The organism is Bradyrhizobium sp. Ken51, from assembly GCF_055807435.1.
In genome coordinates this window covers 1-113430 of record NZ_JBVVPB010000003.1, presented here as the reverse complement: position 1 = coordinate 113430, position 113430 = coordinate 1, and the positions used below count along the sequence as shown (strand labels likewise).

General features: G+C 60.4%; 107 protein-coding genes and 1 pseudogene (1 of these 108 only partly in view). 59 read left to right on the top strand and 49 right to left on the bottom strand.

Annotation, left to right across the window (positions count from 1 at the left end):
* Positions 1-1200, bottom strand: the 5' portion of a protein-coding gene (locus AC0L27_RS07545) for a multidrug effflux MFS transporter (protein ID WP_473318433.1). The gene continues 12 nt to the left of window position 1, outside the view; the window shows 1200 of its 1212 coding nt (coding positions 1-1200); the start codon lies at positions 1198-1200; its stop codon lies beyond the left edge, outside the window.
* 91 nt (positions 1201-1291) lie between these two features.
* Complete coding sequence (locus tag AC0L27_RS07540) at positions 1292-2491, bottom strand: acetyl-CoA C-acyltransferase (RefSeq protein ID WP_473318432.1); 1200 nt, start codon at positions 2489-2491, stop codon at positions 1292-1294.
* A 170-nt stretch (positions 2492-2661) separates the two neighbouring features.
* Here AC0L27_RS07540 and AC0L27_RS07535 point away from each other — a divergent pair, with 170 nt between their 5' ends.
* From AC0L27_RS07535 to AC0L27_RS07490, 10 genes are all read left to right on the top strand, one after another.
* A complete protein-coding gene (locus tag AC0L27_RS07535; RefSeq protein ID WP_473318695.1) occupies positions 2662-3282 on the top strand; it encodes a TetR/AcrR family transcriptional regulator in 621 nt (206 codons plus the stop codon).
* Between the two features lie 19 nt (positions 3283-3301).
* A complete protein-coding gene (locus AC0L27_RS07530) occupies positions 3302-5623 on the top strand; it encodes a molybdopterin-dependent oxidoreductase (RefSeq protein ID WP_473318429.1) in 2322 nt (773 codons plus the stop codon).
* Between the two features lie 17 nt (positions 5624-5640).
* Positions 5641-6345: an SDR family NAD(P)-dependent oxidoreductase gene (locus tag AC0L27_RS07525; protein ID WP_473318428.1), complete on the top strand. Its 705-nt coding sequence runs from the start codon at positions 5641-5643 to the stop codon at positions 6343-6345.
* Between the two features lie 84 nt (positions 6346-6429).
* A complete protein-coding gene (locus AC0L27_RS07520; RefSeq protein ID WP_473318427.1) occupies positions 6430-7242 on the top strand; it encodes an enoyl-CoA hydratase-related protein in 813 nt (270 codons plus the stop codon).
* Positions 7243-7335: 93 nt separating this feature from the next.
* Entirely contained in the window at positions 7336-8115 is a 780-nt protein-coding gene (locus tag AC0L27_RS07515) for an SDR family oxidoreductase (RefSeq protein ID WP_473318425.1), read from the top strand.
* 267 nt (positions 8116-8382) lie between these two features.
* On the top strand, positions 8383-10050 hold the full coding sequence (locus tag AC0L27_RS07510; RefSeq protein ID WP_473318424.1) for a class I adenylate-forming enzyme family protein: 1668 nt from the start codon (positions 8383-8385) through the stop codon (positions 10048-10050).
* Positions 10051-10150: 100 nt separating this feature from the next.
* Positions 10151-11350: an ABC transporter substrate-binding protein gene (locus tag AC0L27_RS07505; RefSeq protein ID WP_473318423.1), complete on the top strand. Its 1200-nt coding sequence runs from the start codon at positions 10151-10153 to the stop codon at positions 11348-11350.
* A 70-nt stretch (positions 11351-11420) separates the two neighbouring features.
* A complete protein-coding gene (locus AC0L27_RS07500; protein ID WP_473318422.1) occupies positions 11421-12521 on the top strand; it encodes an NADH:flavin oxidoreductase in 1101 nt (366 codons plus the stop codon).
* A 182-nt stretch (positions 12522-12703) separates the two neighbouring features.
* Entirely contained in the window at positions 12704-13495 is a 792-nt protein-coding gene (locus tag AC0L27_RS07495; RefSeq protein ID WP_473318420.1) for a crotonase/enoyl-CoA hydratase family protein, read from the top strand.
* A 53-nt stretch (positions 13496-13548) separates the two neighbouring features.
* A complete protein-coding gene (locus AC0L27_RS07490) occupies positions 13549-14337 on the top strand; it encodes an SDR family oxidoreductase (RefSeq protein ID WP_473318419.1) in 789 nt (262 codons plus the stop codon).
* Here the strand turns inward: AC0L27_RS07490 and AC0L27_RS07485 are convergent.
* A complete protein-coding gene (locus AC0L27_RS07485; RefSeq protein WP_473318418.1) occupies positions 14334-14792 on the bottom strand; it encodes a MaoC family dehydratase in 459 nt (152 codons plus the stop codon). The genes AC0L27_RS07490 and AC0L27_RS07485 overlap by 4 nt on opposite strands.
* Before the next feature lie 173 nt (positions 14793-14965).
* Here AC0L27_RS07485 and AC0L27_RS07480 point away from each other — a divergent pair, with 173 nt between their 5' ends.
* Positions 14966-15922 carry a LysR family transcriptional regulator gene (locus AC0L27_RS07480; RefSeq protein WP_473318416.1) on the top strand — a complete coding sequence of 319 codons (957 nt, stop codon included), beginning with the start codon at positions 14966-14968 and terminating at the stop codon, positions 15920-15922.
* A gap of 67 nt (positions 15923-15989) precedes the next feature.
* Here AC0L27_RS07480 and AC0L27_RS07475 read toward each other — a convergent pair whose 3' ends face one another.
* A complete protein-coding gene (locus AC0L27_RS07475; protein ID WP_473318414.1) occupies positions 15990-16655 on the bottom strand; it encodes a TetR/AcrR family transcriptional regulator in 666 nt (221 codons plus the stop codon).
* A 97-nt stretch (positions 16656-16752) separates the two neighbouring features.
* On the opposite strand from AC0L27_RS07475, the gene AC0L27_RS07470 reads away from it, so the two are divergent.
* The 5 genes from AC0L27_RS07470 (at position 16753) to AC0L27_RS07450 (ending at position 21046) form a co-directional block, all read left to right on the top strand.
* The gene (locus tag AC0L27_RS07470) at positions 16753-18180 is read left to right on the top strand and encodes a coniferyl aldehyde dehydrogenase (RefSeq protein ID WP_473318412.1); all 1428 of its coding nucleotides are present in this window, start codon (positions 16753-16755) and stop codon (positions 18178-18180) included.
* A gap of 41 nt (positions 18181-18221) precedes the next feature.
* On the top strand, positions 18222-18686 hold the full coding sequence (locus AC0L27_RS07465) for a GFA family protein (protein ID WP_473318410.1): 465 nt from the start codon (positions 18222-18224) through the stop codon (positions 18684-18686).
* 229 nt (positions 18687-18915) lie between these two features.
* Entirely contained in the window at positions 18916-19788 is an 873-nt protein-coding gene (locus AC0L27_RS07460; RefSeq protein ID WP_473318408.1) for an SDR family oxidoreductase, read from the top strand.
* A 99-nt stretch (positions 19789-19887) separates the two neighbouring features.
* The gene (locus AC0L27_RS07455) at positions 19888-20325 is read left to right on the top strand and encodes a nuclear transport factor 2 family protein (protein WP_473318407.1); all 438 of its coding nucleotides are present in this window, start codon (positions 19888-19890) and stop codon (positions 20323-20325) included.
* Between the two features lies 1 nt (position 20326).
* Positions 20327-21046 carry an NAD(P)H-dependent oxidoreductase gene (locus AC0L27_RS07450; RefSeq protein WP_473318405.1) on the top strand — a complete coding sequence of 240 codons (720 nt, stop codon included), beginning with the start codon at positions 20327-20329 and terminating at the stop codon, positions 21044-21046.
* Between the two features lie 22 nt (positions 21047-21068).
* Here AC0L27_RS07450 and AC0L27_RS07445 read toward each other — a convergent pair whose 3' ends face one another.
* A complete protein-coding gene (locus AC0L27_RS07445; protein WP_473318403.1) occupies positions 21069-21599 on the bottom strand; it encodes a PadR family transcriptional regulator in 531 nt (176 codons plus the stop codon).
* A 505-nt stretch (positions 21600-22104) separates the two neighbouring features.
* On the opposite strand from AC0L27_RS07445, the gene AC0L27_RS07440 reads away from it, so the two are divergent.
* Positions 22105-22356, top strand: a complete 252-nt coding sequence (locus tag AC0L27_RS07440) for a hypothetical protein (RefSeq protein WP_473318401.1) — start codon at positions 22105-22107, stop codon at positions 22354-22356.
* A gap of 669 nt (positions 22357-23025) precedes the next feature.
* Here AC0L27_RS07440 and AC0L27_RS07435 read toward each other — a convergent pair.
* Both AC0L27_RS07435 and AC0L27_RS07430 read right to left on the bottom strand, forming a co-directional pair.
* On the bottom strand, positions 23026-23574 hold the full coding sequence (locus tag AC0L27_RS07435; RefSeq protein WP_473318399.1) for a hypothetical protein: 549 nt from the start codon (positions 23572-23574) through the stop codon (positions 23026-23028).
* The gene (locus AC0L27_RS07430) at positions 23574-25256 is read right to left on the bottom strand and encodes a helix-hairpin-helix domain-containing protein (protein ID WP_473318397.1); all 1683 of its coding nucleotides are present in this window, start codon (positions 25254-25256) and stop codon (positions 23574-23576) included. The genes AC0L27_RS07435 and AC0L27_RS07430 overlap by 1 nt, the downstream gene beginning before the upstream one ends.
* Before the next feature lie 538 nt (positions 25257-25794).
* Between AC0L27_RS07430 and AC0L27_RS07425 the strand changes: the two genes are divergently transcribed.
* Positions 25795-25980, top strand: a complete 186-nt coding sequence (locus tag AC0L27_RS07425) for a DUF3606 domain-containing protein (protein WP_473318395.1) — start codon at positions 25795-25797, stop codon at positions 25978-25980.
* Between the two features lie 8 nt (positions 25981-25988).
* Here AC0L27_RS07425 and AC0L27_RS07420 read toward each other — a convergent pair whose 3' ends face one another.
* The 3 genes and pseudogenes from AC0L27_RS07420 to AC0L27_RS07410 form a co-directional block, all read right to left on the bottom strand.
* Positions 25989-26333, bottom strand: a complete 345-nt coding sequence (locus AC0L27_RS07420; RefSeq protein ID WP_473318716.1) for a hypothetical protein — start codon at positions 26331-26333, stop codon at positions 25989-25991.
* 47 nt (positions 26334-26380) lie between these two features.
* Positions 26381-26899: pseudogene (locus tag AC0L27_RS07415) on the bottom strand (3'-5' exonuclease); the annotation flags it as partial.
* A gap of 760 nt (positions 26900-27659) precedes the next feature.
* Positions 27660-27872: a hypothetical protein gene (locus AC0L27_RS07410; protein WP_473318394.1), complete on the bottom strand. Its 213-nt coding sequence runs from the start codon at positions 27870-27872 to the stop codon at positions 27660-27662.
* A gap of 154 nt (positions 27873-28026) precedes the next feature.
* Between AC0L27_RS07410 and AC0L27_RS07405 the strand changes: the two genes are divergently transcribed.
* The 3 genes from AC0L27_RS07405 (at position 28027) to AC0L27_RS07395 (ending at position 29321) form a co-directional block, all read left to right on the top strand.
* The gene (locus AC0L27_RS07405) at positions 28027-28209 is read left to right on the top strand and encodes a zinc ribbon domain-containing protein (protein WP_473318392.1); all 183 of its coding nucleotides are present in this window, start codon (positions 28027-28029) and stop codon (positions 28207-28209) included.
* Between the two features lie 244 nt (positions 28210-28453).
* Positions 28454-28654 carry a hypothetical protein gene (locus AC0L27_RS07400; protein ID WP_473318390.1) on the top strand — a complete coding sequence of 67 codons (201 nt, stop codon included), beginning with the start codon at positions 28454-28456 and terminating at the stop codon, positions 28652-28654.
* Between the two features lie 256 nt (positions 28655-28910).
* Positions 28911-29321, top strand: a complete 411-nt coding sequence (locus AC0L27_RS07395; RefSeq protein WP_473318388.1) for an ester cyclase — start codon at positions 28911-28913, stop codon at positions 29319-29321.
* Positions 29322-29476: 155 nt separating this feature from the next.
* Here AC0L27_RS07395 and AC0L27_RS07390 read toward each other — a convergent pair whose 3' ends face one another.
* The 7 genes from AC0L27_RS07390 to AC0L27_RS07360 all read right to left on the bottom strand — a co-directional run bounded on the left by AC0L27_RS07390 (position 29477) and on the right by AC0L27_RS07360 (position 37330).
* Positions 29477-29767, bottom strand: coding sequence for a hypothetical protein (locus AC0L27_RS07390; protein WP_473318386.1), 291 nt, complete (start codon positions 29765-29767; stop codon positions 29477-29479).
* Positions 29768-29806: 39 nt separating this feature from the next.
* Positions 29807-30124 (bottom strand): hypothetical protein, encoded by a 318-nt coding sequence (locus tag AC0L27_RS07385; RefSeq protein WP_473318384.1) that lies wholly within the window; start codon positions 30122-30124, stop codon positions 29807-29809.
* A 1059-nt stretch (positions 30125-31183) separates the two neighbouring features.
* Positions 31184-31660: an SPW repeat domain-containing protein gene (locus tag AC0L27_RS07380; protein ID WP_473318382.1), complete on the bottom strand. Its 477-nt coding sequence runs from the start codon at positions 31658-31660 to the stop codon at positions 31184-31186.
* 1469 nt (positions 31661-33129) lie between these two features.
* Entirely contained in the window at positions 33130-34131 is a 1002-nt protein-coding gene (locus AC0L27_RS07375; RefSeq protein WP_473318378.1) for a 3'-5' exonuclease, read from the bottom strand.
* Positions 34131-35693 (bottom strand): AAA family ATPase, encoded by a 1563-nt coding sequence (locus tag AC0L27_RS07370; protein ID WP_473318375.1) that lies wholly within the window; start codon positions 35691-35693, stop codon positions 34131-34133. Before AC0L27_RS07370 ends, AC0L27_RS07375 begins: the two co-directional genes overlap by 1 nt.
* A gap of 82 nt (positions 35694-35775) precedes the next feature.
* Positions 35776-36315, bottom strand: coding sequence for a hypothetical protein (locus AC0L27_RS07365; RefSeq protein ID WP_473318373.1), 540 nt, complete (start codon positions 36313-36315; stop codon positions 35776-35778).
* Positions 36316-36457: 142 nt separating this feature from the next.
* Positions 36458-37330 (bottom strand): hypothetical protein, encoded by an 873-nt coding sequence (locus tag AC0L27_RS07360; protein WP_473318372.1) that lies wholly within the window; start codon positions 37328-37330, stop codon positions 36458-36460.
* 125 nt (positions 37331-37455) lie between these two features.
* Between AC0L27_RS07360 and AC0L27_RS07355 the strand changes: the two genes are divergently transcribed.
* Positions 37456-37734 carry a helix-turn-helix domain-containing protein gene (locus AC0L27_RS07355; protein WP_473318370.1) on the top strand — a complete coding sequence of 93 codons (279 nt, stop codon included), beginning with the start codon at positions 37456-37458 and terminating at the stop codon, positions 37732-37734.
* A gap of 135 nt (positions 37735-37869) precedes the next feature.
* On the opposite strand, the gene AC0L27_RS07350 is transcribed toward AC0L27_RS07355, so the two are convergent.
* Complete coding sequence (locus AC0L27_RS07350) at positions 37870-40272, bottom strand: membrane-bound PQQ-dependent dehydrogenase, glucose/quinate/shikimate family (protein WP_473318368.1); 2403 nt, start codon at positions 40270-40272, stop codon at positions 37870-37872.
* Between the two features lie 210 nt (positions 40273-40482).
* On the opposite strand from AC0L27_RS07350, the gene AC0L27_RS07345 reads away from it, so the two are divergent.
* On the top strand, positions 40483-41400 hold the full coding sequence (locus AC0L27_RS07345; protein WP_473318366.1) for a YihY/virulence factor BrkB family protein: 918 nt from the start codon (positions 40483-40485) through the stop codon (positions 41398-41400).
* Here the strand turns inward: AC0L27_RS07345 and AC0L27_RS07340 are convergent.
* The 3 genes from AC0L27_RS07340 to AC0L27_RS07330 all read right to left on the bottom strand — a co-directional run bounded on the left by AC0L27_RS07340 (position 41363) and on the right by AC0L27_RS07330 (position 43942).
* Positions 41363-42745 (bottom strand): DUF2254 domain-containing protein, encoded by a 1383-nt coding sequence (locus AC0L27_RS07340; protein ID WP_473318364.1) that lies wholly within the window; start codon positions 42743-42745, stop codon positions 41363-41365. The two genes, AC0L27_RS07345 and AC0L27_RS07340, sit on opposite strands and share 38 nt — an antisense overlap.
* Positions 42746-42831: 86 nt before the next feature.
* On the bottom strand, positions 42832-43584 hold the full coding sequence (locus tag AC0L27_RS07335; protein WP_473318363.1) for a PRC-barrel domain-containing protein: 753 nt from the start codon (positions 43582-43584) through the stop codon (positions 42832-42834).
* 73 nt (positions 43585-43657) lie between these two features.
* Positions 43658-43942 (bottom strand): BA14K family protein, encoded by a 285-nt coding sequence (locus AC0L27_RS07330; protein ID WP_473318693.1) that lies wholly within the window; start codon positions 43940-43942, stop codon positions 43658-43660.
* A gap of 265 nt (positions 43943-44207) precedes the next feature.
* Between AC0L27_RS07330 and AC0L27_RS07325 the strand changes: the two genes are divergently transcribed.
* A complete protein-coding gene (locus tag AC0L27_RS07325; RefSeq protein ID WP_473318361.1) occupies positions 44208-44681 on the top strand; it encodes a response regulator in 474 nt (157 codons plus the stop codon).
* A 39-nt stretch (positions 44682-44720) separates the two neighbouring features.
* Here AC0L27_RS07325 and AC0L27_RS07320 read toward each other — a convergent pair whose 3' ends face one another.
* Entirely contained in the window at positions 44721-45098 is a 378-nt protein-coding gene (locus AC0L27_RS07320; protein WP_473318359.1) for a hypothetical protein, read from the bottom strand.
* Between the two features lie 292 nt (positions 45099-45390).
* Between AC0L27_RS07320 and AC0L27_RS07315 the strand changes: the two genes are divergently transcribed.
* Positions 45391-45564, top strand: a complete 174-nt coding sequence (locus tag AC0L27_RS07315; RefSeq protein WP_473318357.1) for a DUF1328 domain-containing protein — start codon at positions 45391-45393, stop codon at positions 45562-45564.
* A gap of 109 nt (positions 45565-45673) precedes the next feature.
* Here the strand turns inward: AC0L27_RS07315 and cax are convergent, their stop codons facing one another.
* Both cax and AC0L27_RS07305 read right to left on the bottom strand, forming a co-directional pair.
* A complete protein-coding gene (cax, locus tag AC0L27_RS07310; protein ID WP_473318355.1) occupies positions 45674-46789 on the bottom strand; it encodes a calcium/proton exchanger in 1116 nt (371 codons plus the stop codon).
* A 372-nt stretch (positions 46790-47161) separates the two neighbouring features.
* Positions 47162-47968, bottom strand: coding sequence for a Crp/Fnr family transcriptional regulator (locus tag AC0L27_RS07305; RefSeq protein ID WP_473318353.1), 807 nt, complete (start codon positions 47966-47968; stop codon positions 47162-47164).
* Between the two features lie 365 nt (positions 47969-48333).
* Between AC0L27_RS07305 and AC0L27_RS07300 the strand changes: the two genes are divergently transcribed.
* Positions 48334-49047 carry a PRC-barrel domain-containing protein gene (locus AC0L27_RS07300; protein ID WP_473318352.1) on the top strand — a complete coding sequence of 238 codons (714 nt, stop codon included), beginning with the start codon at positions 48334-48336 and terminating at the stop codon, positions 49045-49047.
* Between the two features lie 201 nt (positions 49048-49248).
* Here the strand turns inward: AC0L27_RS07300 and AC0L27_RS07295 are convergent, their stop codons facing one another.
* The 13 genes from AC0L27_RS07295 to AC0L27_RS07235 all read right to left on the bottom strand — a co-directional run bounded on the left by AC0L27_RS07295 (position 49249) and on the right by AC0L27_RS07235 (position 63245).
* Entirely contained in the window at positions 49249-49491 is a 243-nt protein-coding gene (locus AC0L27_RS07295) for a cytochrome C oxidase subunit IV family protein (RefSeq protein WP_473318349.1), read from the bottom strand.
* 53 nt (positions 49492-49544) lie between these two features.
* Positions 49545-50189: a cytochrome c oxidase subunit 3 family protein gene (locus AC0L27_RS07290; protein WP_473318347.1), complete on the bottom strand. Its 645-nt coding sequence runs from the start codon at positions 50187-50189 to the stop codon at positions 49545-49547.
* Positions 50186-51859 carry a cytochrome c oxidase subunit I gene (locus AC0L27_RS07285; protein ID WP_473318345.1) on the bottom strand — a complete coding sequence of 558 codons (1674 nt, stop codon included), beginning with the start codon at positions 51857-51859 and terminating at the stop codon, positions 50186-50188. The genes AC0L27_RS07290 and AC0L27_RS07285 overlap by 4 nt, the downstream gene beginning before the upstream one ends.
* Positions 51852-52793, bottom strand: a complete 942-nt coding sequence (coxB, locus tag AC0L27_RS07280) for a cytochrome c oxidase subunit II (protein ID WP_473318342.1) — start codon at positions 52791-52793, stop codon at positions 51852-51854. Before coxB ends, AC0L27_RS07285 begins: the two co-directional genes overlap by 8 nt.
* A complete protein-coding gene (locus AC0L27_RS07275) occupies positions 52790-53542 on the bottom strand; it encodes an SCO family protein (protein ID WP_473318339.1) in 753 nt (250 codons plus the stop codon). The genes coxB and AC0L27_RS07275 overlap by 4 nt, the downstream gene beginning before the upstream one ends.
* A gap of 17 nt (positions 53543-53559) precedes the next feature.
* Positions 53560-53964 (bottom strand): hypothetical protein, encoded by a 405-nt coding sequence (locus tag AC0L27_RS07270; RefSeq protein ID WP_473318337.1) that lies wholly within the window; start codon positions 53962-53964, stop codon positions 53560-53562.
* Entirely contained in the window at positions 53954-54838 is an 885-nt protein-coding gene (locus tag AC0L27_RS07265; RefSeq protein ID WP_473318335.1) for a hypothetical protein, read from the bottom strand. The genes AC0L27_RS07270 and AC0L27_RS07265 overlap by 11 nt, the downstream gene beginning before the upstream one ends.
* Positions 54839-55020: 182 nt before the next feature.
* Complete coding sequence (locus tag AC0L27_RS07260; protein ID WP_473318333.1) at positions 55021-55551, bottom strand: c-type cytochrome; 531 nt, start codon at positions 55549-55551, stop codon at positions 55021-55023.
* Positions 55548-56066, bottom strand: coding sequence for a DUF3341 domain-containing protein (locus AC0L27_RS07255; protein ID WP_473318330.1), 519 nt, complete (start codon positions 56064-56066; stop codon positions 55548-55550). Before AC0L27_RS07255 ends, AC0L27_RS07260 begins: the two co-directional genes overlap by 4 nt.
* Positions 56063-57430 carry an NrfD/PsrC family molybdoenzyme membrane anchor subunit gene (gene nrfD / locus AC0L27_RS07250; protein ID WP_473318328.1) on the bottom strand — a complete coding sequence of 456 codons (1368 nt, stop codon included), beginning with the start codon at positions 57428-57430 and terminating at the stop codon, positions 56063-56065. The genes AC0L27_RS07255 and nrfD overlap by 4 nt, the downstream gene beginning before the upstream one ends.
* Positions 57427-60282, bottom strand: coding sequence for a 4Fe-4S dicluster domain-containing protein (locus tag AC0L27_RS07245; protein WP_473318326.1), 2856 nt, complete (start codon positions 60280-60282; stop codon positions 57427-57429). The genes nrfD and AC0L27_RS07245 overlap by 4 nt, the downstream gene beginning before the upstream one ends.
* Positions 60270-60923: a cytochrome c3 family protein gene (locus tag AC0L27_RS07240; protein ID WP_473318324.1), complete on the bottom strand. Its 654-nt coding sequence runs from the start codon at positions 60921-60923 to the stop codon at positions 60270-60272. The genes AC0L27_RS07245 and AC0L27_RS07240 overlap by 13 nt, the downstream gene beginning before the upstream one ends.
* Before the next feature lie 27 nt (positions 60924-60950).
* Positions 60951-63245 (bottom strand): FdhF/YdeP family oxidoreductase, encoded by a 2295-nt coding sequence (locus tag AC0L27_RS07235; RefSeq protein ID WP_473318691.1) that lies wholly within the window; start codon positions 63243-63245, stop codon positions 60951-60953.
* A 317-nt stretch (positions 63246-63562) separates the two neighbouring features.
* On the opposite strand from AC0L27_RS07235, the gene fdhD reads away from it, so the two are divergent.
* From fdhD to AC0L27_RS07175, 12 genes are all read left to right on the top strand, one after another.
* On the top strand, positions 63563-64396 hold the full coding sequence (gene fdhD / locus AC0L27_RS07230; RefSeq protein ID WP_473318321.1) for a formate dehydrogenase accessory sulfurtransferase FdhD: 834 nt from the start codon (positions 63563-63565) through the stop codon (positions 64394-64396).
* Between the two features lie 162 nt (positions 64397-64558).
* Positions 64559-64924 carry a hypothetical protein gene (locus AC0L27_RS07225; protein ID WP_473318319.1) on the top strand — a complete coding sequence of 122 codons (366 nt, stop codon included), beginning with the start codon at positions 64559-64561 and terminating at the stop codon, positions 64922-64924.
* Between the two features lie 197 nt (positions 64925-65121).
* The gene (locus tag AC0L27_RS07220; protein WP_473318317.1) at positions 65122-66900 is read left to right on the top strand and encodes a thiamine pyrophosphate-requiring protein; all 1779 of its coding nucleotides are present in this window, start codon (positions 65122-65124) and stop codon (positions 66898-66900) included.
* Positions 66897-67994 (top strand): enolase C-terminal domain-like protein, encoded by a 1098-nt coding sequence (locus AC0L27_RS07215; RefSeq protein WP_473318315.1) that lies wholly within the window; start codon positions 66897-66899, stop codon positions 67992-67994. The genes AC0L27_RS07220 and AC0L27_RS07215 overlap by 4 nt, the downstream gene beginning before the upstream one ends.
* Entirely contained in the window at positions 67984-68937 is a 954-nt protein-coding gene (locus tag AC0L27_RS07210; protein WP_473318312.1) for a hypothetical protein, read from the top strand. Before AC0L27_RS07215 ends, AC0L27_RS07210 begins: the two co-directional genes overlap by 11 nt.
* Entirely contained in the window at positions 68927-69595 is a 669-nt protein-coding gene (locus AC0L27_RS07205) for a gluconate 2-dehydrogenase subunit 3 family protein (RefSeq protein WP_473318310.1), read from the top strand. The genes AC0L27_RS07210 and AC0L27_RS07205 overlap by 11 nt, the downstream gene beginning before the upstream one ends.
* The gene (locus AC0L27_RS07200; protein ID WP_473318308.1) at positions 69585-71240 is read left to right on the top strand and encodes a GMC family oxidoreductase; all 1656 of its coding nucleotides are present in this window, start codon (positions 69585-69587) and stop codon (positions 71238-71240) included. Before AC0L27_RS07205 ends, AC0L27_RS07200 begins: the two co-directional genes overlap by 11 nt.
* Positions 71241-71250: 10 nt before the next feature.
* On the top strand, positions 71251-71691 hold the full coding sequence (locus AC0L27_RS07195) for a PPC domain-containing DNA-binding protein (protein ID WP_473318306.1): 441 nt from the start codon (positions 71251-71253) through the stop codon (positions 71689-71691).
* 2 nt (positions 71692-71693) lie between these two features.
* A complete protein-coding gene (locus AC0L27_RS07190; protein ID WP_473318304.1) occupies positions 71694-72074 on the top strand; it encodes a sensory rhodopsin transducer in 381 nt (126 codons plus the stop codon).
* 12 nt (positions 72075-72086) lie between these two features.
* Positions 72087-73142, top strand: coding sequence for an SDR family oxidoreductase (locus tag AC0L27_RS07185; RefSeq protein WP_473318303.1), 1056 nt, complete (start codon positions 72087-72089; stop codon positions 73140-73142).
* Between the two features lie 9 nt (positions 73143-73151).
* Complete coding sequence (locus AC0L27_RS07180) at positions 73152-74933, top strand: glycoside hydrolase family 15 protein (RefSeq protein WP_473318301.1); 1782 nt, start codon at positions 73152-73154, stop codon at positions 74931-74933.
* A 103-nt stretch (positions 74934-75036) separates the two neighbouring features.
* Positions 75037-75849: a Crp/Fnr family transcriptional regulator gene (locus AC0L27_RS07175; RefSeq protein WP_473318299.1), complete on the top strand. Its 813-nt coding sequence runs from the start codon at positions 75037-75039 to the stop codon at positions 75847-75849.
* Between the two features lie 245 nt (positions 75850-76094).
* On the opposite strand, the gene AC0L27_RS07170 is transcribed toward AC0L27_RS07175, so the two are convergent.
* From AC0L27_RS07170 to AC0L27_RS07155, 4 genes are all read right to left on the bottom strand, one after another.
* A complete protein-coding gene (locus tag AC0L27_RS07170) occupies positions 76095-77321 on the bottom strand; it encodes an ABC transporter substrate-binding protein (RefSeq protein ID WP_473318296.1) in 1227 nt (408 codons plus the stop codon).
* 556 nt (positions 77322-77877) lie between these two features.
* Positions 77878-80010: a pyrroloquinoline quinone-dependent dehydrogenase gene (locus AC0L27_RS07165; protein WP_473318294.1), complete on the bottom strand. Its 2133-nt coding sequence runs from the start codon at positions 80008-80010 to the stop codon at positions 77878-77880.
* Positions 80007-80369: a hypothetical protein gene (locus AC0L27_RS07160; RefSeq protein ID WP_473318292.1), complete on the bottom strand. Its 363-nt coding sequence runs from the start codon at positions 80367-80369 to the stop codon at positions 80007-80009. The genes AC0L27_RS07165 and AC0L27_RS07160 overlap by 4 nt, the downstream gene beginning before the upstream one ends.
* 989 nt (positions 80370-81358) lie before the next feature.
* Positions 81359-81727: a hypothetical protein gene (locus AC0L27_RS07155; RefSeq protein ID WP_473318290.1), complete on the bottom strand. Its 369-nt coding sequence runs from the start codon at positions 81725-81727 to the stop codon at positions 81359-81361.
* 960 nt (positions 81728-82687) lie between these two features.
* Here AC0L27_RS07155 and AC0L27_RS07150 point away from each other — a divergent pair.
* From AC0L27_RS07150 to AC0L27_RS07140, 3 genes are all read left to right on the top strand, one after another.
* A complete protein-coding gene (locus AC0L27_RS07150; RefSeq protein ID WP_473318288.1) occupies positions 82688-83290 on the top strand; it encodes a DUF4142 domain-containing protein in 603 nt (200 codons plus the stop codon).
* A gap of 722 nt (positions 83291-84012) precedes the next feature.
* Positions 84013-84735 (top strand): DUF4396 domain-containing protein, encoded by a 723-nt coding sequence (locus tag AC0L27_RS07145; RefSeq protein WP_473318285.1) that lies wholly within the window; start codon positions 84013-84015, stop codon positions 84733-84735.
* Between the two features lie 127 nt (positions 84736-84862).
* The gene (locus tag AC0L27_RS07140) at positions 84863-85864 is read left to right on the top strand and encodes a mechanosensitive ion channel family protein (protein ID WP_473318283.1); all 1002 of its coding nucleotides are present in this window, start codon (positions 84863-84865) and stop codon (positions 85862-85864) included.
* 932 nt (positions 85865-86796) lie between these two features.
* On the opposite strand, the gene AC0L27_RS07135 is transcribed toward AC0L27_RS07140, so the two are convergent.
* From AC0L27_RS07135 to AC0L27_RS07125, 3 genes are all read right to left on the bottom strand, one after another.
* Positions 86797-87321 (bottom strand): DUF421 domain-containing protein, encoded by a 525-nt coding sequence (locus AC0L27_RS07135; protein WP_473318280.1) that lies wholly within the window; start codon positions 87319-87321, stop codon positions 86797-86799.
* Positions 87322-87408: 87 nt separating this feature from the next.
* Positions 87409-87918 carry a hypothetical protein gene (locus AC0L27_RS07130; RefSeq protein ID WP_473318278.1) on the bottom strand — a complete coding sequence of 170 codons (510 nt, stop codon included), beginning with the start codon at positions 87916-87918 and terminating at the stop codon, positions 87409-87411.
* Between the two features lie 168 nt (positions 87919-88086).
* Positions 88087-89127: an AI-2E family transporter gene (locus AC0L27_RS07125; RefSeq protein WP_473318277.1), complete on the bottom strand. Its 1041-nt coding sequence runs from the start codon at positions 89125-89127 to the stop codon at positions 88087-88089.
* Positions 89128-89358: 231 nt separating this feature from the next.
* Between AC0L27_RS07125 and AC0L27_RS07120 the strand changes: the two genes are divergently transcribed.
* Both AC0L27_RS07120 and AC0L27_RS07115 read left to right on the top strand, forming a co-directional pair.
* Positions 89359-90588 carry an FAD-binding domain gene (locus AC0L27_RS07120; RefSeq protein ID WP_473318273.1) on the top strand — a complete coding sequence of 410 codons (1230 nt, stop codon included), beginning with the start codon at positions 89359-89361 and terminating at the stop codon, positions 90586-90588.
* A 77-nt stretch (positions 90589-90665) separates the two neighbouring features.
* Positions 90666-91091, top strand: a complete 426-nt coding sequence (locus AC0L27_RS07115) for a hypothetical protein (protein ID WP_473318271.1) — start codon at positions 90666-90668, stop codon at positions 91089-91091.
* A gap of 108 nt (positions 91092-91199) precedes the next feature.
* On the opposite strand, the gene AC0L27_RS07110 is transcribed toward AC0L27_RS07115, so the two are convergent.
* Positions 91200-92450 (bottom strand): cation:proton antiporter, encoded by a 1251-nt coding sequence (locus tag AC0L27_RS07110; protein WP_473318269.1) that lies wholly within the window; start codon positions 92448-92450, stop codon positions 91200-91202.
* 320 nt (positions 92451-92770) lie between these two features.
* Between AC0L27_RS07110 and AC0L27_RS07105 the strand changes: the two genes are divergently transcribed.
* The gene (locus tag AC0L27_RS07105) at positions 92771-93001 is read left to right on the top strand and encodes a hypothetical protein (protein WP_473318266.1); all 231 of its coding nucleotides are present in this window, start codon (positions 92771-92773) and stop codon (positions 92999-93001) included.
* Between the two features lie 689 nt (positions 93002-93690).
* On the opposite strand, the gene AC0L27_RS07100 is transcribed toward AC0L27_RS07105, so the two are convergent.
* Positions 93691-94365, bottom strand: a complete 675-nt coding sequence (locus AC0L27_RS07100) for a response regulator (protein WP_085396262.1) — start codon at positions 94363-94365, stop codon at positions 93691-93693.
* Positions 94337-96430, bottom strand: coding sequence for a sensor histidine kinase (locus AC0L27_RS07095; protein ID WP_085361821.1), 2094 nt, complete (start codon positions 96428-96430; stop codon positions 94337-94339). The genes AC0L27_RS07100 and AC0L27_RS07095 overlap by 29 nt, the downstream gene beginning before the upstream one ends.
* A gap of 137 nt (positions 96431-96567) precedes the next feature.
* Between AC0L27_RS07095 and AC0L27_RS07090 the strand changes: the two genes are divergently transcribed.
* From AC0L27_RS07090 to AC0L27_RS07055, 8 genes are all read left to right on the top strand, one after another.
* A complete protein-coding gene (locus tag AC0L27_RS07090) occupies positions 96568-97365 on the top strand; it encodes a Crp/Fnr family transcriptional regulator (RefSeq protein WP_473318263.1) in 798 nt (265 codons plus the stop codon).
* Positions 97366-97789: 424 nt separating this feature from the next.
* Positions 97790-98263 carry a PRC-barrel domain-containing protein gene (locus AC0L27_RS07085; RefSeq protein WP_473258538.1) on the top strand — a complete coding sequence of 158 codons (474 nt, stop codon included), beginning with the start codon at positions 97790-97792 and terminating at the stop codon, positions 98261-98263.
* 169 nt (positions 98264-98432) lie between these two features.
* Positions 98433-98804: a hypothetical protein gene (locus AC0L27_RS07080; protein WP_085361825.1), complete on the top strand. Its 372-nt coding sequence runs from the start codon at positions 98433-98435 to the stop codon at positions 98802-98804.
* A 2-nt stretch (positions 98805-98806) separates the two neighbouring features.
* Positions 98807-99064: a DUF5985 family protein gene (locus AC0L27_RS07075; RefSeq protein WP_473318262.1), complete on the top strand. Its 258-nt coding sequence runs from the start codon at positions 98807-98809 to the stop codon at positions 99062-99064.
* Complete coding sequence (locus AC0L27_RS07070) at positions 99064-99339, top strand: DUF5985 family protein (RefSeq protein ID WP_007607495.1); 276 nt, start codon at positions 99064-99066, stop codon at positions 99337-99339. Before AC0L27_RS07075 ends, AC0L27_RS07070 begins: the two co-directional genes overlap by 1 nt.
* Before the next feature lie 357 nt (positions 99340-99696).
* Positions 99697-99891 (top strand): hypothetical protein, encoded by a 195-nt coding sequence (locus tag AC0L27_RS07065; RefSeq protein ID WP_473318261.1) that lies wholly within the window; start codon positions 99697-99699, stop codon positions 99889-99891.
* 105 nt (positions 99892-99996) lie between these two features.
* Positions 99997-102261 carry an alpha,alpha-trehalose-phosphate synthase (UDP-forming) gene (locus AC0L27_RS07060; RefSeq protein WP_473318259.1) on the top strand — a complete coding sequence of 755 codons (2265 nt, stop codon included), beginning with the start codon at positions 99997-99999 and terminating at the stop codon, positions 102259-102261.
* Between the two features lie 127 nt (positions 102262-102388).
* The gene (locus tag AC0L27_RS07055; RefSeq protein ID WP_473318258.1) at positions 102389-102580 is read left to right on the top strand and encodes a hypothetical protein; all 192 of its coding nucleotides are present in this window, start codon (positions 102389-102391) and stop codon (positions 102578-102580) included.
* 152 nt (positions 102581-102732) lie between these two features.
* Here the strand turns inward: AC0L27_RS07055 and AC0L27_RS07050 are convergent, their stop codons facing one another.
* On the bottom strand, positions 102733-103227 hold the full coding sequence (locus AC0L27_RS07050; protein ID WP_473318257.1) for a MarR family winged helix-turn-helix transcriptional regulator: 495 nt from the start codon (positions 103225-103227) through the stop codon (positions 102733-102735).
* A 112-nt stretch (positions 103228-103339) separates the two neighbouring features.
* A complete protein-coding gene (locus tag AC0L27_RS07045; RefSeq protein ID WP_473318255.1) occupies positions 103340-103750 on the bottom strand; it encodes a hypothetical protein in 411 nt (136 codons plus the stop codon).
* A 459-nt stretch (positions 103751-104209) separates the two neighbouring features.
* Between AC0L27_RS07045 and AC0L27_RS07040 the strand changes: the two genes are divergently transcribed.
* From AC0L27_RS07040 to AC0L27_RS07010, 7 genes are all read left to right on the top strand, one after another.
* The gene (locus AC0L27_RS07040; protein WP_473318254.1) at positions 104210-105544 is read left to right on the top strand and encodes a substrate-binding protein; all 1335 of its coding nucleotides are present in this window, start codon (positions 104210-104212) and stop codon (positions 105542-105544) included.
* A gap of 99 nt (positions 105545-105643) precedes the next feature.
* The gene (locus AC0L27_RS07035) at positions 105644-106519 is read left to right on the top strand and encodes a branched-chain amino acid ABC transporter permease (RefSeq protein WP_473318253.1); all 876 of its coding nucleotides are present in this window, start codon (positions 105644-105646) and stop codon (positions 106517-106519) included.
* Between the two features lie 11 nt (positions 106520-106530).
* The gene (locus AC0L27_RS07030; protein ID WP_473318251.1) at positions 106531-108378 is read left to right on the top strand and encodes a branched-chain amino acid ABC transporter ATP-binding protein/permease; all 1848 of its coding nucleotides are present in this window, start codon (positions 106531-106533) and stop codon (positions 108376-108378) included.
* The gene (locus AC0L27_RS07025; RefSeq protein WP_473318250.1) at positions 108375-109073 is read left to right on the top strand and encodes an ABC transporter ATP-binding protein; all 699 of its coding nucleotides are present in this window, start codon (positions 108375-108377) and stop codon (positions 109071-109073) included. Before AC0L27_RS07030 ends, AC0L27_RS07025 begins: the two co-directional genes overlap by 4 nt.
* A gap of 78 nt (positions 109074-109151) precedes the next feature.
* Positions 109152-110357 (top strand): ABC transporter substrate-binding protein, encoded by a 1206-nt coding sequence (locus AC0L27_RS07020; RefSeq protein ID WP_473318248.1) that lies wholly within the window; start codon positions 109152-109154, stop codon positions 110355-110357.
* 1268 nt (positions 110358-111625) lie between these two features.
* Entirely contained in the window at positions 111626-112816 is a 1191-nt protein-coding gene (locus AC0L27_RS07015; protein WP_473318689.1) for an efflux RND transporter periplasmic adaptor subunit, read from the top strand.
* A 6-nt stretch (positions 112817-112822) separates the two neighbouring features.
* Positions 112823-113430, top strand: a 608-nt coding sequence (locus tag AC0L27_RS07010) for an efflux RND transporter permease subunit (protein WP_473318247.1), incomplete at its 3' end; no start/stop codon positions are given.

The following is a 113430-nucleotide window of genomic DNA, read 5'->3' as shown; positions in this document are numbered from 1 at the left end:
GCGCCGCGCGTACAGGCAAAGAGCCGGCAGAGAAAACGTGCTCAACACGATGCCCAACGCCAACATGGCTTGATGGGACACCGTCGCGGCAAGCCATACGCCGATTGCGGCAGTCATCATTTGCGAGAAGCCCAGCAGCGCCGACGCCGCGCCAGCTTTCTCCCCGAATGGAGAGAGCGCTCGCGCGGTGGCTAATGGACTGACAATGCCCATGCCGAGGAGAAATACGCTCATCGCGCCTAGAAACGGCAAGAAAGTCGGGCTGACCATCGAGATGAGCAGGATCGCAAGGCTGCTGGCGGCCGTCGCCCACAAGCCTGCCCGGATCGGGCCATCGAGTCCGTAGCGTGGTGCCAATCTCGTCGCCAGCATACCGGCGGCGAATACGATAAAGACAGTGCCAGCGAAGAAGAGGCCGAGCTGGATCGGCGTGAAGTGCAGCGCTTCGATGAATAAGCGCGGTGCAGCCGAAAACATCGAGAACAAGCCGCCTATGATCAGGCTCCCAGTTGCGGTCGGGATAGCAAAACGAGGATCGCCAAAAAGGCCAGCATAGGTCCTGACGATAGCGGCCGGACTGAGCGGAGTCCGGGTCGAATGGTGGGTTTCGCCGAGGACGATGCTGTAGCCAATGGCGCCAACAGCGGCGAACGCGGCGACGAGCGCGAATTCGGAGCGCCAGCCAAAACTAAGATCGAGTGCGCCGCCAAGCAGCGGCGAGAATCCAGGAGCTGCAGACATCACGATCATGATCAGCGCCATCGCGCGTGCCAGCGCCGCGCCACTGAACATGTCGCGAGCGATGGCGCGAGACAGCACTGATGTCGCGCAGGCGCCGGCAGCCTGCACGATGCGGCCGGCCAAGAGATTGGGTAAATTGTTCGCCAAACCGCACCAAACACTGCCGCCAAAGAACACGGCAAACCCGATCAGGACCGGCCAGCGTCTTCCGTATCGATCCGAAAGCGGGCCGACCAGAAGCTGACCCACCCCAAACACCGCAAGAAAGGCAGTGATGGCGGACGTGACCGCCGCGCTCGTGACATTCAATGAGATCGCAATTTGGGGCAGCGAAGGCAGTAAAATGTTGGTCGCAAGCGTTCCCATGGCGGCCTGGAGGGAAAGGATTGCAATCGGCAGCGCGCTGGAGATCTTAACGCTCGGCGGCGCGGACTCGATTGCTTCGCACTGGTCAGCCATTTGATTGTTTGCGGCAATAGAGGACGGCAGACAACGCGGCGAGCATCGCGGTTCGCGCTGCTCACCGAGCCGTTCACAGGCACATTGCATGCTATCGCCGGATTACGCGCTCAACCGCGATCGCGGTGGCTTCACCACCACCGATGCAGAGAGCCGCCACACCCCGCTTGAGGTTTTGGGCTTCGAGCGCATGCAACAACGTCACGATCAATCGCGCGCCGGTGGCGCCGATGGGATGGCCGAGCGCGCAGGCTCCGCCATTGACGTTCAGCTTCTCCCTGGGAATGCCGAGATCCTTCTGCGCCGCCATCGCCACCACCGCAAAGGCCTCGTTGATCTCGAACAGGTCGACATCTCCGACACTCCAGCCGACTTTGTCCAATAGCTTGCGGATCGCCGGGATCGGCGCCGTGGTGAACCATTGCGGCTCTTGACTGTGGGCGGCGTGGCCCTTGATCTCGGCCAGTACAGGGAGGCCGCCGCGATCTGCGAGAGAGCGTTTGGCCAGAATGAGCGCCGCAGCGCCGTCGGCGTTGGCCGATGAGGCGGCCGGCGTAATGGTACCGTTGGCGCGGAACGCGGCTTTCAAGCCCGGGATCTTGGCGGGATCGACCTTGAGCGGGTGCTCGTCGTTAGCGACGATCCGCGGCCCAGCCTTCTCTGTCAGCGTGATCGGCGCGATCTCGGCCCTGAACGCGCCACCTTCGACCGCGTTGCGCGCGCGGGTCAGCGTCTCGATCGCGTAGGCGTCCTGGTCCTTGCGAGTGAATTGATAAGCCTCCGCTGTGGCCTCGCCGAAATCGCCCATCGAACGCCCGGTTTCATAGGCGTCTTCCAACCCGTCCATCATCATGTGATCAATGATCCGGTCGTGCCCGGCGCGATATCCGCTCCTCGCTTTCGTCAGCAGATAGGGTGCATTGCTCATGCTTTCCATTCCACCGGACAACACGATTTCTGCTGATCCCGCGTTGATGATGTCATGGGCGAGCATAGTCGCTTTCATGCCGGAGCCGCAGACCTTGTTAACGGTGGTGGCACCCGTGGCATCCGGCAGCTTGGCGCCGCGGGCGGCTTGTCGCGCCGGGGCCTGCCCCTGGCCGGCCGGCAACACATTGCCCATGAACACCTCGTCGATCTTTTCAGGCGCCAGCTTCGCCCGCTCCAGTGCCGCACCGATAATGTGAGCGCCGAGTTTGTGGGCGCTCAGCGGCGACAACTCGCCCATGAACCGGCCAAGGGGCGTGCGAGCGGCGGAAACAATGACGATGGGATCGGAAACGGCGGCCATCGCGAACTCTCCTGCTGATATCTGTTGTTATATGATGATAGTCATATAAGATGGCAGGCATTGCAATGAAAACTTGCCGCAGCCGTCAAGAAAGCGCGGTTCGAGAATTGTTCCGAGGGGACGAGTACGATTGTACGGCCGGTCCCCCAGGGAGCTTGCACGGGGTGCTGATGCGTTACGGAGAAAACCACAGGCGTCGGACGCACCGTCGGATCGTTGAAAATGCCTCTTACGGTTTACGCCAGAAGGGCGCCAAAGGGCTCAGCGTCATCGATTTGATGAAGCTTGCGGGTCTGACGCATGGCGGTTTCTACAATCATTTCGAGTCGCGTGAGGCGCTTGTTGGCGAGGCGATCGCCTTTGCAATGGACCAAACGACCGAGCGCTGGAAAAAGCTGACTGACGACACGGCCAACGGTGAACGCTTCGAGACCTTGATTGCCGACTATCTTAGTCCCCGGCATCGAGACAATCCCAAACATGGTTGCGCCCTTCCAACCTTGGCTGTCGATATCGCTCGATCGGGCTCGAGCGAGCAGCAGGCGTTTGCCGACAAGCTGGAGAAGATGATCGACGTCTTTGTCGAGCTGCTTCCCGATCAGCCACCTCGACAGGCCCGGCAAATCGCGACCGGCGCTATCGCAACCTTGGTTGGATCAATCGTGCTGTCGCGTGCTGTTGGTACTGGGAAGCTTTCCGACGGAATTCTCGCTGCGGGACGCATGACTGCCAGTGGCCGAACTCAAATGCCTCGGCGTCGGGCGACAAGGACGATGCGCTGCGACAAATAACAATACCAGGGAGGTCACCATGACGGCCGGCAAGTGGCTCAAAACAGCCTGCAACCTGTGCTACATCAATTGCGGGATCGAGGTGTTCGTGAACAACGAGCGCCTCGAGAAAGTGCGAGGCGACCGTTCGAGTCCGAAATCACAGGGCTATCTCTGCAACAAAGCGACCCGGATTCCCTATTATGCCCATCATAAGGATCGGCTGACCAAGCCGCTACGTCGGCGCGCGGACGGAGGCTTCGACGAAATCGAGTGGGACGTGGCGATCGCGGAAATCGCGGCGCGGCTGCGCGAGATCGTGGACAAGCATGGCGGCAAGACTATTGCCCTTTACGGCGGTGGCGGTCAGGGCAACCATGCCGGCGGCGCCTATGCCAGCGGACTATTGCGTGCGCTGGGTTCGCGCAGCGTGTTCAACGCTCTTTCGCAGGAGAAGACCGGGGACTTCTGGGTCAATGGCCACATGTTCGGCAGCCAGACCTGCCACACTTCCGAGGACGTCCACCATTGCGATCTCCTGCTGGTCATCGGTGCAAATCCCTGGATCGCGCACGGTTTCCCCAATGCGCGCGATCATCTCAACCAAATCCGCAAGGATCCGGCGCGCAAACTGATCGTCATTGATCCCCGGCGAACCGAAACCGCCGAAATAGCGGATCTACATCTCGCAGTCCGTCCGGGTGCCGACACGTTTCTCCTTGGCGCGCTGCTGGCCACGCTTGTCCGGTCGGATCGGATCGACCACGCGTTTATTCAGGAGCACACCGTTGGCTTCTCGGAAGTGCGGCAGGCGCTATTGGACATCCCCATAGAAGCATGGGCTACAGCCGCCGATATCTCGATCGCGGACCTCGATCGGTGCGCCGCGATGATCGCCGCCGCGAAGGCCATGGTGGTGCGGGTCGAACTCGGCATCCAGCAAGGCATCAATTCGACGCTCAACTCTTATCTCGAGAAGCTCTTGATCATGCTTTCCGGAAATTTCGGCCGGAAAGGCACCAATCAACTGCATAGCTGGCTCCAACCGCTATGGGGCAATTCGCCGAACCAGACCTTCGCACCGACCGGCGACGCGATTATTGCGGGCCTGTTGCCGCCCAACATCTTCCCCGAAGCGGTGCTCAACGACCATCCCGACCGGTTACGTTGCGCTTGGGTCGACAGCTCCAATCCAGGCAACACGGCGGCAAACACCGAGGCCGTAGAGCGCGCGCTGCGCTCGCTCGACCTCTGCGTCGTGGTCGACGTTGCGATGACCGAAACCGCACGGCTCGCGCATTACGTTCTGCCGGCGTCTTCGCAGTTTGAGAAAACAGAATTCACCCTGTTCAATTTCGAGTTCCCGACAAACTATTTTCATGTTCGTGCGGGTGTCTTGCCGCCGCTCGCCGGTACCCTGCCGGAGCCCGAGATCTACACGCGGCTTGCGATCGCCCTGGGGCTACTGCCGGGCGACAATGTGCTCGCGCCGCTGCGCGAAATAGCACGGCGCTCGCGACCGGAATTCGCCGCGGCCCTTCGTGCTTTCATCGCGGAAAACCCAGCGGCAGTGCCTGCCCTAGTGCTCTACCATACACTGGGGCAGACGCTTCCGGATGGTACGGCGGCCGCGGCGCCTATGTGGAGCGCGGCGCTGGCTTGCGCGAAGCGGTCGCCTCAGGCGGTGCGGCGGGCAATCAGTGCATCGGACGACGTGGCGGATCATCAGCTCGGCGATCTCCTGTTCGACACGATCGTGGCTGCCCGGCAAGGGACGGCGATTACTCAGCACGACTATGACGAGGTCTGGTCATTGATCGGCCATTCGGATCGCAAGGTGCGGCTCGCGGTTCCTCAGATGCTGGAATGGCTCGCGCGTCTCGATCCGCGAGCCGCGGGCGCGCCAAAGGAGTTTCCCTTCATGCTGGCCGCCGGTGGCCGTCGCATGTTCAATGCCAACCAGATCTTTCGCGATCCCGCGTGGCGTCGCGAGGATCCGGACGGCGCCTTGTTGATCAATTCGAGCGATCTGAGGAATCTGGGCGCGGAGGATGGTGACTGGGTCGCTGTGGAGTCCGTGGTCGGCCGGCTCGTGGTGCGCTGTAAGGTCGACGACGGCATGAGGAATGGGCAGCTCGCGCTCCCGCACGGCTACGGCCAGGCATACCCCGCGTCGGACGGAGAGCGACTGATCAACGGACCGCGTATCAATCTGCTCACAGAGAGCGGCAACCGCGATCCAATCGCCGGTACGCCCTACCACAAGAATGTTGCGGTTCGTTTGGCCCTGGTGTCCGCGCAGGAGGCGGCCGCATATCAGGCGCAGTCCGAGCGAATTCATATGAGAGCGGCCGCAGAATAACTCGAAGGGAGCGTCAAATGACCGAGAAACCGATCGCGATCGTGACGGGGGTAGGGCCCGGCACGGGAGCTGCCATCGTCAGGCGCTTCTCCGCTGGCGGGTTCCGTGTCATGGCGCTCGCTCGCTCAGCGGAGCTCATCAATCGCCTTGCGCAAGAGCTCCCGGACGTGCACGCGGTAACCTGCGACGTCTCAGATGAGGGCCAAGTGCATGCCGTGGTCAGCGATATAAAGCACCGTTTTGGCGCGGCTGAAGTTCTCATCCACAACGCGGTGGGCGGGGGCTGGGGGAGTTTTCGCGAGATCGATCCGAAGATGCTCAAGGGCAACTTCGAGGTCAACGTAATGGGCTTGTTGTACCTCGCGCGCGAAGTGGCTCCTGACATGATCGATCGCGGCAAGGGCGCAATCCTGGTGACCGGAAACACGTCGTCGATCCGGGGCAAGGCCAATTTCGCCGGCTTCGCGCCGACAAAGGCGGCGCAGCGCATTCTGGCTGAATCGATTGCGCGCGAAGTGGGACCTCTCGGCGTCCACGTCTCTTATGTCCTCATCGACGCCGTGATCGACACCCCTCGTATGCGCACGCGGATGAGCGACAAACCAGATGAATTTTTCATCAGGCCTGCCGCGATCGCTGAAGAACTATTTCATCTTTACGGTCAGGACCGATCGGCCTGGTCGTTTCTTACCGAGCTGCGGCCATTCCGCGAAAATTGGTAATCCCCGGCTGACGCGAAAAACGATCACCCGTAGTGCGCGCTTCGTCATTTGGAGAGCTCTGCGCGAAACTTGAGAGGACATAACATGGCGGATGAATCAATCTCAATCGATACCGGAACGGACGAACTGCTGTGTGTGATTCGGGATCGCGTCGCCGTGATCACTTTGAACCGACCGGCGGCACGAAATTCGCTGTCCGATCATCTCACGCCGGCGTTGCGTCGGATGATCAAGCGCAACGGTGACGATCCGGACGTCGGAGCATTGCTGATTACCGGTGCGGGCACCGCCTTCTGTTCGGGCGGCGACGTCAAGGGGATGGGCAGCAACACTGCAGCACCGGCCATGTCAGTCAGCGAGCGATTAAGGGATCGTCAGCGAACCCTCACCGGCGTACTTGTCTCGGTGCGCAAGCCCACCATCGCGGCCTTGCCGGGAGCGGCGGCTGGCGCCGGACTTGCCATCGCGCTCGCCTGTGACATTCGTATTGCAGCCGAATCCGCCATCATGACGACTGGGTACGCCAAGATTGCGCTGACCGGCGATTACGGCATTTCGTGGCTATTGACCCGGCTGGCCGGTACGTCGCGTGCTCGCGAACTCATGTATTTGTCCGAACGGCTCGATGCACGCCGTTGTGAGGCACTGGGACTGGTAAATCGCGTGGTGCCCGATTCTGAACTGCAACAGGAAGCATTTGCAGTGGCAAGGATATTGGCGAACGGTCCGGGGAGCGCGTTTGCCTGCATCAAGGACAATCTCGATCTTGCGCTGTCGGCTGATTTCCTGACGTCATTGGATCAGGAGGCCGAGAGGATGGTACTTGCGGCGGGGACTGCGCAACACGCCGAAGCCGTCCGCGCTTTCATTGAGAAACGTTCTCCAACTTACAGGTGAAACCCGCTGGGTACATTGGGATGGCCGGGCGCAAAGGGCAATGTCGTCATTGCAGCGAAGCAATAGGTCACCAGACGCATCGGAGGCAGCAACATGATTCAATCCAACCGCGACACCCAGACTTCCGCCCAGGAGGTTGCTCTCATTGTCGGCGGCGGCCCGGGTATCAGCTCGAGTTGCGCCAGGCTGTTCGCGGAAAGCGGCATGCGTGTCGGCGTTGCAGCCAGGAATCCCGAAAAGGCGGTGCTTGAAACTCTCGAGAAGACGTATGGCGTGCGTCGGTACGCCTGCGATGCAAGCGAACCGGCAGCCGTGGCACGGCTGTTCGAGAATGTCGTTCAAGAGATCGGAAAGCCAAGGCTTGTCGTGCACAACATCGACGGCCGGGTTCCCGGCATTTTCCGCAAGAACGTGATCGAAGCCGACCCGGTCATGGTGCTCGAAACTCTTCGAAACTCGGCGTTCAGCGCGTTTCTGGTCGGTCAACAAGCAGCTCGGCTCATGCTCGGAAACGAACCCGACGGCAACGGCGCGAGAGGAACGATCATCTTCACGAACGCCAGCGCGGCGCTCAAGGGCTTCCCGTCAAGTGGCGCGTTTGCAATGGCATGTCATGCCAAGTCCGGACTCGCGCAAAGCATGGCAAGAGAACTGATGCCGCAGGGCGTCCACATAGCGAATGTGCCGATCGACGCCGCGATCGGCTGGACCCAGGAGGACGGCACTCGCGCGCATCGGCTGGCAGGGACGACTGTCGAGGACAATATGGCCGACCCCGACCATATCGCGAAAACCTATCTGCAGCTTCATCGGCAGCATCGGTCGACCTGGGCGTTCGAAGTCGTGCTCCGGCCATGGGTCGAGAAATGGTGACCCTGGGTGCGCGAACTCTCAACCCGGCGAACGCATGCCAAGTCCCGACAGAAGCTTCTCAAACCTGAGCGGTAGCGCGAGCGTTGAACCAGAATCAGCAGACTCCAGCGAGCACTGATCACCGCAGCTGCGTTCGAACGGGCGCTCTGCCTACAATTCCGAATAGGAATTCTGCCATTGCTTCAATATAGCCGGCTTTTCAGGTCACCGCACCGCCATTCGTGTTGACAGTTCTATTTTAGAACGATTTACTGATCGGCAGATGGAGTGACCGTGCGGACCTTCCGTTTGAAGGGGGCCGCTCTGCGTTCTCAAAAACAAAGCACCAGGGAGGACGGCATGAGGAGCGTGGACGATATCACTGCGGCCGAGTTGCTGGATGGACTACCGTCCAGGGTACACGAGGTCTACGCGCCCTTCGTGCGGGACATCTCGGATCATCCGGCGTTCGTGGAAGGGGGGCGCTCGTGGACTTACCGGCAGTTCTCCGATGCCGTGAACGCCGCGGCGACGGATCTCGCCGATCTCGGGATCAGGCCCGGCGATCGCGTGATGATTGCGAGCGAGAACAGCGTGGCTCTGGGCGCGATCCTGTTTGCGGCCAGCAAGCTCGATGCATGGGGCATCGCGGTCAATCCCCGCCTGTCGGCCCGGGAGATCGACCAGATCGGGACGCATAGCGGCGCCAGGCGCGTGCTGTTCAACGCGGCGCTCTCGAAGGAAGCCGCCGATCACGCCAGCCGCATCGGAGCCGAGATCAGCGCCGTGGGGCCGTTTGGCGGAATTGGCATCGGTCCTCTCAATGCCGAGGCGAAACCGGAGCCCGTCGAGAGAGATGGCGCGCGGCAGATTGCGGGTCTTCTTTACACATCGGGCACGACCGGTGCCCCGAAGGGGGTCATGTTGAGCCACCGCAACCTCCTCTTCACCGGAAGGGTTTCGGGACTGCTGCGCAAGAACGATCCGGCCGACCGCATCTATGGTGTGCTGCCGATGTCCCACATCGTCGGCTATTCGATTTTGCTGATTGCAACGCTGATGCATGGCAGCACCCTGCACGTCGTAGCCAAAGCCGATCCGGCTGCGCTGGCACATGCCATAGCCGAGGAGGGTATTACGAGCCTGTTCGGCGTGCCCGCCACATATCAGCGTTTGCTGGAATACAAGACCGTCAAGGGTATCCAGCGGCTCGAACGGGGCAGGTTGCGGCTCATGTCGGTCGCCGGCGCTCCCCTCGATCTCGATCTGAAAAAGCGGATCGAGGACGAGTTTGGAATCCCGCTCTTGAACAATTACGGCATCACCGAATGCTCGCCGGGCTTGTCGGGTGTCCGTTCAGAGCATCCTGTCGCAGACGAGTCAGTTGGCCCCTTTCTTCCCGGTATCGAGCACCGGATCGTGGACATGCAAGGCAATAAAGTCGCGACCGGTGAGGTCGGCGAATTGCACGTCCGGGGCCCCAACGTAATGCTCGGCTACTATCGCGCTCCGGAATTGACGGTGGCGGCGATCGACCACCAGGGATGGTTCAACACGGGGGACCTCGCCCGGGTCAACGGCGAGGGGCATCTGTATATCGCCGGCCGCACCAAGGAACTGATCATCCGCTCCGGCTTCAACGTTTACCCCGCCGAGGTGGAGGCTGTGCTGAACTCGCATGACAAGGTGGTGCAATCGGCCGTCGTTGGACGATCGGTCGACGGCAACGAGGAGGTAGTCGCGTTCGTGCAGCTTCTTCCCGGCGCACGCGTTAGCGCCGAGGACCTGAAGTCGTACGCGGCTCAACAGCTCGCATCGTACAAGCGTCCGACCGAGGTGATCGTGCTCGAGGCTCTGCCATCGGCCTCCACCGGAAAGATACTCAAACACAAATTGCGCGAGATGGCGGTCGCGCCGGCGGTCGCAACCAGGTCCGATGTGGCGGCTGCGGTCTGACGCATGCAGGGAACATAAGCAGGGCGTTCGGAACACGCTTTGACCGCTGGGAGAAGAAATCGAGAAGCGGCGCGAGCCGTCGCCGGGAGGAGAGATGTCCATGTTTGGGAATATCATGATTGCGACTGCGCTCGCGGTATCTGTAGGGGGCGCACCGGCTCGTGCGGAAACGCCGGGAGTCACCGAATCCGAGGTGAAGATAGGGGCGACCTTTCCGTTTAGCGGCCCCGCTTCGCCGCTCGGCAACACCGGAAAGGGCATGATCGCCTACGTCAATTCGCTCAACGAGCGCGGCGGCATCAACGGACGGAAAATCAATCTCGTCACCTACGATGATGGTTATAGCCCCCCCAAGACGGTAGAGCAGACCAGAAAGCTCATCGAGAGCGATGAGGTGGCCTTCCTGTTCGGGCCGTTGGGCACGCCCGGCATCAGCGCCACGATCAAGTACGTCAACGCGAAGAAAGTACCCCATCTATTTGTCGTGAGCGGAGTCACCAAATTCACGAATTTCGCTGAATTTCCGATGACCACGACTGGATTGCCGAGCTACGACACCGAGGGACGGATCTACGCGCAATACATCACCCAGACCCGTCCGGGCGCGAAGATTGCCATTCTGTATCAGAACGACGATTTGGGTAAGGACTTCGTCAACGCATTCAAGGGATACCTGAAGGACGATTTCGACAAGAATGTCGTCGTGTCCTCCTACGAGGTGACCGAGCCAACCATTGATTCTCACGTCGTGTCGCTGAAGTCGTCCGGCGCAGAGGCCTTGTTGGTGGCCGGCACGCCAAAATTCGCGGCGCAGGCCATCAAGAAAGTCGACGAGATCGCTTGGAAGCCGCTGTTCCTGATCAATCTCGTCTCGAGCTCCGTGTCGTCGACCATCGTCCCGGCGGGACCGAAGAAGGCCATAGGCATAGTCGCTGCGACCATCTTCAAGGACCCGAACGACAAGAAGTGGGCCGACGATCCTGGCATTAAGTGGTACCGCGACTTCTTTGCCAAATACCTGCCGGGCGCCGATATCGGCGATAACAATTATCTGTTCGGTACCCAGCAGGGACAGATCCTGGAGCAGGTGCTCAAGCAGTGCGGCAACGATCTCTCACGCGAGAATATCGTCAAGCAATCGCGGAGCATACGCGGGCTGTCGCTTCCCACTCTCATGCCGGGCGCTACGATCAACACGGGCCCGGAAAGCAGCATGGCGTATACCCAGCTGCAACTGCAGCGTTGGAATGGCTCCAGCTGGGAGCAATTCGGTAACGTGCTCAGCGCCGAGACCAGGTGAATTGGCCGTCTGAAGGCCCAATGCGGGTGAACTGAGCCGGCAAGGCGATCAGCCGAATTATGGAGGACCAATGTCCAGCGACGTACTTTTCCGGCCTTTCAGACTGAAAGGGCTGAACTTGCCGAACCGGGTCGTGATGGCGCCGATGACGCGCTCATTCTCTCCGGGCGGAATTCCGACTGAAGATGTCGCGCGGTATTACGCCCGCCGGGCCGAAGGAGCCGTCGGGTTGATCATATCGGAGGGGACCGGCGTGGATCGTCCGGCGTCCCTGAACGATCCGAATGTTCCCCGTTTTCATGGCGAGAAGGAGCTGGCCGGGTGGCGGCGTGTCATCGAAGAGGTGCACGCCGCCGGAGGGCTGATGGCACCACAGCTATGGCATGTTGGAGCCGTTCGCACGCGCGCCCTGGATTGGTCCCCTCCCGGTGCTTACGACAGTCCGTCCGGTCTGTCGCGACCGGAGAAGAAGTTCGGCGAGCCGATGAGCGAAGAGGACATCGCGGACGCCATTCGCGCTTTCGCGGATGCAGCGCTCGCTGCGAAGCAACTTGGATTCGATGCTGTCGAATTGCATGGGGCGCACGGCTATCTGATCGACCAGTTCTTTTGGGAAGGTACCAATCGCCGGGAGGATGCCTATGGAGGCAGGGATCTGCCTGGTCGAGCGAGATTTGCCGCCGATATCGTCCGCGCGGTACGCAAGTCGGTTGGAACGGACTTTCCGATATTGCTCCGGATCAGCCAATGGAAGCAGCAGGACTTCGAGGTAAAGCTGGCCGATACGCCTCGGGCGTTGGAAGCCTGGCTCAAACCTCTGGTCGACGCCGGCGTCGACATTCTGCATTGCTCACAACGCCGGTTCTGGGAGTCGGAGTTCGAAGGTTCCGATTTGAATTTCGCTGGTTGGGCCAAGAAGGTGACCGGTGTGCCGACCATTTCGGTCGGGTCGGTCGGTCTGACCGGCGAATTCATTGCGGCATACGGTGGAGAAAGCTCCCGGCCGGCGTCTCTGGAGGAGTTGATCCGCCGCCTTGATCGCGAGGAGTTTGATCTGGTCGCGGTGGGGCGCGCGCTACTTCAGGACCCGCAATGGCTTCTGAAGGTGCGTGACGGCAGGACGGAAGAGCTGATGGCTTTCGAACGGACTGCGTTCTCGGCGCTGAGCTAACGGGTAGCGGTGAAGGGTTGAGGCTGCAGCGCTTCTCTGAATAGGGGTTATTCAAATCTTTTGTAGCCGTTGTTTCGGCACCTGTTCCAAATTGGGCGGGGAAGAGTGGCTGCACGCCAGTCGGCGTGAGAAGCCTGCGTGTCGTTGTGCAGTCGTCAGGATGCAATTCGGGAGACGAGCAAATGAGCGAGACGAAGACCCAAGTCGGCCAGATTCGTACCGAAGTGCACGGACATGTCTTCAAGATCATCATCGACAACGTAGCCAAGAAGAACTCCTTCAGTCCGCAGATGATGACGCAGATGTCGGATGCGATGACGCTTCTGGACCGCAGCGACGACTACTGGGTCGGAGTGCTCTGCGCCGAGGGTCCAGACTTCACCGCGGGCCTCGATATGCCGAAATTCTTCGGACCCAAGGCCGAGAATACCGAGATCAAGCCCGGCAACATCGATGCGTTCGCGTTGAAAAACCGGTGCCGTAAACCGATCGTGACAGCAGTGCAGGGGATCTGTTTCACAATCGGCATCGAAATGATGCTGGCTGGCGACATCGTCGTAGCGGCCGACGACGCCCGGTTCTGCCAAATGGAATCCAAGCGCGGGATCGCGCCACTTGGTGGTGCTCACTTTCGCTATCTGACCCGGGCCGGTTGGGGAGATGCGATGTATCACCTGTTCCTATGCGACGAGTTCAACGCAGCGCGGGCCTACAAGGTCGGATTTGTTCAGGAGGTCGTCGCTCCCGGCCAGCAGATAGGTCGCGCGATGGAGATCGCGACTCTGATTGCCAGGAACGCTCCAATCGGCATTCAGGTGACCAAGGAAGCCGGGCTCAAATACATCGAGGAAGGTGAAAAAGCTGCGATCGATTACATCCCAAAGATAAAGGATCGCGTTTTCAGCAGCGAAGACATGAAAGAAGGCATCCAGTCTTTCGTGGAACGTCGCTCGGCAGTGTTCCGCGGAAAATAGTGATCCCACCGATCGCACAGCAGAACTTTGCCCACAAGCTTGAGGATTTGAGTATGGGAAGCATCAAGAAGGCATTCGATCTCACCGGCAAGAATGCCCTGATTACAGGCGGCTCCCGTGGCCTTGGGCTACAGATCGCCGAGGCGCTCGGCGAGCAAGGAGCTCGGGTGTTGATTTCGTCTCGCAAGGCGCCGGACCTTGAAGAAGCCCAGGCGCATCTTGCCGGTCTCGGCATCAGGGCGGAGTGGATTGCAGCGGACAATTCCAGGGGCGAGGACGTCAAGCGGCTCGCCGACGAAGCAATCAAGAAGCTCGGGCGGGTGGATATTCTGGTAAACAACGCGGGCGCAACCTGGGGGGCGCCGACCGAGGATCACCCGATCGAAGCATGGGACAAGGTGATGAACCTGAATATCCGTTCGCTGTTCCTGCTCAGCCAACAGGTCGCGAAGCACTCGATGATCCCCAACAAATATGGCCGCATTATCAACCTTGCTTCCATCGCAGGCCTGTTCGGAAGTTCCGGGGACATGCAGATGGTTGCCTACAATACGAGCAAGGGTGCGGTGGTGAATTTCACACGGGCGCTGGCGGGGAGTTGGGGGCGCTATGGAATCACGGCCAATGCTCTGGCGCCCGGCTTTTTCCCGTCGAAGATGACGAAGGGCACCATCGAGGCCGTCGGTATCGAAAAGCTCGCCGCGGGCGCACCGCTGCGCCGCATCGGCGACGAGGACGATCTGAAAGGCGCTGCGGTTCTCTTCGCCAGCGACGCCGGCAAGCACATCACCGGACAGATACTTGCCGTGGATGGCGGCCTGACTTCGGTGATATCGGGCTAGGGCATCACCAGCGTCAGCGTCTCGGCAACCAGCGCGGGTGTTTGGCTGTTCTCGATCTCGAGGACTGCGTTGCCCTTGATCAGCATACTCCCGTTGTCTTTCGGATCGATGCTCATGATGGAAAGCTGAAGCCGAACGCGACTACCCGATTTTACCGGTGCCAAGAACCGCACCTTATCCAAGCCATAGTTTATGGCGGCAGATGCGTCTACCGGAGCCAGACCCAAGCCCATGCCCAGTGAGGCGATCAACGACAGGGTCAGGAAGCCGTGGGCAATGGTGCCTCCGGTGGCACTCTCCTTGCTCGCACGATCTGTGTCGACGTGGATCCATTGTTTATCTCCAGTGCATGCCGCGAACTGGTCGATCATGCTTTGGTCCACGGTCACCCAATCTGACCTGCCGAGGTTCTGGCCAACGAAATCCCTGATCGCTGCAAGTGTGACCGTTGTCATCGCCGCTGTGCGCCGTTTCGACTGTTGAACACTGAGCATATTCCGCACTGCGCAAAGAAGGCTATGCTGATTTTGTTGAATGGGGACAGCGATATTGAATAACGCTTGTCGGCTTTTCCGGGTGCCGCGGCTCCGCCGGCGCACAAGAATCCTAGGCGGCAAAGGACCAGAACGTGACCGGGGCAAACTGGGATTTGTTTCGCTTATTCTCCGTGGTGGCGAGGACCGGAAGCGTCAATCGCGCCGCGCACGAACTGGGTATGAGCCAGCCGACGCTGAGCAGGCGTCTCAAGGAACTGGAGCGCTACGTCGCCGCGCCGCTGTTCTTTCGTGCGCCGTCTGGCGTGAAGCTGACGCAGGAAGGCGAAGATCTGCAGCGCTCGGCCGGCGATATGATGCTCGCATTCGAGTCGTTTCAACGCGATTTGCGTTCGCGGGTCGGGCAGAGATCGTCCGTGATCAGAATATCGGCGACCGAAGGCATGACCAAGCATTGGCTTCTGCCTCGCGTTAAGGAGTTGTGGCGCCGCAACAGCCGGATCTATCTGGAAGTAATCTCTACGGTGAGCCAGCAGAGCGTGGCAACGAGCGACCTGGATTACGTCATCCGGATGGGAGACCCTGGCGAGAACGATCTCATCGGAAAGCGGGTTGCCCACGTTCCGATGGGGATATTCGCTTCCGAGCAGTACCTCGCCCGACGCTCCGCGCCACGGTCGTTGCCTGACCTGAAGGATCACGACATCATCGGCCATACGGCCGATTTTGTCACCTTCCGCAATGTTCGGCCCAATCAGAGGCACCTATTGGAGTATTTCGCGGAAGCGGCGGGCACCCGAAGTGTTGTTCGGGTTAATCCGGTGGCAAACCACTTTGCCGCCGCCGGTTGTGGGCTCGGGCTTGCGCTCCTTGCTGTGCCGTTCACGCAGGCTGAGGGGTTGGTTCAGGTTCTGCCGCAAGAAACCGTCACGATGAACGTATGGCCTGCTCCGCAGGCGCGAGACCGATCTGAGAAGCCTGACTCGAGAAGTGAGGCGATTTCTGGAGGCAGAATTCGCAACTTCCAGAGAATGGCTTGCGGGTGCCCCCCGGAGTGCGGCAGCGCACGCCTGCGCTGCGAACCTTCCTAAAACGTCATCGGATCCGGCGTACGCGCGGGGGCTGCTCGTCTCCTGAGCGGCTATCCGCATGAAGCTGCTATTTGGAAAGGTTCGGTTTGCCGTCACGATCCGATTTTATTGGGGGCGTGCCCGGTGTTGCCGGGCTACCCAGCCCTTCCACCAGCGTGCTCAGGGCCCCATCCAACGGGGCCGGTCCCACCTTCTCCGACACCAATAGTCCATCGATCGCCAGCATGGTCATTCCGTGGATGAGGCCCCAGCCGGCTGCGGCCTGCCCTTCTATCGGCCGCTTGCGAATGCTCCCGGCGGTCTGGCCGCGGCGGAGGACTTCCAGGAGAACGTCGAACACCGCGAGCGCCCGCTCGTTGAGATGTATGCCGACCGCTTGCCCCTCCTCCGCGCTGTACATCAGGCGGTAAAGAGCCGGGTTGTCCGTTCCGAACGCGACGTAGGCACGCGCTATCGTGGTAATTTCCTCGCGCCAAGATTTGGGCGCTTTTGGCTTCGCGGCCGATAGAGATTCCCTCAGTCGGTCGAACCCAATCATGGCGAGTTCTGCAAGCAGCGCGGCTTTGTCCGGAAAGTGCTTGTAGGGCGCCGCGTGACTTACGCCGGCGCGGCGGGCGACTTCCCGCAGCGTGAATTGCCAGCCCTTCTCCTCCCGGAGCATATCCAACGCCGTCTCGATAACCGCCCGACGGAGGTCACCGTGGTGATAGGGCCGGCTGGGTGCGTCCTGCATGGTTCCTCAAAGTTTCTTCTGGATACATTGTTGACGGTGGCTACTTAAGCACCTATGTCGGGCGTGTAAGTTTCTCCTGTCTACATCGGAGTGAACCATGAGCGCCATCGCAAAAGTCATCGACGCTGATCGGCCTGGCCGAGTCCTCGCCCGCCAGCGCGCTGCCTTCCTGCGTGACGGGGCGCCTTCGCTGGCGCAGCGACGCGCTGATCTGTCCGAGTTCAGGGCCACGATCATCGCGCACCGCAAGGCGATCGAGGATGCCATCAATGCCGATTTTGGCCATCGCTCGAAGTACGAGACGGCAATCATGGAAGTGGGAGGCGTCGCCGAGGGTACGAAGTACCTGATCCGTAATCTTCGCAAATTCATGGCGCCGACCCGCCGCCACGTCGCGTTGCACATGCGGATGGGCAACGCGCGCATCGAATATCAGCCGCTTGGCGTCATCGGTGTGATGTCGCCATGGAATTATCCGGTCAACCTGTCGCTGATGCCAGCGATCACAGCCATCGCGGCCGGAAACAGGGTCATGCTGAAACCCTCGGAGTTCACGCCCGCCACCAATGCGCTGCTCGTTAAAATGCTCGGCGAGATATTCTCCGAAGATCAGTTCGCGATCGTCACTGGCGATGCGGCCGTGGGAGCGGCCTTCACGGCCTTACCGTTCGACCACCTGGTCTTCACCGGGAGCACAGCAGTAGGGCGCTCGGTGATGAAGGCCGCAAGCGACAACCTCGTTCCAGTTACCCTCGAACTCGGGGGCAAGTCGCCGAGCATCGTTGCGAAGGGCCACGCCCTCGACCAGGCGGCGGCATCGATTGTCTACGGAAAGCTGCTCAGCGCTGGACAAACCTGCATTGCCCCGGACTATGCACTCGTCCACGAAAGCGACGTCGACGCATTCGTCACGGCATATCACCGGAAGGCGGCGTCCTTCTATCCTGATGGTCCGACGAGTGAGCATTACACCTCGATCGTCAACGAGCGGCACTATGCCCGGATTCAGGGTCTGATCGACGACGCTCGCTCGAAAGGAGCGCAGGTCGTCGAGGTCGGCAACGGGCCCGGCGATGCAATCCGTCGCCCCAACACGCTCGCGGCAACCGTGGTGCTTGGTGTCACCGGCGAGATGCGCATTGCTCATGAGGAAATCTTCGGCCCGGTCCTGCCGATCTTTCCCTACCGCGACATCGAAGAAGCGATCGCCTATGTAAACGCCCGGCCCCGGCCGCTCGCGCTCTACTATTTCGGTGCCGATGACGAAGACCGGCGCAAGGTGCTGAGCCGAACCACCTCCGGCAACGTCACCATCAACGGGACGATCATGCACATCGCGCAGGATGACTTGCCCTTTGGCGGCGTCGGAGCCAGCGGCATGGGCGCTTACCACGGCGTCGAGGGATTTCGGACCTTCAGCCATGCCAAGGGAATCTATGAACAGGGGCGCTGGAATCTCGCCAACCTGCTCCACGCGCCCTTCAGACAGCCGATCGACGCCATCCTCAACATGATGCTTCGGTGATCGGAACTCCATTTTCCAATTAAGCCAGGGAGCATCAGCAAATGACCACCGACACATCATCGTTGCCGCTAAGCGGCGGCTGCGAATGCGGCGCTTGCTCCTTCCAGGTGCGTACGCAGCCGAAAGCCAGGTTCCGGTGCCACTGTCTGATCTGTCAGGCTTTCAACGGCAAACCGTTCGCGGACGTCGTCGCCGTTCGCGCCAAGCATGTCGCACTGAAGAACGCCGGCAATATCTCGTTCAGGAAATACCGTCCGCCGCCAAACTTCAATCGCGGGGTTTGCCGGACCTGCGGCAAGCCCGTCGTGGAAGTCGCGGGCGTCTGGCCGTTCGAGGTGATGTTCATCCCGGTCGGAACTTTCGAGCCCGAGGCCCGGCTGCCGCCGGTTCGGATGGATATATTCTATCACCGTCGTGTGCAGGAGATGCCCGATGGCTTGCCTAGATACAGCGGCTATTTCCCGAGCTTGCTGGCGGTCGGGAAAATGATCATGAGCGGCTTGTAAGGCAAGTCCATCTGGCGAAGCCTCGCCGATTGCTTCCGCCTGGAAGCCTCCACCCGCCGCCGCCCCCGTCGTCAGCACCGAAACATTCTGCAACTTGTTGCATAATACCGAATTGCGTGCTATCGATTTATGCAACTGATTGCAACTGGACCTCTGGGCCGCTCGAAGTCACCTTCGCCGCGCCGAAACCGGGTTCAGCAACAAAAGCGACGCGACGGAGGATGGCATCATGTTCAGCGACGGGCTTCTTAAAGGCCGCAATATCCTGGTGACAGGCGGCGGCACCGGGCTCGGCAAGGCGATGGCCGCGAAATTTCTCAGCCTCGGCGCAGACATTCACATTTGCGGACGCCGCAAAGGCGTGTGCGAGGAGACCGCCGCCGAGCTGATGAGACTTCATGGCGGCAAGGTCACCGCCCACGGCGTGGACATTCGCGACGCGGCGGCGGTCGACGCCATGGTCGAGGGCGCGTTCAAGGACCGTCCCCTCACCGATCTCATCAACAACGCGGCTGGTAATTTCGTCTCCCGTACGCAGGATCTGTCGCCGCGCGGGTTCAATGCCATCGCCAATATCGTGATGCACGGCACGTTCTACGTGACCCATGCTGTCGGCAAACGCTGGATCGCCGCTGGACATCGCGGCAACGTTGTCTCCATTACCGTGACATGGATACGCAATGGCGGTCCGTACGTGGTGCCGTCGACCATGAGCAAATCCGCAATTCACGCCATGACGATGTCGCTGGCCACGGAATGGGGCCGGCACGGCATCCGCCTCAACACCATCGCGCCCGGAGAAATCCCGACCGAGGGCATGAGCAAGCGCATCAAGCCCCGCGACGAGGCCGGTGCGAGGACCGTCGCTGCGAATCCCATGGGTCGCCTTGGGGATATGAGCGAGTTGCAAAATCTCGCGACGTTTCTGATCTCCGGGGGCTGCGACTGGATCAACGGCGAGACCATCGTGATGGACGGTGCCCAGGCGCTGGCCATGGGCGGCAACTTTTACGAAATGCGTGACTGGAAGGATTCAGATTGGGCCGAGGCGCGCGACGCCATCGTGGCTCAAAATGAGAAGGACAGGGCGAAGCGTGGTTAGCGGTCGAATCGGGCGCCAAGCGCGCTATCGATCAGGGAACGCGGCTTGCCGCATCGCTCTGAGCGCGCAATCCGGAATTTCAAAGGCGAGGAAGCCACAATGACGGGTCTGCTCCATCTTCATCCGGCCGCCGCAGCATCTCTGGAGAAGTGGCACGCCATGATCGCAGGGAAAAATCTTGGCGACCTTCCCTCGATCACGCATCCGGAAGTCGTCTTCCACATGCCGACCGCATTCAATGCCTACCACGGCATCGAAGCTTTGGTTCTCACCATGAGCAACGTGGTTCAGATTTTTGAGGGCTTCAGTTACCATCGTCAGGCCACCACCGCCGATGGCTGGAATATCGTTCTCGAATTCAGCGCCAAGGTTGGCGGCAAGATGGCCAAGGGAATCGACTTCATCCGCTTTGACGACGCCGGCAAGATCGTCGAGCTCGAAGTCATGATGCGGCCGCTCAGTAGCGCGCAGGCGCTTGCCACGGAAATGGCAAAGCGCGTCTCCGGCGCGCTTCCTGCTGCAAGTGAGGTGAGATGAGATGCGTGTTCATGTGGTCCATGCGCATCCCGAGCCGAACTCTTTTGTGAGCGCGATGCGCGATGTTGTTGTCGACGAGATGAAGGCGGCGGGTGCCATTGTCACCACTTGCGACCTTTATCATGACGATTTCAACCCCGTTGCCTCCGGAAACGATTTCACGTCAAGAAGCCGGCCCGATTACCTGACATACACGCTCGAACAACGCCACGGCTACACGACCTCGACGCTGGCTTCCGATGTCGCCCGCGAAGCGGAGAACGTACTGACGGCCGACCTGATCGTCTTCACCTTTCCAATATTCTGGTTCAGCGTTCCGGCAATTCTCAAAGGCTGGATCGACCGCGTCCTGCTGTGCGGCCCAATGCATAGCGGCAACCGCGGATTTTACGATCTCGGTGGTCTCAGGGGTAAGAGAACATTTACGGCAATGGCTCTCGGCGGGCGCCGAAACATGTTCGGACCAGACGCTCTGCACGGAGAGCTCGAGACCGGGATGATGCGTCACTTCTTCCAGGGTACGTTGGGCTATGTCGGACTAACGGTGCACAGGCCATTCGTAGCCTATCATGTTCCCTATATTACGGAGCACGAAAGGCAGGAGCAGCTGCAGGATCTGCGAATCCATCTGCGCGAGCGCGACCGCCAACCCACCCTCGCGTTTCCAAAGCTTGAAGATTTCGACGATGTGCTTGTGCCAAGGCGCGACCGTGCGCGTTAGCGAGCAGTCGAGCCGATTGAACTCAGGATGCCTTCAGTGTTGAAATTGCCTGCTCGCAAACGGCGATCCGCTGGGATTCGAAGTCGATACCGGCCTTCAGCACGAGATGACGAAGCTTTTCATCCCGCGTCATTTTCTTTTGCGAGAAATCCCTGGCCTCGATTTCCCGATAGATATCGCGCTTTTCGCGATGTTGCGCGGCAAGTCTCTCCAACTCCTCGATGATGCATGTGGGCCCGATGACGGCTTCAGCCCGAAGCCGGACCATCAACTCGTCGCGAATCGGCGACGGGGCCTGGCTCTCCCGAAGCCAGCGTCGCAGCTCCTTGTGTCCGGCGGGCAGCACAAGATAAGTCTTCTTGCCGCCTCGCGCGCCATCAACGAGAGAGCCCTGAACGAAGCCGGCAGCTTCGAGGCGGGCAAGCTCCCGGTAAATCTGCTGATGGGTCGCCTGCCAGAAATAGCCGATGGATCGGTCGAAGCGTTCGGCCAGTTCAGATCCGGAACAGGGCCGTTCAATCAATGCGGTCAACAATGCGTGGGGCAAGGACATCGACGACAAAGTCTCACATGGAAGTTAGCTTGTCGCATCAGCTGTGGACGAACTCAATGCCGAAGTGGCCGCGCGTCTCGGCTGCGCATTTATGCACTGCGGAGTGAAACGATTGCGCTCATCATCGTAGCGACAAGACTTGGCCTGTCCGGCCTCATCTACACCGCTGCAGCGAGTGGTCGCAGTGGCAATCAAACCCAATTCTGAAAGGTTGACAAATGAGGTCACCCCCTGAGTGGGACGACTTCTGCTCTACCTCTCGCTCTGGACATGTCGCCGGGGTGGGTCAACAATACGATGGGCCAGAAGCGGGCATCGCCAAATGAGCCCCGCGCTCAAGCCTCAGATCTCCAGCGCCATCCGCGCTAACAAAAGGCGCCCCCGCACCTGCCGTAAGCAGGTTCGCGAAGCAAGACGGGCACCACGGTTTGGTTTGCCTCCAGCAACAACCTGAGTCGTGCCATGCCCGAACTTCCTGGTTTGCTTCTCGCCGCGTGCATGTTCGTTGGCGCGGCCGCTTTACACGTCCGTCGGTCACGCCGGCGCCTCGGCTTACATCGCCATGATGATCTGGTTCGGCGTCGCGCCTGCAACAATGCGTCCGACCGCGCTGGTACTCAACATCTTGGTCGTGGGCTTCACTTCGCTGCGGTATGTCAACGCCCGCCTGTTCCTCTGGCGGACGCTGTGGCCGTTTCTGATCGGAGCTGCGCCATTCGCGTTCCGCGGAGGAGCTGTCCAGCTTCCCGGCGCTTGAGTATTGTTGATCAGCGGCGCGAGGCTGCTGGCGCGCTACGAATTGACGTCGAGCACCAAGCCGAGTGATCCCCCGATATGGGCCCGAGTTTTGTGCGGCATCGGGATCGGCTTTCTGTCGGGTCTCACGGGCACCTGAGGAGGCATCTTCCTCTCGCCTATCTTGCTGCTCTTCGGATGGTCGGAGACGCGGAATGCGTCGGGCGTCGCCGCTGTCTTCATTCTCGCCAACTCGATCGGGGGTGTCCTTGGCAATGTCGCCGTTGTGCGGGCGCTCCCGCCGGATCTCTGGCTCTACGGCATCGCGGCCATAGGGGAGCGATCATCGGGATCACATTCGGCATCCAATCGCGACCTGCGATGATCCTGAATGCGCTGGGCTGCGTCCTGATCGTTGCTGGCCTGAAACTGATCGGAGTTTATTGAGGATCTGCTCTCTTAGGACGAGGCTCAGATGGCAAGATCGCGTCGAGCCGAGCTGCAAGCTCGGATTTCCTCCGTTCGGCTGGATCTAAAAGGCGGCGGGCCTCAGCACGCAGCCGAATGGACTCCTGGATCGCGCAATCCGCGCCTTCCAGCAGTGCGCGAATATCGTTGCTATAGTTCTGGGCGATGACGTGCTCCTCTTCATTGAGGCGGCAGCACGGGCGCGTCTCTCAGCCACCGGCGCCTAAAATCTTCGGTCGGCGATGCCGCACCAACTCGCGGCTTGAAGTATGGTTGCTAAGCCGCGGCGGAACAGTAGTCCCGCGTGAACCAACGCATCCAAGGCCGCGGTCAGTGCGTCTCGGTTCGGTGGCAAGACAGCTGTCAGGAGAGCCTCGCTGAATTCGCGGCCCAGCACCGCCGCCACTTGCGCGACTTCGTTCGTCCCGGCTGTCCAGTCCAGCCGCGCAACGAGGGCGTCCTGCAGCGTCACCGGAACCGAGAGCTGCAGTCGTCCGGCACGCCCGCAAGTAGTTTCGTCGTTAGCCAAGCCGGCCTCGAGTACCGCTTTGGTCAGCTCCTCGATGAAAAGCGGCAGCGCTTCATTAGCAGCAAACGCACCAACCATGTCAGCCGCCTGCTTGGCGAACGCGGCGGCGTGGGCGTCGCCTTCGACGCCATGGCCTTCCACCAGCATGATCCGGTCCTGCGGCGGTTTGCTGAAGTGGTGATCGCGATCGGCGGCAACTGCGACTACGGTGCCCTCCAGCGAGAAGCCGTGCCCTTGCTGCATCAGGCCGCCCGGGCGAACGAACGCCGCTTCTGGCGGAGGTAGCGCGTGATCTCCGGAAGAGCCATCGCGTTCAGGACCCGGTCGGCGGGGACACCGCCCTTCCGGGCCATCTCGACGCCCCAGTGCATGTGGTCGAGCTCGGGGATCGAGTGCGCGTCCGGATTGATGCTCATCAAGCAGCCGAACTCAAGGGCGGCCTGGTGCCAGCGCCAATCCAGGTCGAGGCGCCATGGATGGGCGTTGATCTCCACCACGACGTCGTGCTTGGCGCAGGCGCGCAGCACCTTGTCGACATCGATTTCGTACCCCGGCCGCCGCTGGAGCTGGCGCCCGGTCATGTGGCCGATGATGGTGGTGTGAGGATCGGAGATGGCCCGCAGCAGGCGCTGCGTCTGGGCCTTGCGGTCGAGTTTGAAGCGGCCGTGGATGCTCGCGACCACGAAGTCGAAGCGCTGCAGCACGTCCTCCGCATAGTCCAGCGAGCCGTCGGCCAGAATGTCTGACTCGATGCCCTTGAGGATCCGGAAATCCTTCCCGAACCGCTTGTTCAACCGGTCGGCGTCCCGGTGCTGCTGCGCGATCTCTTCCTCCGAGAGGCCGCCCGCGTAGTGCGCGGACTTGGAGTGGTCGGCGACGCCGAAATACTCGAAACCGCGCTGGCGCGTGGCCTTGGCCATCGTCTCCAAGGTCTCCGTGCCGTCGGAGGCATCGGTGTGGCAATGAAGGATTCCGCGCAAGTCCTTGTCGGTGACGAGCTTCGGCAGCTTGCCCTTCTGAGCCAGTTCGACCTCGCCGCGCCCCTCTCGCAGTTCAGGATCGATGAACGGCAGGCCGAGGGCACTATAGATCTGGGCCTCGTCGCCGGCGATCAGGGTGCGACCCTTGTGCAACCCGTCGCTCTCCAGCCGCATTCCTTTCTCCGCGGCCAAAGCCTGGAGCCTCTCGATGTGAGCGGCTGAGCCGGTTCCGAAAAGAAGAGCTGCGCCGAAGTGGTTGCGATCGGACAAGCGGATTTGCAGTCCGTTCGCCGCCGAAGCATTCGCCGCCTTCTCGATCTTGGCAGCCTCCGCAACGATCGTGAGGTCGCCGACGAGTTCGCAACCGCGACGGAAGTCGCCTGCGATCGTCACGCGCTTGAGCGCCGGCCGAGCCTCGCGGAGCGAATCCTTGGCGTGCTGGAGCAGGGCGGCGGCACGGTGCAGATGGAGGCGACCTTCTCCACTTTTGGCGATGGCCAGATTCTGCAGGGTCTTGGTCTGCAGCGCGGCGCCGAGGCCTTTGGCCTTCTTGATACGGTCGTCCTTGGCGGCGGCCTCCAACTCGGCGAGCGAGGTGATGCCGAGATCCTTGTAGAGCCGCAGCACCTTCTCGGGGCGGAGGCCGGGGACGGCGAGCATCTCGAGCACGCCCTCGGGTATCTCCTTCCGGAGCTTCTCAAGGCTCGGATGAGAGCCCGTCTTGTGAAGCTTGACGATAATGTCGGCGATCGCCTCGCCGACGCCGGGGATTTCCGTGAGCCGGTCTTCGGCGATGAGCACGTCCAGAGGGACGGCAAGGGCCGCCAGGCTGTCTGCGGCGCGCGCATAGGCTTTGGCCCTGTAGGGATTGCCGCCACGCAACGCCGTCCGCTGTGCGTATTCTCGCAGGAGACTGACAATCGTGCGAACGTCGACCGAAGCCACTCAACGAGCCTCCCGTTCCGCGCCCGGCCTCACCGGAGCAAAGGCTCGTTTAGCGGGTGGGCAGTCATCGCGCCGGCGATCGAGAGATGCCTCAAGTTTCTGCGCTGCCCGGAAGTCCTCAAGGTGCTGCGTGTTCGGGCTATAAGCGGCCTCCTTCTTGAGGAGATTGTAAATTCGCCCCGCAACCAGCTGCAGATGCTTCATTCTGCCGCGCGGCAGCGATCGGGCTTTGCAAAGAGCCCGGACGGCGTAGGCGCGGAAGTAATCGAACGCGTCAGACATGATTTCGGTAAACGCAGGCCATCGGCGATGGTTCGGTCGGCATCGGTCGGGACTGGAGGCCTGTTCGGCTGGTCAATAGGAACCCGGTGCGTGGGCGCGATCCCAAACGCTCGCGGATACGTCATACCGTCGCGTCACCGTATGACGGTGAAGCCGAGATGGGTGCATCGCTCACGGTCTGAGGCAGCGAGGAGTTCGAGGGAACCCCGCGAATCCCTACAGCGTTGCACCGCCTCATTGGCAAAAGGAGACGCAGATGGCAGCCGCGAAGAAGAAGGCCGCGCGAGGACGCAAACAGGACCGGGCGCGCGTCGCCGGCGGACAGAAGTATGAAGTCGGGTATGAGGCGAAGAAGACCGGCCGATCGGTCTCCGCGGTCAAGAAAGCGGTCAAGAAAGTCGGCAATTCCCGCAAACGGGTCGAGAAGCGTCTCGGCCGCTGAGGCCCGCGCTATCGCCCCAGTCCAGAGGCGGCCTGCTCCCAAGCTGGCGGCTTAAACGCGGGTGGAGAAGCGGGTGAAGCTGTCAACTTCTGCAGGCGCGGCTCGACGTCGCGTAGGTAGATCTCGGTCCGGAGAAACGCGAGCTCGGTCTCCAGCGCGGTATCGCAGACGTCGACGTACCAGGATTTCGGCCGACCGTTCGTGCCATCGCTCCAGCGATAGCCGCGGCGCTTCAGCGAATCCTTGAGCTCGAACGGCGACTGTTCGGCCCAGATCCGGACGGTCTTTTTCCGTGCGGTCTCGAGCAGCACGGCGAGCGCGGGCGCGCCGGTCGTTGGTAGGTCGAAGTCCAAGACTCGAGCAGTGCGTGACAGTCATCAACGGCGCGGTGCGCCTGGTGGAAATAGCCGGCACCATTCAGAAGGTAACCGAGCTTCGCTCCATCGAAGCCGTGCTGGCGCCAATCGACCCCGGTCGCGGAGCATGCCCACGCCTTCCGCTCGAAGACCGGCCAGTATCGTTCGGAAAACTTCCGATCGAATCCACTGTTATGCGCGATGACCAGGACCACGGAATCGTCGACGAAGGCGTTCACGGCTGCCTCGTCGATCTTGTGGCCGGCCACCATGTCGTCCGTGATGCCGGTAAGCGCCGTGATTTCTTCCGGGATCGGCTCGGACGGCTCATTGAAGGCGGAGAAGGTGTCCCTAACATCAATGATGCGCCCGTCGGGCGTGTAGCCGAACTTGACCATGCCGAGTTCGATGAGTTCGTCCTTGCGGTGGTCGAGGCCGGTCGTCTCGGTATCTAGCAGGATGCCGGTTTTGATTTCCTGTCCGGAGGCCGGCATCGACGTTGGCCGTGGTACCAGGCGGCGCAGCACCCGGTAGTCGCTCGATCGGCCTAGTACCTCGGCCATCGCGGCCAGATCCGATGCGTCTTGAAACATCTCTTCTCGTGGTGAGCCGATGAGGTAGTCCCGTCAGGCCCCACAATATCGGGAGAGCCCGGCACGAGATATCTGAAAGACAAGCAATTCACGCGCTTTTCGGGAATGTCGGTGCAATTGGATTCCCTTGCGGGACGTTCGCGCGGGGCTCAATCGCGCGCGCTCCAGAGGTCCGCGCCTATGACCGTAACAATCCGGGTCGGGCGGAGCAGCTCCAGACGGGTAGACAGCATCTTGGTTGCCGACCCGGATTGTTACGGTCCCACTGGTGCGTGATCGTTTACGATCTGCAGCTATAACTGCATCCATGGATCTCGATTACGACCCCAAGCGCGAGGCCGCGGCGGCGATGAAGCTTGCCGCCGAAGCCACGGGCGCAGAGCGGCAGAGATGGATCACTGCCGCGCTCGCGTGGTCAGAACTCAATTGCCTGCGCGGGGCTGCCGAGCACAACGTGCCTGAAGGGTCGCCTACGCGGCAGCTCGGTACCGATGCAAGGCGCAGCGCGTCCTCCCACCCCTCTCCAAGCCGCTAGGATCGCGTTCAGGGGGAAACGCGATGCCGCACCCGCCCACGGCATCAAATCCTCCCTGGTGAGGCCAGAACCACCGGCTGGGTGCGCAAGCTTGGTCCGCGGGAGGCGTTTGTCGGCGGCTCTCTTCGCGCAGGGCGGGACGGCGGCCAGGCTTCATCGGGTGCGGCACCATCAAGAACGGCACGGGCGTGGGCGTCAGGCCTCACCGGGTCCGGAGAAGCTCGATGCTGGGGAGACCGCGCGAGACGCCGGCAGCGGTCGCTCGGTCGGTCCGGATGCCGAGGGTTGACCTCCCCTGCTGTCATACCGCTTGGCGAGATCGAGGAGACGACGCCGCGTGAACGGATCGGCTTTGTCGGCCATACTCCGGACCCTTAGGGCCAGACCTCGGTAGAACTCCTGCTCCATGACACGCCCCTCACCATCACTGCCCAAAGTTGAATGCTCTGCGATCACGGAGTCAAGAAGGACCGCGATAGCGTGAAGCCGACCAAATTTCTCATTCCGCTGGCTTGAGCCCCCGACGTCGGCTGAACTAGAATAAATCGCAGGGGGAAAACAGATGGCCATGCTCCATCAAGTCCGGAAGGCGTGCCCGGCGTGCGGCAAGCCGATGAAAGCTATGTCCGACGAAGCTCCGGAACGGCGGCCGCGGTACGTGTGCACCCATTGCAACGATGATCCGCTACGCGACCCGGACGCCCTCAAGTGGGCGGATGGCCCGCTACGACCGCCAGAGCCCTAGGTCTTCGCTGCGCGCGGTTGGTGTCGAGCATGGAACGGGCTCGGCCGGACACCGTTGATGTGACGGGCCTGCGCGAATGCACGGCCCGCGTGGCTCCGCCATCAAGCCCCCCAGCCCCCAAAAGGCGGGGCCACGCTCATTCTTCCCAGTCAGTGCGCAGAATTTTTTCGTTGGCCGTAACTTGCGTGAATCCGCGGCTGGCAGGGTTCAGGCAGAATGCTGCTTTCGCTGGGGGAGACCTCCAATGTTCGATGCTGAAACCACCGCGCTTTTGCGCGCGGTCCTCGACGAGGTGTGCGAGAGCGTGTCTCGCTATGAGACCTCTGCCCGCACCCACGTAGCGTCCATAATCCTCGAAGCCGCCAGCAAGGGCGAGACATCGGGCGACGGGCTGAAGCGGATCGGCAGGAATGCACTTCGGCAGGCCCCGATCGTCCGGAATTGACCTGCTCTCGAGTGCAGCGGTGCGCCACCACCGCCGCCCTGGACTGGGGCGTGTACCTATAGCGTCGGCTTACCAGTCCAAAGCGGAAGTCTCGTGCCTTGCGTGTGGTCGGCGGCTTGTGACCCAGAGCGGACCGGCCGCCGACTGGCTTGATAAGTGCAGTATCAGCGACAATGATTGGGCATTGGCCAGCAGACCGCGGCTGATCTTTGAACATCAGCTAAACTCGCGAACCTTGCATAGCGGGAGAACAGAAATGGAAGAAAACAAGCGTCTTATGGAGCGGTTCGTCGAGTTCATTAATACCGCGAGCGAGAAGCTCGCTGACGAGCTAATCTCTCCGAAAGCAATATTTCACGTTCCCGGTCGTCCCGAGCCGGTAGTCGGACCGGCGGGATATATCGAGATCATCAAAATGCTGCGCAGCGGCTTTCCCGACATCCAGTGGACTCTAGAGGAAACGATCGCCGAAGGAGATAATGTTGCGGCACGCTTCACCATGAGAGGCACCCATGGGGGTAGCTTCTTCGGTGTTCCGCCTACTGGAAAGAAAATCGCTGTGCAGGCGATGAACTTCTATCGCTGGTCCAACGGACAGATCATCGGCGAACGTGGGCAGCCCGACTTTCTGGGATTGTTGCAACAGATCGGGGCCGCGCCAATGTGATGAGCTTGAAGGAGCGGGTCAGCTGCGCTCCATTCTTGCGCGATGAGGCTTGAGCGGTCGGCTCATTTGGCGATGCCCGCTTGGCGCCCATAGCCGACCTGCCAAAAGCAACCGGTCCGGGACCGCTTATGACCCGAAGCGGTCATCGCGTTGATTTAGGAGCCGCCCTTCGCCGAGGCGATTGCAGCACGAACAGCGTAGCCCAAGTCTATACTCAAGCGTGCCCTTGCTTCGAATGGGTCCTGAGCTTGCGCAACGAACGGCATCCCCGGCAGAACGGCGGAAAGTACGCGCACGATGGCTCCCTGCTCAATTTCTTGTCCCTCATCCTGCGGGTCGTCCGGGGTCAAGACCATCTTCTTCATTCCCTCCCAGATACCGGGAGTGTGGTCCTCCAACGCCGCAATCGCTTCCTGCATCTGCTCGTCTGTAAAGAACGTGCCCATGAGAAGCTCGCGGCACCGTCTAGGTGGGATAGCCGTCATTCAGCGCACCGCTCTCGCCTTCATCAACACGAAGAGGTGGGAGCCGGCGGCGATTACCGAAAAAATGACTATGCCTAGTTCAACACCGTGCACACTTTGCGGCGCATATGTCGAAGCCAGCCAGATCAAGAGCCGTACTGCCACCATGAAAGCGAGCATGCCCCACATCGCCAACCATTTTGGCGCGTACCAGATTGGCTCGCCGCTGGGGCCCCATTGCATTGCAACGCGCTCGCGTTCGATCCGACGGCCTAGATAAAAGTTGTATGCGACGACCAGTGCAGCGGAAATGCCAAAGACGTAATCTGCGGGTAGCATGCTCGCACCTTTCAGAGTGCGGCCAGCTTATCGTGAGGCGACCGCGCAATCTATGCTTGTCTGAATGGAACCGCTCGCGACCAATTCGTTATGGTTGCTATCTGGTTGAGCGGCCACACGACGACCGCCTCTGGCCCAACTCGGACGTAGGGCGAGGTACGCCAACACGGCCGATATCGGAGGCAGAGAGGACCTCACATGAATTGCAGCGCTCGTTATGACTACATCTCCTAGCCGACGCTAATGTCGCGAGCTACAGCCTCGCGTCAAGGTGTACCTGATCCACACATCGTTGCACCGGTCCCGGGTAGTCTTGCTCTATCCAGGGCTCGTCGGCGGAGCGAACGTCCTCGATCTTCGACAATCGAAGGCAGATCCAGCTGGCTTTGACCGGACGCTTCGTGCTCGAACTTGCCTCCACCAGGAGCGCGAATGCGCGCTCCTCACCGGCGGCGTGGCCCAGAATGTACGGGCAGACGGTCTTTCGCTTGCCGTCAAGGCTCACGTGAACCGGCCGGCGCTCAAGGATCGCTTGTCTGAGCGTCATGAAGACTTGGCTGTGGCCTTCGCTCAGGATCTGGAACGGTCGCTTGCGGCCCCGGCGGGGTCGGTGCGCGGCGAAGTCCGGGTTGAACGTCGCTGCTCGGGTGATCCCTAGGCGCTCTCGGCGGCCCCGAACTCGCGCGTCCGCTCGAAGCCACCGCACGGAGACTGCAGGTGATGATCGAAGAACGATCGAATCGGAAGGATAGGGGTAGCCGTTTCTGCCCTGCCCAGATGCAACAGCGATCTGCGCATGCTCGAGGGCAGTCTATCGGACACCTCCACATCGCTCGCATCCGAAGGTGGAGGAACGAAAGCGCGCGAGATTGCAGAAAGACGCCTCGAGGTATCTTGAAGAGTCCTACCGGCGGCCATCGTTGACAACCAATTGCAAGCCCTACGCAGATTCGCTTCTCGAACCTACAGCGGCGCAGACCCCATCTTCTGGTTGATAAGAAGGAGCGGCAATTATTCCGGCAATAGTTATTAGTTCCAAAACGAACCGGTGACATCTTGTCATTTTTGTGCCGCTGGCGAGTTCGGGTTAAGAATAGCGCGTCGCCTAGCGCTGCTCTCACGAGCTGACCTACCGCGTGGGGTCCTGTGTCGCTCACCACGCGGTTTAAGTTTTGAATCGACCTGATCCGTCGTTGCGCGCGTGCCTTGAATAATAAAGATGTGCGCGCCAGACGTCGCAAGCGCCGACAGGCCGGCGAGAATGAGCACAAGGAACGCGCTGTGTTCGGTGATGCCGAACAACCAAGGTGAAGCGATCGAAGCGATGGCGAATGCAATGACGATGTACAGTTCCCACACCTCAAACGCTATCACGGCTGCAATTCCGGTTACTCCTATGACCGCGCCCACTACGCTAACAATTTGCGTAGGCAAATTCGGTTTGGGGGCGCCGAAACCCAGTACCCACGGAGATATGAATAAAAAAGCGCCGATAGTGAGCGTAGCTAAGTCGCAATACTTTCCAAGCTGCCTCATGAATAACTCCTTTCGTTATCGGCAAACGACTGCTTCAGAGTGATGTCCTCGCGTCAATGCGTCCGTGTCCTAGAAGATCTTGAACATTCGATCTACTTTCCTGAAAGCCTCACTTGCCACGGCGCCTTCCGCTGGTGCGCGAGGTGTAGTTTAACAATGTCTGCTCCCAAGCTAGATCAAGCAATCGTTGAAAGCCCTCGGCGACATGTTGACGTGGACGCGATACGTCGCCTCGCATTTGATTGGCATCCGAAAGCCGTTCCGACCGAACGACTACTGGCCGCACGACATCGTTATCTCGGCTATCCGACTTTTTCAGACTAGCTGTCATCAACAGCATTGGTCGCCTCCCTCGGATTCCCTGCGTACTAATGTGGCTTTCATTTTCTATGGGCGCGAGTCGGGCAATCGAACCCCGCCGGTCGGGAAATTCCCGACACAAAGCGAGGAGGAATATTGGTATTGGTCCGAGCATATTTTGACGCTCCCAGCGGTCGCAATGGTGCTGACCTCCACGGCTCTCTGAGTATAGGCGGGTTGGGAGATCAGCGTTGAGCGGGATGACTGGATAGAGGATGAATTGCGGCACCTGACCGAGAGCCGTCCGACGAACTACGGACGCAGGTGATCCAAGCTGGGTACACGCGAAGGATCGATCGCCCTGCTTAGTCGCGTGCCGACCGCCACCAAGCTCGTTCAGTAACGCACTTATCAGAACTTGACACTGCTCTCGCTGCCTGAGGTTACGTGAGCTGACGGGTCCCGGGGCCTACTTTGCTAATGAAGCGGCAGTGAAGTTCGACCCCGCAGCACCGGACGATCTGGGCCAGTGGTCCGGAGATTGCCGGTTCTTGTCGGCGGTTTATCTATCCCGCTGTCCGTCGTACCAAATACCGAACTTTTCGCAGACTAGAGCGAATGCCGTCTTCGCTTTTCATTGCCACAATAGAATTGGGTGCCGATGTCCGCGATCGGCGTGCGATTTCACGCCGTTTGCTTTTGCGGCGCGATACGCTTCCGCGCGTAACAGATCCAACTGTTGACCAGGAGGGTCACGAACAATAAGGCAAGGGTCGTTTTCATCCGTAGTGCCGTCCGACTGGAGCGGCCCCGGCTGGGGCAATCGGGGGGGACTTGAGGCCGGGGCCGCTTTTGCCGGTCACGGGGGCGATCGGCGTGAAGGTAATCGCCTCGCGTGGCAACCGTTCCGCACATGGAAGGTGCGCTAACGTGCCAAACATAGGAATCCTCGACACCACAATGCGCCTGTGAATACTGGTGGCCTCACCTCGCAGCCTCACTTATGTCACAGCAGAGAGCGAGGCCCTCGACGTCCGGACCGTCATGGAAGGTCTGTGCGAACGAAATCCCAGAATGCTCGCCGCCTTGGGAAGGGCGATGTTGCTGCTGGCGGGTAGCTCACTAGCGGGGTGAAGCAAGCAGCACTCAAGAGTGCAGTGCTGCCTCATCTAAATCCGTGTCGAGAACCGATCGAGCGATGTTATCGTCCGCCATACGATATCTCGGTCGTCCCGGCGGTAAATCTCCTTACGGAGGTAGTCCAGTTCGGCGCTAACAGCATCGACGTCCACGTACCATGCCTTGGGTCGTCCATCGGTACCGTCGTTCCACCGATAGCCACGTTGCTTGAGGGTGTCTTTTAGTGCGAACGGCGCGCCATCGGCCCAGATGCGGTGCTGAGGGCAACGCGCGCGATCGAGCAGAGCCGCAAGTCCTGATAGCTCGGTGCCGGGAAGATCGAGTGCCAAAATCTCAAGGACTGCACGACAATCATCCAGCGCCCGGTGAGCGTCATGGAACAGGCCGTATTCCGAGAGCAGGTACGCGAGACGGGCGCCGCTGAGGCCATGGGCTTTCCAGTCGATGCCGCTCGCTGAACAGGCCCAGTGACAGTTCGCGAAGAACGGCCAGTGCCGTTCCGCGACCTTGCGGTCGAAGGCGGCGTTGTGAGCGATTATGATGTGGGTATCCGACACGAATTGCTCGAGCGACGCGCTGTCGATGTGATGACCTTCGACCATCGCGTCCGTGATGCCGGTGAGCGCAGTGATGGCAGGGTCGATCGGCGCCGACGGCTGCTGGAATCCTTGGAAGGTGCCGATGATGGAAGTGATCCGGTCGTCGGCGTAGCCGAACTTGATGGCGAAGATTTCCAGGACCTCGTTGCGCGTCGTGTCGAGGCCGGTCGTTTCCAGGTCAATGATCAGGCCGATTCGACCAGCCGTGGGGCGAGGCTCGGCAGTCCGTGGGACAAGTCGGCGAAGGATTTTGTAGTTGCCGGTGGCCTCGAGCATGCGCGCCATCGTCGCGGGAATTTCAGTATTCTCGGACAGAACAATCTCCGGCTGGCTCGGTACCTGGATGGCGACTTCGACCAAAGGATTCGCCGGTTGTCTCCAAGGCAGGCCGAACGGGAGGTTTGGTGACTTGTACATGGCGGTACGGCTCATCAGTTTCGGGTCGCGTTGGCGTCGCGATCGCGGAGGATAGCCTCGACGATGCGACGGAGGAGCCGGACCGAGCCGCCGTGCCAGCTTTGCGCGGCGACGATGTGTTCAGTGCCGTCGAGCGGCGGAACCCAGTGGGTGTCGAGGCCGCGTTCCTTCGCAAGGTCGGCGATGATCGCAGGCAAGAGCGCGTCGAGATCAGCGGACGTGGGTTTGGGAAATCTCACGACCCGAAAGCGGTCGCGGATCGGCCAGGGCAGAGGGTCGACGCTGTTGGCGGTGGCGACGTAGGAGACGTGCGACAAGTCCAGATTGGTCTGCAGCGCTGGATCCGGATAGCGACTATTCGTCTCGGATTCGAGGAAGCCGAGGAGGCAGTCCCAGAGTCGGCCATAGTCATTCCGCGTCGCGCTTTTTTCGATCTCATCGATAATCACCAGTGGGTTGGCGCTCACGCCCTGCGCCACGGCCAGAAAAGGATGGCAAGGTTCGGCGGAATACCACCGGCGGTCGGTACCGCCGAACGCGGCGCCATCAGCGCGGCTGGCATCCGTGCGCCAGACGTTGACGCCCAACAACTCACCCAGGCGCCGTGCGAATCGGCTCTTGCCGCCGCCGGATTCGCCCACGAACAGTAGGGGACTCAAGCGAACTGTTGGTCGGCCGACAAGATCGGCGAGCGCAAAATCAATCACTTCGGCGGCATAGGGGAATTCAAAAAGGAGGGCGCTACGCACGACATGCAGAGGCGGCGCCTCGACAAGCGGCATGGCGACGTTGACGACACCTTTGAATGGCCCAAGAACGTCCTTGAGCTTGGTGTTCTTCATCTGCTGCTCGGAGAGCCGTGCCACAATGATGCTGTGCTCCGGCGCGGAAGGCGCCGGAGGTTTCTGCAACTCACTCGTGGAGGCGGTCTCGGCATCCCTCTGCTTCCGTCTTTCTTCCTCCTCTTTCAGCTTGCGACGCAGAGCTACCTTGGCGGCTGTGAGGCGGTGCTCTGCCGTGAGGGGGCCGAGCCTGGCGGCGCCGGCGGCGGCGCTGGCATGCCGTGAAACCAGATCGCTGCACGCGGGCAGCGCGGCCCAGCCGAAGACAAACTCTTCCAGCTCAGCACACAGGTCCTCATCGGCCTCGTGGTAGACCTTCCTAAAGCTCGCGATCAAAGCTTTGCCCACCCTCCGATAGTCATCGAAGAACTCTGCGCTGCAGGGTAATGGCAGGCTAAAAACGCGAACGCAGTCGGAAAGGCTGCGTAGGGCGGGCTCGTCCTGTTTGACGGCTCGCCGGTCGAGCTCGGCCGCGAGCTCAAGACCGGCGGCCGAGGTCTGCGTCAAGATCCAGGCCGAGGTCGCGGCAAGACCAGGACAGACCTCATTGATCTCGGCGACGAGTCGCTCCTGGATGTGCTCTTCGCCTTTGCTCGAAAGCAATGCGTAGCGCAGAAGGCGCGGCAACTTTTTCAGTTCTTCATGCAGGTCCGAGGAATCGGCCGCGGCTCCAGTCGACGCAGCATCGTCCTCGACTACGTGATCGAAATCATCGGAATCGTCCGAGGTCGTCATGCTTCGTGCTCCCAGCCGCCGTGTTGGCGGAAGCCGGACATCATCTTAGATTCATTTGGGGTGGAGACCAGCACCGCGTCCGTCACCGCGATCCGGAACGTTCGAGTTCATGGAAGGCCTTCAAGAGCACGGTCTCGGCCTCGCGGAATTTGCGCGGATCACTCGCGTAGCGCAGTCCGTGCCTGTACCAGGACATGGCAAGTTCGATGGACAACCCGTGATCGAAGTTGGTCAGGCCGATTACTTGCGCCATGACCAGCGCCGACGCCGCGTTCCGCGCAAGCGCGCAACGGCAGAGCGCGGTCATCCCGATGTCGATGGCCAGCGTGGTCTTCTCGATCGGCATCATCGAGAACGCCATGCTCATGGCGGCCGCCGCGTCGCCGGCGAGCGCGGCTTTAAGATCATCGACCGGATGGAGCACGACGATTCGATCCAAGGTCGTCAGCATGAGGGCCTGCTCGGCGTCGCGAAGCGCATCTGGGGGCAGCGTTCGCCACCATTGTAACGGCCCGACATCGGCGGCCTTGAAAGGCCAACGGCGATCCGGCTGCTCCTTGACCCGCCAGACGGGGCGGTGGCCGCAAGCGTCGAGGGTCGATCGCCGATCGATCGCGACCACGGACCCAGCTCCGTCAACTCGGCGGTCATCCTCGTGCCGAGCATTGGGCGCGGGCGCAATGGTGTTTTCAGTCATGTCTTGGACGTCCACTTCCGTCGGGTTTGAGTAGCGCCGCCGACGGGCCGTCGGCGGCGCCGATGGATTAAGCCGCGCCGATCTTGGCGGTCACGGCCGGCTTGCGCGGTCCGGGCCCGGTCGGACGCGCGTTGGCGAAATGAACGACGGGCGCTTCGGCCCGCAACGGATCAAGATCGGGCATCAGCTCGATGCCGCAGGTCTCATCCTTCTTGGCGTTCTCGCGGATAACCCCCTCGATGACGGTGGAGAAGAGGTGCGGCAGTTCGGCGAGCAGCGCCTTGCGAAGGCACGAGGTGACCGTGTCCAGCGTCTCACGGACCGGAACCTCGAAGTGCGAATCGAGCTCCTCGCGACCGATCTTGAAGTCCTTGGTGAAGCCTGTGTTCCCGTAGTAGTCGATCACGCCCGCCGTGACGCGCAAGATATTGCGGTAGCCTCGCTTCGCGAGATAGCTGGACAGCACCATGCCCGCCGCTCTCAAGTCATGCTCGGTCGGCCGCCGGGTGCGGCCGTCGACCGGGCCGTTGCCCCGCTTGAAGTCGTAGACGCCGGCCCAGCCCACCTCCTGATCGACCACCACGAGATCGACCGTGACGATGCGCTCGGCAGACGCGTCGGCCCGGATGTTGATCCGAGCAAGGTCTTCCGCGGCATTGCGGGCGAGCAGCAATTCGCTGGCGGCGTCGACGATCGGGATCGCGACGTCGACGAGGACGTCGAACCGGCCGCTGGCGGCGAGCGCGTTGGCCGTCGTGCTCTGGAGCAAAAGGCCGTGGCGCTTCACGACGGAGCCCACCACCGAGATCGCTCGGCTGAGATCCGGGCCGATCACCGGGTCTTCATTGAAAGCCGATGCGACGGCGTTGGCAACGAGCGTTCGAGCGCTGCGCGCGAGCGCGGCCTCGGAAATGGACTGACTGAGCGACTCAACTTCCATGTAACGATCTCCTCTGATTGACGATCGTGCTACTATAGCACGAACTAAGGAGGCCGCAACGTTTTCGTGCTGAGGTACTCCGATCCAGCCGTGTTAACCTTAATCGCACCTTGAGGAGCGATTCGGTGGCGGAGTTGGACCAGGAGGAGATGCTGACGTCGGCGATGATCCGTGCAGCAAGGGGACTGCTCGGTCTCGATCAGGCAGGAGCAGCCAATTTGGCAGGGCTCAGCCAGCGGACGATCTCGAAATTGGAAGCCGAGGACGACCTCTCCTCCAAAGATCTGCGCCGAAGGAGTGCCCTGAAGGCCATCAGATCTGGCTTCGAGAAAGCAGGCATAGAATTCATTTTTCCGGACGAGAAATCCGGTCAGGGAGTTCGCATCAAGGCCGCCTCCAAATAGCCGCTCAGGAAAGGGCGACGGGAATATCCGAATGGGCTAGATCGGCAGACGCTTCTTTATTGCGATGCTGGCGAGTTGATGAGACCTTCTCGGATCAGCGAGTTGAAGGCACACCGGTCGGGGTCTCGATGACATCTATTTTGCCGGCAAAGCGTAAGCCACCAAGGAATCGCCGATCGGCGTCTCCATGAAATGATGACCGCCGGCCATGATCACGATGTACTGGCGGCCGTCGGCCTCATAGCTGATCGGCGTGGCCTGGCCGCCGGCAGGAAGCACGTCCTTCCAGATGGTTTTTCCGGTCTTGATGTCGATGGCACGGATCAGATTGTCAGTCGTCGCTGCGATGAAGATCAGGCCGCCGGCGGTCACGACAGCACCGCCATTATTTGGCGTCCCGATTCTGATCGGCAGCATCGACGGGATCCCGAACGGGCCGTTCGTCCGGGCTTCACCCAACGGACGATCCCACAGCGTCCTGCCGGTCTTCAGATCGATAGCGCGAATTCCGCCATAGGGCGGCTGCTTGCACAACAATCCGGTGCCCGGCAGCCGCCAGCCGGCATTGACGTTGATCGCATATGGGGAACCGAGCTGCGGATCCCCGGCGCCTTCCTGCCCGCCGATTTCGCCGCGCGCCTGGTCCCGCGGCGCCCAACCAAGACGATTGGCCTCGTCGCGCGGCACCAGCCGATTATAGTTCGGCATGTCGTTGTAGTTGGCAACGATGATGTCGCGTACGGGATCGATGGCGATGCCGCCCCAATCGGAGCCGCCATTGTAGCCTGGATATTCAATCCAGTGCGGGCTGGCCGTGGGTGGCGTGAAGATGCCCTTGTAGCTCGCCTGACGAAACTGGATACGGCAGATCATTTGGTCGATGGGCGACATGCCCCACATGTCCTGCTCGGTGAGATCGGCCTTTCGCAAGGTGTGATAAAGCGAGAATGGCTGCGTCTTTGCGCGCTGCGCAGGCTCTACGCCGCCTTGCGGGACCGGCCTCTCTTCGACGCCGACGAGCGGCTTGCCAGTGCGGCGGTCGAGAACAAAAATGTCGCCGCGCTTGCTCGGCAGCACCAGCGCCGGCACCGGCGCGCCTTTGTCCGTCGGGAAGTCGACCAGCGTCGCTTGAGAGCCGAGATCGTAGTCCCATACGTCATTGTGGACGGTCTGGAAATGCCAGGCGGGCTTGCCGGTCATAGCATCTAGCGCGACCAGCGATGTTGCGAACTCTTTCTCGCGGTCCGAGCGGCTGCTGCTCCAGTAGTCCACGGCCGAAACCCCAAGCGGCAGATAGACGAGTCCCAGCTCCTCGTCGCCGGAGGCGGTCGTCCACATGTTGGGCGTGCCCCTGGTATAGGTTTGTCCAACCGGCGGCGGCGCGTTTGTATCCGGCTTGACCATGTCCCAGGCCCAACGCAACGCGCCCGTTTGTGCGTCGTATCCCTGAATCACACCCGAGGGCGCGTCCCGCTTTTGTCCGTCGAGCACTTCGTGCCCGATGACGATGACGCCGCGAACAATCGTGGGCGCCGAGGTAATCGCGAACATGCCGGGATCGTGCCGGCCGATGCCCGTCGCGGTGTCGACCTGACCGTCATATCCGAATGCCTCGCAGCGCGTGCCGGTCTTCGCATCGATTGCGATCAGGCGTGCGTCCAGGGTACCTTCGATGATGCGGCTGGCACAAGCCGCGCCCTGATCGGCATTGGACAGTTCGTAATATGCAAGGCCTCTGCAGGCCGCGGTGTACGGAATGAACTCGTCCGGGACGCGCGGGTCAAATCGCCAGATCTGCTTGCCGGTCTTGGCGTCCACCGCGATAACGATGTTCTTGGGCGTGCAAACATAGAGGTTATCCCCCACCTTGAGCGGGGTGTTCTCTGCGCCGAATGTGCCCTTTGTGTTCTTGGTAGGCAAGTCGCCGGTATGAAAGATCCAGACTTTGGTGAGCTTGGCTACGTTCGTCGAGTTGATCTCCTCGAGTGGCGAATAGCGCCGCGCACTGTAACTGCCGCCATAGGCGGGCCAATCTGCGCCTGTCTTCAGAGGCGAAGGATCGGTCATCGCGACGGTCGGCGATGGCATTACGCGAGGAGCGGCGCTTGCCGGCCGAAAAGCTCCGGTCATCAACACAGTTGTGGCTACCAGCAGTACAAGCCCGGCAGCGATTGTAGCCGCAGCTTCATACTGGTGGCGAATGGGGCGAAGCTTCGGCGTGAGCGCCAGGACGGCGATCAGCAAAATGGCCGGTCCGACAGTCCGGGGCACCAGCGCCCAACCGTTGGCGTCAACTTCCCAGAACGCCCAGGCGAGGGTGAGCAGGAAGAGAAGAACGTAAAGCCATGCGCCTTCAACGCGCCGGCGGGCCAACAGGAGACCCGAGACGATCAGGACGATTCCGCTGGGCAGATAATAGAAGGAGCCTCCCAACCAAAGCAGCCAAGCACCGCCGGCCCCCAGCACGAGGCCGATCAGAACCATGACTCCGCCAAGGGTGAATGCCGCCCAATCTGCTGCGCGATACGTCTGAGCCATACCAGTTACTCGTCATAGATTGATGCTTTGCTCCAGATCCAAGAGTGCGTCCGCCGCTTTGGTTCCCACATTTGCAGGTACGCTTCCGGACCACCAAGGGCCTTTGGCTCGGCAAGCGGTGAGCTCAAGAGACCCTCGGCAGCCCGTAAAGATGGGCAATTCGTCTCTCGATCATGGGCATGGGAACGTCAGCTGCAGTCGAAGGTTTTCGTGTCCTCTCATGAAGACGGGCTAGAAATCAACGTGAGTGGAAAAGCAAACCGCAAAGTTGAGGGGGTAAGCAGCAGCAGCTTCGAACCTCTTCGCAGGTTCGTCTCCGTCGCTATCGCCGTTTGGGCCAAGCTGAGCGACCACAACATTTCGATCTTGTCTGCCGCCGTCGCCTTCTATTCCTTTCTCTCGATTTTCCCCGCTATTGCCGCGCTGGTGTCACTCTACGGACTAGTCGCCGACACGAATGACATCGTGAGACAGCTCAATGCGCTCCAGGTCATCCTGCCGGGTGAGGCGACCGCGCTCATTTCAGAACGATTGAGAGTGCTAGAGCAGGGCACGCATCCGCCCTTCGGCGTCGGGCTGATGGTCAGTGTAGGGATATCGATCTGGAGTGCGCGCTACGCGACCGGGACGCTCATGACCGCCTTAAACGTCACTTACGCGGTCTCCGACGAGCGTGGGCTCGTTCTCTTCAACGCTATCGCTCTGTCGTTGACCGTGGCGTTGATCGTCCTCGCCGGCGGCGCCGTGATCCTGATTGCCGTGATTCCCCTCCTGCTCAGCTACCTGCCAATTCCAACCGGCTGGCAGGCTGCGGCAATGTTGATACGGTGGCCGCTGCTCGTGTGCATGATCATCGCGATTGTCGCTTTGCTTTATCGCTATGCCCCCAACAGGTCCGAGCCGAGATGGGACCTTGCGTCGGCCGGCGGCCTCCTCGCAACAACCGGTTTGATTGCGGGTTCATACGCATTCTCAACGTATGTGAACACGTTCGCCGCCTATCAAAAGACCTACGGATCGCTCGGCGCAGTTGCCGTGTTGATGACATGGCTCTGGGTCGCGGCCTATTCCATCCTGGCGGGCGCCGAACTCAACGCTGAGATCGGAAGGCGGCTGTCTCAGCGATAGCGTTTGGCGGATCATTGGCGCCCGGCAGAGGCAAAACCTGTTCGGTGAATCGACCCATTGGACCTGCCCGCACCATCAGAGCAAATAGCTGATGCCGGCGTTCGACATCCTCTCTGTCGCTGCGAGCGGCAATCAGGCGACGAGCGTCCGCAAGGACGAGATCCGCGTGGTGGGAGAGCGCCGAGAGGCGGGTGGCATCGCGCTCGCAGCTTGCGACCTGAGCCATCACCTCAATCATCCGAATCGATATTGCGGGTTGGGCGCCTGCGCTTTGGCGGATCATATGGAACATCGTCCCGAGCAATTGATCGTATTGCACATGCGGCACCACCAAAACCGGCCGACTTCCTCTGATCGACACTCCTGATGGCAGATGCAGGGGCACAACGTCGCACAGCGCCGCGCCCAGTCGATCCAGGACCGAGAGGGCGGTATGTGGATCGTTGATGCCGGGCGAAAGCGCCCTCACAGCGACTTCAACGAGCTGCCGAACGGCGAAGCGCAGATCGGAAGAAATGCTGCTTGTTGCGCCCAGCGCCGTCGCATTCCGGATAGCCGCTTCGGCACCGTCGACGGGAGGACTAACCAGAGCGACGGTCGCCCCCGGAAAAACATAGTCGCCGGGGCCGATCAACAGCCGAATGGTGGCTCTATGCTTGGCCGCCCAGGTGGCCAGGCCCTCTTCGTCCAGATGCTGCAGATAACCGCGCCGCGAGTCCTTCAGGGGCAGGGAGCCGATCCAGTACTCAGCCGGCGGAGGCTTCGGCTGCGGATCCTGGACGGTTAGCTGGCGCATAGCGCTGCGGAGGTCTTCACTGACGAGTTCGACGACAGTTTCAACGTTGATCCGGCCGGCGACGTGACCGACGAAGTAGACGAGCATCGCCACGCAAGCCAATGCGAGCAGAATTCCAACACTCAATGATAGATGAGGGACGAAGCCGCCTTCCGGCTCTGTCCGGACGCTTCTCAGCACGACGAGAGCGTAACAGAAAGTGCCGAGCAGCATCCCCAGCGTGAATTGATTGCCGCGATCGCGCGTGAAATTACGCAGCAGCCGCGGCCCCATCTGGCCCGCAGCGAGAGACAACGCGGCAATGGTAATAGAGAACACGGTCCCCGCGACGCCGATCGTCGCGCCGGCTACGGTACCGAGTAGGGTGCGAGCTCCGGTCGCGCCGCCGTCGTACAGCCAACCCTTTAGATTCGAGAGAGAGACCGGGTTGCTCTGGTCAATATGAACGAGAGTGAAGGCGCCGATCAGGCTGGAAAGCACCATGAGCATAGGCACCAGCCAGAATGTCTCGCCAAGGTCAACCAGCAGTTTTTCAGCGCGGGCGAGCATATTTGAGCCGCATGACCGAGTCGAACACCTGGAACCAACGGCCGGGAGGCTGGAGCGGTTCCGCCGAACCGCTCCACCTCAGAAGATTACCCTTTGCTGGGGTACTTGAATTCAGGCGCCGACTTCAATTGGTCGGCCGTCGTGTCCATGCTCGCGGTCCACTTGTTTGCCGCATGATCGAACTTCAGATTGATTGCCGAAGGCCGCACTGCGACGTAGTGGTCGCCAATGCCCAGGAACCCTCCCACCGAGAGGATATAGCCGTCGATGCCGTTCTCGTTCAGCGCGACGTCCTTGATCGTGCCAATGTCCTGTTTGGCGTTGTTGTACACCTGCAGACCCATCAACTGCGAGCTCAGGCCGTCCTTCGGCGGCACCGAGGTGAAGGCTCCGCCCGGGCGATCCGAAGTAGCATTGGCGCTGTTGCTGGATGAGTTCGTATTCGAAGACGACGTCTGCGCGTTAGCCCCGACCGTTTTCACCTCGGCGAACGTGTTTGGACCGACGAACATTGTCACCGGATTGCCTGACCGATCTCTGGCCTCCACCAGGAACGACTGCGGCCGCACCTTGACGTCGGTGAAACCTGCCTGTTGCAGGTCGTTGACCATCTGCTGCCGAACGCTCGCCTGACCAGCGTCGGACTGGACCGCGTCGCCCTTGCTGCCCCCCTTGTTTGTCGTGCTGTTTTCAGCGCGTTGGTCGGCCGACTGATTGCGGCTCGAGTTCTGCACGGCGCCATGGTCCACAGGACCGGTAGCTTGCGGAGCGGTTTGTGCCATCGCAAGCGATGTTGCGCCGACAAGAGCTGCCGCCGCCAAGGATGAAGTCCCTTTCATGCATGGATCTCCTTTGCTCGAGTGTCAAAAGTTGATGGCGCTCCTAGCGGCTCGCGCCAGAACGCCGTCTCGTTCAGGGGCATGGATGCCGGACGCCGTCGTAGCCCATGTAAGTCCCCGAGCTTGGGTCGTAGGACTTGTATCGCTGGGAGCAGTAGGCGTTGTTCTCGGCAGCTTGCGCCCGGCTGTTGGCTACGGCGCTTCCAATCGCCGCACCTGCCACGAAGCCACCTAACGCTGGACCCCAGCCGCGGCTATAGCGGTGCCGGTATGCGTCACGCCACTGATGACGATGCCAACCATGGTGGCGGTCATGCCTCCATTGAACTTCCACCAGGCTTGCGTCGTTTTTACTCATCCCGCTCGCGGCCAACATCGGTGCGGCTTGCGCAGTAGTTCCGACCGGAATCGCGAACGCCAATACGGCCACCGCGACGTGCCATCTGCTTGTTTTCATAAACTCATCTCCTCGTCTTCATTGCCTAAAGGAAATGCGCGAGCTGCGGTGTCGTTGCAGCGACAGTTGGTACATATGTGTACCCCGATGGGCGCACCTGCTTCGTTCAGCAGGAGCAACGCTCCCGTTAAAGCACTATTGGCCCCGTGCGGCAGCGGACCCACTTATGCCCTCTACAATCCGGCTCCGGGTTGATCGCCGCGGCATCATCGATACGATAAGCGAAAACCTCGTGGGGCCTGCCGCAAGGTCACTGTGCTCAATGCGAATAGCTATAATCGAAGACGAATACTTCATCGCCGACGATCTCGCGGTCGAGATCCGGCGCCTTGGTCATGAACCAATTGGCCCATTTGCCGAGCTAAGCCCTGCTTTCGATGCAGTGGGTAGCGCAGCTATCGACGCGGCGCTTCTCGACGTCGACCTGCGCGGGCAGGCCTCGTTTGGATTCGCAGATCTCCTTTTGAACAGAAGTATCCCCTTTCTGATTTACACGGGATATAGCCGCGAAGTCATACCCACCCGATTTGGCCGGTACGTGGTTGAAAAGCCGATTCCGACTCGCGACGTGGTTGGTCGCTTGTGTCGCCATGCGCTTGTGCACGGCTCGCTGCGGGACCGGTACGGCGTTGCTCCGTAGACGCCGCCACAGGCGTCGGCATCGTTGCGGCAGCAACGCTTACCGCGAGGCTTCCTTCATGAGCTCAGCCGAAAATGCCTTGAGGCGCGCTCGCTTCTGATCTTCGGACAAAGCTGCGTTGTGTCGCACCAGAGGGCAGTAGAGGGTCAACACAAAATTGGTGATCTCTGCTGCCGACGCATTCGGATGAGCCATGCGTACGCTGTTGACAATGCTGTGTGTCGCACGATCGCCGCCCGCCGCAAGCAGTGCGGAGAAGCTCTCCGTTTGAGCTCTCGTTTCCTTGATCGCGGCGTCGGTATCGCTCGGATGGTAAACGGGGCATTCGAGTGCGGCAGCTGGGGTAGCCTGGCCGAGCACGAGTGCGGTGGCGAGGGCCAGCCAGGGAAAAAGGACGCAATCAGAACGAAAGTGCATTTGGGAGTGCCTCGCTTAGTGCAGTTAAGACGGAGATAAGTCGCATCCACTGATCGAAGAGACGTTGGGACCTGATGACTGTCCGGTCGTGAACCAACATTCCAATTCGCTCGGCGTCTGGCGCAGCGAGTACGCAGCCGCACCGACCATCTGCCGGGCATAAAACGTTCTTATCGGAACGCCGAATGGCCAGAGCGATTGTCGCCAGGAAAGTCGGAGAGCACCTTCGAAGGGGCAATTCCGATCGGACTTGTGCATACCTCAATTGTAATGAAGAACGTAGGAGCTTGGCATGCTGAAGTGGGCGTTGATCTTCTTTGTGATATCGATCGTAGCCGGATTGCTCGGGTTCAGCGGAATCGCTGCTGGTGCATCCACTATTGCCAAGTGGCTGTTTTTCGCAGCCGTTGCGATTTTTCTGATGCTCGTGCTCCTCGCCTTCTTTGCGGGGGAGGTGATTCTTTAGCGCTAATCAACGGGCGCTTAGCAAGTCCGGCGGCGGCTCTAATCGGTCAACACCAAGCTACTTTGGAGCTAGAACGGTGCTGATGTTGAGCCTATCTCGGCGTTGCACTTCAAGAAAAGTAGTATGCAAGTGCCAACACGACGTAAACTCCAATTAGCAGTACGCCCTCGAACCAGGTGGTCTCGGCGTCTCTGGTGATGGCATTCACGATGAACGCAGTGCCGGCGATTGAAAAGAGATCGACGGGGTTTTGGAAGACAAGGGTCATCGGCTTCCCGATCACCCAGGAGAAAATGACGAGAAGGGGAGCAACAACCAGCGCAATCTGAATAGCGGAACCAATGCAGAGCGTCATCACAAGTCCCATCCTATCGCGCCGAGCGAACCAAACGGCCGCAAAAATGTCCGAGCTGGTGCCCACAAGAGCAAGCACGACGACGCCAAGAAAGAGTGGTGTCACACCCGTTGATGTGGCCGTTTCCGTCAGAGCGTCGGAGACAAATTCGCTCTGCAGGGCCGCCGCGCAGGTGCATGCCAGTAACACGATCAAGCATGTGGTTGCCGACCACGCCGATTTAGCAGAAGCCTCCTCATTGGTCGCGAAGACATTCCGGTGGGTAATGAGAGTAAAGACAAGGTTTCCGGAGTAGAGAAGTAGCAGCACCACCGACACAGCGAGGCTAAGCAGCTCGTCAGACGCATTCACGTTATTGACATGACGGATGCTGCGGCCCGTGTAGTCGAACACTGCGGGCAGAATGAGAGCGATAACCGACAGAACGAGCATGCTCGACAACAACCCAGCGCGCGCTTGGGTGAAGCTTTGGCGCTCGCGATTGAACCCGCCGGCGACGATGGCCAGACCCAGCCCCAGCAAGCAGGTCGCCGCTATAGACCCGGTGATCTGGGCATGGACCACCTCGACATGGCCGCGCGCGAGAACAAACAGTGCAAGAATGAGCTCGGCCAAGCTTCCAAGACTGACGGTCAGGAGACCGCCTACAGCGGGCCCGGTGTGGGAGGAGAGCTGGTCAGTTGCTACGCGAATCCATTCGGCGAGTACAGCTATTGCGAAAACACCGGATCCGAATATCCAGATCGGAGACAGGTGAAAGACATACTCCCCCATCGGGGTGAGCAAAACGAACAACAGCGGCGCAACGCGCGCGAAGGTACCGTACTGCCCAAAGATAGTCGTTGCATTGGAGACGTTGGAATTCGGCAAGCTGGCTCCTGGCTATCCCGCGAGGCTCGCTACGGATTTAGCGGGCGCAGATCCGGCAACACCCGGCTCCGGCGGAGCGTGGCTTCTGCAGGCAAAGCTCCTCGTCATTCCCGGGCAGCGTGCGATGACTAACGAGGTAAGACACGCAGCGTTCGCTGCGCCGGTCTGAACTCGGTACGCAACCGGACAAGGCGAGCACATTTCGGCGCGCGGGCCCCTCAGCCGTTTAAGCAAAGGAACTCTGTACACATGGCGTAGCTATAACGCACCTGAGTAAGCACGACGACGGGGTACGGTATACCGCCAACGTCGGCCAGCAGCACACGCCCGGCGCATAGGCCAGTGATCGCGTAAGCAAGCTCGTCGCCGTTTTCAATCACTTCGCCGAGTGTTGGTTGCGTTGAGAGAATTCTCATGTGCAGATAAAATCACGCGATAACAATTGCAGGACAATTGCTCGAGTTGCGACTGATCCAGAATCTCGACCTGAGCGCGGCCTCGCTTGATGATGCCTCGCGCTTCCATTTCGCCCATTGTCGAGGTGATGCCTGCGCGCCGAACTCCAAGGGCCTGTGCCATGCACCGATGCGTGAGCGGGATTTCGCGGGAGAACAATTTATCCTCTGCAACGAGCAGCCACCGAGCCAATCGTTGTTGCAGGCTGTGACGCGAGTTACATGCAGCCAGCTGCGAGCTTTGGATCAGAATGGCCTGTACGTAGCGCAGCAACAGCTTTTGGATCTCGACATCCCCTCTCACCAGCTCGATCAAAGCATCGGCCTCGATGCGCAAGGCTCTCCCCGGAACCTGAACCATGCAACGGTGAGGGGAAACGCGCATGCCAAGGATCAGGGGGATGCCGATGAAATCCTTCGCTCCAACAGTCTGTATCTCGACGGGGAGGCAGTCTCCGGCCTTGGCGGTCAGCGAGGCCGCGCCATGTTCCAGAAAATAGGCATAGTGCAATGGTAGATTGCGCTCCTGGAGCATTTGTCTCGGTCTGAGTGTTACCTCGTCGCAGAGCTCGACCAGCCGGCGGCGTGATGAGTGGGGGAGGCGACGGACCAGGTCGTTATTTGCGTGGTGCGCGTGCGGCGTCTGATCGCACTCTCGTGACCGTTGGAGAGATGGCGTCGGACTGTGCGTCGGCACGACGTTTTCGAGTTCGTTGCTCAACATTTCGCGTCTCCTTGGAACGGCTATTCACCAATATGTGGGGCGGGCGCCGGCCCCCTCACAGTCGGGCTGAAGGTGAAGGCTCGTCAGGAGAAACCTGACCTGGTCCTTAAGGCCTGGATCGAGAGCTTGCCTCTGGTGCGAGCAACGAATGAAGTTCGTCGGCCGAGGCATTCGATAGCACTGCCTGGATGTGCACGCGTGGATCTGCGGTGCGTTTCCCAAGGGCCGGGTGCCCGATTTGTCGCTGCACTTTCTCCTTGGCACGGCAGCGGACCGATCGCTTGACGGCCGGCCAGAACTTCGCGCCTCGGAAACAATTATACGATCAATGGTAATGTTGGCACGACGGATCGCAGGAGCACTGAATGGGCGTAAGGAGCAGGATCACCCTCGCAATTGCCGTAGCTACGATCTCGACCTCCGTTCTATTGGGTCCCGCATGGGCAGAGACGGCGACGCAGGCTGCGACGGAACAGTCGGCGCAGTCCCAGCAGTTCGCCAACACGGTCTATAATGGATACCGTGCCTCGCGACTGCTTGGGAGCGCGGTTTTCTCTCTGAAAGGTGAGTATTTGGGAGCCGTCCGGAACGTGATCTTGGCCGACGACGGGCAGATTGCTTCTGTGCTCGTCGAAGGCTTCAGAACGAAGGATGAGCCGGAGTTCATGTCCCGAATTCCCTTCAACCGGGTGCTGCGCCCGCTTCATGAAGGAGCTATCGTGGCCGACTTTTCCGATTTGAGGTCGCGAGAATACGGCCTCTTCGTTGACCCTGATCAGGCGCAAGCAGAGCCGCACGAATTCTCGGTCTCCAAGGTCATCGGAGACTATGCGCGGCTGCAGGCAGGCCAAGGCTATGGCTATGTCTCCGATCTCGTTTTCGACAGCGGGGGAAAGCTCGCGGCCGTTGTGATATCCCGCGAGGCGTCCGTTGGCGGAGGGACGTATGCCTTTCCGTACCCGGGTCAAACGGGGCGGTGGAGCCCGAAGCTAAGCTATTATGGTCTGCCTTACGTCACACCGGAGCAAGCAAACAAAGCCGGTCTGCGGCTCAATATGAAGGAGTTTCAGAGCTCGTGAACAACCAACGTCCGCCTAATGGTCCCCGGCGGTGTGCCTCATGAGAGAGGCGCGCGGCTTCACGAGCGAACTGATGCAGTCACGTCTTTGAGCGCAGCGAAAGTTCTCCTCTCCCAAGCTTGCGTTCGAAGGTGGCTGCATCAGAACGCTTCAGTGCATGCGGGGTGGCAAAAGGTACCGAAAGGTCGGTGCTCCCGCGCGTTAGATTCGTGCGAGAACATCAGCGAAGGTCAATGCGAACATCGCGATCAGGAAAACGAGCCCCGAGATCGCCGCGATCCGGATCAGGGGCTTTGCTGAGGCGAGTTCCATGAAGAGCAGCACGACCAGGGTCGATTTCACCCCTGCAATGATGATGCCGCCGGCTGTTGTCATTCGGCCCATGGGAACATAGGCGGCGACGAGGCTGAGCACGAGGAGCGCGAGGAGCGCTGCCCAGATCAAGAGGTTCCTCGCCCATAATTGGCGCACAACATCGCCTGACTCACCTTGCCTGTTCATGATGCGCGCCCCGGCAAATAGATCAGCGGATAGAGGAAGATCCATACGATATCGACCAGATGCCAGTAGAGGGCTGTAACCTCGATCTCGGGATTGTCTTTCGCCGGAAGTTCGCGCCGGAGCAGCACCCACAACAAGCGGCTCACGAGAGCAATCCCGATGGAAAGGTGGATCGCGTGGACACCCGTGACCAGCCAATAAAATCCATAAAACAGCTGCGCTCCCGGCTGAGACAATGCAAACCCGGTTCCCGGTACAAGCTGCTTATCGATGTCCTCCTTGTATTCGAATCCCTTGATGACGATGAACAAGAGCCCGAGCATCGCCGTGAGCATCAGGCACGCGAGGACGAGCCGTCGCAGTCGCGCAGACGCTTCGGACGCTTGCGAAGCCATGGCCATGGTGAGGCTGCTCGTCAACAGCACGGCGGTATTGATCGTGCCGTACCAGATATTCGTCTCCCTCCCGGCTGCAGCGAACGCCTGTGGATGCTCGATTCGACAAACCGTGTAAGTCAGCATCAGCGCCCCAAAGAACAACGTCTCGCTGGCGAGGAAGACCCAGATTCCGAACTTGCCTGCCTCGCGCTGCCGGCCGAAATCCGACCAGGGTTCTCTCAGCAATGCGCTTTCGTCGCTCATCGCGTTTCTCTTGCGTTTTGCATTTCGGGGGGATCAGTTCCAGCCGACATGCCTTCGGCGTGGTAGTCATACGGCCCGCGATCTACGCGGGGCTGCCTGTCAAAATTCTTCGGGGGAGGCGGAGAACCCGTGGCCCACTCCAGGCCTGTCGCACCCCAAGGGTTCTTCGCGGCGTTTCCGCCGTAGAACAGGGACCAGGTGAGATATCCGAGAGGCAACAAGTAGGCGATGGCGAGGACCGCTGCTCCGGCAGACGACATGACATTGTAGATCTGAAACTCCGCCGGATAGGTATGATAGCGGCGCGGCATGCCGAGGTACCCGGCAAAGAATTGCGGCAGGAACGTCATATTGAAGCCGGCATACATCAGGATGGCCGCGAACTTTGCCCAGCTCTCCGGATAGAGCTTGCCCGTAACCTTGGGCCACCAGAAGTGAAGCCCGGCGAAGAAGGCGGATACGGAGCCGCCCACCATGATGTAGTGGAAGTGCGCGACGACGAAGTAGGTGTCGGTGACATGGATATCCACCGGGATCGAGGCGAGGAACAGCCCGGAGAGCCCGCCGGTCGTAAACAGACCGACGAAGCCAAGCGCATACAGCATCGGCGATTCGAAGCTGATCTGGCCGCGATACAGCGAAGCCGTCCAGTTGAAAACTTTGATTGCCGACGGCACGGCGATGATGAAGGACAGGAACGAGAACACGAGGCTGGCCAGCGCCGACTGTCCGGAGACGAACATGTGGTGGCCCCAGACGAAGAACCCGACGCCCGCAATCGCAAGCATGGCATAGACCATGAAATCGTATCCGAAAATGCGCCGCCTCGCGAAGCACGGGATGATTTCGGACACGACGCCCATTGCTGGCAGCACCATGATGTAAACCGCCGGGTGCGAGTAGAACCAGAACAGGTGCTGGAACAGGATCGGATCGCCGCCGCGAGCCGGATCGAAGATCGGCAAGCCCAGCACGCGCTCCGCGATCACGAGCAGGAGCGAGATGGCGAGCACCGGCGTGGCAAGCACCATGATCAGCGACGTCGCGTAAATCGCCCAGACGAACAGCGGCAGCCGGAACCAGGTCATGCCGGGAGCACGAAGCATATGGGTGGTCGCGATGAAGTTCACTCCCGTGGCGATGCTGGCAAAGCCGACCACGAACACGCCGGCAGCAGCCGCGAAGACGTGGCTGTTGGAGAACATTGACGAATAAGGCGTATAGAACGTCCAGCCGGTGTCGACGCCTCCGGCGACGAGGGCATAAACGGTGAAAGCGCCGGCAGCGACGGTCAAATACCAGCTGAAAAGATTGAGGCGCGGAAACGCGACATCGGGCGCGCCGATCATCAGCGGCAGCAGGAAATTGCCGAACGTGTTCGGGATCGACGGCACCAGGAAGAACCAGACCATGATGATCCCGTGGAACGAGAACAGCTTGTTGTAAGTGTCCGACGTCAACAGCCATCCGTTCGGCTGGAACAGCTCGAGCCGAACGGCGGTGATTGCGGCTCCTCCCATGAAAAAGAAGAACGTAATGGTGATCGCGTAGAGGATTGCAATGCGCTTGTGGTCGGTCGTGGCAAGCCAGGACGAGATCGTCGAGCCGTGGCGGAGATAATCGGGGCGTGGCGGAAGCGGCAGCTCCCCGGCGAGCAGGGCGTCAGTCATTTTGCTGCTCCTCCCTGAGCGAGCGGATGTAGGCGGTCAGGCTCTGGATCTCTCCCTCGTCGAGCAGCCCTTTGAAGCTCGGCATGATCGGCTCAAAGCCGGCCACGACGTCGCGGTTCGGCTGCAGCATCGAATCGCGGATGTAGGCATCGTCCGCGGAAACGGTGCGTCCATCCGCCAGCTGCACCGCGCGGCCGTAGAGACCCGTCAGGCGCGGCGCGTGGACGTTCGAGGAGACGGCGTGGCAGCCCGAGCATCCTTGCGACACGAACAGCCTGGCGCCCTCATGGGCAAGATCGTCGCCCTCCGGCTGCTGGACCAGCCATTTGGCATAGTCATCTTGCCGCATGACCACGATCCTGCCGCGCATCATGGAATGGTTCGTGCCGCAATACTCAGCGCAGAGCAGTGGAAAGGTGCCGGTTTTGCTCGCCTGAAACCAGATGTCGGTGTCGCGGCCAGGCAGCACGTCCTTCTTGACCCGAAACGCCGGAACGAAGAAGGAATGGATCACGTCCTGCGAGCTCATCAGGAGATGGACGGGCTTATCCAGCGGCACGTGAAGGGCATTGATCTCACGCGCGCCGTTCGGATGTTGCGTCTTCCACATCCACTGCTTGGCGATGACGTGGATTTCAAGTGCGCCCGTGGGCGCGGCAAGGCTGCTGAGGTCAGCGGAAGATGCCCACCAGAATAGGAAGGCGAACGTCAGCAACGTCGCGACCGTCCAACCGATTTCGAACTCGCGGCTGAGAATCTCAGGCATCGGGCCGCGCTTGGCGGGAGATCCGCGCCGATATCGAACGGCAAACAGCAGGATGAGCCCAAAGACGAGGACCACGGTCGCCCCGGAAAGGAAGAGCAGAAGATAGAAGATGTGATCAACCGTGACGGCGTGTGTGCTCGCTTCCGGCAGCCTGAATAACGAATTCATGCCGAGGCTCCCCGACGCCTGCTGCGAACCAGCATCAGCCCGACGAGGGCGGCCATGATGGCAACCGTGGATGCTCCGAAAATCTGCAGGACCGTTGTGATCCTGCGGGTGTAGATTCCGTGTACCGCGTCAAATCCATAGCACAGCAGTGCGATGCGTCCGGAGAGTCCACCGATCCGCCCGTCACCGGCATCCAACAGAGCGAGGCGAAGGTCACCGGGCTGCAGTGCGAGGCTGGAAAGCGCGCGGACGACCCGTCCGTCGGGCGCGAGCGTGACGAAGGCTGCCGGATGCGCAATCGCGTCATGCTTGTCGTCGGTTTCGGTATGGTATCCGATTGCACCGAGCAGCGCGGCAACAGTCTCCTGCGATCCTGTCAGGACCGATGTTCCCGTGCCCCCGATCTGTCCCTGGGTAAAGCGGTGGGCGTCGTCAATGGTGTCGCGCGGATCGATGCCGACAACGACGAGGCTGTAGTCGCGTCCTGCGATAAACCCGGACTGCTGCAGCGCCGAACTTGCGATCGTCAGCGCAGGCCCGCAAATCTGCTTGCAGGTGAAGTCCGCTGGAAGGAGCAGGGTCGGACGTCCGTCGATCGCATCGCGAAGGGTGACGGTGTAACCGCCGACGGCCCTAAACTGCAGGGATAACGGAACGCGGGCGCCCTGAGGGGGATCGAACCCGACGCGCCCGATCTGGTCCTCGGTCAAACCGGCATGCGCGAGCCCCGGCCAGAGCGCAAGGGCCATGATGAAGATGGACCGCCTCATGGACTTCCTCCGCTCGCACCTGGCGGAGGTGCGGGTGCGGGTCGAAGGGCGTCGTAGGCGTGCTGGTCCCGTCCTGCGACCAGCTGCATCGCCTGATCGATTGGGATGCGGGCGATGTTGTGGTCGCGATCGACCCAGGCATAAGCGGTGAGCCTGGCACGCTGCGCGGCCTCGAACCGGGTCAGGTCGGCCTCCGGAGAGGTCTGGAGCTCGGGCGAGGGAAACCGGTTTTCTGCGCGCGGCGTGAATGCGCCCGGCGCCTCGCTATTCAGGAACAGCAGAATTCCCGCAATCGCGGCGCCCACGAAGAGCAAGAAGCCGCCGACGATGGCGAGAACGGCGCGGTTGTCTATGCCGGCCGTTTCTGGCAGCGCGCGGCTGCCCATCTCCTCATTCGGCATGGCGCACCTCTGCGGATGCGGTGCCCTGCCCAAAGAGGACCGAAGCAACGGTCAAGGTGAGGAGGGCGCCGAGAGCGGTGAGTGCAACATGAACTTGCGCGGAAAATGCCGGCACCAGGAGCCAAGCGAAGTGCATGATAATGCCGAAGAACAGCAACAAGCCGACGATGCGCAAGCCGGCAGGGCTGCGGCGCACGTCCTCCAACAGCAACATCGCAAACGGAAGCACGGCTCCGGTGACGAATGCCACGAGCAGAATGTTCGTCCATACGTCCGTGCTGCGCCTCAGGAACCACTCGGCCTTGTGAGGTAGATCGCCGTACCAGGCCACCACATATGTCATGTATTCGAGGTAGACGACGCCCAGCAGCGTTGCGATCAAAAGGCTGCCGACATCGCTCAGCGCTTTGCCATCGACGTTCGACGTTGCAAGCACGGCGACAACGGCCAGCGCGGCGAGCAGCTGCTGTATTGCAATCATGGAGGCGAAGGCGGTGGAAACGTAATGCGGTTCGACGGAGAGGAACCAATCGACCGCAACCATGCTGATGGTAAGCCCGAAGAACGCAAGTCCGAGCGCGGCCAGTAGCCGTCCACCTAGTCGAAGACCGAAAGTCACTCCGAGCACGGACCATCCGATCAATGCGATCACGGCACGCAGGACAAACCACGGCTGGCCGAGGTACCAGCGCGCAATGTCGGGCTTGATCTGGCTGGCATCCGCGGCCCAGGGGTAGATGTCAGTCAGTCCGGCGAGAACGGGGATGAATGCGATGGCGACGAGGGGCACCATGACTGCGAGGAGTTGCAGCACCGGTCCGGCGGCAAAGCCCCAGCGGCCGCCGGTCAAGCGATGAACCAGCAGCAGCGTCATGCTGCCGATGGGGGCGCAGCTCCAGATCGCAAATCCCAAGAGCCAGCCCTGGAGCAGGCTCGGATAGGGGCCAAGTCTCCCGGCCGCGAGCACGAGGCCAGATGCGAGCAAGATCAACACGAGGCCCGCTGCAATTCGCGGCGTCGCGATTGCTCTCAGGGCAGGGCGGCGGAGCACGGCGGTCACGGCAGCTTGCTCCTCAGCTCCGGGACGTCGGCGACGTCGGCGTGTTGCGACTGCTGCAGCGCGCGGATATAGGCGATGATCGCCCAGCGGTCGCGCGGCTCGACGCGCGCAGCGTAGGAATACATCACGCCGTAGCCATGAGTGATCACGTCGAAGAAGTGTTGAGCATCGGCCGAGCGGAGGCGGGCGGAATGGTAGGACGGGGGTGCGGGAAAGCCACGCTGCACGATCATGCCATCGCCGTGGCCGGAGAACCCGTGACACGGGGAGCAATAGATATCGTAGCGCTCGCGGCCGCGGGCCAGCAGCGCCATGTCGACCGCAGGCGGCTTGGTGATCTGCTGCAAACGGTCGAGATCGCCCTGTGCAACGACCCCTTGCGGTAAGGCCTGGGCTTCGGTGCCATCCTTGAACAGCGCAGCCTTCGAGAACGTGCCGTAGCGATTCTGCTGAGACATGGAATGATCACCACAGCCGGCGAGCGCCGATGATAGCAACAGCAGCCACGGCAGCGCGCGGGCGGTCATGGCGTGCGCAGCTCCGTGACCGCGACGGCGCCGGCGTCGCGGAGGACCGTCCTCAGCTCGTTCGGGTCGCCGTCAGAAGCGGTCAGCAGGAAGTAGCGATCCTGCGTTGCGCGTTCGAAGCCCGGAATCTCGAACATTGCATCGTGGAGACGAGGCAGGCGGCACGACCAGAAAAAGGTGATGGCGCCGACGAGCGCGGCCGCGAGGACACCGACCTCAAACGGCACCAGCAGGAACACCTGCCAGGAGTTCAGTGGCCGGCCGCCGCTGTTGATGGGATAGTCGATCACCGCGCTGTACCATTGCAGTGCGAAAGCGAATGCTGCAGCTCCGAGGCCGCCGGCGAGCATCACACCGCGAATTGCGGATCGGCCCTGCCCAAGCTGTTCGGCGAGCCCTTCGATCGGATACGGCGCGAAGGCTTCGAGTGCGGCGTGTCCCGCCGTACGCACGCGCTCTAGGGCCGCCTTCAGCGCTTCACCGTCGAGGAATTCCGCCACAAGCTTGGCCGTCATGCCGCGGCCTCTTGATGGGCGAGCTCGCGCACGTCGAACATTGATATGCTCGGGACGAGCCTCATGAAGATCAAAAACAGAAAGGCGAAAAGGCCGAGCGGCGCGACAAGAAAGCTCCAGTCCCAGAACGTGAAGTGAAACGTCCGCCACATGGACGGCATGTAACCATGCGAAAGCGTGTTCCAGACGATGAGGATGCGCTCGAGCCACATTCCTATGTTGATCGCGATAGCAACAGGAATCAGAATGAACAGCGACCGTCGCGCGAAGGGCCACCATAGCAACTGCGGGGTGAGGCAGTTGCAGGCCAGCAAGGCCCAGTACAGCGGCGCATAGGTCCCAGTGAACTCGAAGCGCACCACCTCACGGTCGGCATGCTCACCGCCGTACCAGCCCATGAACCACTCCGTCGCATAAGAATAGAACATGACGATGGAGGCCATCAGCAGGATACGGGCCATCACCTCGAAGTGGCGGCGGGTGATGATCGCCTGAAGGCTGAGGCCCCAGCGGATCGCCGCCGCCAGCACCACGACCATCGCGAATCCGGAGTACATTGCGCCGACGACGAAGTAGGGTGGGAAGATGCTCTCCTGCCAACCGGGCATCAGGCTCGCCGCGAAGTCGAGACCGACGATCGAGTGCACCGAGCAGACCAAAGGCACGCCGAGGGCGGCCATCGTGGTATGCAGTGTCTGCAACCGCGACCACTCGCGCGACGAGCCGCGCCATCCCAGCGCAAATGCGCCGTAGAGCAGTTGGCCGGCACGGCGGGGCGTGCGGTCGCGCATGGTCGCGAGGTCGGGGATCAGGCTGACATACCAGAACAGAATGGAGAACAGCAGGTAGCTCACGATGGCCCAGAAATCCCACACCAGGGCACTGCGCCATTGCGGCCAAAGCGCCATGGTGTTCGGATATGGCGCGAGCCAATAGGCGTAGATTGGTCGACCGAGGTGAACGATGGGCATCAGCCCGGCGATCGCAACCGCAAACAGCGTCATGGCTTCCGCGAAGCGATTGATCGAGGCGCGCCATCTTTGCCGGGTGAGCAGCAGCATCGCCGAGATCAATGTGCCGGCATTGCCGATTCCGATCCACCAGACGTAGTTGGCGATCGCGACTCCCCAGACGATGGTGGAGTTGATGCCCCAGATGCCGATGCCCTGGTAGAACAGCCACGCGATTGCAACGAACAGCCAGAGCACGAACGGCAGGGTGATGAGCAGGGCCAGCCACCATGTTTTGCCGAACCCGGTGAAGAGCGGATCTGCCACGGCCTGGGTAACTGCGGCGTCTCCTGCCCGCGCGGTCGAGATCCAGCGGTGCGCCGGGGGATGCTGGGGAAGGAGAACTTCGCTCATATCCGTCCCTCCGGCTCCGAAGGTGCGGGATTGCGCACATCGGCAAGATAGGTGGTGCGCGGCCGCGTGCCGAGGTGGCCGAGCAAGGCATAGTGGCGCGGGTCGGCTTTCCTGTGGTTGATCTCTGCGTCAGCCTGGTTCAGGTCTCCGAAGCTGATGGCGCGCGTTGGGCAGGCGTTCTGACACGCTGTCTGCACCTCGTGTGGACCGAGCGGCCGGTTCTCGCGTTCCGAAGCGCGACGTGCGCCGCTGATACGCTGGACACAATAGGTGCATTTTTCCATGACGCCGCGGGCACGTACGGTCACCTCCGGGTTCTTCTGGCCGCGATAGGATTCCGCGCCGAGATTACCGTATTCCTCACCGTCGGCATAACCGAAGAAGTTGAAGCGCCGAACCTTGTAAGGGCAGTTCGCTTCGCAGAAGCGGGTGCCGATACAGCGATTGTAGACCTGCGCGTTCAGGCCTTCGCTGTCATGGACGGATGCAGCGACAGGGCAGACAGGCTCGCAAGGCGCGTGCTCGCAATGCATGCACGGCACGGGCTGAAAGCCGAGTTGCGGGCTGTCCGGCGCGCCATGATCATAGGCATCGACGCGCATCCAGTGCATGTCGCGTCCCATGGCCACCTGCTCCGGCCCCACCACGGGAATGTTGTTCTCGGCCTGGCAAGAGAGCACGCAGGCGTTGCAACCGATACAAACCGATGTGTCGATCACCATCGCCCAGGCATGGCCGTCGCCCGACTTCACGGCCGGGGGCATTAGGCTTGGAGGATCGGGATTTGCCGACGGGGGCAGAGATTGCTCGAGCCGGTATTGTGGATAGAGCTCGCGGACGTCCTCTGGCGTGCGAACGACGTTCTGCGTCGTGAGAATCGGCTCCCGGCGTCCTGTCCGCTTGATCGCAACTTGCGGAAGGCGCCAACTATTATCGGAGGTTCGGATGGTGTAGGCACTGGCGCCGACGCCGTTGCCGATCGCGCCGGCCTTTTGCCGCCCCCCGCCAAGCGCGAGCGCGCCGACGCCCATGGCCGTCCCGGGGTCAGTCAGCACGGGCACCTCGATCGATCGGCCGTTCGCGGCGACCGTAACGACGTCCCCGGATGTGAGACCGAGGCGGGTTGCCTCATCCGGATGCAGCGCCAGCGCATTGCCCCAGACTTGCTTGCTGAGCGGCTTCGGACACTCCTGCAGCCATGCGTTATTGGCGTATGAGCCCTCCCACAGGCAAGGATCAGGGCGCAGGACTAGACGGATCTCGTCATCCCGCAGATCGTGAGGCTCGGCGTCCGCGAGCGGCGGCAGAAGCGCAGCAGCCGCCGAAACAGCAGTGGCACCGCTTCCTGCAATGAGGCCGTCGTGCAGCACGCGCCGCCACCACGCCTCGAAATCGGCAGAAGCCATGCCTTGCCAGGTCTGCCGCACCAGCTCGTGAGAACATGCGTCCTCTTCACCGCCCAGCCAGGCGAGAAGCTCGTGCTCGCTGAAGCTCTCGTAGAGCGGCTTGATCAGAGGCTGGACGATGCTGGCCGTCCCGTCGCTGGCTCGCAGATCCGACCACGTTTCGAGACGATGTCTCTGCGGGACATGCCAGTTGGCGATAGCCGCGGTTTCGTCCGCGTACTCGCCCATATGCAGGCGGAATGTCGCTTTTTGCGCCCGCGCCTCGAACCGCAAATCGGCTGGTGCGTCGTAAGCGGGATTGGCGCCGATCATCACGAGCTGACGCACGCGTCCGGCTTCGAGATCGCCTGCGAGCTGTTCGAGCGTTCCCGCCTGCTTGCCGGAAGGCGTACGATCGATGGAATCGATTAGCCGAATGGGCGCATTGAGCTTGGCATTGATCCAATGCACCAATGCGTGGACTTCCCTGGACATTGCCGGGCCCGCGATGACGAGCGCCTCACCCTTGTGCGAGTTCAAGTCGACCGTGATCTTCTGAAGCAGCAGGCGCTCGCGCTCTGGAAGATCGGTTGCGCCGGTCGTCGCGCCGAACTCCCGCGCGAGGATCGCTGCGAACCGCTCGATTGCCTCGGGACGAAGCGCCAGACGTTCGTCCGCCTTTGCTCCGGTGAGCGTGAGTGCGCTCTCAAGACAATAGAGACGCGAGAAGGCATTCGCGTCGCCGCGGCCGGTTGCGTAACCGCGGCCAATCCGAATCTGATCGGGGCCATGCCCGAGCGGATCGGCATCGAGCGCGACGATCACGCGGGCCTTTGCGAAATCCGCAATGCTGCACACGGGCCGGCCATAAGCGAGCTGCGCACCTTGGTGGGCGTTCTCGTCGTCGGTTGGATCGTACGCGTGCCACGATGCGGCCGGGAACGCCTGAAGCAGGGCATCGATCTGGCGCAGCAGAGTCGGTGAGGTGGTGCGCCCGGTCAGCAGGCGCAGGCCTTTACCCTGGCTGCTGCGGGCCTCGGAGAGTTCGGTCACCAGCGCTCGGTTCAACGCTTCGCGAGGCGCAATCGCGCCATCGTGCAGGATCGTGCGCGAGCGGTCGGGATCGTAAAGCGAAAGAACGGCTGCTTCAGCGAAAACGTCGGTGGCACCCAGGCTGCCCGGATGACGCGGGTTGCCTTCCACCTTGATCGGCCTGCCGTCGATCGAAGTCACGATCACGCCGCGACCGATCCCCGCCAACGCGAGCGTCGTCGCAAATTTCAGCGGTTCGCCGGGAACGATGCGCTCCGGCATCCTGACATAAGGCAGGATCTGCTCGTCGGGTTTGCTGCAGGCCGCGAGTCCACCGGCCATGCCGGTCGCCAGCAAGCTGAGCGCCTGACGGCGATTGAGCTTGCTGCGCCCGGCAGGATCGGGCCGCGTCGGCAATTCCTTCAGCGGTGGCATATCGTGCAGTCCGTCAAATGACCTGTGTTGATGTGATAGCCTGCGGCAAGCTTGGGCCCGACCTCGGCCTGGTTCTTCGGGGTCTGCCAGTTCGGATCGAAAACCGCCTCGCGAGGACGCAGGTAACGTTCCGGAGAGCGGTGGCAATCGAGACACCATTGCATCGTCAGCGGCGCGGCCTGGCGCATCAGCGGCATGCCTCCGACGTCGCCATGACAGGTGGTGCATCCGACACCTTTTGCGACGTGGACCGAGTGATCGAAATAGACGTAGTCGGGGAGGCGGTGGACGCGCTGCCAAGCCAGCGGCTTGTTTTTGGCCAGACTCTCGCGCACCGGCGCCAGCATTTGCGCATTGGTCCAGATTTGGGAGTGGCAGGTCATGCAGGTCTCGGTCGGCGGGATGCCGGCAAAGCGCGCCTTCTCTACAGAGGTGTGGCAGTAGCGGCAGTCGAGACCGAGGCCCGACACGTGATGCTCATGACTGAACGGCACCGGCTGGTTCCGCGTGACGTTTTGGTTGGTGATGTAAGGGGATCGCATCACCTCATAGGACAACCCAACTGCAAGCACCGGCGCTGCTCCAATTGCCGCGATCATCACCGTCGCAATCGTGTTCGCGCCGGGGCGGAAAAGCTGCATTCATCGGCCCCCCTTCCGCGCCATCGCTCACGCGCGGATTCGGACCGGCACCGATTTAGCGGCCGGCGTCTTCGAATGGATGTCGTGGTGCGACAGCGGGATCAGGGGGTTCATTTCCGGATAGTAGGCCCCGACGCAGCCATCCGGCAGTTTGAACGGGGTCACCTTAAGAGGACCCACCTCGCGCAGGATGCCATCCTCTGCGTCGCTGACGAGGAAAACCATTTGACCTTCCTGAAGTCCGGCGCGTGCGATTTCGTCGGGATTCATCAGCAATACGTCCCGTGTACCCTCAATGCCTCGCATACGATCGCTGTAGCCGTAGATCGTCGTATTGAACTGGTCGTTGCTGCGCATCGTGAGCAGCCGGAAGCGGCCGGGCGCATCAGAAAAGCCGGTCGAGGTGAGGGTTTCGGGCGCTGTAAACTCTGCCTTGCCGCTCTCGGTCTTCCAAATCCGTTCGCGGGCGGAATTGCCACGATAGAATCCCCCCGGCGTGAACATCCGCGCATTGAAGTCGTGGAATTCGTCCGGATAGGTCTCGGCGATCTCTTTACGGATGAGATCGTAGTTGCCGACCCATTCATCCCATTTCAATTTGGGATTGGGGGGCAGGGTTGCCTTGGCCAGACCTACGACGATCGCCACCTCGGATCTCAAGTGCTCGCTGGCCGGCTTGCGCAACCCGATCGAACCTTGGATGCAGCTGAACGTATCCTCCATGGTAACCGCCTGCTGGCCGCTTGCCTGCACATCTTCTTCGGTTCGACCAAGGCACGGCAGCAGATAGGCGGCCTTGCCGTGCACCAGGTGGCTGCGGTTGAGCTTGGTGGCAATCTGGACCGTCAGCTCCAGCCCGCGCCAGGCCGCTTCCATCTTCGATCGCTCCGGAATGGCGCGGACAAAATTTCCGCCGAGGCCGACGAACGCTTTGACTTTGCCGGCGAGAACGCCCTCGCATGTCTCAACGGTGTTCATGCCCTTCTCGCGCGGCGGTTCAAACCCGAACTGCTTGGCGTATTTATCGAGCGGAACCAGTTCGGGCTTTTCCGAGATGCCCACGGTGCGCTGACCCTGGACATTCGAGTGTCCACGCACGGGCGAGATGCCGGTGCCGTCTCTCCCGATGTTTCCCTTTAGAAGCAGCATGTTGACGAGCATCGCCACGTTTTGGAAGCCGTGTACGTGCTGGGTCAGGCCCATGCCGTAGATCCCGATCACGCGATCAGCCTCGACGTAGACCTGCGCGGCGCCCTCGATAACCGAACGGCTCAGACCGGATGCGATCTCGATCTCGTCCCAGGACGTCGCCCGGACCTTGGCTTCGAACTCTTCGAAACCATGTGTGTGCTGCTCGACGAAGGGAGCGTCGATCACACGTTTGCCCTCCCGCTTAGCGGCATCGTCGGCCGCGAAGACGTGCTTGCAGATTCCGACAATGACCGCGATGTCGCCCCCCACCTTCACTTGATGGTACTGGCTGCTGATTTGTGTGGCCTTGCCCGTCAGCATCTCTGTCGGATTCTGCGGATTGATGAAGACTTCGAGACCCTTTTCGCGGACGGGGTTGAACGTAATGATCTGGACGCCGCGCTTGGCAGCGTCCTGTAGGGGATGAAGGAAGCGTGGACTGTTCGACCCGGTATTTTGCCCGAAGAAGAACATCGCATCGCAGTTGCTGAGGTCGTCGAAGACCACGGTCCCAACGCCCGCCCCGATCAGCTTCTTGAGAGCGACTGAGGTCGTTTCGTGACACATGTTGGAGCTGTCCGGCAGATTGTTGTTGCCGTACACCCGTGCAAAGAGAGCATACAGATACGAGGTCTCGAGGCTGGCGCGCCCCGACGAATAGAACACGACCGATTTCGGATCGAGCGCCCTCAATTGCGATCCGATGGCATGAAATGCCTCGTCCCAGGAGCAGGGAACGTACTTATCAGTAGTGCTGTCGTAACGCAGCGGATGCGTCAGGCGCCCCTGCTGCTCGAGGTCATAGTCGCTCCATGACAACAACTCGGTTAGGGTATGCTCGGCAAAGAACTCCGGCGTACAGCGGCGCGACGTTAGCTCCCAGAGCGTTGCCTTGGCGCCGTTCTCGCAGAATTCGAAGGCATGATAATCCGCAGGTTTGGCCCATGAGCAGGAAACGCACATGAAGCCTTTCGGCTTGTTCTGCCGACGAAGGGTGTTCAAGGCCGCGGGCGAATCCCACTCCTTGCCGAAGATCCGCGCTATTCCTTTCAGGGACCCCCATCCGCCAGCTGGGCCGTCGTATTCAACCGTGTCGGGAGTGTGGTCACCAGCTTTGTTGGGTCGCGCCATGATCTTGCTTCTCTTCGGGAACCGGCCAGCCTGTGCATCGGCAACGTATGTTCCCCGCGCGGGTTCCTGAGCAGCCGCTTCTCGGCGGGACGGCGGCTTGAGCGGCAAGCGCGGGAAAAAACCCAGCACCTGCAAGACCATCGAAGGACGTGCGACGCACGCATTCTCCGCTCAGGAAATCTGTGCGCGGTGCCGTACCAAGGGAATGGTTTTGATCGCGCGATGTTGAACAGCGGGAGCGGGGCCCGACAATGGATGATGGCCAGGGAACGCGGCCCAATGGTTGAGGTTGCCAGAAGCCAACCTCGGAGCCGGATATGCAGGATCGTTGTACGCGCGACAAGCCGGAGCTGGTATGGCGGGGGAGTCGCCCGATTCCGTCCTCACGCAAGGTCGCAGAGGAACGGCCGATAGCGCTCACGTACAACGGCTCGACTTACGCGGTGATGATGGCCTCTCCCGTTGACCTCCTGGATTTCGGCGTAGGCTTCAGCTTGAGCGAAGGCATTGTGGAGCATGGCGAGGACATCATCAGCATCGAAGTCGTCGAGCTCGAGCTCGGTTGCGAAGTGCGGATCTGGCTCGACGAATCCTGTGGTGATCTCCTCGCCAACAGGCGGAGGGCGATGGTTGGGCCGGTCGGCTGCGGCCTGTGCGGAATTGAGAGCTTGGAACAGGCTTGCCCACGGCCGACGCGCGTAATCAGCGACGGCGGGTTTCGCCCCGTCGACATTCTGGAGGCGATGCGCTCCTTGCGACCGCTCCAGCCTCATAACCAGGCGACGGGCGCGATGCACGCTGCGGCCTTCTGGGACGGCCATGACATCCGATTGGTAAGGGAAGATGTCGGACGCCACAATGCGCTGGACAAACTCGCTGGTGCGGCGGCCAGCGCAGGCCTCGAAACGTCGCGGGGGGCTGTCCTCATAACCAGTCGGGTCTCCGTCGAACTGGTTCAGAAGACGGCACGAATGGGCGTGCCGTTGCTCATCGCCGTCTCCGCACCGACTTCGCTGGCGATCGAGACCGCTGAGCGTGCCGGCGTAACGCTCGTCGCGGTCGCGCGCGACGATGGCTACGAAATCTTTAGCCACGCAGGCCGACTTAGCTTTGGAGAGGAGTCGGGTTCCGCTGCGCTGAGCCGGCTTTGAATTGCTTTCCGCAAGACCTTAGCAACCCAGCTCTGTCCCAGAGAATGTGCCTTCGTTCGGTCTCGTACCGACATCGCATCACTCAAACTGTTTGGGTCGGAACGTCCGAAACCCTCCAGCGCTGTGATGATATTCCGTCCAACAAAACTGAAGGAGACAGCGATGAAGACCACGCTCTTGGCGGCCCTGTTGCTCGCCGCAACGGTTTCCGGTCCGGCGCTCGCGCAAAGTGGCACTAACTCCACGAGTACCTCGCAGTCTGCCGCCACCTCGGCCCAGACTACGGCAGCACAGAAAATTCAGGATGATCTTAAGAAGGCAGGCTTCAGCGACATCAAAGTCGTGGCCGAATCCTTCGTCGTTCAGGCCAAGACGAAGGATGGCAACCCCATGGTGATGACCATCGGTCCTCATGGCATGTCGGTGTTTGAAGCGATGAATACGACCACGACTGGATCTGGCTCGGCAAATAAATCTCAGGGCACCACCGGCTCCAGCTCTTCGAACAACAGCGCCGCCTCAAAGTAGGTTGTCGCACCTGCGGCGAACATTGCGGTTCACCAGAACGAGCCCGCGATGTTCGTCCGGTGATGCGAGCATCGATGAACAAAGCTGATGCGTACGCGGGCGTACGAACATCCAGGGCAGGAGCAGGCAAGTTCTGAAACGTTCTGATTGTCTGATCGTTGCTCCAGCGTAGCGCGCGACGCACGTGAGAAAATCCAATGAACGTCAGCGAATTTGTTTGGCATCGGCTCTCGGAATGGGGTTTGAGCCGGGTGTACGGGTACCCAGGTGACGGCGTCGGAGGACTCGATGTCGCGCTCGAACGCGCGAAAGACAAGATCGAGTACGTGCAGGTCCGGCACGAAGAGATGGCGGCGTTCATGGCTTCCGCTCACGCGAAGTTCACGGGGCAGGTGGGCCTTTGCTATGCGACCTCTGGGCCTGGCGCAATTCACCTTCTCAACGGACTGTACGACGCCAAGATGGACCACGTTCCGGTGGTTGCGCTCGTCGGCCAGCAGGCAAGAAGTGCAATCGGGGCGAGCTATCAGCAGGAAGTCGATCTGCAAGTCCTGTTTCAGGACGTCGCCGAATATGTCGCGCAGGCAAGCGTGCCTGAGCAGGTGCGTCACTTGATCGATCGGGCCGTACGCATTGCAGACAACAAGCGCGCCGTCACCTGCGTGATCCTGCCCAAGGACGTGCAAGAGTTGGACTACCAGGATCCGCCTCTCGCACATGGTGCGACCCACACCGGCATCGGCTATGCCGAGCCGGCGAAGCAGCCGCGAGACGATCTGGTAAGCGCGGCCGCCGAGATCCTGAACAACGGTAGTAAGGTTGCCATGCTGGTTGGCGCGGGGGCACTGGATGCCACCGATGAAGTCATCGCGGTGGCCGAGCGTCTCCAGGCGGGGGTGGCCAAAGCCCTGCTTGGAAAAGCGGTCCTCCCAGACGATCTCCCCTTCGTAACGGGTTCTATCGGACTGGTCGGCACAAAGCCCAGCTGGGACCTCATGAAGAACTGTGACACCTTTCTGATGGTCGGCTCGGCGTTTCCTTACAGCGAGTTCCTGCCGAAGCCCGGGTCGGCGCGCGGCGTTCAGATTGATATCGACGGCGCCCGGTTGAGCCTGCGCTATCCGATGGAGATCAACATCGTTGGAGACAGCTCTACAGCCTTACAGGCACTGCTGCCACATCTTCAGCAGAAGCAGAAAAATTCGTCGTGGCGACGGAGCATTGAGGAAGGCGTGCAGGAATGGTGGCAGACGCTCGAGAAGCGCGCCATGGATGCAGCAGAGCCTCTCAATCCGCAGCGCGTATTCTGGGAACTCTCGCCCCGCCTGCCTGAGAACGCAATCATAACCGCGGATTCGGGATCGGTAGCAAATTGGTATGCCCGCGATCTGAAAATGTGCCGGGGAATGAAGGCGTCGCTTTCCGGAGGTCTTGCTTCTCTCGGTGCCGGGACACCTTACGCTTTGGCCGGCAAGATGGCTTACCCGGACAGGACGGTGATCGCGTGCATGGGCGACGGCGCCATGCAAATGAACGGACTTAACGTCCTGATCACGATCTCGAAATACTGGCAGACGTGGTCAAATCCACACCTGATCGTCCTTGTTCTCAACAACCGCGATCTCAATCAAGTCACGTGGGAGGAGCGGATTCAGCTCGGGGCAGGAAAGACGCTATCGACCCAGAGTATTCCGGACTTTCCGTATCACCGCTACGCCGAGCTGATCGGCCTCCAAGGCATCTTTGTCGACAATCCAGAACGCGTCGGTGCCGCCTGGGATGAAGCGCTGTCGGCGGATCGTCCCGTCGTGCTCGAGGCGTACACGGATCCAAACGTGCCGCCCCTGCCGCCCCACATCACACTGAAGGATGCCAAGAACTTCATCAGCATGATTCCTTCCGAGCCGGAGCTTGGGAGCGTTTTGAAGAACAGCGCCAAGGAGTTGCTGACAACCGTGCTACCCGGGAAAGGATGATGGTCGAGGTCTCCATCGATGCAATGAAAGCGCGCGCCTTTCAAGTTCCAACCGATCGGCCCGAGGCGGACGGGACCATGAGTTGGAATTCCACGACTCTCGTCCTGATAGAAATCGCCGCCGGCGCCAAGTCAGGGATCGGCTACACGTATTCTGATCGCAGCATTGTCGCGCTGATCGCAGGCAAGCTCGCCTCGGTCGTCCGTGGCAAGGATGCCCTGGCACCTCAGGCCGTCTGGAGGGCGATGCAGCGCGCGGTCCGCAACCTGGGTCGCGAAGGTCTGGCTGCGAATGCGATCTCTGCCGTCGATGCAGCTCTTTACGATTTGAAGGCGCGGCTCTTGGATGTGCCATTGGTTCAGCTACTCGGAAGCTACCGTACGACTGTCCCGATCTATGGAAGCGGAGGCTTCACGACCTACTCCGACGGCGAGCTGGCCCAGCAGCTCGGCAGGTGGGTTGCCGATGATGGGTGCAAGGACGTCAAGATGAAAGTGGGCTCCGAGCCGGACCTCGATCCGCACCGCGTGCAGGTCGCATGCCGTGCGATTGGCGAGCGCGCCAATCTCTTCGTCGATGCAAACGGCGCCTACTCGGTGCAGCAGGCGCTTCAGCTTGCGGATGTATTCGGGCGGCACGGCGTCAAATGGATCGAGGAGCCGGTGTCCTCGGACGATCTCCAAGGTCTGCGCGCGGTTCGCGCCCGTGCCCCGGCGGGCATGGAGGTCGCTGCAGGCGAGTATGCCTATACGACCGACTATGTGCGCGAGATGCTCGAATCCGGCGCCGTCGACGTGCAGCAAGCGGATATTACACGGTGTGGCGGCGTGACGGGCTTCCTGCAGATAGCCTCGCTTTGCGAGGCGCACCACATCGACCTGTCAGGTCATTGCGCACCCGCTCTGCATCTTCACGCCGCCTGCGCGGCGCCGCGGCTGCGGCACCTGGAATGGTTTCACGACCACGTTCGCATCGAGCACATGCTCTTCGAGGGCGCGCCGACGCCACGTGATGGGGCGATCGAGCCCGACCTGGCGCGACCAGGGAATGGTTTGATATTCAAGGAAGCGGACGCTGCACGCTATGCAATCTAACCGAGCCGAGATTGAGAGAGCGCGCCGTGTCCCCCACGTCGCGGGAAGCAAAGCAGAGCGCGCATGGGCAGCGCAATCTTCGTCGACTCGTTCGGCCTCGCGTTTGGGACGTCGCGAGACAGAGACCGTTATGGCGGCGCGGCGGTTGAATCGAGCGGCGGGTACGCTGGCTGCATCGGTGCTTGCAGACAGTGCTGTTGAGCATTACCGGGGGTCGTTCAAGAACAAGGCGATGTTCACCCCGCTCGTCGTTGCCGGGCTGACACTGGCCATGAGCCTGCACGGCACGGCTGACATGCGTCCGGCCGCGCATAGAGCACGCGATACATCGTATCTGTTCGCAGCTGCCACTGGCCTGCTGGGAACAGGCTTTCACATCTACAACGTGACGAAGAAGGTGGGCGGGTTTAGCTGGCAAAACGCCTTCTACGGGGCCCCCCTTGGAGCTCCTATGGCTATTCTGCTTTCCGGGCTGTTGGGCTTCTGCTCGGAACGGGTGCGCGCCAATGGACGTCAACGACCTCACCGGGTGTTCAACCTTCCTGCGGGCGAGACGGTCGCTACCGTAACTGCGCTGGGCCTGCTCGGCACCACGGGAGAAGCAGGTCTGCTCCATTTTCGCGGTGCCTTTCACAACCCCTTCATGGCCGTTCCCGTCACTATCCCACCCATCGGGGCCGGTTTGCTCGCCGGTGCCGTGTTGAACGGCGGAGGGCGGACGCGCGGCCTCGCGCGATGGTGGATGCGATTGCTGACCGCAACGGGTTTTATCGGCGTTGGCTTCCACGCCTATGGGGTCTCACGAAATATGGGAGGCTGGCGCAACTGGAGCCAGAACATTCTCAATGGACCGCCCTTGCCGGCGCCCCCCAGTTTTTCAGGCCTTGCACTGGCGGGGCTCGCGGCGCTCGAACTGATGAGAGAGGCGCGGGATGCTCGATAGGAAGGCGGAGCGCCGCGCTGGGGAGTCTTACCCTGGCTACGACGTCCTTGCGAAATGGCAGAGCCCGTCCTGGAATGACAAGACCCGGGAGGTGGTGGCAGCTCGCCTGAGGGTAGCTGACGAGCCGCGCTTTTTGACCAGGGAAGAATTCGAAATCCTCGCCGCCGTCGCCGACCGCGTCGTACCGCAACCTTCATCAAGATCGCCCATTCCCGTTGCTGCGCTGCTTGACCGAAAGCTCGACGATGGTGTCATGGACGGTTATCGGACCGCCGGTCTGCCACGCGACGACGAAGCTTGGCGAACCGGGCTGAAAGCTCTCGATGCTGAGGCGCGGGCCCGCTACGTGAATCGCTTCACGGAAATCGATGACCCCGAGCAAGACGCTTTGCTGCGCTTCTGCGAAGCTGGGGAGTTGAAATCACCCGAATGGGCGGGCATGCCGTCGAGAACCTTTTTCAAGCACCGACTTCTGCGCGACATCGTTCTGGCGTATTACGCACACCCGATCTCCTGGAGTGAGATTGGCTGGGGCGGACCGGCCAGTCCGCGCGGCTACGTGCGCCTCGATTTCAACGATCGCGATCCGTGGGAGGCGGCCGAAGCAAAGCCGGGTCGCGAGGCTGACGCTCTGAGGGTCAATCGCAATGTCCGATGATCCCCGGCACACTCCCCGCGCACGCCACGGTCGCGCGCCCGACGTCTTCCGGCCCGGCGGCTGGGTGAGCATGAAAGGATATGCCGACCACGAAACGGTCGACTTCGTGATCGTCGGGACGGGCGCCGGCGGTGCGACACTCGCCTGCAAACTGGCTGAATACGGCTTCTCGGTGGTTGCCCTGGATGCCGGACCCTACTTTCGCCCTTTGGAGGATTTCGCCTCCGACGAGTCCGAGCAAACCAAGCTTTATTGGACCGATGATCGTATCGTCGATGGCGACAATCCCCTGCAGCTCGGAAGCAATAACAGCGGCAAGGCCGTTGGGGGCTCGACGGTGCATTTCGCAATGGTGTCGCTTCGGTTCCGGCCGGAATGGTTCAAGGCAAGGACCAAACTCGGATACGGTGCGGACTGGCCCATCGATTGGCGCGAGATGTGGGCCTACTATACGGAAGTCGAGCAAGCCCTCAAAATATCTGGACCCGTCAACTATCCTTGGGGGCCGCCGCGTCCGCGCTATCCCTATCGCGCCCATCCGCTCAACGCTGCAGCCCGCGCGCTCGCGCGCGGCTGTGAAGCCCTCGGTATCGCCTGGACGGAAACACCGCTTGCAACCCTCTCTGCGCCGCGTGGTCTCGCGCATCCCTGCGTCTATCGCGGCTTCTGCGTGACCGGTTGCTCGACCAATGCCAAGCAAAGTGCCCTTGTGGCCTGGATTCCGCGCGCTCTGTCTGCCGGCGCCGAGATTCGCGATCTCGCCATGGTCGGCCGGATCGAGACCGACGCGAACGGGCTCGCCACCGGTGTCCATTATCACCGTGAAAACAAGTGGCACTTCCAAAAGGCACGCAACGTGGTGGTGGCTGGCTATGCGATCGAAACGCCGAGGCTCTTGCTGAATTCGGCAAACGACAAGTTTCCTGACGGCCTGGCAAACAGTTCCGGACTTGTCGGCAAGAACCTCATGGCACAGGCAAACCAGGCCGTGTGGGGCGAGATGGACGAAGAGGTTCGCTCATACAAGGGACCTCCGTCCCTCGCAATCACCGAGCACTGGAATTACGAGGACGAAGGGAAGGACTTCTTTGGCGGTTACGCCTACATGAGCCAGGGCCCGCTGCCGCAGCTCTGGGCCAACACACAAGCAACGGCGCACGGTCTGTGGGGAGCACGGCTGGTCGAGGAGATGAAACGCTACAATCACGTCGTCGGCCTGAAGATCGTTGGCGAGATGCTGCCCCAAGAGAACAACCGCGTCACTCTGGCGGACGAACTAGATCAGTACGGGCTCAGAATTCCGCGCGTGACCTACTCCTGGTGCGACAACGACAAGCGCTTGATCGATCATTCGATCGCATTCATGAGCCGGGCTCTGGGCGCAATTGGCACCAAGAACATTTGGGTCCAGGAAGACGACACCTGTCACCTCAATGGAACGGCCCGGATGGGCGATCGACCGGACAGCAGCGTCGTCAACGCAGATTGCCGCAGCTGGGACATTCCCAACCTGTGGATCTGCGATGGCTCCGTGTTTCCCACCGTGGGCGGGGCGAATCCTTCCCTCACGATCCAGGCAATCGCATGCCGCACGGCTGACCGAATCCGTACCCTGTCTCGACTGGGAGAGATCAGATTGAATTAGGAGGATCTCGATGAGGCACAAGCTTCTCAACGACGGCGCGCAGCGAACCTTTGCAGTCGTCCTCGACAGCGGCGACGAGGCGATGGAAAGCCTCAAGTCGTTTGCGGCAGAGCAGCGGCTCTCTGCAGCGCAGGTGACCGGCATCGGAGCATTCAGCGATCTGGTGCTGAAATACTTCGATTGGGAAAGTAAATCTTACCTCGAGAACCGTGTGGACGAACAGGTAGAAGTTGCCTCGCTTGTCGGGGATGTCGCGATTTCGCCTTCGGGCGAACCGTCCGTGCACATTCATCTTGTCGTCGGCCGGCGCGACGGTACGGCTCTCGCCGGCCATCTGGGATCGGGCTGGGTGCGTCCCACCCTCGAGGTGATCGTAACCGAAAGCCCCACGCATCTTCAGAAGGAGCGCGACCCAGTGACCGGGCTGGCGCTGATCAGGCTGGAGCGATGACAATGCAGAGTATCGGACGCACGCTGTGGGCGATCCCAGAAGGCTATATCCCAAGCGACAGCGTAAGCGATGCGCATGACCTCGTGTCTCACGAAGCTGCTTGCTTTCTGAACGTTGGCGAGAAAGATGCCGACGTTCAGATCACTCTGTTTTTTGAGAACAGAGACCCGGTCGGCCCCTACCTGGTGAAGGTGCCAGCTCGGCGGACGTTGCATCTGCGCTTCAACGACTTGACAGATCCGGCGCCGGTCCCACGCAACACGAGCTACGCTTCCCTGATTGAAGCAAGTGCGCCGCTCATCGTCCAGCATACCAGACTGGACTCGCGCCAACCCGGGATGGCGTTACTCTCGACCATTGCCTACCCGGCCGTGCCGCAATGAAGAGGTGTACCAATGCGAAACGAAGAGAGCGGGCGTGAGGTACCGGGCCGATCACGCCCAGTCGTCGTGATTACCGGGGCATCGGCCGGGGTTGGACGGACCATCGCCCATCGTTTCGGCCGCGCCGGTTACGCCGTCGGTCTGATCGCCCGAGATGCGGAGGCTCTCGAGGAGGTGCGGCGCGAGATCGAAGGCGTGGGCGGACGGGCTGTCGTGATGCCTCTCGACGTTGCGGATGCCGGCGCTGTCTTCGCGGCCGCGGATCGTATTGCGTCGACGCTCGGTCCGATCGATATATGGATCAATGATGCTATGGTGACGGTGTTTTCGCCGGTCTGGCGCATGACGCCGGATGAATTCCACCGTGTCACTGATGTCACCTATCTCGGGTTCGTGCACGGCACGATGGCGGCTCTGCGCCACATGCGGCCCGCCAACAGGGGCACGATCATCCAGATCGGGTCGGCGCTGGCCTACCGAGGCATTCCACTCCAGTCCGCCTATTGCGGTGCCAAGCACGCCATTCGCGGCTTCACCGATTCGCTCCGGTGCGAGCTAAGGCACGAGCAGAGCAGGATCAACCTCGTGATGCTTCAGCTGCCGGCGGTGAATACACCGCAGTTCGATTGGGCAAGGGCGCATATGTCCCATTCCCCCCGTCCGGTGGCGCCCGTGGTTGAGCCCGAGGTGATCGCGAATGTCGTATATGATTCGGCTCAAACGCCCGCCAGGGAGTATTGGATCGGTTTCAGCACTCTCAAGGTCATTTTCGGCAACATGATCCTGCCAGGGCTGCTGGACCGCTATCTCGGCCAAACCTGTATCAGCGGTCAACAGACGGATCGCCCAATAAACAGAAGCCGGCCGGACAATCTCGACCGACCGCTGCATGGTCTCCATCGTACGAGGGGCAGCTTCGATTCGGAATCGACCAACAGGGCGTTCGTCGGGTCTGCGAGCATGCTGCGACTTGCTCCATTGGCGGCGCTGCTGGGGACGGTTGCACTGGCTCTGACCGCACAGAGGTGCGCCTCTCGCAGGCGTGAACGCAATGTGCGGTTTGGATGAGTGCTTCCCGTGGCCGTGAAGTTCATCGAGGACTACGGCCTGATCGGAGACGGCCAGACTGCGGCCCTTGTTCACCGTGACGGCTCGATCGATTGGCTGTGTTGGCCGCGCTTCGATTCGGATGCGTGCTTTGCGGCGCTACTCGGTACGAGCTCGGACGGATGTTGGAAGCTCGCACCGGTCGATGCCATCACTTCATCCAGCCGTCGGTATCGAGACGATACCCTCGTGCTGGAGACGGATTTCGTGCTGACAACGGGCCATGTCCGGCTGATTGACTTCATGCCTGTTGAGAACGACGCCTCTGCCGTAATCCGGATTGTTCGGGGCCTTGCCGGGAAGGTCAGCTTGCGCAGCGAGCTGGATCTTCGCTTCGACTACGGGTCGTTGAGACCTGCCCTGGAAATCGGTCACGATCGAGCCGTGGCGTTCGTGGGTCCCGATCTTGTTGTTCTACACGCGCCGACGCAGGTTTCGCAGCGGGGCACGTGCATCGTTTCGGAAGTGGAGGTGAGTGAAGGCGAAGAGATCGCGTTCTGTCTGCGATATGGCAGCGCAACTGCGGCACCACCTCCGCCGATTGCGGCGGACGCAGCGCTGCGATCGACGGAAGAATATTGGCGCAGCTGGATCGCGAAGTTCACGATCAAAACGCGATGGCCCGAGGCCGTCAGGCGCTCGCTCCTGACCCTTAAGGCGATGATCTATCGCTCTACAGGCGGCATCATTGCCGCTCCGACCACCTCGCTTCCAGAGGCGCCCGCCGAGGACCTGAACTGGGATTACCGCTATTGCTGGTTGCGTGATGCGGCGTTTACGACAACCGCTCTGCTCGACGCGGGGTATCACGAGGAAGCCAAGGGATTCCGCGACTGGCTTCTCCGGGCCGCTGGTGGCGAACCCGAGAAGATCAGGATCATGTACCGGGTGGACGGCTCGCGGCGGTTGGAGGAGTGGACCGCATCCTGGCTACCCGGTTATAGAGGAGCGAGGCCGGTCCGAATTGGCAACGCCGCCGCCGCCCAACGGCAGCTCGACGTCTACGGCGAACTGCTGGATGCGGTGGCTGCGGCAGCGAAGGCAGGCATTGCCCCGACCGACCGTGAAGGCAATCTGGTTTCGGCCGTGATCGCTCACGTCGAACGGGTTTGGGATCAGCCGGGCCATGGCCTCTGGGAATTGAGAGGCGATCCGCAGCATTACACCTATTCCAAAGTCTCTGCCTGGGCCGCGGTGGATCGGTTCGTTCGCCGCCGTGATCTGCACCGGACCGCAGACGACTCCTTCGTTGAGCGGATGATCGCACTGCAGAACCGGATGCATCGCGAGGTATGTGAGAAGGGATTCGACCCCCGACAGGGGACGTTTGTGGAATACTACGGGTCTGATGGACTGGATCCGAGCTTGCTCAATTTTCCGCTGGTGGGATTTCTGCCTGTCACGGACGAGCGCGTCGAAAAGACGATCGCTGCGATAGAACGCGAACTTGTCTACGAAGGCTACGTCCACCGTCGGTCGTCAGGCGCAATCCGTGAGGGCGCATTCCTTGCATGCAGCGGATGGCTTGCTGAATGCCAGCTTATGCAGGGAAGGCGGGCGGAAGCGGAAAGGACCTTCGAGCATCTCTTGCGAGCGCGCAGTGACTTGGGACTTTTGGCCGAGGAGTTCAACGTCCGGGATCGACGGCTTGCTGGTAATTTCCCCCAGGGATTGAGCCATCTGGCGTTGGTCCGCGCCGCTCTTCGATTCGAGGACAAGGCCTCGAACCGGGGTGATGGCCATGGAAAATAGTCGTACATATGAAAGAGGAACCGTCGGCGGTCCGATCGCGTACTCTCCCTAGAACCCCGGGACAGCTCCAGTTCGTCCCCTGGGTTGCCGGGAAACAGCACCAATGCAGGATGGTCAGGCGAAGTGCCTTCTTCCTTCGGGGTCGATTGCCCCTAAAGGCATCGGGCCGGCCCTGGCTGCATCGAACAAGCTGTTGCGTTGCATTCCAAGCTCGGAGCTGACTGCGCTTCGTTCGATCGGGACAGACGTCGAGCTCAAGCCCCGTCAAGTCCTTCATCATTGGCGCTTGCCGATGGAGCACGTCTATTTTCTTGCAAATGGGCTCGTGTCAGTCTCCGCCAAAGTCGAGTCCAGTCGCTTCGTCGAGGCATGGTTGGTCGGCTCCGAGGGAATGATCGGAGCCCCTTCCGTGCTGGCGCCGGACGATCCCATGCCGCCGCACCGCCGCGTCGTTCAGGTGGGCGGAACGGCACTGCGAATTCCCGTCGCCGTCTTCCATGCAGCCCTAAACGACCTTGTGATTCTTCGCGGCATGATCCTTCGTTACATCAACCTTGTCTTGTTTCAGACGGCGCAAGTGGGTGCCTGCAATTCGCTCCATTCCGTCAAACAGCGACTTGCCCGCTGGCTTCTCGTTGCGGCAAACGCAATGGACTCCAGCGAGCTGCCGATCACGCATGCCGTTTTAGCTCAATTACTCGGGATTCGTCGTGCCAGCGTCAGTGAGTGCCTCGAAACCTTCGAACGGGCCAGGATCATCCGCAACACCCGGGCCGCGATAACTCTGGTTGACCGGGCTCAGCTGGAGCATCTGGCATGTTCGTGTTCTGGATTGATACAGCGCGAGTATGATCGGCAGATCGGCCGTTGCCTCCCAGAGTCAGCAGATCACACTGCTGGAACGCACCTCAAATAGGGTCCCAAGCATTGCACGTCGCCGGCCTTGGGGCCTGATGCCATGCATTGCCAGCTGACCGCAACCACGACTTCCAAGAGCTCTCTCGGCCAAAAAGAATGTCTTAAATGGAAGAGCCGGATTTTGTACCAACCACCGGCCTCAACGTCGTTTTGCATGATTTCGTTGGCGGGTCTCGAATTTGTCAGACGCCAGAACGGTGCGACCCCCTGCAGAACAACAGGAGGCCGCTCATTTTGAAGACCCTAAGAGCCCGTGCTGCCATTCATCACAGGACCGAACAACTCCCACGACTTGCCATTGAACTTCATGAGTTGAAGTTGCTGAATGGGAGCGAAATCGGACGCGCTGGTGCTGATTGTTATTCCGGGCAAAAGCAGGCCGGGATCGAAATCCTTGAGATTTGCTGCTTGCTTCATGACGTTCTTCCGGGTGAGGTCGTCTCCGCACGCCTTGAGGACATGAACGAGCGTACGAGCAACCGCATATCCAACCGTCGTTCCGGCGTCCGTCTTGTCAGCTTCGGGCATGTACTTGTCGAGGAAGGCAGCCCAATCCTTCGAGTCGGGTTGGCTCGACCATTTCGGATCGGTCTCGTCTTTCATGTAGGCCGCTGAAATAAGGCCCTTGGCGTTCTCCAGACCGGCTGGTTTGAGAACAGAGCCGACGGAGGCGCTCACATTGTTCAGAATAAATAAGGGATCCCATTTGAGCTGACGCACCTCTTTGATCGACTGCGCAGCGAATTTGGGCGTTGCGATCACAAAAAGAGTATCTGCACCGCTGGCTTTCAGATTGACGATATGCGACGAAATCGTCGGCTCAGACACCTCGTAGCTGTCCGTTGCAACGATCATGCCTGACTTCTTTCCCAAGCCGTCGCTTAGCCCCTTCAGATAGTCCTTGCCATAGTCATCATTCTGATAGAGGACGGCAATCTTCGCGTCGGGTTTTTGCTGCATAATGTAGCGGGCGTAGATGCGGGCCTCAATCTGATAGCTCGGCTGCCAACCCATGGTCCACGGGAAATGCTTAGGATCGGCCCATTTTGTTGCGCCCGTGGCGACGAAGAGTTGCGGAACCTTCTTCTGGTTCATGTAGTGCTGGATTGCGCTATTCGTTGGCGTACCAAGTGAATTGAAGATCAACAGTACGCCGTCGCTTTCAACCAGCTTGCGCGCCTGCTCAACTGTCTTTGGTGGACTGTAGGAGTCGTCGTACGAGATAAAGTTGATCTTTCTGCCATTGATGCCGCCCTCGTCATTCAACTTGCGGAAATAGGCAGCTTCGACACGCCCGATAATTCCATAGGCAGAGGCGGGTCCGCTATAGGGCATGATGTTGCCTATTTTGATCTCCGCGTCAGTCGCGCCCGTATCGTATTTTTTATCAGCCGCCTCGGCCAATCCGATCGAGGCGGCGAGGGAAATTACTGCAACTAGTGCGCTGAGGCCGTTGGTGGTAGTAGTCATCTGTTACACTCCTTTGGATGCCCCCCGCATTCAACGGGCTCAAGATCGCGCGACGCGCGGCCCAACGAGTCCGATCCGCAAGTCGCAGACAGCCAATAGAATGTGGCTGGGCGCTGAGGCGGATTGTATCGGCTATACCTACTGGACGAGGGCGCGATCAAACCGAGACCTGGCGATAGCTGGCGTGCGGTCAGCGCGTCCGACGGTACCGCTCGTTGACTTTCGCTCTTGTGGCTCAAATCGGACATATGCCGCCTCATGATCGCGATCTAAGATCATGGGCAGAACACTACGGGTCGGCTAGTCGGGCCGACGGGAGAACCATGTCAGGAAAACCCTGGTAATTCAGCTTGTCCATTCCTTCCCTTTGGCCGTGGAGCGTCCCATCTTTTCGAAGTCAGAAGTGGCTCGCTGGTAAACCCGAGCCGATGGCATAGGTTGTGATAACCCGTATCAGCCGAGCCGTACCTACTTAGTCGCGAACGAACATGCCCAACCATGCCACAGCCGCAACGCAAGGTTGTTTGTCCGACCTCCTCATTAAAGCACCGCCTCGCTAAGGTAAGGCATAAACGACGACCTGATCGGCAACCTGGTCTTTGAGGATCGTGTTGCCTCCCGCGATGAAGGCGATGTACTCACGGCCCTTGTATTCGTATACGGCGGGATTGGAAACCGCAGGCGCCTCGACGATGTCTGACCAGAGCTCCTTGCCGTTGGTCAGCGAGTACGCCCTCACCTTAGCGTCCATTGAAGCTCCGATGAAGATCAACCCTCCGGCCGTCACGGCAGGGCCACCGATTGTCACCGAACCCATAGACTCCGGCATGTAGAAGCCCCACTTCTGTGAAGCGCCAAGCGGACGGCGCCATTTGATACCGCCAGTGGTCATGTCGATCGCGGCGATCTCTCCGAACGGCGGCTTCCAACACGGCATGCCGAGCCAGTTCAGCGCGTTCTCGAGCGACATGCCGTATGGGGCGCCCTCCTGGGGGTAGAAGCCTTGTTCGTTGCCCGACCCGCCGGTGTGCTGCTCGTACTCTTTGCGAGAGTAGAGCTTGATGTACTGCACCACGTGCGAGAAATTAACGACAGCGGTTTTGCTCTGCGGATCATAGGCCACGCCGCCCCATTGCACGCCTCCAGCCGAGTCAGGATAGGTAAATGTGCCCTCATTCTTGTTCGTCGGCGGCGTGTACATGCCCTGGTATTGGAGATTTTTCCATAGCCGAGAGCATTCGCCCAATCCGAAAAGATTAGCGACTCCCCAGATGGGGGGCTTTTTCGACTGGTCGAGCAGCGGTGGCGGCTTCGTGGGAAATGGCTGGGTTGGCGCGTACACTTCGCCCTTGATCGAGCCGTCGCCGCCTGGAACCGGACGTTCTTCGATTGGCCAGATATCCTTGCCGGTGCGGCGGTCGACGACGAAGAGAAACCCCATCTTGGTTGCCTGCATCAGCGCCGGAATTTCCTTCCCTTGGACGGTGATGTCCATCAACGTCGGAGCGGAGTTGATGTCGTAGTCCCAGATGTCGTGGTGCACCCATTGGCGAGACCACACGACCTCGCCGGTCTCGAGATTGAGCGCCGTCGTCGAAGTGGCCAGCGGGAGCGGCTGCGTGCGGTTACCGCCCCAGTAATTCGGAGATGGGCTCGAGACTGGAAGATAGACCAATCCGAGCCCCTCATCGACCGACATTGCCGTCCAAACATTCGCGGTGCCAGTGCGGGGTGCGACCTCTGCCGGGAGGGCCGAAAACGACCATTGGCGCTTGCCGCTCTGCGGATCGAGCGAGAATACGGTACCAGGCGGTGCTTCAGCATAGGCCCAGTCCTTACCGGCCCACCCCAAGATGACGTGATTGCCCGCGACGGTGGGCGGCTGAAGCAACGAAAGGGGATACTTGTTGTTGACGTCGTTCCACTGGTTGACGTTAAGAACGCCGTTATTCGCGAATTTCCGGCAGAGCTGGCCCGTGTCTGCGTCCATGGCGAAGAGCTGCGCGTCCATCGTACCGAGATAGACAATCTTCTGACAGGGTTGGTTGGCGATGGGATTCGCTGCTTCCCAGTAGGCGATCCCGCGGTTCTTCAGGGCCGGCTGCGTCAACGCCTTTAGCGTCGATTTGGAGTCGAAGGTCCATCTGGCCTTTCCTGTCCCGGGGTCCAGTGCAATGACGCGGTAAAATGGCGTGCCAATGTAGAGCGTGTCATTGGCAAAGATCGGCGTTGCGGACCAGACGCTGGTCGGCAGCTTGCCTGATCCGTCCGAAACGTCACCGGTGTGATACTCCCACGCCTTCACCAGCGACCGGACATTGTCGGCCGTGATCTGATTCAATGGAGAGTACTTTTGCGCATTTAGCTGGCCGTGAAAAGTATTCCAGACGGGATGGGTCGGGACGAGCGCGATCGGCTTCGGCTCGGGCAGGCGGCCGGACGGCTGCTGAGGACTTGGTTCGACGGCTCTCGGTGCATCGTTCACTGCTGAGGAATCGCTACGGGCGCTACTATCGGGGCTCTCTGAGCCTGCGCCCGAAGGGTTCCCCTGCTCTGGGCCTCGAATACCTCCGGAGGTGGCGGCGGGATTGTGAGTGTCGTTCTGTGCGATAGCTGGCGGCAGTGCCAGCACGGTGGCAAGCGATAGCGCCGCAAACGGCGCAACTCTGAAAAATGGGCAGGTCCTCATGCCGCGGCTCTCCTTTGTCGGAATTGGGTGGCAAGCGTCACAATTAAGCCGACGAGTACGATCGTAGTCGCCGCCGACAACCACCACGCGTGCAGGAAGCATGCAGCAGTCAGTGTGCCGAGCCCACCGAGCAGCCCGAGCACCCAGAACACTCCAAAGAGCAACCCGCGTCCTCCAGACCAGAGGACCAAAGCGTCGACGACAAGTGCCAGACTGGAGCCGATGACGAGCAATGCGCCAGGCGTCCCCGTTACGCCGGTCAAGGGGACGAAGTAATTATAGAAGCCTAGCAGCACTCCCGCCGCGGCTGCGACGAGGACGATGATGGGGCCGAGCGGCCTGCGTTCAGTTACGCTCATGTTCAAGGTCTCCATTCCACTTAGTTACGTAGGCGAGGCAACAGCGGGATCCGAAAGCTTGAGCTAAGCGAACCAGAATGGAAGCCCATGGTTTCACACGCAGCCGATGGCCTTGTGCGCTTCGGGTCCATACTTGCTTGCGGCAGCACGTGTCGGGGACAACAGTGCCCGGAAAGCGCCGAGGCCGGCGACCCCAAGAAGAGCAGCATAGAAGATGATAGCTACAGCGCTCTTGAGCAATCTTTTCGCCGCTTTCTGAACACGTCAGCCCAATGTGAGCTTGTACTATTCGTTCCAGAAAACTAGTTGCACAGTCCGTCGCTTGTACGGTAACGCACCTCGTCGAGCCTAGCGGAGATGAGAGACTATACGAGCGCGACTAAGTGTTAGGTTTCCAGAACCGGTCAGAGAGATGAGCGCGGACCTGTTCAGGGACATGAATGTCTGACGCCATCATAGCCCTGTAGGTCCTGGTGCTCCGGTCGCAGGACTTGTATCGTTGTGAACAGTAGGCGTTGTTCTCAGCGGCGTGGCTCGGCTGCGGGCGGCAGCGCTTTCAATCGCCGCACCTACGGCGAAGCCGCCCACGGTAGGTCGCCAACCGGGGTTGGTAGGGTGCGGGTATCCATCTGTCCAATGGTGACGATGCCAGGCTGACGGCGATGCTGCCTCTGCTGGATTTCGATGAAACCCACTTGCCGTGGATCAAGTCGCGAGATCGAAACGGCGCAGCTTGCGCTGAAATTCCGATCGGCAAAGCGATCGCTAACCATATGGCCGCAACGTATGGGCCGGACGCTTCCAATCAGATCTAACCTCGATCTGCGCTAAGGTAGCTCTGTTCCGGATCGCCGGAGCCGCTGCGGTAAACGTTTATCCCGATGTGGACCTGATTGTTTGCTCGGCATTATCGGCGCGAGCATGCATGGCGCCCGGACGAATCGCGATTCGGGCATGCTACATCCGGGCGCTCGGGAAGCACAGCTCTGCTACTTGCTGTTGCCGCTTCGGTTGGTTTCGGCTTTGCCTGTGGTCGAACTGTTGCTGTCGCCGGACACCATCGTGAACATAGTCATCGAGTGAGGCCCAATGATCATATTGACGGGATCACCATCCTTGTCCTTCGCGCTGACGAGGAATGAGCCCGGCACGACTTGCACACTGCTGAAGCCCTGGTTCTTCAGCTTGTCCTTGATCTGCTGAGGCAGAGTCTGCGAGGTCTGAGTCTGTGTTGACGTGCTTTGTGCGGAATTCTGGTTAGGAGGCGAGCTGGTCCCTGGCGACTTATCCTGCGCACTCGCGGCTGCGAGCGGAAACGCGAGAGCAGTAGCGGCTATGATGAAGAGGTTGGCTTTCATCTCGAACTCCTTTTCTGATCGATGCCCCAGGCGATCAATCCGAGCCCATCGTCCGACGTTCCACTGCTGCGAACATCAAGACGAGAGATGCAAGTCACTGTGCCAAATGCGATTTCCGCGCAAACGGGCATCTCGACTCGATCGTTGGGTGCGGAAGCGAACCAACTATGCTCTTGCGACGTGACTCTGGCTTGATTGAGGCGGCGCGAGTAGTCTTACTGAGCGTGGTCGTTGGCGTTTCGTACAGATGATCGAAGAGGCGAGACAATGCGACGCACCGGATACAGTCGGTCGGCTCCCCGATGCGCCTGCCGCGACGAGCCTCGGCTAATCTGCGGGAGCTATATCGGATCTCGGACCGGGAGAGAACACCCGAGGCCCGCGGGCTTACATTGTTGAGAAGTTTGCTTTCGCCCGGGCAACTCGAAGCTTTCGATAAACATGGGTTATCTCGATGTGCTTGGGAGCGCCGCCCTTCGACATGTCAGCTTTACAGCGGCAGCGTATCGAATAACCGGGGATTGAAAGAGGCAGATGATCCGGTCGCTGAGCTTTGTTTCGTTCCCGCGGCCGCTTTGCCAATCGGGGAAGTTATTCTCGCGCAGAACATTTTTCTGGAGATTGATGAGCTTAGAGCTTTCGCAATCGCTAACCATTTTCCCTCAACGTCGCGACCGATCCAACCCGAAAAACCTCCGCCGGGCGCGCGCGGACAATAGGGTAATGCTAATCACCGCGATGAGACTGCCATCAAAGCCGATGCCACGTTTGGAGTGGCGCGGGGCAGCATTGCATCGCGCGCGAGTGATCGTTCTGCAACCTGAACCACCGTGCATTGCGAGACGCGTCATCGAGTAGGCACGTTAGCGTACCAACCCCTTGCAAACGAAACCTGCGCTCGGAAGTTCGTGATCTGAGGCGCGAAATCCGTTTGCACCATGCCTCGATGGAGTTTTTGCAATGAGAGCAGTTGCCCTTAGCGTATTAGGGATTATCGCCGTCACCGTTCCTGCTGCAGCACAGAACAATGGAGGGCGGTCAGCTGATGGTCCTGCGGGCGGACCGGTGCAGGCGCGGGACAGCTCGCAATCGCGAGGTGCACAGGACTTCGTTGTCCAGGCCGCTATGATCAACACGATGGAGATCGAGGCGGCTCAGACAGTGGAGAGGCGCACGGGCCCGCCCGCGTACAAAGAATATGCAAACATGGTCGTGACCGATCATGCAAACTTGGCCAACAACCTGAAGGTCATTGCTTCGGAGATTCCGGGAGTGAATGTACCCACCAGCCTCGACAAGGAGCACCGGCAGAAGCTCGCGCAGCTTCAGCAACTCCATGGCGCAAACTTCCTGCGGAGCTACCGCCAAACCCAGATCAACGGACACCACAAGGCGATCCGAACGTTCCAGGATTTCGCAGATGGCAGCGCTGGACGTGCCGACCTGCGATCTTGGGCGCAGGCGTCGTTAGCCGTGCTGCAAAAGCATTTGCAGAGTGCACAGAACCTTCCAGTTATGAACGAACAGGTCGGTGCTGCGACCAAATGGCAGGAGTCGCACTAGCGACAGGAGCGGCGTAAGCGCTATCGCTTACGATGTCGGCAAGAACAGCGCCGCTCGCCACAACGTAACCACGGAAAGGCCAATTCCAATAAACAGAGCGGCGCCAGAGTCTCGTCAAGGAGGCTGCTCAGATGGCAAGGTCATGCAGAAGGATCCGCAGGTTTGCCGAGGCTGTGAAAAAGGCTAAGGGGCTCTATCTCCCTCAGATTGTGGACGGGGGCAGCAATTGTCGGTGTCCGGGGTGGAGCGGGTCTGGGTGACGATCCGCGAGAACGGTAAGTGGAGCGATCCGCGTTCTATGATCTTGGTACGATGCCGTCTTACTGACAGCGGAACTGCCAGGCTAGGTGCGCCGGGCATCTGGATGGTTCAGTGTTCGAGCCGGCCCAAGTCGGCCGGGCCTGTGGTGGACTGCGCATGCGGCACCTCCCCTGTTTCTGAGAGGAAGCGCTTTTCGGCCAGTGAGGCATAAGCTTGTTGCGATTGACGCGGTATGGAACACCATCGCTTCGCGTGGACGACGGACCTTCAGCGGTCGACCGGCCATCGACGAGAACTACAGTTGGTATAGTAAACCACGGCCGAAGTGGTTTGGTCCGTTGACCATGAGTAATCCTGTCGTTCTGGTGGCGTCCAACTGTGCGGAGAAGCTGCCGCGGTCTCTGGCCGCATCGAACGAATTGAGATGGAGATCGTTCGTTTCTCCAAAGGGAGATGTCCTCATGGTCCCGCACTGGCTTCACGTTCTCGCGCTCGGCTCTCTGGTGCTTGGATTTGCCTGCGCTGCCGTCATCGCAATCGAGACAACGCGCCGCCCACAGCGGATGTGGATCATGAATTTTGTTTGGCCGGTTAATGGTCTGTTCGGTACGGTACTCACCGTGTGGCTTTACAATCGGTTCGGGCTCCTCGCGGCACGCGATTCGACTAGGCGCAGCAAGCTATCAAACGGAAAAAAGAAGACACCGTTTTCCGTCATGGTTGCCAAAGGTGCCATGCACTGTGGAGCCGGGTGTACTCTGGGCGACATCATCGCTGAGAGTCTTGCGCTTGCGTTTCCGGTGATTGCGATTTGGGCTGGTTGGAAAACGCTCTTTTCGGAGAAGATGTTTGCAATCTGGGTCGTGGATTACCTGTTTGCATTCCTGGTTGGCGTGGCATTTCAGTACTTCACGATCAAGCCGATGCGCGACTTGTCACTGGGCGCAGGCATCGTTCAAGCCGTGAAGGCAGACACCCTCTCGCTTACTGCTTGGCAGATTGGTATGTACGGTTTCATGGCGATCGCGCAGTTCGCAATCTTCAGGAATCTCTTCGGGGTGAGGCTCGAACCAGCAATGCCGGAGTTTTGGTTCATGATGCAGATTGCGATGATCGCGGGGTTTTTCACGAGCTACCCAGTGAATTGGTGGCTTGTGGAGGCAGGCGTCAAAGAACGGATGTAGGGCGCTAGGGGTGAACTCCGCTCGTTCGTCCCTAGCTTTTCTGAATTCTCCATTTAGGGCTGTGGCCGACAAGCTCCCGAGGAACGCAATGGCTTCCGGGGCGTCGTCACAGCGTCTCGAATTCAGTATGAGAGCAGAGGTGGAGCCCTCAAACGCACACGGGTTCAAGCTTTTCGGCGTCCCTCTGATCGGCGCCACGCCCGAAAACGCACATAAGCTGCTCTTGACGATAGGTCTGGTGGCGTGCGTGCTCGCGCTCGGGTGGGGGCTGCGTAAGGTCATCGCGCTCGGGCAAGGACTGGTCAATTGGCACAGAGTCCTGTTTTGGGTACGGCAGGCGATCAATCTAATGCTTGCTGTGACCCTCGTTTTGGGTGTGCTCTCGATCTGGTTTGATGATCCGGGGCGACTCGCTACGGCCGCTGGCCTTCTGTCGGCAGGGCTCGCTTTCGCTTTGCAGAAGGTCATCACAGCAACGGCAGGATACTTCGTGATCCTAAGGGGGCGAACATTCAACCTTGGTGATCGCATCGTAATGGGAGGTGTCCGCGGAGATGTGATCGCGCTGAGTTTTATGCAGACCACCATTCTTGAAATGGGGCAACCCCCACCCGTCCAGTCGGATTCGCCTGCAATGTGGATTAGAAGTCGGCAATATACGGGGCGCATCGTGACTGTGTCGAACAGCAAGGTGTTCGACGAGCCGGTCTACAACTACACCCGCGAATTCCCGTTTATTTGGGATGAGATTAAACTGCCGGTGCGGTACCAGGATGACCGAACAAAGGTGGAGCAGTTGTTGGTCGATGCCGCGCGGACACATACCGCAGGTTTTAAGTCGAGGGCCGAAGAGTTCTCCGAGGAGATGAAGCGCGTCTACGGTCACACAATGTCGGAGTTTGAGCCCCGCGTTTACTGGCGCTTGACCGACAATTGGCTTGAGCTGACGCTTCGCTTCCTCGCTCCCGCGCACGGTATTCGCGAGCTGAAAGACGCAATCAGCCGGGACATCTTATCGGGCCTGGATGAAGAGGGGATCTCCGTGGCGTCCGCGACTTATGACGTTGTGGGAATGCCAACCTTGCGGATCTCGGCCGATGCTCGTCTCGGCGCCCCGCCTGCTTCTTAGGTTCGTTTCAGCCAGATCTGCTTAGGAACGCGGCTGTTCAGGTGGCGTTGCGTTCGGAGTGGCGTCGAACAGGTCGGCGAGCGGTCGGCGGTAGCGGGACGTCCAGTGGTGGCTCCGCCAACGCGAGAGGCTTGATTCCGCGATGTCCTTAGCGCTCACCGCCGGCTGGTGGGGACTGTTGGGAGCCTCGTCGCTGATCGCAGGTGCTACAGTGGCCTTTCTGCTGAAGATGCCCCGAACTGTTGCCGCCGGAACCATGTCGTTTGGTTGCGGTGTCCTCATATCGGCCGTGACTTACGATCTGCTAGAGGATGGCTTCGGTGAGGGCGGTATTTGGCCAATCGTGGGGGGCCGCACTCGCTGGATCGGTCTCTTACGCTGTCGCCGACTGGATTGTCTCGCAGCAGGGCGGCCATTGCCGCAAACGTTCCGGCAGCGAGCAGAGAAACGCGGGCGAGGGAGGTGGCCTCGCAATAGCCATCGGTTCACTACTGGACGGAATTCCCGAAAGTGTTCTCCTCGGCCTCGGGCTACTCAGCGGCCGAGGCGTCAGCATCGCCATGCTGGCCGCGATTCTTCTGTCGAATTTTCCCGAAGGGCTGTCCAGCGCCCTTGGGATGCGATCTGCCGGAAGGTCGGCCGGATATATATTCGGATTGTGGAGCACTATTGCGGTGCTTTCGGGGTTGGCATCAACGGCTGGTGCTGCGTTTCTGGGCGGCGCGCCGCCGGGAGTTGTGGCGACGGTCGACGCGGTTGCAGCGGGCGCACTGCTGACGATGGTCGTCAATACGATGATCCCCGAGGCCGTCGAGGGCGACCGCAAAACTCACGGGAGTACTGGTCGTTTCCGGACTCCTGGTAGCCTTTGCGCTTTTCAACGGTTCTGGTCCGGCCCACTGAGTTGCCAAAGTGGTTACGCGGGTTTCCTATCATGAGGACCGTTCATCGTCCCTGACGTCTAGCAGTGCTGAAGCGTCCGAGTGAACCGATTTAAGAACACTGAGACAACCATTGGATTCGAGTACGACCGCATCAACGTCTTCGATGCGATCGATCCCCCGCGAGCGGACAGCGGCGCGGACGTCCTGCTCCGCAATCCGGTGTCTCTTCATTTTTGAAGCAATAAATTTGCCGTGACGAAGGACAAGGTCGGGTGGAGGGTTGAATATGACCCGAAGGCGCGGCCAGCGGGTGTAGATGGTCCCGAACATCAGCTGCAAGCCCAGGAGAACGCCAAATGCCAAGGTACTTTGCAGAATTGAAACGCGTGCGGATAAGATGCCCGTTGCCATCGCAGAGCCGAGCGCGATGGTGACTATGAAACCGAAGGCGTTCCATTTTGCCAGCGCGCGCTGACCGAAGGCGCGGATCAGAATGATGAGCACGAAATACGAGAGCACAGCGGCCACTGCGGTGTGGATGAGCGCCTGCCAACTCGGACCAGATCCAGTCATACAGTAGCTTCCCAACCAAGTGCCTGTTGCCCGGCGCATTTCTCCAATGCCTAAATGCGCCGGGCTCTTTCCTGCAACTGCGGCGCATCACCACCGGTGATGAGCGCGGATTACGCCGTGATGATGATGCCGGTGGTACCTTGGGGCCCAGCCGTAGCTATGACGCCAGGGTTGCGCGCGCCGGACCGTATATCCCCACGGCCTCGGCGCGGACCAGCCGTAGCTATAGCGCCAGGGGCGCGGGCCCCAGGCGTATGGCCGCGGTCCCCAACCATAGCCACCCCAGTAAGGTGTATAGGTGTAAGCCGGATAGTACCCACCGTAGCCGTAGCGGTATCTGTAACCATAGTATGGCGGATATTCCTCATAGTACGGGGCCGCAATGGCGGAGCCGATCAAGGCTCCTGCCAGCAGGCCGGCGCCGATTCCCCAGCCGCCACGCCATCGAACCTGGGTGAGATTATTCTGAACTGCCGACGTGTGCTGGGTGGGGCTCGCGGCTGCCGAGAGCGGCGTCAGAGGCGCAGCCTGGGTACTGCTGACAGGAGATATCGCTATCAGGCCGGTGAGAGAAAGGGCAAGTGTGAGTCTCCGCATCTCTAGCTCCTGTAATTTCAGAATGCGGTCTCAACATCAGCCTGCAATCTTGGTTGCTCGGGTCAAGGGTTCGGGACACTATGTCGCGCCGATTGCAGGTCAGACTCACGAGTGTACGACACCGTACCAACTCCGTGGCCTCCGCACGTTTTCAGCAGTGTCCCTAAACTAGGCAGGCTGTTTACTCTCGCGCTCCAGGAAGCCTTCGACATAGATCATGCGGACAGCAACGAGCAGAATGGCGATCAAGGGCGTGGCAACGATCAGCCCTATCAAACCGAAGAGAGTGCCAAGGATCGTTTGGGAAAGTATCGTTAGTGCGGGTGGCAGCGAGACGGTTCGTTTCTGAATCCATGGTGCGATGACATTTCCCTCCAACAGCTGGATCGTCAAAAACAAGAGAGCGACCCAAGCGGCGAGGGCAGGAGACTGTGCCAGTGCCACAAGGATCGCCGGCACTGCGCCTGCAAGTGCCCCGATGTATGGCACGAAGTTCAGAAGGGCCGCCAGCAGGGCCAGTGATAGTGGCAAGGGCGAACCGATGAGGAGAAGGCCCAATCCGAGGAGCAGGCCCACGATCAGCATGTCGACGAGTTGACCAAGAAACCAGAGCCTAAGGGTAGCACCGAGCTCTTCGTAAACTTCTTGGCCGCGAGGTCGCCAGGCCATTGGAAGCAAACGAAGCGAGCCTTCGAGATACAATTGGGGCGACGCAGCGAGGAATATCGCTGTCGCCGCCGTCACGACGAGAGTGCCACCTATGCCGAGAACGGAGCCAACGACGCCGGTGACGTAGCCTGTCAGGCCAGTGCGCAGAGACTTGCCGGCGATCTGCAACTGCTGAGCCAAAATCGAGCCCCACGAGCTGTTTTGCAGTTCCCTCCATATCCGTGCCAGTTGGGTTCTCAGTTGCTGGCTGATCTCGTCGGCCTGGATGAAAAAAGCGCTGCCGCGCCACCACAGCAGCGCACCGAGTGCGAGCCCTGTCACGAGAATGACGGAAATCAAAGACGTGTATGGCCCGAGGTGCGTTACGCGACGGACCGCGTCGCTGGCGCCCCGCAAAACGCAAGCGATGACGACGGCGCTGAACAAGAGCAGCAGTATGTCGCGAAGCAGCCAGACCGAGAGGGCGAGAAATAGAGCGATTGCGCTTACACGAAGTGTGCGCTCGATATGCCTCACATGAACAGTCAATTTGTCTTCCAATTCGTCTCCTTGGTCGGAACAGTCCAGCTTCCGAAGCTCGACATCGAAGTTGCGCAGGCGAGACTACTCGGAACATCATCGCGGCGATCGCGTCGCGGTGTATGTAATACTCTGTTGCGGCCTCAAATGTTCTTGTACGCAAGCGAATAATTCTTGTGCGAAGAGCGCCGAAGCGCCAGAGCGAGCTCGGGCATCGTGTTGCTGATCGTCGTTCGTTTCTGAGGAGGTGGCATGAACAGCGTTCTAATCTCCGGGGTTGGAATTGCCGGACCCACGCTTGCCTATTGGTTGAAAGCAGCCGGCTTCCAGCCGACGCTCCTCGAGCGCGCCTCCGCTCTACGGAGCGGAGGCTATGTCATCGATTTTTGGGGGCTGGGCTACACCATCGCCGAACGGATGGGATTGATCACGGTGATCAACCGTGACGGCTACCACGCCCAAGAATTTCGGATTGTCGATAAAGATGGCCATCGGCTGGCCGGATTCGGTACCGACGTTTTCGCTGAGTTGACGAATGGACAATACGTTACTCTTCAGCGCAGTGACCTCTCGCGCATGCTGTTCGAACGAATCAGCGGCTGCGTTGAAACCATTTTCGGAGACGAGATCATTCACGTCGAAGAGAAGCCAGATTGCGTCGAAGTCCAACTGAAGCACGGCGGCAGGCGCAGGTTTGGCCTTCTCATTGGGGCAGACGGCCTGCATTCAGCCGCACGCTATCTGGTCTTTGGACCACAGGCTCAGTTCGAGCGGCGTCTGGGGTATATCGTGGCTGCCTTCGAAGCTCACGGCTATCGACCGCGCGACGAGGATGTGTACCTGATCTACGGCCAGCCGGGCCGCATGGTAGGCCGCTTCACGCTGCGTGACGATCGTACATTGTTTCTCTTGGTGTTTGCCGCCCATCACTCAGTTTTGCCGGAAACGCCGGCCTCCCAAAAGGCGCTCCTTCGTGAAATCTATGGCGGAGATGGCTGGGAGTGCGATCAGATGCTCGCCGAACTGGAGCGCGCCGGTGAACTCTATTTCGACACCGTCAGTCAGATCAGGATGCCGAACTGGTCACGAGGTCGGGTGGCGCTCGTTGGTGATGCCGCTTTCTGCGTCTCGCTCCTGGCAGGGCAGGGATCGGCGCTGGCGATGATTTCAGCTTATGTCTTGGCCGGTGAACTAGCCGTGGCCGGCGGAGGATATTTGGAGGCATTTGCCGGATACGAGGCGCGGCTGAAGAGCTATATAGGCCGGAAACAGCAGGGTGCCGAGCGCTTTGCCGCCGCGCTGGCGCCGAGAACGCATGTGGGAATGCTCTTCCGCAACGTCGTGGTCAGAAGTTTCTCGATACCGGGGCTGGCGAGGCTCGCAATTGGGCGGGACATCGCCGACGAACTGGAGCTTCCTGACTACCGTTGGGCGGGCACCATGAATCGACGGGCAACCACTAAGGGCATCCTATGGCGGTGACGTGGAGGTTCGATGGGCGCGGATTGTCGCCATGCCTCTCGGCAGGAACCGCCTTTCGAATGCCACGGAGCCGCGTCATGACGGCGATCGTGATGGTCTTCGAAATGACGCGCGACTACGCAATCACCGTTCCGGTTATCGTTGCGTTGGCTGCAGGCGTCGGGCGTGCACTCGTCAACGAGACGATCTACGCGGTCAAGCTGCGCCACCGCGGGCACCGCATTCCAAAGGAATGGCATATCCACCTCGATTTGGTGAAGCAGGCCCAGGACAGTAGGGAAAGGCGCTTTATCGTCTCCAGGGTAGGTACGACACTAAAACAAGCCATGGCTGCGGAAGATATCGATGATGCACTTCCTATCGTGGTTGCGCGCGAAGGCCGGATTGTCGGGCTGATCCCACCACGTTCCGGCTTATGGGCGGAGTTGCAATCGAATCCAGCCCTCGTGGTCGAGCAATTCGCCGAGCGGGGAAGATCATTTGCTGCGATCAGGACCTTTTGAGCTTGGTGTTTGCCAGGTTGCAGCGCCATCGGGCCGGCGCGGCAATCGTCCATCCGTGCGAAATGAGGCGCTTGTCGCCTGCGCTTGAACGGTCATTGGAGACGAGACCTATTGTCCCACAGTCCGCTTTGCCACCCAGCCTAGAGTCGAGCCTTGAATGATGATGCTGAACAGGACGACCCCATAGGTTGACGCGAGCATGGCCGCCTTGGCCGGGCTATCCGGCATTGATAGGGCGAGTGCAACTGAAATCCCGCCTCGAACGCCCGCCCAGGTGAGAAAGGGCGCGTTGCGCAGGGAAAGCAGTTGAGTCCATCCGAACAAAAACGGTTGGACTGAAACAGAGGCAAACCGGGCGAAGAGAACGAGTGGAATCGACGCTGCTGCCAGGCCAAGGCTGCGAAGATCAAAGCGCAGTATCAAGGTCTCGAGCCCGATAAGTAGAAAAAGGACCGAGTTGAGGATTTCGTCGATGAGGCTCCAGAGTGCGAAGAGATATCCTTGTGTCCGCTCGCTCATCGCATATCGCGGTCCTCGGTCGCCGATGAGGAGGCCTGCGGCGACCATGGAGAGCGGTCCGCTGACGTGCAGATGTAACGCAAGTGCGTATGTTCCGGTGACGAGCGCGAGAGAGATTAGTACCTCTATGGCGTAGTCGTCGATGAGCCGCATCGCGCGATACGCGACATAGCCAGTCAACAAGCCCAGCGCTATTCCACCACCAGCTTCGCGAACGAGCAACTCAGTGACATCGGCAGCCGAAACTTGAGCGCCGTCTCCGGTGCCCGCAAAGCGAAGCATGATCGTGAACAGAACAATCCCGACGCCGTCGTTGAACAATGCCTCTCCTTCCGTCTCGATCTGCAGCTCTTTCGGCACTTTGGTGTTGCGGAGCGTACTCAGGACAGCAACGGGGTCGGTCGGGCTGATCAATGCGCCGAACACGAATGCCCAAGCCAACGATACGGGTAAGTTCACAAGGCCGCAGATGAACCAGAACATCAGGCCTACGAGGACGGTTGAAATTGAGGTGCCGAGAACGGCCAGAATAAATACCGGAAAGGCGCGGCTTCTGAGTGTGTCCAGATCTACGTGCAACGCGCCGGCGAACAGCAGAAATGCAAGCATTCCGTTGACGACGACCTCGGCAAAGTCGATCTGTCGGAGTCCGTCGGCAAGTTGATTTAGCAGATGAACTGTGGGAACCGCTGCATCCAAACCGATCATCAACAGCGACGTCAGGACACTCATCAAAAGAAGACCTACGCTGCGGGAGAGCGGCAGGAACTTGTGATTCAGCCAGCCAAAGGCGGCAGACAATGTGAGCAGAACGGCAGCAATATCCATCAGCGAAAGCACGACAGGCTCCCTTGTGCTCTGGCGAGAGTGCCTGTTCACTCCCTTCCGATGCCGCTGTTCGCTCTAGCCGGTGAGGGTAGTGCGTTCGAGATAGCGACTTTGAGACGTGAATAAGCAAAAGCAACTTCGGCAGTTCCTGCGGGACATCTAAGCGGATTGGGATAAGCCTCAATTCCAAGCTCCTCTCAGCGGCGGGGGCAGCTATCCATTTTCTGCATCTGCGGCGAAAGATCGCGACGACGTTTGTCAATATCATCGTTCACTCCGCATTCATTGGACCGACCTAGAAGTGCGGAGGGGGCGTACGACAAGGAAGAACTATGAAGAAAGTCGCCTATGGATTTGCGGCCGCTGCTCTGCTTGCGGGCACTCAGTTCTTGGTTCCTGCCAATGCGATGATGGCGCCACCGGTCGGCGCCGCGGCAACATCCGAGACGATGCAGGCTGGCTATCACTATCATCATCATCGGAGGGTCTGCACGGTGCGGACCATAGTCAAGCGCGGCTATCATGGTCGGCGTATCGTCAAGCACGTGCGTGTCTGCCGATAAGCGCTTGGAGGGTCGTCGATCGAGGCGGCCCTCACCTTCCATAAGAGCAATCTTTGCGCAGTGAGATGGGTGCGCCGCACTTTACATCGGAAGCTGACGCTCAAGAGTCCGGGAAAATCGACGTGCCGCGATCTCCAGCGCCGCGACACAAAGAGCCGTGAACAACATACCGAGGACCAGGAGCACAATGACTGTATTCATGATCGAGCGAGTTCCTGCAAAGGATCGGGACGATGAATCCGACTTCGTCATTCCTCGATGTCGGTTGCCACACGCCTATTGCCGTCAAGCAATCGCGTATGCCGAGAACAGAAGGCAAGTGAGATAGATGCAAGCGAGGCAAATGCCCGCGGTTCTCGCCGTGCGGGCATCTAGCCGTGAGCTCGTCCGAGTGGCGAGCCCGGGTAGTTTCTCATACTGTGCAAAGAGCTGGCGACCGGCACGTCCTCGAAAAAGTACATTTCTCATGTGTGCCTCCACACAAACCTGATCCGATCCAACAAGGTGCGGAGTGCAGAAGCCGGAAAGAACGGTGTTCCGGCCGGCGATCCGCATTGGTTCTCTCGTCCGCTTCACGGAAGATAGTGGACGGCGTCCCATCGGGCAGTCAGGAGATGAGCGGGGCTTGTCGGGATAATCCTGACCTCGGCATGCCGGGCGCAGGGCCGTTTGGCCCACCTACTGCCCGCTCAAGCTTGATCGGCACTCTTTCCCGAATGGCCCAACCAGCCAAGGGCCACGCCGTAGCGCACTATGTCGGCACGCGTGAACAGTCCGAGCTTTTCGACCGCCCTGGCCTTGTAAGTCTCGACAGTCTTGATGCTGATGCTTAGCTGATTGGCAATTTCCTTGTTGCTGAAGCCTTGTGCGATGAATCTGAGAACCTCACTCTCGCGCGGTGTCAGCTCGCCGGCTGTGGAAGCGCCGGAAGACGAGTGGGCGCCCTGCGCGGATGGTAGTGCTTTCTCCGCTATTGCTGGATCCAGATACAAACCACCTCCAGCGATCGCGCGAACTGCGCGCTCGAGCTCGTCGGCCGCAGAGCGCTTCAGCAGATAGCCGCGAGCTCCCGCTTGCAGCATCGGCTGAACGTAGGCGTGATCCTCGTGCACGGTCAGCGCCAGAAGACGAACTTGAGGAAGCTGCGTCGCTAGGGTGCGAGCAACTTCGAGGCCACTGATACCGGGAAGTGAAATGTCCAGGATGGCAATGTCCGGTGTGGCCTGGCGAATGATGTCTAGGGCGGCCTGTCCATCCGTTGCTTCCCCGACGATCTCAATGTCATGCACGTCCTGAAGCAACGCCTTCATTCCGGCCAGAACAAGCGGATGATCGTCAGTCAACGTGATCCGGATCGGGCACATAGCCCATCTCCTCTATTGGCACCGGTATTCTCATGAAAAGAGAGGTGCCGTGGCCGGGTTCAGATTCAATCGCCAAAGATCCACCGAGCAGCGTGAGGCGCTCCTCGATGACGGACAGGCCCAATTTTGCGTGGCGGCTCTCACCCTGCGAGAATTCCTGAAAGTCGAAGCCGTTCCCGTCGTCTTCGACGACGATCCTAAGCTCAGTTGTGCGTCGGTCGATGACCACGCTGACGTTTCGAGCTTGCGCGTGTTTGACCACGTTGTTCACGGCCTCCTGGACGGCGCGGTAAACCGCGATTTCGACGTCCTGGCCGAGACGATCTCTTCTGCCCAGAGGCTGAAAATCAACGCTGATCCCGAACCGGCGCCGGATCTCCGCGCAGAATGCCTCCAGCGCCTTGTAAAGTCCCAGGTCATCAAGGGCGGTCGGGCGCAGGTCAGAGGCGATTTGATGGATATCGCGCCCAATCCCTCTCGCGAGTCCTTGCAGCCAATTGAGCCTCTCCAATCCGAGCTTGCGTTTGGGGCTCGTGCCCAGAAGCGGCTCCAGGTTCTTCAGACCGAGAAGTAGACCTGTGACCGTCTGGCCGATCTGATCGTGAAGCTCTCTTGCGATTCTACGGCGTTCATTTTCTTCCGCTTCGGAAAGACGTCGAAGCAGTTGCTGTCGCTCCAGCTCAGCTCGCTTGGTCTCGTCGATATCCAGAATGACGCCATATACGACGTCCAAGTTCTTATCATCGATGCGAGAAAGCCGTCCGCTGGCCCGCAGCCATCGGCTGTGAGGGGGAGCGGTCCGGAAATCAGCAATCGCCACGTTTCCCGAACGGCAACTCAGCAATGAAGCCTCAAAGTTCCGCTGGTCGGCGGGATCAATACAGCTCAGTATCCGATCTATCGGAAGGACCGTATCTCCTTCGGAGCGCGAACCGTCAATCCGGAGCATCTCCCGGGCGCGGGGCGACACGATCGCTTCTCTGCTCGCAAAATCACAGCTGAACACGCCGAGATCTGCGGCATCGATCGTCAGCCTCCGTCGCTCTTCACTTGCGCTGAGTGCCAATGCTGCCTGCGCCTCTTGCTCGCGCCGGCGAAGCGAAATGTCGCGTATGGTGTACCAGGCCAAAGTCAGAGCCAAGATGAAGCTCAATACCCCACCCCCGGCAAGGAAAATGGCTGAGCGCTGGACGGGACCATTCAGTTCCTGCGTCGGTATTCCGAAATGGACCGACCATCCGCTGGTTCCGGGGATGACTTTGTAGATCGAGTCGACTTGTTCGCCGGCAGGCGTGGTTTTGACGTAGCTTCCTTCTGGCGCTGAGGCTATCGCCTGGCGGACCGTAGCGCTGGCAGATTGTCCGAGTTCGGATTGTTCACCGAAGGTGCGGGCGACGATGTTCCCCTTGGCATCGACCACGAAACCCACCCAGCCGGCTGGGGCTCCTGCGCTCTTCAAAATCTGGCTTATTGCATCGGGCACCAAGGCCACCGTGAGTACAAACTTCAATTGCCCATCGCGCTCAACGGGGGCCCTGACGGCCACCACGCGTTTGCCGGTGATGGGACCACGTGGCCCAATTCCGCCGATTGCCGGCTTTCTCGTTTTCAGGATCTGTTCGAAATTTTCTCGGTCGGCGGTGGCGCGCATCCCATCTCCGAGTGGACGGCTGACATCAAGCACCTGATTCCCATCAGGATCGACGAGCTGAATCGTCTGCCAAAGAGGACGTGCTTCGTTGACACGCGTCGCTTCGCGATAGAACGCGTCAAGGTCCGGCTTGTCGAGTGTTGCGGAGGCCGCGACGGTCTCGGCGATCTCGAGCTGGAGACTGATCTCGGAGGCAAGCCGGTTGACGACGCTATCAAGCGTCTCCACGGCGGCAGCCTGAGAGCCCCTGCGCTGCTGCTGCGCGTTCAGGAAAACGACCCAACCCGCAAAAAGCGCAAGAGGCATCGCTGCCGCGATGAAGACGAGGATCAAGGGGCGGCGGGCTGCGCGCCGGGAGATTGAGGTGGGCGCCTCCATGCGGGTGGGTATCAAATGAGACAGCAAATCGCCCACGTGCTGGCACTTCCTCGATGTTTCTTGTTCTTGTCAGGTTTTTCCCGACACTTCTATCGGTCACCCTGACTCCCAGGATCGCTCGATCCATCCCATCGTACAGGCAATCATTGTAGCGGTCTAGAATTGGGCTTGACATGGAACATTCTTCGTCGCCGCTGCGGTTGATCGAAAACGAATTCAACCCGAAGCGGCTTGGTTTGGACGAGCCCTTCTGCGGTACCAGCCGCAACGAACTCGTCTCCCGACTGTCGGCCTCATCGCAGTACCGTTTGCTCGAAAGCTGCGAGACGGTGTCTCTGAATAAAGGACAAATTCTATACGATCGCGGCACTCCTCTTCGCCATGCCTACTTCATCGAGTCCGGCGGGTGTTCTGTCACGACCCGCGCCGGCGACTGCCTGCCGGTCGAGATCCATACGCTCGGGATGAAGGATTTTGTCGGCGTGCCGTTGGTCCTGGGCATGCACGTTTCGCCGCACCGCTGCAGCGTGAGAGTGCCGGGCCAAGCCCTTCGGATCCAGTCCGATCAGCTGATTTCTTTGATCAAGAGGGACGTCGAGCTTGAAAAGATGCTTTTAGGCTATGTCCAGGCGATCCTGATTCACAGTTCGCAGCTATCAGCCTGCAATTCCAGGCACACGCTGCATCAGCGCCTCGCGCGGTGGCTCCTGGTTGCCAGCGACAGGCTCGGGTCTCGCGAGGTACCTTTCACGCATAGTTACATAGCCAATGCTCTCGCGGTCCGGCGCGCCGGCGTTACGGTCGCTCTCGGGAGTATGATGCGCGACGGAGTGATTGGATGTCGCAGGGCGGGGATCGTCGTCATGGACGAGGCTAGGCTGAAAGCGATGTCTTGCGATTGTCAGGGGACCATCCTGTCGGCGCACAACCGTCCTTGTGCGGTGCCGCCCCTCCGCATTGCATATTCGTGAACGCGATTCCCTACTGCCGTTAAGTCGACTGTACGGCAGCCAATAGAGTCCAGATATTCTTGAAGCGATAGAGGCGGAGATGTCATCGCAAGAAAGCCGGATCCGAACCGATACCGAAGTTCTGGTAGGAGCCTTGGAGGAGGCCCAAAGGCTTCTTGCCGTTTACGAGAACCCTTCCTGCAATCGCACGAGGGACGACATTATCGCTATGGTCGAGTTCATCATATGTAACCCTACCGTGACCCGTGCAATGCTTCGCCAAAAGATGCGCAGCCGCCTTAAGCTGGTCGGATAAGTCTCGTGCGGCAGCGTACCTTCGCATGCAGGCAAAACGAAACTTGCGAGCATGCGATGAGTTGACGATGATCCAACACAACTAGGAGCAATCGTCATGAAGACATCAATTTGCATTCTTGCCTCCGCGATGCTGCTGGCTACGCCTGCCATGGCGCAGTCGCCCCAGAACAGCGCGACGACCGCGGCGCCCAACATGCAGCCGACTGCCTCGACGGCCTCCATGCACAAGGAGGGCGAATGGCGTGCATCGAAACTCGTTGGCGTGAACGTCTATAATAATAGCAACGAGAAGATCGGCGACATCAATGATCTGATCCTGGATTCCAGCGGGCGGGTTGCCAACGTGGTGATCGGGGTGGGAGGATTCCTTGGAATGGGCGAGCACAACGTCGCCGTAACGTTCGATCAGCTCAAATTCGCCAAAGAACCGGTGAAGACGGCGTCCAGCGATGGCGCTGGAAAGACCGGCAATGCCGGTTCGACGAGCACGACGGGAAGCGCATCAACGTCGGCCCACCGAAGCGACAATTGGTATCCGGACCACGTGGTGCTGAACGCCAACAAGGATCAGCTGAAGAAGATGCCTGAATTCAAGTACTGAGCCGATTTCGGTCGGCATTTCCAGCATGCTTATCGGCGGTGTCATCTGAGATGGCGCCGCCTTTTCCAGTTGTCTTTGATCCGGTCGCTAGATTTGTCGTAGCAGGAAAAGCAGTCTTGAATTTCCGCATTGAATCGATCAGCTTGCGTGCCGCTGGCTGAGGTCGACGATGTCTGATGAAGCACTGCCGGAAGAAGTAGAGGAGCTTGTCCGACGCTACATTTGCTCTGTGGCGCAGCTCGAAGCCCTTTTGTTCTTCCACAAGCGGCCCGGCGAGCGCTTCGACGTGGAATCGCTCGCTGCACGCCTTTACGCGGGCAAGATCGAGATGGCCGATGCTCTAGCGTCCCTGAGGAAGGATGGCTTCCTCGACGGCGAGGCGGGGATCTATGCCTTTGCGCCGCGCCCCGAAATGCGGGCAGTGGTGGATAGCTTAGCCTTAGCATATTCGCGGCATCTGATCCCGATCACACATATCATCCACAATAGGCCGCGCCGCATCCAGGCATTTTCAGATGCCTTCAGGATTCGAAAGGATTAGTCATGGCTGCGGTGATTTACACACTTTGCGCGATCACGAGCGGCTTTTGTGCATGGCTGCTCGTTCGGGCATATATCGGTAACAGGTCGAAGTTGCTCCTATGGAGCGCCGTCTGCTTCGCGGGTCTGATTTTCGAAAATGCTGCTCTGTGGATCGATAAGATCGTATTTCCTCAAGTTGATCTTTCCGCCGTGCGTCTGTCGATCGGCCTGTTCGCCATGACGGTCCTACTTATCGGCATGATCTGGGAGGCCGACTGATGGACCATTTGAATCCCGTTCTTTCAGGTGCGACGGCATTCGCATCGCTCCTGGCGAGCATATATTTCCTGAAGTTTTGGCGTAAGACGGGCGACACCTTTTTCCTGCTCTTTGCGGCTGCGTTTGTGATCGACGCCGTTGCGAGATTTGTCCTGGCTGTGGTGCAAGTGACGAATGCGAGCGAGCCGGTGTACTTCATCCCGCGCCTGATCACATTCGGTCTGATTGCGCTTTCGATCGTCGGGAAGAATGCGCTGCCGAAGAAGCGCAAGTGAAACGAATTCAAGAGGCGCTGACTTGCAAGATTGCTCGGGGTGCAACCGTACAACCGGCTTCGCTTTGAACGACGGGCAGGGGAATCGACCACCGACCTTGCCCGGGACTGATGGACAGGTCATGCCGTCAGGAGAGGCGGACCCCAGCCGAGGAACGCTGGGATCCCAGCTTCCGCCGCGCGCCAATTCACCCGGACGTTGGCGGGCTGCTGTGTGGGACAGGAGTGATCTTCGGCAGAGCGCACACAGCTTGCTACGCGACGAAACAGGGTACAGTTCTGTACAATAAGCAGCCGATCTGCCCCGCTGCCGCTTGCTCGCGGGCGACCTCCGAAGGATATTGCGCAGGGGGCTTTCATGATCAGCAAATCGAATCAAACGGCACTCAATGTGTTTCCGCAAGCGTACTGCCTGTCTTGCGAGGAAAAGACGCCGCATCGTCATGAACGGCTGGCAATCCACGGTACGCAAATGGCACGTGCGACTTGTCTCACCTGCAACAACGAGCGTACGGGCTTTGAGCAGGGGAAGCGGCTCGCCAATCCGAGCTAACAGCAGCCGTCCTTTGGTCTGGTATATGTTCGCTCACTACCGCTTAGCGCAATCGGCAGTGCCCAATGGGCCGCGAGAGCTGCGCCTGCTAGACGGCTCGAGCAAATGCTTGCGGACAGTCGGGGTAGCTCCGGAGTGACCCCGATATCGTACAAGGAGTTCTTCCGCTATGGCATTTTCGGCCTGGCGGTAGCCGCAGTCGTGGCTTTCGGTATCTCGCCATTTACCGGAGGAATCGTACAGCAATGGTCGCGAAGCGATGTTGAAGCCAGATCCAAGCTGGTCTTCAACGCCATCCAGCCGTTGCTTAGTCGCGATGTGGAAGACCAGGCGTGGGACCGGCTCTCGGACCTTTTCAAGAGAGTGGCGCTCGACAAGAAGATTCTCGCGGTTGGATTTTGTGATCCGGAAGGCTCGTTGCTCGCGCCAACACCGGAGATGCCGGCGAGCTTCTCCTGCGAAAAGTCGGCTAAATCCGAGAACGAGAGTTTCGCAAGCATCGCCAGCGGCGGGCGACGAATTCTTGTAGCTGCGTTTCCGATCTCGAGTAGCCGAGGTCGTTCCTACCTCGTCATTCTAACCGACCTCAGCTTCGCGGCGGCCAGGTCCAGCCAGGTGCTGGCGTATCTGCTTGCCGCGCTTGCCGGCGTCGTTCTGGTCCTGACCGTTGGTACGATCATTTTCGCCGTCCTCATGATGCGCGGCTGGATGAAGGCATTGCGACGCGCGGTCGAGGAGGTCCGTCGAGGTGCTCAGGGAGTGCACCATCAACTCGGTGGCTCGTCTATTGATCGAGAAATTCACAAGCTGTTGCGTAGCGCCGAACAAGTTACGTTTACAAGCCAGATCGAGTGGACGCCGAAATCGCTTCAAGAGGTGCTGCAAAGCGTCCTGCCGGGGGCCGAAGTTCTCGTCCTTTCCAATCGGGAGCCCTACATTCACAACACTTCGGAAGCGGGGACTGTGGTGCAGCGGCCGGCGAGTGGATTGGTCTCGGCCCTGGAGCCGATCATGCGTGCCTGCGGTGGCACTTGGATCGCACACGGCAGCGGCAGCGCCGATCGGGAGACTGTCGACGACCGCGATAGGCTCCGCGTCCCCGAGGCGGCCCCGGCCTACACGCTTCGGCGCATCTGGATCTCTGAGAAAGAACAGGACGGATATTACTACGGTTTTGCCAACGAAGGGCTGTGGCCATTGTGCCATATCGCTTTCGTGCGCCCTACGTTCAGGTCCAGCGACTGGCAAATGTATCGGCAGATCAACCAGCGCTTTGCTGATGCTGTCGTTGCCGAGGCGCGCGCCGAGGACCCTATCGTGCTGGTCCAGGACTATCATTTCGCGCTTGCTCCAAGAATGATCCGTGAGCGCCTGCCCAGGGCGACGATCATAACCTTCTGGCACATTCCGTGGCCAAATGCGGAAACCTTCAGCATCTGCCCATGGAAGGCGGAGATTATCGAAGGATTGCTCGGCAGCACCATTGTTGGATTTCATACCCAATTTCACTGTAACAACTTCATCGAGGGTGTGGATCGCTTCTTGGAGAGCAGGATCGATCGCGAGGTGCAGGCGGTCAGCCTTGGAGGGCATGAGACCAGAATACGTGCCTATCCAATCTCGATCGAATGGCCGCCACGGGAACTGGAAAAGCTACCACCTCCCACGGAATGCCGATCCAGTATCATCTCGCAGTTTGGGTTAGCGGAAGGAACGAGACTGATTGTCGGTGTCGAACGCTTCGACTACACCAAAGGAATCCTTGATCGTATGCAGGCGGTCGACGCGCTCTTGTTGCGCAATCCGGCCTGGAGGGACAGGGTTGCGTTCATCCAGGTCGCAGCACCTACGCGCAGCAAACTCAGCGCGTACTCGAGGCTCCAGGCTGAAGCGGAGGCGCTCACTGCCGAAATAAACGAGCGGCACCGCGGTCGCCAACCCTTGATGCATTTGGTCGCGCGGCACTACGAGCCGTCAGACGTGTTCCGGCTGTTCAGAGGGGCCGATGCCTGCGTCGTCAGCAGCCTGCACGACGGAATGAACCTCGTCGCGAAGGAGTTCGTTAGTTCGCGAGAAGACAACGCTGGCGTCCTTATCTTGTCGAGCTTCACCGGGGCGTCACGAGAATTATCCGAGGCTCTCATCGTCAATCCCTATGACACCGACGAAATGGCATCGGCTATCGAGCTTGCACTTACAATGCCAATCGAGGAGCAGGCCGAGCGCATGAAGCTCATGCGACAGCAGGTAAAGGAGCACAACGTCTATCGCTGGGCAGGCACGATGCTGGTGGACGCAGCGAGAAGTCGCACTCGCGAGCGGGTTCTTGGCCTAGCCACCAATGCCGGTCATGGCGTGAAGCAGATCTGAGGGCCTCTTTAAAAGCGGTCTTCAAGAAAATCGGTACCAAAGCGTACGTTTGGCTCTTTCCAAAACGACAGCTCGGTCGCACTCTCGTGCTTGCGACGTTTTGCTCCGTGATGTGGAGGAAGCGAATATGAACATGCTGATCGGAGCTGCGATGCTTGCGGTAGCAGGCATCCTGATCTTCATTGGGCTTCCCGATCGGACCGGCGAGCAACCGAAGTTCCTGCGCTTTGAAGCAGCGCTGGTTCTGTATCCTCCAATAATCTTGTCGTTCATTGGCCTCGGCGCTGCGGCCCTGATTTCAGGCCTGCTCACCAGATAGTCGCCTTTCGAGACATAGAGACGACCGTACAAACCCGCCCAAAATGCAATCGGTCACGGAGTGGGTTGGAAGCCATCGTCCAGGAGGCGAATGCGTACCCTATGTCGGCACTCCCAGGCAGCAGTTAAGCCGAGTAGAGTTGGCTCCAGGGCTTAGGCGTCGGAATTCGGCCCGCCAGAGTGCCGAAACGACTTCAGCAGGCGATTCAGTGCCGGGCTCGCGGCACGGCGGAGCTCCTGAAGATTTCTCTGCGATAGTGCCCGCAGTTTCTGTTCACCTCGCCCGGTCAGTATGAGGTGCACACGTCTGGCATCCTGCGGGTCGGCAACCCGGCTTACTAGCCCAAGCTTGGCCAAACGATTGATCAATTCAACCGCCGAGTGAGGCCGGATCAGCAGAAAGCGCGCAACATCACCGACTGTCGCAGGACCCGGGCGCACGAAGCCCTTGATCCCAAGCAGCGCCTGATGCTGTGTCGGCGTCAATCCCTGCTTTGCTGCGGCTGCCTCGCTGAAGGCCAGAAAGCTCCGGATCTCGTACCGGAACTGCGCAAGCGCAGCATAGTCGGAGTCACGCATCGGCTGGGTGGCTGAGGACCGCCCGGACCTGGCCGCAGTCGCCCGTTGCGTCCTCTTCACCTGAACCATGCCGTGCCGCCTCCGTGCTTCCCACCCGGCAACGCGGGCCGTTAGCCAAAAGTAGCAAGCAGGAGTGCCCGGACCAAGCAGCGGGAATTCCGGATGCACAGCTATTGCGCCCCTATTCGAAGCTCGACAGCAGGATCTTCACCAGGATGATTTGAAACGCGATCGGGATCCGGGCGCTCTTCCGCCTGATCGAGCGCTGCAGCGCACCGGCGATCTCGGCGCTGGTCAGGCTGCCTGCCGAGGCATTGGCGATCAGCTCGCTCCACATCTGCGACAGCGAACCGCCGGGCGGGATTACCGGCTTGACGGTTACGCCGCAGCCCTGCGCCCATTCCACGATCTCCCGCATCGTATGCGGCCCGCAATTGCGCGCCGTCGCGAGACGTTCGGCCGTCAGCGCCCGCAGCAACTCGCGCGACGGCGACCAATTCCCTTTCGGCGGCTGCTCGGCAGTGAGCTCGACTGCGAGCTCCTTCAGGACGTTCTGGGCACGCACGCTCAGCCGCTTCATCGGCCCGGGCACACGCTTCGCCTGAACAGAGCCGACTGCCGGTCCCCGCTCACCGGTCGTTCGATTGCGAGGCTCGGGCATGGGCGAGGCATCACGGGACTGTGGCGTCGCCCCCTGTCCGTTCACCTCTTCCACCGACCACGCCGCCTCCTGCCGCTCCGCACCTTGCGGCCATGACCGTCGCTTCCGGGTACCCGCCACTGTCGTTCGCCGCGCCATTTCTCTCGCCAAGCTCGCCAGCCTCGTACTCACAAAGGCTAATATATATCGTGATCCGATATGTTTTCACGTGATAATTTTTGTCGTTCGACCAAAGGCGAAATTGACAGAGGGGCTTTACAAGCAATGCTTAGCGCCAAGAGCTAAACGCGGATGTGACGTGCCCAGCGCAGCAGGGCTTTGCGGTCGACTGTCGCCGGACAGGTCGTGCTCGCGCCTGCAAAACAAGAACGAAATTCGGAGGAAACGACCATGATTGACGATCTAATTCGACGCGGCATCTCGCGCCGTGGTCTGCTCCAGACCACTGCCGGCCTCATCGGCGGCTCCATGCTGCCGGCGATGCCGGCCTTTGCCGACGACAAGCCGGCGATTGGCACTTATCCGGTTGGTGTGTCGGGTTCCACCGCCTTCATTGGCATCTCGGTGCCGCGCACCGGCACCTACGCGGTGCAGGGCGAGGACGAGCTCAAGGGTTACCAGCTCGCTATCGAGCACATCAATGAAGGCCACGAGCTGATTAAGAAGATCTCGCCCAAGACCAACAAGGGCGTGCTCGGCAAGGAGCTCAAGTTTGGCGTTGCGGATTCCGCGGCCAAGCCGAACGAGGCGGTGCAGGCGCAACAGCGCTTCATCAGCGAGAACAAGGCGATCATGATCACCGGCGGCACGTCGAGCGCCGTTGCGGTGGCGCTCAACAAGCTCGCCCAGCGCGAGCATGTGATCTTCGTGTGCGGCATTTCCGGCTCGAACGACACCACAGGCAAGGACTGCGTTCGCTACGGCTTCCGCCAGAACTTCTACGGGCAGACTGCGGCTGCAGCGATCGGCCCGGTGATGGTGCGGGAGTTCGGCAAGGGCAAGAAGGCCGCGTATCTCACGCCGGACTACACCTACGGCCACACCGTCACGAAGTCGATGCAGGACTTCCTTGCGACCGCTGGCTGGACCACCGTCACCAACCAGGTCGCCCCGCTCGGCGCGCCGGACTATTCCTCTTACTTGCTGAACGTCGCGAACTCTGGCGCCGACGTGCTCATCAACGTGAACTGGGGCCATGATGCGGTGCTGTCGACCCAGCAGGCAAAGCAGTTCGGCGTGCTCGACAAGATGAAGCTGGTCGTGCCGTATCAGGTGCCTTTCATCGCGCGCGAGACCGGCGGCCTGATGCAGGGCGTCTATGCCGCCACCGACTATTGGTGGACGATCGAGGACAAGTTCCCGCTGGCCAAGATGTTCAACGAAGCCTTCGAGAAGAAGTACGGTTACAAGCCCGAATGGGGCGCCGAGAACGCCTATGTCAGCTTCGCGCATTGGGCGCACATGTGCGAGCAGGCCGGCAGCTTCAGTCCGCCCGACGTGATCAAGGCCTACGAGAAGGGCGAAACGATCCCGTCGCTGGTCGGCGACGTGCATTACCGCCCCGAGGATCACCAGTGCGTTCGCCCGGTGATCATCGTCAAGGGCAAGCAGCAGAAGGACATGAAGAACAAGGAAGACTGGTACGACGTCGTCGAGATCGTCCCGGGCGAAGGCCTGATGCAGAAGCCCGACGCCTTCGGCTGCCATCTCGGCGACTACAGCTGAGATCTCGCAAACCCCTGTGACGCCGCGGACTGCACTCCGGTCCCGCGGCGTCACCGTTTTCTGACGCGCACCCTCTCGCGCCACAACAGCGATTGTCGCATGATAAGTTGGCCCAACCTCGTTTCACAGCTTTTCAACGGGCTCGCATTGGGAGCCTTGCTCGCGCTGATCAGCTCTGGCCTGACCATCATCTACGGCACGCTCGGCGTGCTGAACCTTGCGCACGGCGCGATGTTCATGATCGGCGGCTATGCCGGCTTCGTGGCCTACCAGTACACGGAATCGTTCATCCTCGCGGTGATCGCAGGCTCGCTCTTCGTCATGCTGCTCGGCGTTGTCATGGAACGCGTCATTATCCGCCACTTCTATGATCGCCCACACGAAGATCAACTGCTCGTGACCTTCGGGCTCGGCATCTGCTTCGTCGAGCTCGTGCGCCTGATCTTCTCGAGCCAGTCGCAGCTGGTGCCGCCGCCGGCTCTGTTTCGGGGCATCACCAATCTCGGCTTCATGTTCTATCCGACCTACCGCCTCGCCGTGGTCGGCATCGTCGCGATCGCCCTCGGCGCGCTGTTCATCATCCTTTACCGGACCCGGCTCGGCCTGATCGTGCGGGCCGGCATCGAGGATTCCGTGATGGTGGATTCGCTCGGCATCAATGTCTATCGCGTCTTCATGGTGGTGTTCGGCATCGGCGCGATGGCCGCCGGCTTTGCCGGCATCGTCAACGCGCCGGTGGTGTCGCTGACACCGGGCATCGGAGACGACATCCTGGTCCAGACCTTCGTGGTGGTGGTGATCGGCGGCGTCGGCTCGTTTCCAGGCGCGATCCTCGGCGGTCTGATCGCCGGCGAAATCATCAGCGTCACCTCCATGTTCAACCCCGGCTATGCCTATGTGATGCTGTTTGCGGTCATGACGCTCGTGCTCGTGGTGCGACCGCATGGCCTGCTCGGCGTCCAGGGCCGCGAGTAAGAGATCACCTGATGCTCAAGCAACGCCCGTTCCTGATCGAAGCCCTGACTGCGATCGGCTTGATCGCAGCCCCCTTCGTGCTGCCTCATCTCGGCTTCGCGCCGAACACCGTGAACAGGATCCTGGTCTGGGGCCTGTTCGGGCTCGGCTTTGACATCCTGTTCGGTTTCACCGGCCTGCTCTCGTTTGGTCAGTCCGCCTTCTACGGCACCGGCGGCTTCGTCGCGGCCTACCTGCTGACGCGCGCCGGGTTCGGCAACGTGCTGGGTGCGCTGATCATCGGCATGATCGCGGCCGCGGCGACCGGATACCTCGTCGGCCTGATTGCGCTGCGCCGCACCGGGATCTATTTCGCCATGATCACCGTGGCGATCGCGCAGGTCTTCTTCTTCGTCGAGTTCAATCCGCTGTCGGATTTCACCGGCGGCGAGAACGGTCTGCCCGGGGTGCCGACGCCGAGCTTCGATCTCGGCTTCACCACGCTCCACTTCACCAATGGCTGGTCGCTCTACCAGTTCATCGCGCTGTGCTACTTCATCGGCGTCATCATCGCGCTCAGGATCGTACGTTCGCCGGTCGGCGCTATTTTCAGCGCGATCCGGGACAATCCGCTGCGCGCCACCGCGGTAGGGCACAACATCCACGGCTACAAGCTGACGGCCTTCGTGATCGCGGCGGCTTACGCCGGTTTCGCCGGCGGCCTGCTCGGCGTGCTCCAGGCCTTCATGCCGCCTGATGCCTTCACCTTCGACACCTCGGGCCAGCTCGTGATGCAGACGGCCATCGGCGGCAGGGGCACGTTGTTCGGACCGCTGGTCGGCGCAACCGTTTGGCTCTTCCTTCAGGACTTCCTCCAGTCCGCGCTGGGCCTCGGCGCGACCTGGAAGCTGGTGCTGGGCGTCGTGTTCGTGCTGCTGGTCTGCTTCCTGCGCGGCGGCATCATCGGCGGTGTCGCCGATCTATATCGCCTTGTCTCCGACGGGCGGAAGCGGAGGGAAGCGGGAGTAGAGCAAGAGGCCGCTGATGGCGAGGCCGCGCAGCAACTCCCGCCCGCGCCGATGCAGGCGAAGGAGGTCGCGCATCCCGCCTATTCCGGACCGATCCTCAAAGCCACCGGCCTTACCAAGCGTTATGGCGGCCTCGTCGCCAACAGCGACATCGATTTCAGCGTCAATCAGGGCGAATTGCGCGGGATCATCGGCCCTAACGGCGCCGGCAAGTCGACCTTCTTCAAGATGCTGACCTGCGAGATCGCGCCGACCTCCGGCCAGATCGTGTTCGAGGGGCGCGACATCACCGGATTGAAGGTCACCGAGGTTTGCCAGCTCGGACTGACCAAAAGCTATCAGGTCAACCAGCTCTTCACCGGGCTGACGGTGCGGGAGAACCTGACGATCGCCGCACTCGCAGAGCTGCGCGGAAAATTCCGGCTCGACCTGCTCCGCACGCTCGCCGGCGTCAAGGGCCTGACGGAGCAGGTGGCGCACACGCTCGCTTTGGTGAACCTGACTCGTCGTGCCGACACGCCGGTATCCGAGCTTGCGTATGGCGAGAAGCGCAGGCTGGAAATCGGGCTTGCGCTCGCCACGTCGCCGCGCCTGCTGCTGCTTGACGAGCCGCTCGCCGGCATGAGCCCGCGAGAGCGTGTCGAGACCGTCAAGCTGCTCAAGTCGATCGCGCGCGGCCGTACCATGATCATCATCGACCACGACATGGATTCGCTGTTCGAGTTGGTCGAGCGCGTCACCGTGCTCCAGGAAGGCCGGGTGCTGGCCTCCGGCGCGCCTGAGGAAATCAAGGCCAACGCCGCTGTCCAGGAAGCCTATCTCGGCGGGGTGCACGGAGAGATCGCGGCATGAGCCTGATCGAGGTCAACGGCCTGAACAGCTATTACGGGGACTCTCACATCCTGTTCGACGTCGCCATGCACGTCGAGCGTCACGAGGTGGTGGCGCTGCTCGGCCGCAATGGCGCCGGCAAGAGCACGACGCTGAAGAGCCTGATGGGCGTCGTGACGCCGCGTAGCGGCAGCGTGAAGTTCGACGGCATCGATATCGCCGGCCGAAAGAGCCACAGAATAGCGCAGGCGGGCATGCAGCTCGTTCACGAGGAACGCCGCATCTTCGGCAGCCTGTCGGTGGAGGAGAATATCCTGCTCGCCGGCATCACCGCGCCGAAACGCTGGCCGCTCGACCGCATCTACGAGATGTTTCCGCGGCTAAAGGAGCGGCGTAGCAACCGCGGCACCGAGCTGTCCGGCGGCGAACAGCAGATGCTCGCTATCGCGCGCGCGCTGGTGCGCGATCCAAAGATCGTGCTGCTGGACGAGCCGTTCGAGGGGCTCGCGCCCGTCATCGTTCACGATCTCGTCAAGGCCTGCCGCGAACTCGCCGCCGCCGGCCAGACCATCGTGCTAGTCGAGCAGAATTTGACGGCGACGCTGGCGCTGGCGAGCCGGATCTATATCATCAACAACGGACACATCGTGCACGACGGGCCAGCTCGGGAGCTCAAGGCGCAACCGGAGCTGCTCCAGCGCTATCTCGGCGTCTAGTTGATTTCAACGAGCGCGACGTGACGACGCGAAGTCTTCCCGACCTCGCGCTGAAATCGAAAAAGAGGAACACGTCAAATGAAATACATTTCGGCAAGAACGGTTCAACTGTTGCTGGCAGCGTCAATGGCGGTAACGACTGCACAGGCGGCCGAAAACAAGGTCATGATCGGCGATATCGACGATATGTCCGGCCTTTATGCCGACGTGATCGGCCCCGGGGGCGTCGAGGCGGCAAAGATGGCCATCGAGGATTTTGGCGGCAGTGTGCTCGGTAACAAGATCGAGTTCTTGGTGTCCGATCACCAGAACAAGCCCGACGTTGGAGCGCAAAAGTTCCGGGAATGGGCCGATCGCGACGGCGTTACGATGATTCTCGGCGGATCGAACACGGGAGTCAGCCTGGCGATGAACAATGTCGCCAAGGAGAAGAAAATTCCGTTCATCGCTATCGGCGCAGCCGGCGCATCACTGACCGGTAAGGACTGCACACCCTATACGGTGCACTATGTCTACGACACGACGGCACTCGGCAATGGTACCGCCAAGACCATGGTGACGCAGGGCGGCAAAACCTGGTTCTTCCTCACAGCCGACTACGCCTTTGGCACCCAGTTGCAGGAGTCCGCCTCGAAGGTGGTCGAGGCCAATGGCGGCAAGGTGATCGGCGCCGTGCGCGTTCCGCTCTCCACGTCGGACTTCTCCAGCTATCTGCTCCAGGCGCAAAACGCGGGTGCGCAGGTGCTTGGACTCGCCAATGCCGGCAACGACTTCACTAACTCGATCAAGGCTGCCGACGAGTTCGGCATCGCTAGGACAATGAAGCCGGCCGCATTGCTCGCCTTCATCAGCGACATTCACAGCCTCGGTCTCAAGACCGCACAGGGTCTCTATCTCACCACTGGCTGGTATTGGGATCTCAACGAGAAGACCCGCGCCTTCGCCAAACGCTACTATGAGAAGACGAAGCGCGAGCCCACCATGAATCAGGCGGGCTACTATTCGGCGACTATGAGCTACCTCAACGCGGTCAAGGCTGCCGGCTCCACCAATTCAGAGAAGGTCATGGCGGAGCTCAAGAAGATGAAGATTGACGACATGTTCACCAGCAACGGCAAGATCCGTGCCGACGGCCTCATGGAGCATGAGATGTATATCATGCAGGTCAAGAAACCCGACGAGTCCAAACAACCTTGGGACTATTACAAACTGGTTCACACTATGTCGGGCGAAGAAGCATTCGGAAAGTTGTCCGACTCGGCGTGTCCGCTGGTTACACACTGATAGTCGTGTTCCGACCGCATCGTCGCCCAGAGGAGCGTACCGGCAGGGCGCTCCTGCTTGTAGTGCGGATTGAAAGCACCAAGCGACTTGCGGCGCCAGTGCCTGATCTAGAAATCGTTTCCCAGGGGCTGATCGAACGCATCCGCTGGCAGATCCTGTCCAAGGAACGGGCAGTACTCGAGTTAACGGTAACCCGCCCCGCTGCGCCCGAGCCGCTTCAGGCCTTTGCCAAGGAGGCTACGGCTCCGATACGCGGCGCGACCCAGGTTCCTCCGCTGCGGCAGTCGAGCCAAGCGGCGGCTCGAAAGCGTGCTGATTAAAGTAAAAGCGCCAGTTGGACCAGAAGAGACGGCAGTCTATCGCTCATTTGAAAACGCCGCTGTGAGGGTTTTCCTGACGGAGGCAGGGTGAGCCTGACTGCCAAATCAGCCACTTCCTGCTTAACTACTAGTGATTTGGCTTCGCGGTTTACAAGCTGCTGTTTTGGGGGCGGAGAATGGAACGTTTGGGGGACGCTCTGGCTCTCCATCGAATATCATCGCGACGGCTCCCGCACCGGTGTAGCAACGGAAGCGATCTGTCGCAGGAGTGGCAGAGCTCACCCGCCAATTCGTTGCTCACGAATTGTGAGAGGGTTGCGGCCGCCAAACGCCAGGTCTTGTGCAATTCCTGCAGCATGATGCGACGTGTACTTCATAGGTGCCAACGTAGCTCCATCACTGCGCGCTCGCTGGGCAGAATGGTTTGCCGGCGTGGCCTGTATTTCCGGAATGCGCGTCGCGCCGCTGGGCTTGTCTTAGATTCTGGGCAGCGCGTTGCTAATCGAAACGGCAGGGCCTGTTACCCTCAGATCCGATACCCTGACGTTGGAGATTCTTCAGGGATAGCGCAATCGGTGCTTCCTGACGCTCAGCCAGCCTGTCGTCCGTTGGTCTGAGTTCAAGCAACACGCTACGGTCTGAATGACTTACCCTTCATCTTTGGAGTGGCATCTCGCAAGCTTGGCGACTGAGTACACCATTGTGCCGATGATCTGGCGGATTTGAGTGAGGGTATTCCAAGTGCGAGAGAGGATGGAGTGCGATTGCCGATGAATTCAGTTCGATGGAGCAATCCTGTCATTGCCACCATGTAGTCGGGGCTGCGTACCAGCGCTATTTATCGGCGCGTATCGACTGCTTCCGTCGGAAGAGTCGACGTCATTAGGACGTATGTTCAGCGGGTTGAACCTGATTGCGCCAAGGTTGTGTGAATGGGGTGGAGAACTGATGAAATCGACTATTACGCGAGCGGCTCACGTCGGTTGTTTGCTTGCGGCAGCTGGCTCGCTACTTGGCGGATGCGACCAGCCAAAGGCCGCGTCTCTGCAACAACCGATCCCCGGTGAGGTTAGCACCCTTGTGGTGAAGCCTCAGGCTCGACCCATTGTCCGAGAGTTGCCCGGCCGAATTGCTCCCCACCGCGTGGCGGAGGTCCGCCCCCGCGTCTCCGGAATCGTGGTCGCGCGGTTGTTCCGCCAGGGCAGCGAAGTGAAGGCGGGCGATCCTCTGTACCGCATCGATCCGCGTCCCTTCGAGGTCGAGGTGATGGCCAACGAGGCTGCGCTCGCCAAGGCGGAGGCTGCATTGATGCAAGTCAGCCAGCAGGCGCGGAGGGTCGCTCTCCTTACAAGTGAGCGCGTGACATCGGAGGCTCAGAATGAGAAGGCGATTGCGTCGGAGCGCCAGGCAAAGGCGGAAGTCCAAAAGCGCGCAGCAGAACTGGAACGCGCTCGCCTCAATTTGGAATACGCTACCGTTCGTGCACCGATCGATGGTGTGGTTGGCGCAGCGTTAGTCACAGAAGGCGCGCTCGTCGTGCAGAACGAGACCAATCTCGCCACCGTCCAGCAGCTCGATGCCGTGTATGCCGACTTCACCCAGTCGGTGAACGAGCTCCATCAACTTCGCCGAGCTTTCGAGACTGGCGACCTCGAGCGTATCGCCTCCGGTGCCGCCAAAGTGCACCTGGTGCTTGACGACAACACATTCTACCCGCTTGAGGGCAAGCTGCTGTTCTCGGACGCCAAGGTTGACGCCCATACCGGGCAGGTAACGTTGCGGGGCGAGTTCCGCAATCCCAAACGCGAACTGCTGCCCGGCATGTATGTCCGCGTGCGCATGGACCAAGGCCTCGATAGCGACGCGATCGCGGTGCCGCAGCAGGCGATCCAGCGCAATGGCGGCGGCGGCAGCGAGGTGTTCGTCGTCAAGGACGACAACCACATCGCGGTGCAGCCGGTGCGCACCGGCTCGGTGCAGGACGGAATCTGGTTCGTCACCGAGGGCCTGAAGGCCGGCGACAAGGTCGTGGTCGAAGGGTTCCAGAAGTTCGCGCCTGGTGACGAAGTCAGGCCGCAGGACTGGACTACCGAACCTGGGGCCCCCGCCGACAGGCGGACCGCGGAGGCCGGCGGGTAACGCGCCATGGCGAGCTTCTTCATCGACAGGCCGATCTTCGCCTGGGTGGTCGCGCTGTTCATCTGTCTGGTCGGCGCAATTTCGATTCCGCTGTTGCCGATCGCGCAATATCCGATCATCGCGCCGCCCTCGATCTCGATCTCGACCAGCTATCCCGGCGCCTCGCCGGAAAACCTCTACAACAGCGTCACGCGGCTGATCGAGGAGGAGCTCAACGGCGCCTCCGGCATCCTCAATTTCGAATCCACCAGCGACTCGCTCGGCCAAGTCGAGATCATCGCCAATTTCGTGCCGGGCACCGATACCAGCGCCGCTTCGGTCGAGGTGCAGAACCGCATCAAGCGGGTCGAGGCGCGGCTGCCGCGCGCGGTGATCCAGCAGGGCATCCTGATCGAGGAAGCCTCCAGCGCAGTGCTCCAGATCATCACGCTGAACTCGACCGACGGCAGCCTCGACGAGGTTGGCCTCGGCGACTTCATGATACGCAACGTGCTCGGCGAGATCCGCCGCATCCCCGGCGTCGGCCGCGCCACGCTGTATTCGACGGAACGCAGCTTGCGCGTCTGGGTCGATCCGGCAAAGCTGGTCGGCTATGGCCTGACCGCCGACGACGT

Coding starts and splice junctions, on each gene's coding strand:
- AC0L27_RS07540 (WP_473318432.1), bottom strand. CDS start 2,491: ATGGCCGCCGTTTCCGATCCCATCGTCATTGTTTCCGCCGCTCGCACG.
- AC0L27_RS07535 (WP_473318695.1), top strand. CDS start 2,662: ATGCGTTACGGAGAAAACCACAGGCGTCGGACGCACCGTCGGATCGTT.
- AC0L27_RS07530 (WP_473318429.1), top strand. CDS start 3,302: ATGACGGCCGGCAAGTGGCTCAAAACAGCCTGCAACCTGTGCTACATC.
- AC0L27_RS07525 (WP_473318428.1), top strand. CDS start 5,641: ATGACCGAGAAACCGATCGCGATCGTGACGGGGGTAGGGCCCGGCACG.
- AC0L27_RS07520 (WP_473318427.1), top strand. CDS start 6,430: ATGGCGGATGAATCAATCTCAATCGATACCGGAACGGACGAACTGCTG.
- AC0L27_RS07515 (WP_473318425.1), top strand. CDS start 7,336: ATGATTCAATCCAACCGCGACACCCAGACTTCCGCCCAGGAGGTTGCT.
- AC0L27_RS07505 (WP_473318423.1), top strand. CDS start 10,151: ATGTTTGGGAATATCATGATTGCGACTGCGCTCGCGGTATCTGTAGGG.
- AC0L27_RS07500 (WP_473318422.1), top strand. CDS start 11,421: ATGTCCAGCGACGTACTTTTCCGGCCTTTCAGACTGAAAGGGCTGAAC.
- AC0L27_RS07495 (WP_473318420.1), top strand. CDS start 12,704: ATGAGCGAGACGAAGACCCAAGTCGGCCAGATTCGTACCGAAGTGCAC.
- AC0L27_RS07490 (WP_473318419.1), top strand. CDS start 13,549: ATGGGAAGCATCAAGAAGGCATTCGATCTCACCGGCAAGAATGCCCTG.
- AC0L27_RS07485 (WP_473318418.1), bottom strand. CDS start 14,792: ATGACAACGGTCACACTTGCAGCGATCAGGGATTTCGTTGGCCAGAAC.
- AC0L27_RS07475 (WP_473318414.1), bottom strand. CDS start 16,655: ATGCAGGACGCACCCAGCCGGCCCTATCACCACGGTGACCTCCGTCGG.
- AC0L27_RS07470 (WP_473318412.1), top strand. CDS start 16,753: ATGAGCGCCATCGCAAAAGTCATCGACGCTGATCGGCCTGGCCGAGTC.
- AC0L27_RS07465 (WP_473318410.1), top strand. CDS start 18,222: ATGACCACCGACACATCATCGTTGCCGCTAAGCGGCGGCTGCGAATGC.
- AC0L27_RS07460 (WP_473318408.1), top strand. CDS start 18,916: ATGTTCAGCGACGGGCTTCTTAAAGGCCGCAATATCCTGGTGACAGGC.
- AC0L27_RS07455 (WP_473318407.1), top strand. CDS start 19,888: ATGACGGGTCTGCTCCATCTTCATCCGGCCGCCGCAGCATCTCTGGAG.
- AC0L27_RS07450 (WP_473318405.1), top strand. CDS start 20,327: ATGCGTGTTCATGTGGTCCATGCGCATCCCGAGCCGAACTCTTTTGTG.
- AC0L27_RS07445 (WP_473318403.1), bottom strand. CDS start 21,599: ATGTCCTTGCCCCACGCATTGTTGACCGCATTGATTGAACGGCCCTGT.
- AC0L27_RS07435 (WP_473318399.1), bottom strand. CDS start 23,574: ATGCAGCAAGGGCACGGCTTCTCGCTGGAGGGCACCGTAGTCGCAGTT.
- AC0L27_RS07425 (WP_473318395.1), top strand. CDS start 25,795: ATGGCAGCCGCGAAGAAGAAGGCCGCGCGAGGACGCAAACAGGACCGG.
- AC0L27_RS07410 (WP_473318394.1), bottom strand. CDS start 27,872: ATGGAGCAGGAGTTCTACCGAGGTCTGGCCCTAAGGGTCCGGAGTATG.
- AC0L27_RS07405 (WP_473318392.1), top strand. CDS start 28,027: ATGGCCATGCTCCATCAAGTCCGGAAGGCGTGCCCGGCGTGCGGCAAG.
- AC0L27_RS07400 (WP_473318390.1), top strand. CDS start 28,454: ATGTTCGATGCTGAAACCACCGCGCTTTTGCGCGCGGTCCTCGACGAG.
- AC0L27_RS07395 (WP_473318388.1), top strand. CDS start 28,911: ATGGAAGAAAACAAGCGTCTTATGGAGCGGTTCGTCGAGTTCATTAAT.
- AC0L27_RS07390 (WP_473318386.1), bottom strand. CDS start 29,767: ATGGGCACGTTCTTTACAGACGAGCAGATGCAGGAAGCGATTGCGGCG.
- AC0L27_RS07385 (WP_473318384.1), bottom strand. CDS start 30,124: ATGCTACCCGCAGATTACGTCTTTGGCATTTCCGCTGCACTGGTCGTC.
- AC0L27_RS07380 (WP_473318382.1), bottom strand. CDS start 31,660: ATGAGGCAGCTTGGAAAGTATTGCGACTTAGCTACGCTCACTATCGGC.
- AC0L27_RS07375 (WP_473318378.1), bottom strand. CDS start 34,131: ATGAGCCGTACCGCCATGTACAAGTCACCAAACCTCCCGTTCGGCCTG.
- AC0L27_RS07370 (WP_473318375.1), bottom strand. CDS start 35,693: ATGACGACCTCGGACGATTCCGATGATTTCGATCACGTAGTCGAGGAC.
- AC0L27_RS07360 (WP_473318372.1), bottom strand. CDS start 37,330: ATGGAAGTTGAGTCGCTCAGTCAGTCCATTTCCGAGGCCGCGCTCGCG.
- AC0L27_RS07350 (WP_473318368.1), bottom strand. CDS start 40,272: ATGGCTCAGACGTATCGCGCAGCAGATTGGGCGGCATTCACCCTTGGC.
- AC0L27_RS07340 (WP_473318364.1), bottom strand. CDS start 42,745: ATGCTCGCCCGCGCTGAAAAACTGCTGGTTGACCTTGGCGAGACATTC.
- AC0L27_RS07335 (WP_473318363.1), bottom strand. CDS start 43,584: ATGAAAGGGACTTCATCCTTGGCGGCGGCAGCTCTTGTCGGCGCAACA.
- AC0L27_RS07330 (WP_473318693.1), bottom strand. CDS start 43,942: ATGAGTAAAAACGACGCAAGCCTGGTGGAAGTTCAATGGAGGCATGAC.
- AC0L27_RS07325 (WP_473318361.1), top strand. CDS start 44,208: ATGCCCTCTACAATCCGGCTCCGGGTTGATCGCCGCGGCATCATCGAT.
- AC0L27_RS07320 (WP_473318359.1), bottom strand. CDS start 45,098: ATGCACTTTCGTTCTGATTGCGTCCTTTTTCCCTGGCTGGCCCTCGCC.
- AC0L27_RS07315 (WP_473318357.1), top strand. CDS start 45,391: ATGCTGAAGTGGGCGTTGATCTTCTTTGTGATATCGATCGTAGCCGGA.
- AC0L27_RS07305 (WP_473318353.1), bottom strand. CDS start 47,968: ATGTTGAGCAACGAACTCGAAAACGTCGTGCCGACGCACAGTCCGACG.
- AC0L27_RS07300 (WP_473318352.1), top strand. CDS start 48,334: ATGGGCGTAAGGAGCAGGATCACCCTCGCAATTGCCGTAGCTACGATC.
- AC0L27_RS07290 (WP_473318347.1), bottom strand. CDS start 50,189: ATGAGCGACGAAAGCGCATTGCTGAGAGAACCCTGGTCGGATTTCGGC.
- AC0L27_RS07285 (WP_473318345.1), bottom strand. CDS start 51,859: ATGACTGACGCCCTGCTCGCCGGGGAGCTGCCGCTTCCGCCACGCCCC.
- coxB (WP_473318342.1), bottom strand. CDS start 52,793: ATGAATTCGTTATTCAGGCTGCCGGAAGCGAGCACACACGCCGTCACG.
- AC0L27_RS07275 (WP_473318339.1), bottom strand. CDS start 53,542: ATGGCCCTTGCGCTCTGGCCGGGGCTCGCGCATGCCGGTTTGACCGAG.
- AC0L27_RS07270 (WP_473318337.1), bottom strand. CDS start 53,964: ATGCCGAATGAGGAGATGGGCAGCCGCGCGCTGCCAGAAACGGCCGGC.
- AC0L27_RS07265 (WP_473318335.1), bottom strand. CDS start 54,838: ATGACGCTGCTGCTGGTTCATCGCTTGACCGGCGGCCGCTGGGGCTTT.
- AC0L27_RS07260 (WP_473318333.1), bottom strand. CDS start 55,551: ATGACCGCCCGCGCGCTGCCGTGGCTGCTGTTGCTATCATCGGCGCTC.
- AC0L27_RS07255 (WP_473318330.1), bottom strand. CDS start 56,066: ATGACGGCCAAGCTTGTGGCGGAATTCCTCGACGGTGAAGCGCTGAAG.
- nrfD (WP_473318328.1), bottom strand. CDS start 57,430: ATGAGCGAAGTTCTCCTTCCCCAGCATCCCCCGGCGCACCGCTGGATC.
- AC0L27_RS07245 (WP_473318326.1), bottom strand. CDS start 60,282: ATGCCACCGCTGAAGGAATTGCCGACGCGGCCCGATCCTGCCGGGCGC.
- AC0L27_RS07240 (WP_473318324.1), bottom strand. CDS start 60,923: ATGCAGCTTTTCCGCCCCGGCGCGAACACGATTGCGACGGTGATGATC.
- AC0L27_RS07235 (WP_473318691.1), bottom strand. CDS start 63,245: ATGGCGCGACCCAACAAAGCTGGTGACCACACTCCCGACACGGTTGAA.
- fdhD (WP_473318321.1), top strand. CDS start 63,563: ATGCAGGATCGTTGTACGCGCGACAAGCCGGAGCTGGTATGGCGGGGG.
- AC0L27_RS07225 (WP_473318319.1), top strand. CDS start 64,559: ATGAAGACCACGCTCTTGGCGGCCCTGTTGCTCGCCGCAACGGTTTCC.
- AC0L27_RS07220 (WP_473318317.1), top strand. CDS start 65,122: ATGAACGTCAGCGAATTTGTTTGGCATCGGCTCTCGGAATGGGGTTTG.
- AC0L27_RS07215 (WP_473318315.1), top strand. CDS start 66,897: ATGATGGTCGAGGTCTCCATCGATGCAATGAAAGCGCGCGCCTTTCAA.
- AC0L27_RS07210 (WP_473318312.1), top strand. CDS start 67,984: ATGCAATCTAACCGAGCCGAGATTGAGAGAGCGCGCCGTGTCCCCCAC.
- AC0L27_RS07205 (WP_473318310.1), top strand. CDS start 68,927: ATGCTCGATAGGAAGGCGGAGCGCCGCGCTGGGGAGTCTTACCCTGGC.
- AC0L27_RS07200 (WP_473318308.1), top strand. CDS start 69,585: ATGTCCGATGATCCCCGGCACACTCCCCGCGCACGCCACGGTCGCGCG.
- AC0L27_RS07195 (WP_473318306.1), top strand. CDS start 71,251: ATGAGGCACAAGCTTCTCAACGACGGCGCGCAGCGAACCTTTGCAGTC.
- AC0L27_RS07190 (WP_473318304.1), top strand. CDS start 71,694: ATGCAGAGTATCGGACGCACGCTGTGGGCGATCCCAGAAGGCTATATC.
- AC0L27_RS07185 (WP_473318303.1), top strand. CDS start 72,087: ATGCGAAACGAAGAGAGCGGGCGTGAGGTACCGGGCCGATCACGCCCA.
- AC0L27_RS07175 (WP_473318299.1), top strand. CDS start 75,037: ATGCAGGATGGTCAGGCGAAGTGCCTTCTTCCTTCGGGGTCGATTGCC.
- AC0L27_RS07170 (WP_473318296.1), bottom strand. CDS start 77,321: ATGACTACTACCACCAACGGCCTCAGCGCACTAGTTGCAGTAATTTCC.
- AC0L27_RS07165 (WP_473318294.1), bottom strand. CDS start 80,010: ATGAGGACCTGCCCATTTTTCAGAGTTGCGCCGTTTGCGGCGCTATCG.
- AC0L27_RS07160 (WP_473318292.1), bottom strand. CDS start 80,369: ATGAGCGTAACTGAACGCAGGCCGCTCGGCCCCATCATCGTCCTCGTC.
- AC0L27_RS07155 (WP_473318290.1), bottom strand. CDS start 81,727: ATGAAAGCCAACCTCTTCATCATAGCCGCTACTGCTCTCGCGTTTCCG.
- AC0L27_RS07150 (WP_473318288.1), top strand. CDS start 82,688: ATGAGAGCAGTTGCCCTTAGCGTATTAGGGATTATCGCCGTCACCGTT.
- AC0L27_RS07145 (WP_473318285.1), top strand. CDS start 84,013: ATGGTCCCGCACTGGCTTCACGTTCTCGCGCTCGGCTCTCTGGTGCTT.
- AC0L27_RS07140 (WP_473318283.1), top strand. CDS start 84,863: ATGAGAGCAGAGGTGGAGCCCTCAAACGCACACGGGTTCAAGCTTTTC.
- AC0L27_RS07135 (WP_473318280.1), bottom strand. CDS start 87,321: ATGACTGGATCTGGTCCGAGTTGGCAGGCGCTCATCCACACCGCAGTG.
- AC0L27_RS07130 (WP_473318278.1), bottom strand. CDS start 87,918: ATGCGGAGACTCACACTTGCCCTTTCTCTCACCGGCCTGATAGCGATA.
- AC0L27_RS07120 (WP_473318273.1), top strand. CDS start 89,359: ATGAACAGCGTTCTAATCTCCGGGGTTGGAATTGCCGGACCCACGCTT.
- AC0L27_RS07115 (WP_473318271.1), top strand. CDS start 90,666: ATGACGGCGATCGTGATGGTCTTCGAAATGACGCGCGACTACGCAATC.
- AC0L27_RS07105 (WP_473318266.1), top strand. CDS start 92,771: ATGAAGAAAGTCGCCTATGGATTTGCGGCCGCTGCTCTGCTTGCGGGC.
- AC0L27_RS07100 (WP_085396262.1), bottom strand. CDS start 94,365: ATGTGCCCGATCCGGATCACGTTGACTGACGATCATCCGCTTGTTCTG.
- AC0L27_RS07090 (WP_473318263.1), top strand. CDS start 96,568: ATGGAACATTCTTCGTCGCCGCTGCGGTTGATCGAAAACGAATTCAAC.
- AC0L27_RS07085 (WP_473258538.1), top strand. CDS start 97,790: ATGCTGCTGGCTACGCCTGCCATGGCGCAGTCGCCCCAGAACAGCGCG.
- AC0L27_RS07080 (WP_085361825.1), top strand. CDS start 98,433: ATGTCTGATGAAGCACTGCCGGAAGAAGTAGAGGAGCTTGTCCGACGC.
- AC0L27_RS07075 (WP_473318262.1), top strand. CDS start 98,807: ATGGCTGCGGTGATTTACACACTTTGCGCGATCACGAGCGGCTTTTGT.
- AC0L27_RS07070 (WP_007607495.1), top strand. CDS start 99,064: ATGGACCATTTGAATCCCGTTCTTTCAGGTGCGACGGCATTCGCATCG.
- AC0L27_RS07065 (WP_473318261.1), top strand. CDS start 99,697: ATGATCAGCAAATCGAATCAAACGGCACTCAATGTGTTTCCGCAAGCG.
- AC0L27_RS07060 (WP_473318259.1), top strand. CDS start 99,997: ATGCTTGCGGACAGTCGGGGTAGCTCCGGAGTGACCCCGATATCGTAC.
- AC0L27_RS07055 (WP_473318258.1), top strand. CDS start 102,389: ATGAACATGCTGATCGGAGCTGCGATGCTTGCGGTAGCAGGCATCCTG.
- AC0L27_RS07050 (WP_473318257.1), bottom strand. CDS start 103,227: ATGGTTCAGGTGAAGAGGACGCAACGGGCGACTGCGGCCAGGTCCGGG.
- AC0L27_RS07040 (WP_473318254.1), top strand. CDS start 104,210: ATGATTGACGATCTAATTCGACGCGGCATCTCGCGCCGTGGTCTGCTC.
- AC0L27_RS07035 (WP_473318253.1), top strand. CDS start 105,644: ATGATAAGTTGGCCCAACCTCGTTTCACAGCTTTTCAACGGGCTCGCA.
- AC0L27_RS07030 (WP_473318251.1), top strand. CDS start 106,531: ATGCTCAAGCAACGCCCGTTCCTGATCGAAGCCCTGACTGCGATCGGC.
- AC0L27_RS07025 (WP_473318250.1), top strand. CDS start 108,375: ATGAGCCTGATCGAGGTCAACGGCCTGAACAGCTATTACGGGGACTCT.
- AC0L27_RS07020 (WP_473318248.1), top strand. CDS start 109,152: ATGAAATACATTTCGGCAAGAACGGTTCAACTGTTGCTGGCAGCGTCA.
- AC0L27_RS07015 (WP_473318689.1), top strand. CDS start 111,626: ATGAAATCGACTATTACGCGAGCGGCTCACGTCGGTTGTTTGCTTGCG.